At 56.8% G+C, this 82,731-nt stretch carries 84 protein-coding genes and 1 pseudogene (1 of these 85 cut by a window edge); 46 read left to right on the top strand and 39 right to left on the bottom strand.

All coding sequences use genetic code 11. The features are described 5' to 3' along the window. Together AC2FIB_RS17460 and AC2FIB_RS17455 are read right to left on the bottom strand one after the other, a co-directional pair. Window positions 1–210 (bottom strand): annotated as a pseudogene (locus AC2FIB_RS17460) (hypothetical protein); the annotation flags it as partial. A 54-nt stretch (window positions 211–264) separates the two neighbouring features. Further along, a complete protein-coding gene (locus AC2FIB_RS17455; RefSeq protein WP_496842517.1) occupies window positions 265–978 on the bottom strand; it encodes a uroporphyrinogen-III synthase in 714 nt (237 codons plus the stop codon). A gap of 96 nt (window positions 979–1,074) precedes the next feature. On the opposite strand from AC2FIB_RS17455, the gene tsaD reads away from it, so the two are divergent. From tsaD to AC2FIB_RS17435, 4 genes are read left to right on the top strand one after another with little or no spacing between them, the layout of a single operon-like run. Then, entirely contained in the window at window positions 1,075–2,175 is a 1,101-nt protein-coding gene (gene tsaD, locus AC2FIB_RS17450) for a tRNA (adenosine(37)-N6)-threonylcarbamoyltransferase complex transferase subunit TsaD (RefSeq protein WP_496842516.1), read from the top strand. Beyond that, complete coding sequence (locus AC2FIB_RS17445; protein ID WP_496842515.1) at window positions 2,172–3,134, top strand: NAD(P)H-dependent glycerol-3-phosphate dehydrogenase; 963 nt, start codon at window positions 2,172–2,174, stop codon at window positions 3,132–3,134. The genes tsaD and AC2FIB_RS17445 overlap by 4 nt, the downstream gene beginning before the upstream one ends. Window position 3,135: 1 nt before the next feature. After that, window positions 3,136–3,405: a YciI family protein gene (locus AC2FIB_RS17440; protein WP_496842514.1), complete on the top strand. Its 270-nt coding sequence runs from the start codon at window positions 3,136–3,138 to the stop codon at window positions 3,403–3,405. Continuing rightward, window positions 3,405–3,827: an EVE domain-containing protein gene (locus AC2FIB_RS17435; protein WP_496842512.1), complete on the top strand. Its 423-nt coding sequence runs from the start codon at window positions 3,405–3,407 to the stop codon at window positions 3,825–3,827. The genes AC2FIB_RS17440 and AC2FIB_RS17435 overlap by 1 nt, the downstream gene beginning before the upstream one ends. Before the next feature lie 213 nt (window positions 3,828–4,040). On the opposite strand, the gene AC2FIB_RS17430 is transcribed toward AC2FIB_RS17435, so the two are convergent. Beyond that, the gene (locus AC2FIB_RS17430) at window positions 4,041–4,382 is read right to left on the bottom strand and encodes a DUF2853 family protein (RefSeq protein ID WP_282153670.1); all 342 of its coding nucleotides are present in this window, start codon (window positions 4,380–4,382) and stop codon (window positions 4,041–4,043) included. Between the two features lie 198 nt (window positions 4,383–4,580). On the opposite strand from AC2FIB_RS17430, the gene AC2FIB_RS17425 reads away from it, so the two are divergent. Further along, window positions 4,581–5,228, top strand: a complete 648-nt coding sequence (locus AC2FIB_RS17425) for a DUF899 family protein (protein ID WP_496842511.1) — start codon at window positions 4,581–4,583, stop codon at window positions 5,226–5,228. A gap of 17 nt (window positions 5,229–5,245) precedes the next feature. On the opposite strand, the gene AC2FIB_RS17420 is transcribed toward AC2FIB_RS17425, so the two are convergent. From AC2FIB_RS17420 to AC2FIB_RS17410, 3 genes are all read right to left on the bottom strand, one after another. Continuing rightward, window positions 5,246–5,995, bottom strand: coding sequence for an extensin-like domain-containing protein (locus AC2FIB_RS17420; RefSeq protein WP_496842510.1), 750 nt, complete (start codon window positions 5,993–5,995; stop codon window positions 5,246–5,248). A gap of 14 nt (window positions 5,996–6,009) precedes the next feature. Continuing rightward, window positions 6,010–7,398: an adenosylhomocysteinase gene (ahcY, locus tag AC2FIB_RS17415; RefSeq protein ID WP_496726308.1), complete on the bottom strand. Its 1,389-nt coding sequence runs from the start codon at window positions 7,396–7,398 to the stop codon at window positions 6,010–6,012. Window positions 7,399–7,503: 105 nt separating this feature from the next. After that, window positions 7,504–7,818 (bottom strand): hypothetical protein, encoded by a 315-nt coding sequence (locus tag AC2FIB_RS17410; protein ID WP_496736552.1) that lies wholly within the window; start codon window positions 7,816–7,818, stop codon window positions 7,504–7,506. A gap of 203 nt (window positions 7,819–8,021) precedes the next feature. On the opposite strand from AC2FIB_RS17410, the gene AC2FIB_RS17405 reads away from it, so the two are divergent. Continuing rightward, entirely contained in the window at window positions 8,022–8,615 is a 594-nt protein-coding gene (locus tag AC2FIB_RS17405; protein WP_496736554.1) for an HD domain-containing protein, read from the top strand. Here AC2FIB_RS17405 and AC2FIB_RS17400 read toward each other — a convergent pair. From AC2FIB_RS17400 to AC2FIB_RS17380, 5 genes are all read right to left on the bottom strand, one after another. Further along, window positions 8,612–8,983, bottom strand: a complete 372-nt coding sequence (locus AC2FIB_RS17400; protein ID WP_496842508.1) for a VOC family protein — start codon at window positions 8,981–8,983, stop codon at window positions 8,612–8,614. The genes AC2FIB_RS17405 and AC2FIB_RS17400 overlap by 4 nt on opposite strands. Before the next feature lie 275 nt (window positions 8,984–9,258). Beyond that, window positions 9,259–9,654, bottom strand: a complete 396-nt coding sequence (locus AC2FIB_RS17395; protein ID WP_496755522.1) for a DUF805 domain-containing protein — start codon at window positions 9,652–9,654, stop codon at window positions 9,259–9,261. A 92-nt stretch (window positions 9,655–9,746) separates the two neighbouring features. Then, window positions 9,747–10,241, bottom strand: a complete 495-nt coding sequence (locus AC2FIB_RS17390) for a lactoylglutathione lyase family protein (RefSeq protein WP_058275168.1) — start codon at window positions 10,239–10,241, stop codon at window positions 9,747–9,749. 139 nt (window positions 10,242–10,380) lie between these two features. After that, window positions 10,381–10,935 carry an ActR/PrrA/RegA family redox response regulator transcription factor gene (locus AC2FIB_RS17385; RefSeq protein WP_058275167.1) on the bottom strand — a complete coding sequence of 185 codons (555 nt, stop codon included), beginning with the start codon at window positions 10,933–10,935 and terminating at the stop codon, window positions 10,381–10,383. An 86-nt stretch (window positions 10,936–11,021) separates the two neighbouring features. Beyond that, on the bottom strand, window positions 11,022–11,642 hold the full coding sequence (locus tag AC2FIB_RS17380) for an SCO family protein (RefSeq protein ID WP_058275262.1): 621 nt from the start codon (window positions 11,640–11,642) through the stop codon (window positions 11,022–11,024). A gap of 92 nt (window positions 11,643–11,734) precedes the next feature. On the opposite strand from AC2FIB_RS17380, the gene regB reads away from it, so the two are divergent. The 10 genes from regB to AC2FIB_RS17330 all read left to right on the top strand — a co-directional run bounded on the left by regB (window position 11,735) and on the right by AC2FIB_RS17330 (window position 24,382). Next, complete coding sequence (regB, locus tag AC2FIB_RS17375; RefSeq protein WP_496697628.1) at window positions 11,735–13,132, top strand: sensor histidine kinase RegB; 1,398 nt, start codon at window positions 11,735–11,737, stop codon at window positions 13,130–13,132. 85 nt (window positions 13,133–13,217) lie between these two features. Continuing rightward, window positions 13,218–14,726, top strand: coding sequence for a PAS-domain containing protein (locus AC2FIB_RS17370; RefSeq protein ID WP_496736562.1), 1,509 nt, complete (start codon window positions 13,218–13,220; stop codon window positions 14,724–14,726). 41 nt (window positions 14,727–14,767) lie between these two features. Further along, window positions 14,768–15,241, top strand: a complete 474-nt coding sequence (gene tsaE, locus AC2FIB_RS17365) for a tRNA (adenosine(37)-N6)-threonylcarbamoyltransferase complex ATPase subunit type 1 TsaE (RefSeq protein ID WP_496736563.1) — start codon at window positions 14,768–14,770, stop codon at window positions 15,239–15,241. Continuing rightward, window positions 15,238–16,242 (top strand): aminoglycoside phosphotransferase family protein, encoded by a 1,005-nt coding sequence (locus AC2FIB_RS17360; RefSeq protein ID WP_496736565.1) that lies wholly within the window; start codon window positions 15,238–15,240, stop codon window positions 16,240–16,242. Before tsaE ends, AC2FIB_RS17360 begins: the two co-directional genes overlap by 4 nt. Beyond that, window positions 16,239–16,925, top strand: coding sequence for a nucleotidyltransferase family protein (locus tag AC2FIB_RS17355; RefSeq protein WP_496736566.1), 687 nt, complete (start codon window positions 16,239–16,241; stop codon window positions 16,923–16,925). The genes AC2FIB_RS17360 and AC2FIB_RS17355 overlap by 4 nt, the downstream gene beginning before the upstream one ends. Next, a complete protein-coding gene (addB, locus tag AC2FIB_RS17350; RefSeq protein WP_496736568.1) occupies window positions 16,918–19,845 on the top strand; it encodes a double-strand break repair protein AddB in 2,928 nt (975 codons plus the stop codon). The genes AC2FIB_RS17355 and addB overlap by 8 nt, the downstream gene beginning before the upstream one ends. Then, on the top strand, window positions 19,842–23,201 hold the full coding sequence (addA, locus tag AC2FIB_RS17345) for a double-strand break repair helicase AddA (protein WP_496736570.1): 3,360 nt from the start codon (window positions 19,842–19,844) through the stop codon (window positions 23,199–23,201). The genes addB and addA overlap by 4 nt, the downstream gene beginning before the upstream one ends. Before the next feature lie 60 nt (window positions 23,202–23,261). After that, window positions 23,262–23,582, top strand: a complete 321-nt coding sequence (gene trxA / locus AC2FIB_RS17340; protein WP_170410773.1) for a thioredoxin — start codon at window positions 23,262–23,264, stop codon at window positions 23,580–23,582. Between the two features lie 90 nt (window positions 23,583–23,672). Next, a complete protein-coding gene (locus AC2FIB_RS17335; RefSeq protein ID WP_058275158.1) occupies window positions 23,673–24,023 on the top strand; it encodes a Lin0512 family protein in 351 nt (116 codons plus the stop codon). Then, window positions 24,020–24,382 carry a Lin0512 family protein gene (locus tag AC2FIB_RS17330; RefSeq protein WP_496736573.1) on the top strand — a complete coding sequence of 121 codons (363 nt, stop codon included), beginning with the start codon at window positions 24,020–24,022 and terminating at the stop codon, window positions 24,380–24,382. The genes AC2FIB_RS17335 and AC2FIB_RS17330 overlap by 4 nt, the downstream gene beginning before the upstream one ends. Before the next feature lie 61 nt (window positions 24,383–24,443). Here the strand turns inward: AC2FIB_RS17330 and AC2FIB_RS17325 are convergent, their stop codons facing one another. Beyond that, the gene (locus AC2FIB_RS17325; RefSeq protein WP_496842506.1) at window positions 24,444–24,638 is read right to left on the bottom strand and encodes a DUF1127 domain-containing protein; all 195 of its coding nucleotides are present in this window, start codon (window positions 24,636–24,638) and stop codon (window positions 24,444–24,446) included. Window positions 24,639–24,834: 196 nt separating this feature from the next. On the opposite strand from AC2FIB_RS17325, the gene hslV reads away from it, so the two are divergent. Then, complete coding sequence (gene hslV, locus AC2FIB_RS17320) at window positions 24,835–25,386, top strand: ATP-dependent protease subunit HslV (protein ID WP_058279280.1); 552 nt, start codon at window positions 24,835–24,837, stop codon at window positions 25,384–25,386. On the opposite strand, the gene AC2FIB_RS17315 is transcribed toward hslV, so the two are convergent. Both AC2FIB_RS17315 and AC2FIB_RS17310 read right to left on the bottom strand, forming a co-directional pair. After that, window positions 25,383–26,624, bottom strand: a complete 1,242-nt coding sequence (locus AC2FIB_RS17315; RefSeq protein ID WP_496842505.1) for an MFS transporter — start codon at window positions 26,622–26,624, stop codon at window positions 25,383–25,385. The genes hslV and AC2FIB_RS17315 overlap by 4 nt on opposite strands. A 115-nt stretch (window positions 26,625–26,739) precedes the next feature. Further along, complete coding sequence (locus AC2FIB_RS17310; protein WP_058279372.1) at window positions 26,740–27,141, bottom strand: DM13 domain-containing protein; 402 nt, start codon at window positions 27,139–27,141, stop codon at window positions 26,740–26,742. A gap of 197 nt (window positions 27,142–27,338) precedes the next feature. On the opposite strand from AC2FIB_RS17310, the gene hslU reads away from it, so the two are divergent. The 3 genes from hslU to AC2FIB_RS17295 all read left to right on the top strand — a co-directional run bounded on the left by hslU (window position 27,339) and on the right by AC2FIB_RS17295 (window position 31,062). Then, complete coding sequence (gene hslU, locus AC2FIB_RS17305) at window positions 27,339–28,646, top strand: ATP-dependent protease ATPase subunit HslU (protein WP_496726293.1); 1,308 nt, start codon at window positions 27,339–27,341, stop codon at window positions 28,644–28,646. Between the two features lie 98 nt (window positions 28,647–28,744). Next, the gene (locus tag AC2FIB_RS17300) at window positions 28,745–29,845 is read left to right on the top strand and encodes an alpha/beta hydrolase (RefSeq protein ID WP_496736577.1); all 1,101 of its coding nucleotides are present in this window, start codon (window positions 28,745–28,747) and stop codon (window positions 29,843–29,845) included. Further along, a complete protein-coding gene (locus AC2FIB_RS17295) occupies window positions 29,842–31,062 on the top strand; it encodes an MFS transporter (protein ID WP_496842504.1) in 1,221 nt (406 codons plus the stop codon). Before AC2FIB_RS17300 ends, AC2FIB_RS17295 begins: the two co-directional genes overlap by 4 nt. Here AC2FIB_RS17295 and AC2FIB_RS17290 read toward each other — a convergent pair. Genes AC2FIB_RS17290 through AC2FIB_RS17280 form a run of 3 tightly spaced genes read right to left on the bottom strand, consistent with a single transcriptional unit; the run spans window position 31,059 to window position 33,336 of the window. Beyond that, window positions 31,059–31,646 carry a Smr/MutS family protein gene (locus tag AC2FIB_RS17290; protein WP_496842502.1) on the bottom strand — a complete coding sequence of 196 codons (588 nt, stop codon included), beginning with the start codon at window positions 31,644–31,646 and terminating at the stop codon, window positions 31,059–31,061. The two genes, AC2FIB_RS17295 and AC2FIB_RS17290, sit on opposite strands and share 4 nt — an antisense overlap. Next, window positions 31,646–32,680, bottom strand: coding sequence for a murein transglycosylase A (mltA, locus tag AC2FIB_RS17285; RefSeq protein ID WP_496736580.1), 1,035 nt, complete (start codon window positions 32,678–32,680; stop codon window positions 31,646–31,648). Before mltA ends, AC2FIB_RS17290 begins: the two co-directional genes overlap by 1 nt. Beyond that, window positions 32,677–33,336: a Tim44/TimA family putative adaptor protein gene (locus AC2FIB_RS17280; protein WP_496736582.1), complete on the bottom strand. Its 660-nt coding sequence runs from the start codon at window positions 33,334–33,336 to the stop codon at window positions 32,677–32,679. Before AC2FIB_RS17280 ends, mltA begins: the two co-directional genes overlap by 4 nt. 107 nt (window positions 33,337–33,443) lie before the next feature. Here AC2FIB_RS17280 and AC2FIB_RS17275 point away from each other — a divergent pair, with 107 nt between their 5' ends. Together AC2FIB_RS17275 and secB are read left to right on the top strand one after the other, a co-directional pair. Then, on the top strand, window positions 33,444–33,944 hold the full coding sequence (locus AC2FIB_RS17275; RefSeq protein WP_496736584.1) for an FxsA family protein: 501 nt from the start codon (window positions 33,444–33,446) through the stop codon (window positions 33,942–33,944). Window positions 33,945–33,998: 54 nt separating this feature from the next. After that, window positions 33,999–34,496, top strand: a complete 498-nt coding sequence (gene secB, locus AC2FIB_RS17270; RefSeq protein WP_058275145.1) for a protein-export chaperone SecB — start codon at window positions 33,999–34,001, stop codon at window positions 34,494–34,496. 27 nt (window positions 34,497–34,523) lie between these two features. On the opposite strand, the gene dnaQ is transcribed toward secB, so the two are convergent. Genes dnaQ through AC2FIB_RS17250 form a run of 4 tightly spaced genes read right to left on the bottom strand, consistent with a single transcriptional unit; the run spans window position 34,524 to window position 37,258 of the window. Beyond that, window positions 34,524–35,246, bottom strand: a complete 723-nt coding sequence (gene dnaQ, locus AC2FIB_RS17265) for a DNA polymerase III subunit epsilon (protein WP_496736586.1) — start codon at window positions 35,244–35,246, stop codon at window positions 34,524–34,526. Then, entirely contained in the window at window positions 35,239–35,832 is a 594-nt protein-coding gene (gene coaE / locus AC2FIB_RS17260) for a dephospho-CoA kinase (RefSeq protein WP_496842501.1), read from the bottom strand. The genes dnaQ and coaE overlap by 8 nt, the downstream gene beginning before the upstream one ends. Further along, window positions 35,829–36,662: a shikimate dehydrogenase gene (locus tag AC2FIB_RS17255; RefSeq protein ID WP_496736589.1), complete on the bottom strand. Its 834-nt coding sequence runs from the start codon at window positions 36,660–36,662 to the stop codon at window positions 35,829–35,831. The genes coaE and AC2FIB_RS17255 overlap by 4 nt, the downstream gene beginning before the upstream one ends. Continuing rightward, window positions 36,659–37,258 (bottom strand): Maf family protein, encoded by a 600-nt coding sequence (locus tag AC2FIB_RS17250; RefSeq protein ID WP_496736590.1) that lies wholly within the window; start codon window positions 37,256–37,258, stop codon window positions 36,659–36,661. The genes AC2FIB_RS17255 and AC2FIB_RS17250 overlap by 4 nt, the downstream gene beginning before the upstream one ends. A gap of 403 nt (window positions 37,259–37,661) precedes the next feature. Between AC2FIB_RS17250 and AC2FIB_RS17245 the strand changes: the two genes are divergently transcribed. From AC2FIB_RS17245 to AC2FIB_RS17215, 7 genes are all read left to right on the top strand, one after another. Further along, on the top strand, window positions 37,662–38,111 hold the full coding sequence (locus AC2FIB_RS17245) for a CopD family protein (RefSeq protein ID WP_496736592.1): 450 nt from the start codon (window positions 37,662–37,664) through the stop codon (window positions 38,109–38,111). Between the two features lie 122 nt (window positions 38,112–38,233). Next, entirely contained in the window at window positions 38,234–39,505 is a 1,272-nt protein-coding gene (gene rho, locus AC2FIB_RS17240) for a transcription termination factor Rho (RefSeq protein WP_058275260.1), read from the top strand. 30 nt (window positions 39,506–39,535) lie between these two features. Next, window positions 39,536–40,822 carry a tRNA uridine-5-carboxymethylaminomethyl(34) synthesis GTPase MnmE gene (gene mnmE / locus AC2FIB_RS17235; protein ID WP_496842499.1) on the top strand — a complete coding sequence of 429 codons (1,287 nt, stop codon included), beginning with the start codon at window positions 39,536–39,538 and terminating at the stop codon, window positions 40,820–40,822. 12 nt (window positions 40,823–40,834) lie between these two features. After that, window positions 40,835–42,703, top strand: coding sequence for a tRNA uridine-5-carboxymethylaminomethyl(34) synthesis enzyme MnmG (mnmG, locus tag AC2FIB_RS17230; RefSeq protein WP_496842498.1), 1,869 nt, complete (start codon window positions 40,835–40,837; stop codon window positions 42,701–42,703). Next, window positions 42,700–43,314, top strand: a complete 615-nt coding sequence (gene rsmG / locus AC2FIB_RS17225) for a 16S rRNA (guanine(527)-N(7))-methyltransferase RsmG (protein ID WP_496842497.1) — start codon at window positions 42,700–42,702, stop codon at window positions 43,312–43,314. Before mnmG ends, rsmG begins: the two co-directional genes overlap by 4 nt. Further along, window positions 43,307–44,110: a ParA family protein gene (locus AC2FIB_RS17220; protein WP_058279264.1), complete on the top strand. Its 804-nt coding sequence runs from the start codon at window positions 43,307–43,309 to the stop codon at window positions 44,108–44,110. Before rsmG ends, AC2FIB_RS17220 begins: the two co-directional genes overlap by 8 nt. 20 nt (window positions 44,111–44,130) lie before the next feature. After that, window positions 44,131–45,027: a ParB/RepB/Spo0J family partition protein gene (locus tag AC2FIB_RS17215; protein ID WP_496842496.1), complete on the top strand. Its 897-nt coding sequence runs from the start codon at window positions 44,131–44,133 to the stop codon at window positions 45,025–45,027. Here the strand turns inward: AC2FIB_RS17215 and AC2FIB_RS17210 are convergent. From AC2FIB_RS17210 to rph, 4 genes are read right to left on the bottom strand one after another with little or no spacing between them, the layout of a single operon-like run. Beyond that, a complete protein-coding gene (locus tag AC2FIB_RS17210) occupies window positions 45,017–45,370 on the bottom strand; it encodes a YbaN family protein (RefSeq protein ID WP_496736601.1) in 354 nt (117 codons plus the stop codon). The two genes, AC2FIB_RS17215 and AC2FIB_RS17210, sit on opposite strands and share 11 nt — an antisense overlap. Window positions 45,371–45,373: 3 nt before the next feature. After that, window positions 45,374–46,525 (bottom strand): radical SAM family heme chaperone HemW, encoded by a 1,152-nt coding sequence (gene hemW / locus AC2FIB_RS17205; RefSeq protein ID WP_496736602.1) that lies wholly within the window; start codon window positions 46,523–46,525, stop codon window positions 45,374–45,376. After that, window positions 46,518–47,132 carry an RdgB/HAM1 family non-canonical purine NTP pyrophosphatase gene (gene rdgB / locus AC2FIB_RS17200; protein WP_496842495.1) on the bottom strand — a complete coding sequence of 205 codons (615 nt, stop codon included), beginning with the start codon at window positions 47,130–47,132 and terminating at the stop codon, window positions 46,518–46,520. The genes hemW and rdgB overlap by 8 nt, the downstream gene beginning before the upstream one ends. Then, window positions 47,129–47,842 (bottom strand): ribonuclease PH, encoded by a 714-nt coding sequence (gene rph, locus AC2FIB_RS17195; RefSeq protein ID WP_058279370.1) that lies wholly within the window; start codon window positions 47,840–47,842, stop codon window positions 47,129–47,131. Before rph ends, rdgB begins: the two co-directional genes overlap by 4 nt. A gap of 112 nt (window positions 47,843–47,954) precedes the next feature. On the opposite strand from rph, the gene hrcA reads away from it, so the two are divergent. Then, on the top strand, window positions 47,955–49,019 hold the full coding sequence (gene hrcA, locus AC2FIB_RS17190) for a heat-inducible transcriptional repressor HrcA (RefSeq protein ID WP_282119790.1): 1,065 nt from the start codon (window positions 47,955–47,957) through the stop codon (window positions 49,017–49,019). 10 nt (window positions 49,020–49,029) lie between these two features. Continuing rightward, complete coding sequence (locus AC2FIB_RS17185; protein ID WP_058275130.1) at window positions 49,030–49,593, top strand: nucleotide exchange factor GrpE; 564 nt, start codon at window positions 49,030–49,032, stop codon at window positions 49,591–49,593. A gap of 58 nt (window positions 49,594–49,651) precedes the next feature. Here the strand turns inward: AC2FIB_RS17185 and mutS are convergent, their stop codons facing one another. Beyond that, window positions 49,652–52,267, bottom strand: coding sequence for a DNA mismatch repair protein MutS (mutS, locus tag AC2FIB_RS17180; RefSeq protein ID WP_496736705.1), 2,616 nt, complete (start codon window positions 52,265–52,267; stop codon window positions 49,652–49,654). 161 nt (window positions 52,268–52,428) lie between these two features. On the opposite strand from mutS, the gene AC2FIB_RS17175 reads away from it, so the two are divergent. Then, on the top strand, window positions 52,429–54,684 hold the full coding sequence (locus tag AC2FIB_RS17175; RefSeq protein WP_472722505.1) for an NADP-dependent malic enzyme: 2,256 nt from the start codon (window positions 52,429–52,431) through the stop codon (window positions 54,682–54,684). 3 nt (window positions 54,685–54,687) lie between these two features. Then, entirely contained in the window at window positions 54,688–55,560 is an 873-nt protein-coding gene (locus AC2FIB_RS17170; RefSeq protein WP_496726274.1) for a ribokinase, read from the top strand. Here AC2FIB_RS17170 and msrA read toward each other — a convergent pair. The 3 genes from msrA to AC2FIB_RS17155 form a co-directional block, all read right to left on the bottom strand. After that, window positions 55,557–56,228 carry a peptide-methionine (S)-S-oxide reductase MsrA gene (gene msrA, locus AC2FIB_RS17165; RefSeq protein ID WP_496766002.1) on the bottom strand — a complete coding sequence of 224 codons (672 nt, stop codon included), beginning with the start codon at window positions 56,226–56,228 and terminating at the stop codon, window positions 55,557–55,559. The two genes, AC2FIB_RS17170 and msrA, sit on opposite strands and share 4 nt — an antisense overlap. Before the next feature lie 98 nt (window positions 56,229–56,326). Then, window positions 56,327–56,608, bottom strand: a complete 282-nt coding sequence (locus AC2FIB_RS17160) for an SCP2 sterol-binding domain-containing protein (RefSeq protein ID WP_109313802.1) — start codon at window positions 56,606–56,608, stop codon at window positions 56,327–56,329. Between the two features lie 145 nt (window positions 56,609–56,753). Then, complete coding sequence (locus AC2FIB_RS17155; protein ID WP_496842493.1) at window positions 56,754–57,980, bottom strand: argininosuccinate synthase; 1,227 nt, start codon at window positions 57,978–57,980, stop codon at window positions 56,754–56,756. Between the two features lie 141 nt (window positions 57,981–58,121). Here AC2FIB_RS17155 and AC2FIB_RS17150 point away from each other — a divergent pair, with 141 nt between their 5' ends. Beyond that, a complete protein-coding gene (locus AC2FIB_RS17150; protein ID WP_496842492.1) occupies window positions 58,122–58,889 on the top strand; it encodes a hypothetical protein in 768 nt (255 codons plus the stop codon). Between the two features lie 61 nt (window positions 58,890–58,950). Next, on the top strand, window positions 58,951–60,177 hold the full coding sequence (gene ilvA, locus AC2FIB_RS17145) for a threonine ammonia-lyase IlvA (RefSeq protein WP_496842491.1): 1,227 nt from the start codon (window positions 58,951–58,953) through the stop codon (window positions 60,175–60,177). Window positions 60,178–60,286: 109 nt separating this feature from the next. Here the strand turns inward: ilvA and AC2FIB_RS17140 are convergent, their stop codons facing one another. Next, window positions 60,287–60,610: an Hpt domain-containing protein gene (locus AC2FIB_RS17140; RefSeq protein ID WP_496736616.1), complete on the bottom strand. Its 324-nt coding sequence runs from the start codon at window positions 60,608–60,610 to the stop codon at window positions 60,287–60,289. A gap of 151 nt (window positions 60,611–60,761) precedes the next feature. Between AC2FIB_RS17140 and AC2FIB_RS17135 the strand changes: the two genes are divergently transcribed. Further along, window positions 60,762–62,033 carry a PP2C family protein-serine/threonine phosphatase gene (locus AC2FIB_RS17135; protein ID WP_496842489.1) on the top strand — a complete coding sequence of 424 codons (1,272 nt, stop codon included), beginning with the start codon at window positions 60,762–60,764 and terminating at the stop codon, window positions 62,031–62,033. Here AC2FIB_RS17135 and AC2FIB_RS17130 read toward each other — a convergent pair. Then, a complete protein-coding gene (locus tag AC2FIB_RS17130) occupies window positions 62,030–62,473 on the bottom strand; it encodes an NUDIX hydrolase (protein WP_496736620.1) in 444 nt (147 codons plus the stop codon). The two genes, AC2FIB_RS17135 and AC2FIB_RS17130, sit on opposite strands and share 4 nt — an antisense overlap. 76 nt (window positions 62,474–62,549) lie before the next feature. Between AC2FIB_RS17130 and hslO the strand changes: the two genes are divergently transcribed. The 8 genes from hslO (at window position 62,550) to AC2FIB_RS17090 (ending at window position 71,771) form a co-directional block, all read left to right on the top strand. Then, window positions 62,550–63,527, top strand: coding sequence for an Hsp33 family molecular chaperone HslO (gene hslO, locus AC2FIB_RS17125; protein WP_496736621.1), 978 nt, complete (start codon window positions 62,550–62,552; stop codon window positions 63,525–63,527). Continuing rightward, window positions 63,511–64,116 carry a CoA pyrophosphatase gene (locus tag AC2FIB_RS17120; RefSeq protein WP_496736623.1) on the top strand — a complete coding sequence of 202 codons (606 nt, stop codon included), beginning with the start codon at window positions 63,511–63,513 and terminating at the stop codon, window positions 64,114–64,116. The genes hslO and AC2FIB_RS17120 overlap by 17 nt, the downstream gene beginning before the upstream one ends. Then, window positions 64,113–65,267 (top strand): CCA tRNA nucleotidyltransferase, encoded by a 1,155-nt coding sequence (locus tag AC2FIB_RS17115; RefSeq protein WP_496736625.1) that lies wholly within the window; start codon window positions 64,113–64,115, stop codon window positions 65,265–65,267. The genes AC2FIB_RS17120 and AC2FIB_RS17115 overlap by 4 nt, the downstream gene beginning before the upstream one ends. Before the next feature lie 190 nt (window positions 65,268–65,457). Beyond that, the gene (locus AC2FIB_RS17110) at window positions 65,458–67,296 is read left to right on the top strand and encodes an ABC transporter ATP-binding protein (RefSeq protein WP_496842487.1); all 1,839 of its coding nucleotides are present in this window, start codon (window positions 65,458–65,460) and stop codon (window positions 67,294–67,296) included. Beyond that, a complete protein-coding gene (locus AC2FIB_RS17105; RefSeq protein ID WP_496842485.1) occupies window positions 67,293–69,125 on the top strand; it encodes an ABC transporter ATP-binding protein in 1,833 nt (610 codons plus the stop codon). Before AC2FIB_RS17110 ends, AC2FIB_RS17105 begins: the two co-directional genes overlap by 4 nt. A gap of 39 nt (window positions 69,126–69,164) precedes the next feature. Next, the gene (locus AC2FIB_RS17100) at window positions 69,165–70,388 is read left to right on the top strand and encodes a class I SAM-dependent RNA methyltransferase (RefSeq protein WP_496842483.1); all 1,224 of its coding nucleotides are present in this window, start codon (window positions 69,165–69,167) and stop codon (window positions 70,386–70,388) included. A gap of 21 nt (window positions 70,389–70,409) precedes the next feature. Then, window positions 70,410–71,195 carry an ion transporter gene (locus AC2FIB_RS17095; protein ID WP_496842481.1) on the top strand — a complete coding sequence of 262 codons (786 nt, stop codon included), beginning with the start codon at window positions 70,410–70,412 and terminating at the stop codon, window positions 71,193–71,195. 57 nt (window positions 71,196–71,252) lie between these two features. Next, window positions 71,253–71,771 carry a L,D-transpeptidase family protein gene (locus AC2FIB_RS17090; RefSeq protein ID WP_496697551.1) on the top strand — a complete coding sequence of 173 codons (519 nt, stop codon included), beginning with the start codon at window positions 71,253–71,255 and terminating at the stop codon, window positions 71,769–71,771. On the opposite strand, the gene AC2FIB_RS17085 is transcribed toward AC2FIB_RS17090, so the two are convergent. The 7 genes from AC2FIB_RS17085 to cysQ form a co-directional block, all read right to left on the bottom strand. Then, a complete protein-coding gene (locus AC2FIB_RS17085) occupies window positions 71,755–73,200 on the bottom strand; it encodes a nodulation protein NodH (protein WP_496842479.1) in 1,446 nt (481 codons plus the stop codon). The genes AC2FIB_RS17090 and AC2FIB_RS17085 overlap by 17 nt on opposite strands. A 6-nt stretch (window positions 73,201–73,206) precedes the next feature. After that, complete coding sequence (locus AC2FIB_RS17080) at window positions 73,207–74,907, bottom strand: DUF5927 domain-containing protein (protein ID WP_496842477.1); 1,701 nt, start codon at window positions 74,905–74,907, stop codon at window positions 73,207–73,209. After that, window positions 74,904–75,890 carry a glycosyltransferase family 2 protein gene (locus AC2FIB_RS17075; RefSeq protein ID WP_496842475.1) on the bottom strand — a complete coding sequence of 329 codons (987 nt, stop codon included), beginning with the start codon at window positions 75,888–75,890 and terminating at the stop codon, window positions 74,904–74,906. Before AC2FIB_RS17075 ends, AC2FIB_RS17080 begins: the two co-directional genes overlap by 4 nt. Before the next feature lie 147 nt (window positions 75,891–76,037). Further along, window positions 76,038–77,096 (bottom strand): glycosyltransferase family 2 protein, encoded by a 1,059-nt coding sequence (locus tag AC2FIB_RS17070; protein WP_496842473.1) that lies wholly within the window; start codon window positions 77,094–77,096, stop codon window positions 76,038–76,040. Window positions 77,097–77,103: 7 nt separating this feature from the next. Continuing rightward, the gene (galE, locus tag AC2FIB_RS17065; protein ID WP_496736642.1) at window positions 77,104–78,087 is read right to left on the bottom strand and encodes a UDP-glucose 4-epimerase GalE; all 984 of its coding nucleotides are present in this window, start codon (window positions 78,085–78,087) and stop codon (window positions 77,104–77,106) included. A gap of 68 nt (window positions 78,088–78,155) precedes the next feature. Beyond that, complete coding sequence (locus AC2FIB_RS17060; RefSeq protein WP_496842471.1) at window positions 78,156–78,956, bottom strand: 3-deoxy-manno-octulosonate cytidylyltransferase; 801 nt, start codon at window positions 78,954–78,956, stop codon at window positions 78,156–78,158. After that, window positions 78,956–79,753 carry a 3'(2'),5'-bisphosphate nucleotidase CysQ gene (gene cysQ, locus AC2FIB_RS17055; protein WP_496736644.1) on the bottom strand — a complete coding sequence of 266 codons (798 nt, stop codon included), beginning with the start codon at window positions 79,751–79,753 and terminating at the stop codon, window positions 78,956–78,958. Before cysQ ends, AC2FIB_RS17060 begins: the two co-directional genes overlap by 1 nt. A 123-nt stretch (window positions 79,754–79,876) precedes the next feature. Between cysQ and AC2FIB_RS17050 the strand changes: the two genes are divergently transcribed. Next, a complete protein-coding gene (locus AC2FIB_RS17050) occupies window positions 79,877–80,698 on the top strand; it encodes an ABC transporter permease (RefSeq protein WP_496736646.1) in 822 nt (273 codons plus the stop codon). On the opposite strand, the gene AC2FIB_RS17045 is transcribed toward AC2FIB_RS17050, so the two are convergent. Next, window positions 80,695–81,297 (bottom strand): alpha-ketoglutarate-dependent dioxygenase AlkB family protein, encoded by a 603-nt coding sequence (locus tag AC2FIB_RS17045; RefSeq protein WP_496736648.1) that lies wholly within the window; start codon window positions 81,295–81,297, stop codon window positions 80,695–80,697. The genes AC2FIB_RS17050 and AC2FIB_RS17045 overlap by 4 nt on opposite strands. A 211-nt stretch (window positions 81,298–81,508) precedes the next feature. Here AC2FIB_RS17045 and dnaK point away from each other — a divergent pair, with 211 nt between their 5' ends. After that, window positions 81,509–82,731: the 5' portion of a molecular chaperone DnaK gene (gene dnaK, locus AC2FIB_RS17040; protein WP_058275103.1), read on the top strand. 688 nt of this gene lie beyond the right edge of the window; 1,223 of the gene's 1,911 nt are visible here — the first part of the coding sequence; the start codon lies at window positions 81,509–81,511; its stop codon lies beyond the right edge, outside the window.

The following is an 82,731-nucleotide window of genomic DNA, read 5'->3' as shown; positions in this document are numbered from 1 at the left end:
TTCGGCTTCGGCTTCGGCTTCGGCTTCGGCTTCGGCTTCGGCTTCGGCTTCGGCTTCGGCTTCGGCTTCGGCTTCGGCTTCGGAAAGGGTCTCTTCTAGCGACTCATCCGCGTCAACGACTGTCTCATCACGCTGCGAGGTGAATTCAACCGTTTCGTCCGACTTGGGGTCTTCCACCGGCTTTTGATCGGTCTTTTTCTTACGAGCCACCGCGACGTTCCCCTTATCGAATCCAATTTCATATGAATAACAGGCCACTCTAAGTTAATCAGTGGTCTCTCCACGCTCAACCCGCATCGCGTGTTTGACAAGCTTTTTCACGGCTTTCCGCATTTTCTTGGGTGTCGGCTCTTTGGCGATCTTTAGGCGCTCATAGTCCAAAGAATAAAGGGGCTCGGCCGTGGCTTCGCTGATGGAAACCAGCCACAAAGGTGCTGTTCCGGTCCAGATTTCGGCAAATTGTCGCGCCGTTCGGGGCGAAAACAGCGGTGCGAGAACAGGTCTGTCACCGGATGTGGCCGCAGCCGCTTCGGATGTCAGCGGTAACAAACGCTGTTGATAGACAATCTGTTCGTGAACCGTCAGCCCCGATTCGGTCAGACGCCCGGCAACATTTCCCCGCGTATGTTTACCCCTGAGATGCAGCAACGGGCTTTCAGGCCGGTGTTTCAACAGGTAGGCCACCAGTTCTTCGGCGGTATTACCCACCATCAATGCATCCCATCCAGCCCCTTTGGCGGTTCCAGTGGTCGCCGGACCAACACAATAAGCGGGCAGATCGGGTTTAACGCCCAGCGACGCGGCGGCATTGACCGAGTTGGCCGAAGTAAAGATCAATCCGCGAATTCCGTCCGTTTCGACCACAACCCTCAGGGGTCGGATTTCCAGGATCGGAGAATAGATGACATCCACCCGCGACCTGACGCGGTCCGACAGCTGTGCCACAAACCTTTCAGAGGCGGCGCGAGGGCGGGTCATCAACAAATACAATGGCGGGGCCTTCGGCCTTGGGATTGTTTGCGTCCGCGCAGGGTGATACCCCGCTTGAGTGTCATGATGCAACGGATCAGGCCTATGGTGCAAACACTTACCGTTCTTGGATTGGAAAGCAGCTGTGATGACACGGCCGCCGCTGTTGTGCGCCAATCCGATGGTGCGGGTGCCGAGGTTCTGTCGTCTATTGTTCACGGTCAAACCGAGCTGCACAGCGCATTCGGCGGGGTCGTGCCCGAAATCGCAGCGCGGGCCCATGCCGAAAAACTGGATATTTGTGTGGTGCAGGCGTTAGAGGATGCAGGACTGACACTGTCCGATATGGATGCGATCGCCGTCACTGCGGGTCCCGGCCTGATCGGCGGGGTCATGTCCGGCGTCATGTGCGCCAAGGGGCTGAGTGCCGCGACCGGCCTGCCCCTGATTGGTGTGAACCACTTGGCCGGTCATGCTCTGACGCCCCGGTTAACGGATGGCATCGCTTTTCCCTACCTGATGCTGCTGGTTTCCGGCGGGCATTGTCAGTACCTTATCGCGCACGGGCCCGAGCAATTTACCCGCCTTGGCGGCACAATCGACGATGCCCCCGGCGAGGCGTTCGACAAAACCGCCCGCCTGCTAGGCCTGTCGCAACCCGGCGGTCCTTCTGTGGAGACTGAAGCACGCTGCTCTGGCGATCCCAAGCGTTTCCGGTTTCCCCGACCTCTGCTGGATCGGCCGGGATGTGATCTCTCCTTTTCGGGGCTGAAAACCGCGTTGATGCGGATGCGGGATCAGATTGTCGCCGAAAAGGGCGGCCTGACCCGTCAGGACCGCGCCGATTTGTGCGCCGGGTTCCAACAAGCCATCGTCGATACTCTGGCCGAGAAAACCCGCCGCGCGATTGACAGGTATCTTGATGAAAACCCTACAGAGCCGGTTATTGCCGTCGCAGGTGGTGTGGCCGCAAATACCGCCATTCGATCCGCATTAGAGACTGTTTGCGCAGAAAAAGGCGCGCGCTTTACCGCACCGCCGCTCAACCTGTGCACCGACAATGCCGCCATGATCGCCTATGCCGGGATGGAACGGTTTCGCCTGGGCGCACGCGATGGGCTGGACCTGACGGCCCGTCCACGCTGGCCGCTGGATAAAACCAGCCCCGCGATGCTGGGCGGCGGCAAGAAAGGCGCCAAGGCATGAGCGTTTCCGTTCTGGGATCTGGCGCATTCGGCACAAGCCTGGCCATTTCACTGGCCGGGAACGGGCCGGTTACGCTGTGGTCTCGAGATCAGGATCAGGCCCAGCACATGCAGACAGAACGTGAAAACACTCAGCGTTTGCCTGGCGTGTCTTTGCCTGCTGATATCACGGTGACATCGAACATCGATCAGGCGACCAAGGCTGATGTTCTGCTGATAGCTGTCCCCATGCAAAAATTGCGCGATGCCTTGCAAGCGCAGGCCTCTGATCTGGCCGGAAAAACCTTGGTGGCGTGCTGCAAGGGTATCGAGCTATCGTCCGGGCTTGGGCCGATTTCAGTGATCCAGCAAACGATCCCGGATGCGCGACCCGCCCTGCTGACCGGGCCCAGCTTTGCCGACGACATTGCACGCGGACTGCCAACGGCGCTAACCTTGGCCTGCGCAGATGACTCGCTGAGTCTGACGCTGCAACACGACCTGACCACTGCCAACCTGCGCCTTTATCGAACCACCGACATGATTGGGGCGGAACTTGGCGGCGCCTTGAAGAACGTAATGGCCATCGGATGCGGCGCTGCAATCGGGGCCGGGTTGGGCGACAGCGCACGCGCCGCTTTAATGACACGCGGGTTTGCAGAAATGCAGCGCTTTGCGCTGATGCGCGGGGCGCGACCTGACACTCTGATGGGATTGTCTGGATTGGGGGATCTGGTCCTGACTTGTTCGTCCGAACTGTCCCGAAACTATCGCTTTGGCCTATCATTGGGTCGGAAGATCCAGTTCGACACCCACACCACTGTTGAAGGGGTCGCTACAGCGCGGGCCATGACGGAAATTGCCGCCGCCGAAGGGCTGGACATGCCAATCAGTACAACGGTGGCAGACCTTAGCAGTGGCGCCTACAGTGTGACCGAAGCTATCCGAGCCCTGCTCAACCGACCCCTGAAGGAGGAATAATATGCTGATCGTTCTCATCGCCCGTGACAAGGACGGCGCGCTGCAAACCCGGCTGGACAATCGCGCTGCCCACCTGGCCTATATTGAGGAAACGGGTGTCGTTGCGCAGGCGGGTCCGCTGCTGGACGGCGACGCAATGATCGGCTCGTTGATCATTCTGGAGGTCGAAGACATGGCCGCCGCGCAAAATTGGGCGGACAACGATCCTTATGCAAAATCCGGGTTGTTCCAATCGGTTGACCTGATTGCGTGGAAAAAGGTCATAGGCTGATGGCGTACTGGCTGTTCAAATCCGAACCATCGACCTGGGGTTGGGACCAGCAGGTTGCAAAAGGGGATGCGGGCGAAGAATGGGACGGCGTGCGCAACTATCAGGCGCGCAATTTCATGCGTCAGATGGCAGTTGGCGATCGTGGGTTCTTTTACCACTCGCAAAAGGACAAGGCGATTGTCGGAATTGTCGAGGTCTGCGCCGAGGCGCATCCCGACAGCACCACGGATGATGAGCGTTGGGAATGCGTGGACATCAAGGCCGTTCACCCGTTTGCAACCCCCGTCACGCTGGACCAGATCAAAGCTGACGAACGTTTGGGGGAAATGGTGTTGGTCAAAAACTCTCGCCTGTCCGTTCAGCCAGTCAGCGAGGCGGAATGGCAGGTGATCTGCGATCTGGGCGGCACGCAGGCTACTTAATAACAGATTAAAGGGAAGGCCCTGACAGATGCAGAACCTTCCCTACCCCGCGTGCTCCCGACTCACCACACGCGTATGGAAATTTTGGCTCTGACCGTCCTGGTCACGTCCTGACATTAACCGATCCATGCGGTGCGGTTCAAACGGCAAGTACTTAAAATTGGAAACGCCCGCCAGGGATCTGACGGGCGCTGCAAAAAAGGTGTGGCGGGATTAGCCGTAAACAGCCTCTTTGCCGAAGTGCTTGGTCAGCATGTAATACACGACGGCGCGGTATTTGTTACGCTCGGACATGCCATAGGTTTCCAGTGCCTTGTTGATCGCTTCCATCAGTTCCGGTCCGTCCGACAGGCCCAGCTTTTTGATGAGGAAGTTGTTCTTGACCGTTTCCAACTCACCTTCCTGAGTTGCCGCGACAGTCGATGCATCGGCGTCATAAATTGCAGGTCCACAGCCGATTGTGACTTTGGTCAGCAGATCCATATCTGCGTCCATACCGCATTTGGACTTCAGGTCCTCGGCATATTTAGCGATCAGGTCGTCGCGTTTTCCCATGGTTATCTCCCGGTTGAAACTCGTTTTTGGCCATACCAGCGCCGCAGACACGGTAACGGGAGCGGGAATTTGCACAAAGGGAAAAATTAGCGGCATTCCCCCTAAACCCTGCCGGTCTGATCTGAGGCTTGATTTTGATAGCCCTTTATTTAACAATAGGGTTAAATAAGTTGCTTGTTCCAGAACCAGGAGGCTACAATGCCTGTGTCGCTACCCAACGAAACTTCGCAATACAGAACCGCACGAAACACCTTGCTGTCGGCTGAGGCTGAACTGCGGGCTCAGATTGAAAATGTTGCAAAGCTGCGCCGCGGTTTGCCCAAAGGCGGGGCAGTTCCGCGGGACTATGTATTCCGGTCAGACAAGGGTGCGCCGACACCGCTGTCGTCTTTGTTCGGATCACATGACACCTTGGCTATATACTCGCTTATGTACGGGCCGGATGCAGAGTCACCTTGCCCGATGTGTTCTGCCTTTCTGGACGGGTTGAATGGACAGATCGCCCATATATCGCAGAAAATCGCCTTTGCGGTCGTGGCGCAAAACACCTGTGAAAGGCTGGCAGCGCTGAAAGCGGAAATGTCGTGGGATGATCTACCGCTTTATTCTGCATTGGGCACAGACTATCAGCGCGACTATCTCGCCGAGGCCGAGGATGGAAGCCAACTGCCGATCCTGAACATCTTTCAGCGCGATGCGGACGGCATAAGCCATTTCTGGAGTTCCGAGCTGTTCTTCGAGCCCAGTGACTGGCATCCGCGGCACGTGGATGCGGCGTGGCCCCTGTGGAATATTCTGGATTTCACACCACAAGGACGCGGAGATTTCTTTCCGTCACTGCGTTAAATACCCGTCAAGGTGACCTATCGGCAATAACCCCAACCGGGACCCTGCAGATGAAAGTGGTCCGCGTGCAAGCGATTGAAATCAGGGCCTAATACCACACGAAACCAATCACATGCGCCGCGCCAGATCTGGCGCAGAAATTGACCCTCAGGTCCTTCGGCGCCCCAATCGGATAGCAAGGTCAGGCTGCGCCCATCAGCAAATTGCAAACCAACAATATCAATGGAATCCGCCTTGGCATGGCTACTCCAACCACTGCTCTGACCCTGAGCGGTACGCATCTGGCGGCAATTGTAACTGCCCACATGCCGCAAGCGACTGACCTGCGTGCCCAAAAGATCTCTCGCAGCGGGTTGAATTACATGATGTTCCCACATGGCCAGCCGCAGAGTGGTCGCGCAACTGGTTTCGACCGCATTTACATCCGCTGTCACCAGCGCAGACAACAGGCCGCGCCCGGTGATGCCGCAATTCTCATCCACGACCAGATCATCCATCGCCGCAAAGTTCGCGCCGGCGTCGGCCAAGGCGGCGCGGCACTGTACTTCGTTCGCCAGCGCGCGATTAAGCTGAAACCGGGTGATTGGCGTGACCGGCGCGGTGACTTTCAGCTCTCGCAGGGGGTTCCAATGCGTTGGCACGGGTGTTTCCGGGTGCGCCAGCAACCACCATCCGCCCCCTCCGAACAGGATGGCGACAACGGCGATACTGAAAACAAAAGACGCCGCCGATAACAGGAATCGGCGGCGTCCGAAGTGTTTACTCATGCGTTCTTTCGCACTCAATAACGGTAATGTTCCGGCTTGTAGGGGCCTTCGGGCTTCACGCCAATGTAAGACGCCTGCTCGTTGTCCATCTGGGTCAGCTTGACGCCGATGCGATCCAGATGCAAACGCGCGACCTTCTCATCCAGATGCTTGGGCAGGATGTAGACGTCGTTGTTGTACTGATCGCCCTTGGTGAACAGCTCGATCTGCGCCAGAACCTGGTTGGTGAACGAGGCTGACATCACGAAAGATGGGTGACCGGTTGCGTTGCCAAGGTTCAACAGGCGGCCTTCGGACAGCAGGATGATGCGATTGCCCGAGGGCAGTTCGATCATGTCCACCTGTTCCTTGATATTGGTCCACTTGTGGTTCTTCAGGCTGGCCACCTGAATCTCGTTGTCGAAGTGGCCGATATTGCCGACGATCGCCATGTCCTTCATCTCGCGCATATGCTCGATGCGGATCACGTCCTTATTGCCGGTGGTGGTGATGAAGATGTCGGCAGATGCGACTTCGTCTTCCAGCAGCGTGACTTCGAAACCGTCCATCGCGGCCTGCAGGGCGCAAATCGGGTCAACTTCGGTCACTTTCACACGGGCACCAGCACCGCGCAGCGACGCGGCCGAGCCTTTGCCAACGTCACCGTAACCGCAAACCACGGCAACCTTGCCGGCCATCATGGTGTCGGTGGCGCGGCGGATGCCGTCAACCAGCGATTCTTTGCAGCCGTATTTGTTGTCAAACTTCGACTTGGTGACCGAGTCGTTCACATTGATCGCCGGGAACGGCAGTTGGCCGTCTTTCACCAGTTGATACAGGCGGTTCACGCCGGTGGTGGTTTCCTCGGACACGCCCTGAATCTGGTCGCGCATCTTGGTGAACCAGCCCGGGGATGCTGCCATGCGTTTGGCAATCTGCGCTTTAATGACTTCTTCTTCTTCGGACGTCGGAACAGCAATGATGTCCTCACCCGCTTCGGCACGTGCGCCCAGCAGAATGTACAATGTCGCGTCGCCACCATCGTCCAGGATCATGTTTGGGCCATCGTCGAACAGGAAGGATTTGTCCAGATAATCCCAGTGCTCTTCCAGCGTCTGGCCCTTGATAGCGAATACAGGAATGCCAGCCTCGGCAATTGCAGCCGCCGCATGGTCCTGCGTCGAGAAGATGTTGCACGATGCCCAGCGCACGTCCGCGCCCAGCGCGACCAGTGTTTCGATCAGAACAGCCGTCTGGATGGTCATGTGCAGCGAACCGACGATACGCGCACCAGCCAGAGGTTTGCTTTCGCCATATTCTGAACGCAGGGACATCAGGCCCGGCATCTCGGTTTCGGCGATGTCCAGCTCTTTGCGGCCAAACCCAGCCAATGAAATGTCTTTAACGATATAGTCCCCGGCCATCAGGTGCTCCATTTTCCGGTAAATCACAGTCCGGGCAGCCCCTAGCATTCCTTGGGGCAGGTGGCAACGCGAATGGCCGGAAAGGGGGTAAACCGTCCGTCTAAATCAACTTGGTTCACCCTTTAGCTCTATCTTTGGTATCGCTTCAAAAAAATCTGTGCCAACGGCGACAATACAACTAATGCCGTTCGCCTGGGTCACCAGAACCGTATAGCTTCCGGTTGCCTTTGAGGTCCAAACCTCCATCACCGCCTGCGCGCCGCGTGTTTTCTGCAATCCGCCAAAGACCAGCTCTTCTGAATAGCTGCTTTGCAGTTTGGCGATCACATCCGCGCGTTGTGCACAGCTTTTGGCGAAGGCAGGCGGTGCGGTGGCGGCCATGCCGAAGGTCAGGGTTATTGCGAATAAACGTTTGAACATAACATGCTCCTTTCGATATGCGTTTCATTTCGAGAGGGCACAACTGAAAGGAGTACGCCCCCCTCAGTCCATATGTCGGGATCGATACGTGCAGGTTCAAAGCACGAAAGCTCAATAAAATGTTGGCAGCATGTGATCCAGACAGGTACATCATAGCACAAAAGCGCGAAGTTAACGTGTCCTAGTTCACAAGGCATGGCAGAATGGCAACACAACCCAGAGCATGGCAGCGCATGCTTTCCGGCCGTAGACTGGATTTACTGGATCCGACGCCCGTGGATATCGAGATTGAAGATATCGCGCACGGTCTGGCCTTTGTGGCGCGCTGGAACGGGCAAACCGCTGGCGATTATGCCTATTCCGTGGCCGAGCACTCCCTTCTGGTTGAAGAGCTTTTTGGCCGGATTGCCCCCAAAGCCCCGGTAAAATGGCGATTGGCCGCGCTGTTACACGATGCGCCAGAATATGTGATCGGAGATATGATCTCTCCGGTCAAATCCGCCGTTGGCCCCGATTACGGCGCGCTGGATGACCGTTTGGCCGCCGCAATCCACATTCGGTTCGGCCTTCCGGCGGAGGTGCCCAAAACAGTGAAACGGCAGATCAAAAAAGCCGACAAGATCAGCGCCTGGATGGAAGCGACTCAGATCGCCGGATTTTCCGAGGCTGAGGCGACAAAGTTCTTTGGTCGGCCAGATAAAGCAGTGATGGAGGGGTTGACGATCACGTTACGCCCGCCGGTTGAGGTGCGGCGGGCGTATATGGAACGTCATATGGCTCTGCTGACGCAGCTTTAGCTGAAGACGTAAAAACACAGCTTATTGCCGTCCAGATCGCGAGCGTAAGCGCCGTAGAACCGATCAGGGACGCGCTGGCCGGGTTCTCCTTCATCTGTAGCACCAAGGCTGATTGCCTTCTCGTAGAGCGCCTTAGCCTCATCCTTGGAGTCAGCTGCAAAAGCAACCATTCCACCATTACCGGTCTCGCAGGCTTCGCCATCGTAGGGTGTGCAAACGGCGAGCATTGGCGCTGAAGGGTCATTGCCGATGAAAGCGATGCGCCCCGCGTCGATCACAACCTTGGCGCCCTTGTCGGCAAACAGTGTCGTATAAAAACTTTTTGCGCGCTCCAAATCCGAAACGCCAATGGTCACATAGCCGATCATTGATTTACTCCATTGTGACGAAAGATGAATTCCCTGCCCGAACCTCGGGCAAAGTGGTACTGGTATCAAGTCACTAAACTGTCAGGACCGGCGCACAATTGCAGACTTTTCCTGGGCCAGGGCATTCAAGGATTTTGGGCGGCCGGACAAAGCGGTGATGGAGGGGTTGGGGATCACGTTGCGCCCGCCGACAGAGGTGCGGCAGACATACACTGAACGGCGCGAAGAACTGCTGTTGAAACTGTAGCCTGAAACGACGACTTTCACCCCTCAAATCAGGGGAAGACGTCGGGTTCTCCAAACTGGTTTGAACCACTCTCACTTGGCTGAATGTAGAAGTACAACAGGACCAGAGTTCCGATTATCGGAATCAAGCCAATCAACAGCCACCAACCAGTTCGTCCGATGTCGTGCAAACGTCTGGCTCCAATCGCCAGATTGGGAAGCAAAAGCCCAAGCGAAACCAAAACGGAAAGCGGTTGTCCGGCGTTCGGCTCAAACACCCCAAATCCGAGCATCGGAGCGATCAAAGCGCCATCAATTATTCGCGTCACCAGAAGAACGAGAAGAACGGCCAGAACCCACCACCAAAACGTCGGGCGCGAAGAACGCCCATTGAAATTGGCGTAGTTTGACAGAGCCCTTCGAAATGCCGTCGTGAGATTGTTCATGCCATCCTCCGCAATTGGACGGCATTCACATATCACTATTTCAAATTATTTAACACGGAAACTACCAGATTGGTGGTCTGCCAACAAACAAGTCACGCGTATGCCCCGGCCGAATAGGTTAGTTCATAAGAATGGCTGTATAGCTCAAATACGTTTCCAAACGGATCTTCCATGTAGACCATGCGATAGGGTTTATCGCCAGGGTAGTATTTGCGAACCTGCTTCATTCGCTGTTTTCCACCAAGCTCTTCGATAATCTTGACCCGCTCTTCAAGGTTGTCGTCCTGAACACAAAAATGGAACAACCCGCGACGCCAATATTCGAACGGCCTCTCTTCTTCGATCGTGTTTGGAAACTCGAAGAGTTCAATACCTATACCATCCCCCATCGAAAGATGAGCAATCCGAAATGAACCCCAGCCTTCTCCAAAAACATCGTCACACATCTGACCTATGGCACTATCGTCATGCAGCACTTCGGTGGGCTCCATAAGCACATAGAGTCCAAATGCCTTAGAATAGAATTCTACCGCTTTTTCCAGGTCTGGAACGGTTACTCCGATGTGTGAAAAGGTTAGTGCAGACATTTTTAGAGACTCCTCGTTCCGCAGCAAACAAGACAAAGGGCATCAGCAACCCTTGCCGATACCCCCGAAATAGTGCGCCTGTTTCTGTCTCCACGTCCAGAGCGAAGCAAAGATCCGCTTTGGTCCGACCTGAAGAGATTTAACGCGGACTGCGCTTCGCTAATATCCGTTGCAATGTCCGGCGGTGCATGTTCAGGCGACGCGCAGTCTCGGAAACATTCCGGTCGCACAGCTCATAGACCCGCTGGATATGCTCCCAACGGACGCGGTCCGCACTCATGGGGTTTTCTGGTGGTGGGGGCAGTTCGTCGCCCTTGGCCAGTAGCGCATTGGTGATGTCCGTGGCGTCGGCGGGTTTCGACAGGTAATCCGTGGCGCCGATCTTGACCGCAGCAACGGCGGTGGCAATCGCACCGTATCCGGTCAGGACCACAACCCGGCTGTCGGGGCGCTTTTCGCGCAAAACTTCGACCACATCCAAACCGTTGCCATCTTCGAGACGCAGGTCAACGACCGCGTAGGCGGGCGGGCGGGCGGTGGAAATGGCGCGGCCTGCGGCGACGGAACCTGCGGTTTCAACCTCGAACCCGCGTTTTTCCATCGCTTTTGCCAGACGTCTCAGAAACGGTTCGTCATCGTCCACCAAAAGCAGCGTTTTATCGGGGCCGATGTCGAGGTCAGAGCTGTCCGCCATATTCTGTTCTTTCCGCTATTTCACGCCTTTGGCTTAAACATGAGTAATAGCAGCGCCATCCCAAAGGTCAAACAACCCGTCGTTTTTTAGATTTTGTCGAGGAAACACCCAACCTTGTCGGCCATCTGCTCGGCGGTGTCGTCCCGGTTGAAGAATTCGATGAACCCATCCTCGGGCGTGACAAGATAGGTAAAGGTCGAGTGGTCTACCAGATAGTACTCATCGCTTTTGTCATGGGCCTTGTAGTAAGTTTTGTAGGCCTTGCTGGCGGCCTTGACCTGCTCAGGCGTGCCGGTCAGCGCGATAGTCTTACCGCCCAGGTTAAAGGCATAATCGGCCATCACTTCGGTCGTATCGCGATCCGGGTCAATTGAAATGAACAAGGGCGTCACGGACTGGCCACGCTCGGCCAGAATGTCCACGGCCTCGGCATTGCGTGACATATCGAACGGGCAGACGTCGGGGCAGAAGGTATAGCCGAAATATACCAGCGTCGGTTCGGTGATAACATCGGTGTCGGTGACCGTTTCGCCCTTGCCGTTGAGCAGTTCAAATGGCCCGCCGATGGCCGCCGTTCCGCCAGCAATCTGACTGGTCCGGCATTGTGCGAACTTGTCATCTGATCCGGCACCGCGCGTCAGCAGCCACATGGCCCCCAGGCCCACGGCAAGAACAACGGTTGCGAGGATGGCATAAAGACGGACCATGACATCAATCCTGACGTAAGAGGGGTTGTTGATCGTTTCGGCCGGGACACCTATCAAGAAGTTCAGCCGATGCAACAGGACATAATCGACCGATGGCAAATTCCAACATCACATTATGGCGCGGTCAGGAACGCAGCAGCTGGATTCGGCTGCGCACCCTGATCCTGTTGCGCTGGGTGGCCATTTTCGGCCAAATCACAGCGATCACCGTCGCGCAGCAAACTTATGACATCCAGCTGGACGCAACGCTTTGTTATCTGGCGATTGGCGTCTCGGTCATGGGGAATCTGACTGCAATTCTGCTGTTTCCCCGCAACAAGCGCCTGTCCGAGTTCGAGAACTTCCTGATGGTGCTGTTCGACCTGCTGCAGCTGACCATTTTGCTGTACCTTACAGGCGGGCTGAACAACCCGTTTGCGCTGTTGCTGGTGGGGCCTGTCACGATTTCCGCGAGCGTCATGAGCACCCGGTCAACCCTGATAATCGGCGGCGTTGCCATTGCCCTGACAACGCTTCTGGCTGAATTCCACCTGCCTTTGCGCACCGCACTTGGGGCGGAACTGGACATTCCAGATATTCTACTGTTCGGAAACTGGGCCGCAATCGTCATCGCAATTGTCTTTCTGGGCGCGTATTCGCATCGCGTCAGCTCAGAGGTGCAGTCTATGTCCGAAGCGCTGGCTGCCACCCACATGGCGCTTGCACGCGAACAGAAGCTGACCGATCTAGGCGGCGTGGTCGCCGCCGCCGCGCATGAGCTGGGCACGCCACTGGCAACGATCAAACTGGCGAGCTCCGAGTTGATTGAGGAATTGGATGACCGGCCCGACCTTATCGAGGACGCCGCCCTGATCCGCGAACAGGCGAACCGTTGCCGCGATATCCTGCGAGACATGGGCCGGGCGGGCAAAGACGACCTGCATCTGCGTCAAGCCCCGCTTTCGACCGTGGTGCATGAAGCCGCCGAGCCGCATATCAACCGAGGCAAGACCGTTCATTTCTTCGAAGGCCCGGCCGAGGATGGCGATGTGCAGCAGCCCTCGATCCTGCGCAAGCCCGAGATCATTCACGGCCTGCGCAACCTGATCCAGAACGCGGTGGATTTTTCGCGCGGAAATGTCTGGGTCGAGGCGGAATGGTCCACCAAACAGATCACCGTCAGCATCATGGATGACGGTCGTGGATATCCGTCGCAGATGATCGGCCGGATCGGCGATCCCTTCATGCGCCGCCGCCGCAGCGAGACCGAAAAAAGGACCCGTCCGGAATATGAAGGCATGGGTCTGGGTCTTTTCATTGCCAAAACGCTGCTTGAACGCAGCGGAGCAGAGCTGGATTTCGCCAACGGATCGGACCCATACCAAACCCTGTCGGATAACCCCGAACGCCGGGGTGCGATCGTCAAGGTGTCATGGCCCCGTAACCTTGTGGATGCGCAAACCGGTGATACGCCTGTGCCTTCGGGTGTAAACCAGCGTTTCCAAACCTGATCTGACACGGGCTAACATTGGTTAAGACCCCGTTAACTATTAAGGTGCATAGTACCGCTTCTTGGTTTCGCGCACCGGAGGGCGCATGGTCGACTGGATCATTCTGGCCATCATCGGCCTTGTTTCCGCAAGTCTTGCTGTGCAGTGGCTGTTGCCCCGCAGGCGGGAACGGGGGGACAACTTTGGGCTGTCCTCACCTGCCTCCTTGTTTGATGCGGCATTCCTGTTTGATAGTGACCGGCTTATCAGTCACTCGGACATCGCGTTGGAAGGGTTCGAGCAGGTCCGTGATTGGGCCGATCTGTGCCGGCTGCTGCACAGGGATTTTCCAACATTCCCCGAAACACCTGATCAGGTCCGGCGTGAAGGCAACCTGGTCATCCCAGCCATCGATTGCACGGTTGAACGCGATGTTCTGTGCGAATGGATAGACGGAATTGTACGCGTTCAGCTGCGCGACCGTACCGATTGCCCCTCGATAACTCAAATCGCATCAAATGATCCAAACCGCCTTGCCATGGAAAAAGCGCCCTACCCTGTCTGGCTGTTGGATCATCAGGGCGATGTGCGCTGGTGCAATGCTGCTTATGTTTCGCTGGTGCGCAAAGTACGGGATCAGGACACGGACCTGACCGCACCATTGTTTCCGGTCCCCGATGCCGACCAACGGCTAAGTGCAAAGGCGCGGGTCTCAATTTCCTCCGAGTTCAGTGAAAACAAGCTGTGGTTCGATCTGACATTGGTAGATCACCCCGAAGGGCACTTGTCTTATGCCGTGGACATTAACGCAATCGTCGAGGCGGAGATGGCGCAGCGCAAATTCGTTCAGACCATGACCAAGACCTTTGCGCAACTGTCCATCGGGCTAGCTATTTTTGACCGTAACCGTCAGCTGGCGTTGTTCAACCCGGCCCTGATCGACCTGACCACCCTGCCCCCGGATTTCCTAAGCTGCCGCCCCAGCCTGTCCAGCTTTTTCGATCGCCTGCGGGATCAGCATATGATGCCGGAACCCAAGAATTATAGAAGCTGGCGCAGTCAGATGAATGACCTTCTCGAAGCGGCAGAAGACGGGAACTATCAAGAAACTTGGTCCCTGCCCTCGGGCTCGGTTTACTCGGTCAGTGGACGCCCGCACCCGGACGGAGCGGTTGCTTTTCTGTTCGAGGACATCACTGCCGAGATCACTCTGACCCGTCGATTCCGGTCAGAAATGGATTTGATGCAATCCATTCTGGACAAACTGGCCGACGCCATCGCGGTCTTCAGTGACGATGGTACACTGGCTTTCACCAATTTCGCCTACCAACAGCTTTGGGGTGATACAGGCGACACAGGCTTTGACGCGGACTCCGTCCTTGAAGTGACCAAAAGCTGGCAGGAGAATTGCACTGCAACGCCGATCCTTGGCGAAATTCGCGATTTTGTGGAGGCGCGGGAAAATCGCGCGGAATGGTCAGGCGTGATCTATCTGCGAAACGGTATTCAAGTGTTGTGCACGGTCAGCCCGATGCAGAACGGGGCCACCATTGTTCGTTTCTCGGTGGATCGGGATGCGCTGATGCGGCAAGAGGCGCAGCAAATCAGCGCCTGAACCGGGTTGCAGCCAACCGGGCGCAAGGCCATTGTGGCGCCATGACCAATTCGCCCTGCATGATCACTTTGAATTCGCCCGAGGATACAGCGGAATTCGCGGCCCGTGTCGGCACAGAACTGAGACCCGGGGACATCTTGTTGCTTGAGGGCGAGATCGGCAGCGGTAAGACCCATTTTGCCCGCAGCCTGATCCAATCGCTGATGATCGAGCCCGAAGATGTGCCTTCGCCGACTTTCACGTTGGTTCAAGCTTATGACACGCCGGCCGGGGAAATCTGGCACTGTGACCTGTACCGCCTGAGCGCGGTTGAAGAGGTTGAGGAACTGGGCCTGACCGAGGCTTTTGAAAGCGCAATCTGCCTGATTGAATGGCCGGATAAATTGGGCCCGCTGACACCGGAGTCTGCGGTGAAGATATCCTTCGAAACAGACCCTAACATGACAGAAGCACGCCATCTGACTCTTTCCTGGTCAGCCCCGAAATGGCCCGTGAAACTAAGGATTCCTGCATGACAAACCGCGCAGTATTGGCCGAAGCGTTGATCGCGCAGACCAAATGGTCAAATGCAAAGCACGCGCCGCTTGCTGGGGATGCCTCGAACCGGCGGTACGAGCGGCTGACCGATCCGGAAACCGGCAAGACGGCCGTGTTGATGGATTCACCTCCGGGCAAAGCGGAAAATGTCAAAGACTTTGCCCGCATGGCCGAATACCTGCGGTCCCTTGGCCTGAGCGCGCCTGAGATCTATGCCGAAGACACGCATTACGGATTCCTGCTGCTCGAAGACCTTGGCGACGACCTCTTCGCGCGCGTGCTCGTGCAGACCCCCAGCATGGAGCGTGCGCTTTATGAGGTTGCAACGGATGTTCTGATCGACCTGCACAACGCGCCAAGCCTGTCTTTGCCATCCTATGATCCGAGTTTGATGACCGAGCTGGCCGCGTTGTCCTTTACCAAATACGCGCAGGCCGTGCAGGGCATGCACGACACCGATGCGCGTAACCGTTTCGAAAACCGGTTCTCGGACATTCTGCACCGGGAAACTTCGGGATCCAAAGTTGTTGTGCTGCGCGATTACCACGCCGAAAACCTGATCTGGTTGCCGGATCGCGACGGGGTTCAGCGCGCCGGTCTGTTGGACTTTCAAACCGCCATGCTGGGCCATCCGGCTTATGACCTGGTATCGTTGTTGCAGGACGTGCGTCGCGATGTGTCACTTGGAACCGAGATGCAAATGCTGAATCGCTATATCGCCGCGACCGGAGTAAATGATCATGACTTCCGCACTGCCTACGCCGTTTTGGGTGCACAGCGAAACCTGCGCATACTTGGCGTATTTGCCCGGCTGGCAACCGAATATGGCAAGCCCAGCTATGTCGATCTGATTCCGGCGACTTGGGCCCATCTGATGCGAGACCTGGAACATCCCGCGCTGGTAACCATCGCCGATCTGCTGCGCGACACCCTGCCCGCGCCCACCCCTGACAATTTGGACAGGCTTCGACAAAAATGACCCAAGACCCCGAAGCCGTCATGCTGTTTGCAGCCGGGTTTGGCACCCGTATGGGCGCGTTGACCCAAAATCGACCCAAACCACTGATCGAGGTCGCCGGCCGGCCTCTGATTGATCACGCGTTGGATCTGGTGAATGACCTGCAACCCAAGCGTATCGTGGCCAACCTGCACTACCTGCCAGATCAGCTTGAGGCACACCTGGCCCCAAAGGGTGTTCTGCTTTCCCATGAAACGTCGGAAATTCTTGAGACCGGCGGTGGCATACGCGCCGCTTTGCCCCTGCTTGGATCGCACCCGGTTTACACCCTGAACCCAGACGCGATCTGGTCAGGACCGAACCCTTTGACGATGCTCCGCGAGGCGTGGAATCCCGATCACATGGACGCGCTGTTGATGTGTGTACCGGTGGATCAGACTGTCGGGCACACGGGCAAAGGCGATTTCACAGCAGATGAGAACGGACGGATCGTGCGTGGCGGAGGCTTGATCTATGGCGGTGCGCAGATCATGAAATCCGAAGGGTTGGTGGATATCCCTGAGAAAGCGTTCTCACTTAACGTGCTATGGGACCGGTTGCAGCAGCAGGATCGTCTGTTTGCCCTCACCTATCCCGGTCGCTGGTGCGATGTCGGCCACCCCGAAGGGATTACTCTCGCCGAGGGGCTGATTGCCAATGTTTGAACGCAGCCCAGTTCCACGTGTTTTTGCCGTTCCGCCCGGTTCGGACTTCCCAAAAATGCTGGTTCAGGGGCTGCAAGATCGTAGTGCAGCGCATCCGCCCGAGATGCTGGCGCGCGTTCAACTGGTCGTCAATACAAGGCGTATGGCCCGGCGCGTCCGCGACCTGTTTGACCAAGGCCCGGCGTGCCTATTGCCGGATCTTTCACTGGTTACCGATCTGGGGGAAAGCGTCGATCTTGCGCAGATACCTCCGGCGATTCCACCGCTGCGGCGCAGGTTAGAGTTGACGCAGTTGATCGCTAAGCTGTTGGAACAACAGCCTGATCTGGCTGCACGGTCTTCACTTTTTGACTTGTCCGACAGCCTAGCCGCGTTGATTGATGAGATGCAGGGCGAAGGTGTTTCGCCCGACGCGATCCGGAATTTGGATGTCAGTGACATGTCCGGGCATTGGGAAAGGGCGCAAAAGTTCATCGGAATTGCCGATCAAATCATAGATTCAGGCCCAGATGCGCTGGATGTTCAGGCCCGGCAGCGGCTTGTGGTGGAAAACCTGATAGAGCGCTGGCAAGTCGCTCCGCCGCAGCATCCGGTTATCCTTGCCGGGTCAACCGGGTCACGCGGAACCACCCTGATGCTGATGGAGGCGGTCGCGCGCCTGCCGCAAGGCGCATTGATCCTGCCAGGGTATGATTTCGATCAGCCCGACCGCGTTTGGCGAGGGTTGGACGATGCGCTGACATCGGAAGATCACCCGCAGTACCGGTTCCGCAAGCTGATGTCACAGCTTGGCTTGGAGCCAGATCAGGTCATGCCTTGGACGGATGATCAACCACCCTCGCCTGCTCGCAACCGCTTGGTTTCGCTGGCTTTACGCCCAGCGCCGATCACGGATGCCTGGATGTCCGAAGGCCCGCAACTGACCGATCTGGATGGCGCCACAAAGGACCTGACTTTGGTCGAGGCCCAATCGCCCCGGTCCGAGGCGCTGGCCATCGCGCTGCGCCTGCGCCAGGCAGCCGAAACCGGCCAAACTGCCGCACTAATCACGCCTGACAGGATGCTGACCCGCCAAGTCAGCGCTGCTTTAGATCGCTGGAACATCCTTCCCGATGACAGCGCTGGTCTACCGCTGCAACTATCGCCGCCCGGCCGGTTTCTGCGTCACGTGGCGGGGCTTTTCGCACGGCGTCTGGATGGCGAGGCATTGCTGACCCTTCTGAAACACCCGCTGTGTCATGATGGTGATGAGCGCGGCGCGCATTTGCTGCACACGCGGGAACTTGAACTAGATTTGCGCCGACATGGCCCGCCTTTCCCGGACAGCGCCAGCCTGACCGCTTTTGCAATCCGCAAAGAAGCGCCCGAGAACTGGGTGCGTTGGCTAAACTCCCATTTCTGCGATCAACAGATCGCAGGCCAACTCCCATTGACGGATTGGGTTGCCAAGCTGCGCGTCTTGGCTGAGGCGATTTCGGCGGGCGCGTCAGGGGAAACAGGCACACTCTGGGACAAGAACGCAGGCCAAAAGGCGCAAGGCGTCCTAAGCGCACTAGAAAAAGAGGCGCAGCACGGCGGCCCGATGACCGCCCATGATTTCGCCGACCTGTTGGGTGCTTTGCTCGCGGGCGAAGAGGTCCGGGATCGCGACGCCCCGCATCCACACATTATGATCTGGGGCACGCTCGAGGCGCGCGTGCAAGGGGCAGATTTGCTTATCTTGGGCGGCCTAAATGAAGGCAGCTGGCCCGAGGCCGCCGCGCCAGACCCCTGGCTGAATCGCCAGATGCGCGACAAGGCCGGGCTTTTGCTGCCCGAACGGCGGATCGGCCTGTCGGCTCATGACTTTCAACAAGCCATCGGCGCGCCCGAGGTCTGGCTGACCCGTGCCAAGCGGTCCGATGACGCAGAAACCGTTCCGTCACGCTGGCTAAACCGCCTGACGAACTTGCTGCACGGCTTGCCGGGGCAGGGCGGGCGTGAGGCACTGTCAGAAATGCGCAACAAAGGCCGGCAATGGCTGCAATGGGCGGAACAGCTTGAAGTCGCGCCGCATATCGAACCGGCAACGCGCCCATCTCCGCGGCCGCCAGTGGCATCGCGCCCAAATCGGCTGAGCGTGACGGAAATCAAACGGCTGATCCGCGATCCTTATGCGATTTACGCCAAACATGTGCTGCGCCTGAATCCGCTGGACCCTTTGGTGCAAGCGCCAGATGCCTTGTTGCGCGGGATCGTGATCCACGAAATTCTGGAACATTTCGTCAAAGACAGTGTTCTGGACACCGCCTTATTGACCCGCGAAAACTTTTTGAAACGCGCGGAAACTTTGTTGGATCAGCATGTTGCGTGGCCCACAGCGCGTAAATTGTGGCTGGCGCGTTTGGAACGCATCGCGGATGATTTTCTGGCCGCTGAAATCGCGCGGCGAGGGGACGGAGGGCCAGTCGCCTTTGAGGCGGCGGTGAAGCTTTTGCTAACGCCTCTGGATTTCACCATCGTGGGGCGCGCCGACAGGATAGATCGCAACAAGCGCGGTGCATTACGGATAGTTGACTACAAGACAGGGGCGCCCCCAACGGAAAGCCAGCAATCCAAGTTCGACAAACAGTTGCTTATCGAAGCCGCGATGGCCGAAGAGGGTGGTATCGACGGTTTCGACCCTTCTCCCGTGGCCGAGGCGATTTTCATTGGTATGGGCGGCACTTACAAAGAAGTACCCGCACCGCTGGTGAAAGAGCCGCCAGACAAGGTTCTGGCCGAGCTAAAAGAGTTGGTTTCTGCCTATTTAGAGCCTGATCAAGGGTTTTCATCCCGTCGAATGTTGCACAAGGATTCAGATGTGGGTGACTACGATCAACTGGCCCGGTACGGGGAATGGGACCGCACTGATGACACAACGCCTGAGGACCTGACATGAGCGCTCGCAACGACGCAACCGAGCGGCAGGTACAGGCCGCGCGGCCCGACGCCTCGACCTGGTTGGCGGCCAATGCAGGCTCAGGAAAAACGCGGGTTCTGACAGATCGGGTGGCCCGATTGCTGTTGGGCGGCGTGCAGCCACAGCACATCCTCTGCCTCACCTACACCAAGGCCGCCGCCAGTGAGATGCAGAACCGGTTGTTTGATCGCCTCGGACAATGGGCAATGAAGGATGATGCCGGTCTGATGTCCCAACTGACCGATCTGGGCGTACCCGGCGAGATCGACTCAGACAGGCTCGCACAGGCCAGAACCCTATTTGCGCGCGCCATCGAAACACCCGGTGGCCTGAAGATCCAGACGATCCACTCGTTCTGCGCTTCACTGCTACGGCGTTTCCCGCTTGAAGCCGGGGTCAGCCCGCAATTTTCAGAGATGGAGGACCGCGCGGCGGCCCTTTTGCGTGAAGAGATTGTCGAAGATTTCGCCGCAGGTCCCCAAGCCAATTTGATCGAAGACGTCGCGCGGTTTGTCACCGATACTGGGTTCGACAAACTCACCGCGGCCATCACCCAGAAACGCAACCTGTTTGCGCAGCCGCTGGAATGGGCCGATGTGCTGCAGCAGTTTGAACTGGCCAACGGATTCGATGAAGACGCTTTGATAGGATGTGTGTTTTTGGGCGGCGAAGTGGAATTGATCCGGTCGATCCTGCCGGCGCTTTCTGAAAGCGGCGGCAATAACGCCAAGGCGGCCGATAAGCTGGCAGCGTTTACCGAGGCTCGCGTCAGCAGCCTGCCAATTCTGGAAAGTGTATTTCTGACCGGAAAATCCGCCAAAGAACCCTTTACGGCCAAAATCAACAGTTTCCCCACCAAAGCTCTGCGAGAAGACGTGCTGGTGGGCCAGATGCCCCAGCTCGAAGCGTTGATGCTGCGGGTCGAGGCCGCGCGCGAACATCGGCTGGCCCTGGTGGCCGCGCGCAAGACAATGGTGCTGCACCGCTTCGCTGCGGCGTTTTTGCCGGAATATGAGCGGCGCAAGCAACTACGCGGCTGGTTGGACTTTGACGACCTGATCCTACGCGCGCGGCAGGTGCTGAATGATCCGGCGGTTGCCGAATGGGTGTTGTACCGGCTGGATGGCGGCATCGACCACATTCTGGTGGACGAAGCGCAGGATACCAGTCCCGATCAGTGGGATGTGGTCGAAAAACTAGCGCAGGAATTTACCAGCGGGGAAGGGGCCCGGTCCGGAGTTGAGCGCACAATTTTTGTGGTCGGTGACAAAAAGCAGTCGATCTATTCGTTTCAGGGTGCCGATCCGCAGGCATTCGATCTGATGCAAGCTGAGTTTGGGCGAAAACTCTTGGAATCAGGCTCTAAACTGTGGGATTCCACGTTAGAATACTCATTCCGATCCTCCAGTGCGATCTTGTCCTTGGTCGACATCCTGTTTGAAAACCGCGTTGAGGCCGGGTTTCATAAGGAAAGCCAACACCGCGCGTTCAAGGCGGATCTGCCCGGCCGCGTGGACTTGTGGCCCGTGGTTGAAAAGGTCGAAGACGATGACGATACCGACTGGACCGATCCGGTAGATCGGCCTGGCGCACGGCATCACACCGTCATTCTGGCCGAAAAAGTGGCGCATTCGATCAAGGCAATGATCGAACAGGGTGAGACGATCCCTGAGGATGGCGAAACGCCCGGCACGTTTGTGCGGCGTAAAGTTCAGCCGGGGGATTTCCTGATCCTCGTTCAGCGCCGCTCGGACCTGTTTGCCGAGATCATCCGCGCCTGCAAAGCCGCTGAACTGCCGATCGCTGGAGCAGACCGGCTTAAGGTCGGCGCGGAATTGGCGGTCAAAGACCTGGCCGCGCTGTTAAGCTTTCTGGCCACGCCTGAGGATAGCCTGTCGCTTGCCACGGTTTTGAAATCGCCCCTGTTCGGGTGGGGCGAACAACAGTTGTTCGACTTGGCACATCGGCGCAAAGAACAGTTCCTTTGGGCGGCTCTACGTCAACGCGCCGATGAGTACCCTGAAACACTGGCCGTTCTGCACGACCTGCGCGGGCAGATCGACTTTCTGCGCCCCTACGACCTGATCGAACGCATCCTGACCCGCCATGATGGCCGTCGTAAACTGCTGGGCAGGCTGGGCGCCGAGGCTGAAGACGGGATCAACGCGTTGCTGTCGCAGGCGCTGGCCTATGAACGCACAGATATCCCCAGCCTGACCGGATTTCTGGTGTGGATGCAGACCGACGATCTGGAAATCAAACGGCAGATGAGCGGTGTGGGCAACATGATCCGAGTGATGACCGTACATGGCTCCAAGGGGTTGGAGGCGCCGATTGTGATCCTGCCGGATACGGGTAAACGGCAAGCTCCGCGCGATGCCGAGATCATGGTGGCCGAGGGCACACCACTTTGGAAAGTTCCGGCTGACGCGTCCCCGGCGTTGATTGCGCGCGCGCGCGCCGAGGCCCGAACGCGGGAAGAAAATGAGCGGCTTCGCTTGCTCTATGTGGCTCTAACTCGGGCTGAAAAGTGGTTGATCGTGGCGGCTGCCGGCGATGTCGGCAAGGATGGGACCAGCTGGTATCAAATGGTTCAAGCCGCGATGGAACGGGCAGGGGCGGTGGCGCTGCCCGGCTCAGAAACGCTGCGATTGTCACATGGTGATTGGAACGCATCGCCAATTATCGAGTCCGCAGAGACCTTAACTGCCGTGACGGACCTGCCAGCCCCGTTCCTGTCGCCCGCCACACAACCAGAGCCTGAAGCGGAAACGCTCAGCCCTTCCGATTTGGGCGGCGCCAAGGCTTTGCCCGGCGATGCAGGTCAGGACGAAGAGGCGGCAAAGCTGCGCGGCACGCGGTTGCACCTACTGCTGGAACACTTGCCTTCGATTGCGCGGGAAGACTGGCCGCAAGTTTGCGCACGGGTTCTGCCCGATATGCAGGACGCGGAACGGCAAGAGCTGCTGGACGAGGCATGCGACGTTTTGACTGCGGCGCATCTTCGGCCTGTCTTTGCCGCCGGCGCCTTGGCTGAGGTGCCCGTGACAGCCGACCTGAACGGACGCCGCATGCACGGGGTGATCGATCGATTGATCGTCACCGATACCGAGGTTCAGGTCATTGATTTCAAAACAAATGCAACGGTTCCCAACAGTGTTGAGACATGCCCAGAGGGGCTTTTGCGACAGATGGGGGCGTATGCCAACGCCTTGTCGCAGGTCTATCCGGACCACGAAATCCGCACTGCGATCCTATGGACCAGGACGGCTGATCTGATGTGGTTGCCACACGATCTTGTGACGCACGCCCTGTCACGCACCCAGATATCTTGACCTTGGATTAACGGGCCCCTACGTTCAGTTCCCGAGTTTACCCCATTCAGGAGACAGAATATGTCGACCGTTGCCGTTACCGACGATACCTTTGACGCCGAAGTCAAAAACTCCGATGTCCCCGTTGTGGTGGATTTCTGGGCCGAATGGTGCGGCCCCTGTAAACAGATCGGCCCCGCTCTGGAAGAGCTGGCCAACGAATACGGCGGCAAGGTGAAAATCGCCAAGGTGGACGTGGACAGCAACCCGAACTCAGCGGCTGCCATGGGCGTGCGCGGCATTCCGGCGCTGTTCATCTTCAAGGACGGTCAGGTTGTGTCGAACCGCGCCGGTGCAGCACCCAAGGCCGCACTGCAAAGCTGGATCGACGAATCCATCTGATCCGATGTGATCGGTTTTGATCAAGGGCGTCCGAGTTTGGGCGCCCTTTTTTGTGACTGGCTCAATTGGGCCATCAAACAGGGAAAGCAAATGGCAAAAACACGGGTTCTGGTGGAATTCGGGATGGGCACATCCCTGCGGCGCGAGGATTATACCGAGGCCGCCCTGCGGGCGATCAAGGATGCGCTGTGGCATAACTCGGTGAACATGGCCGAGCTGTTCGGGTTTCCGAAAGAGGCGATGATCATCGACGCCGAGGTGGGTGTGCAGCAGCCTGACAAGGTCGATACCGATATGCTGAAGGCGATCTTTCCGTACGGCCAGCCTAACATCACAGTAACGCAGGGTGGTCTGGATATCGATAAGCCCCACATCGATGGCCGCACTGTGATCGCCAACGCGGCGGTCATCGTCTCATTCGATATGGAGCCCGCCCAATGACCGAGAAGCGTATTATTCTGGAAATGGGCACCGGCAACGATCTGTACGGTCAGGATTACACCAAAGCCGCCTGTCGCGCCGTGCAGGACGCGCTGCATCATTCGTCGATCACGCTGTTTTCCAAGCTTGGAATCGATCACAAGGAGATGCGGGTTCAGGTGACCATCGCCGTTCAACAACCTGATAAGGTTGACTGTGACAAGGTCGTCGCCGATCTGCCAAGGGGCCGCGCCGAAGTGCGGGCCGTCAAGGGTGGGTTGGATGTTGTGGATGGCGCCGCTGGCACGCGCCATGTCATCGCCACTGCCGCGATCGAGGCGTATTTGCCGGATCAGGCTGGTAAATACGTGCAAAGCTGACAAAGAAAAAGCCGCTCGGATACCCGGGCGGCTGCTTCAAATTCTGGTTCTGATTGCGGGATCAGATTTTTGCGATGTCCGCACGCACCAGACCGATGTCTTCCAGCTGTGCGTTGGTCAGACCCGACAGGATCTTGCGTGTCTTGCGGCTTTCGTTCCACTCAACAGCGGAGTCGAAGACATTGATGAATGCATCCACTACGTGCAGGATGGTAGCTGCTCCGAGTGGGGCATGGATGTTTGCAGTTGTTGCCATGTTCCCAGTCCTTATATCTGAAACAGCCGACCCGTTGTCGGTTGTGAGCCTCATGTAGTCCCACGGGCGGGGACTCACAATTGCTGGTCTGGTAACCCCGGTTTGCGTTTTGTGCATATCTTTTGGAAGTTGTGCAACGGGTTGCGCCGATCCCGCGCCCGGCCCATATATAGCGACTGAGAACACGGAGGCTTTCATGGCGGACAGCGATTTTCCCGGATGGCACGGGACCACGATCATTGGTGTCAAAAAAGACGGGCAAGTCGTTATTGCCGGGGACGGACAGGTCAGCCTGGGCCAGACCGTGATCAAAGGCACTGCGCGCAAAGTGCGTCGTCTGTCGCCGGGCGGGTTTGAAGTTGTCGCCGGATTTGCCGGTTCGACCGCTGATGCATTTACGCTGCTTGAACGGCTTGAGGCGAAACTGGAAGCGACACCCGGTCAACTAGCCCGTGCCTCGGTCGAGCTGGCCAAGGACTGGCGCACCGACAAGTACCTGCAAAAACTTGAGGCAATGCTGATCGTCACCGACGGCAAAGACCTGTTGGTTATCACCGGAGCAGGGGATGTGCTGGAACCCGAACACAACGTGGCCGCCATAGGATCAGGTGGAAACTTTGCCCTGGCCGCTGCGCGAGCAATGATGGGCAGCGATAAACCCGCCGAAGAGGTCGCGCGTGAAGCCATGGCGATTGCCGCAGACATCTGCGTCTATACCAATGGCAATCTGACGGTTGAGACGATCTAGGCCAACAGCGCCGAGATTTCTTTCCCCTTCCAGCGCCGGTACATGCCGACCAGCCCAAGCAGGGCGGTTGCGATGACGATGTAATAGGGCAGGCGGATGTCGATGCTCATCAACCCGCCGCCGACCAGCGACATGACACCACCGGCAAGGCAGAAGACCGCCGTCGTGACGCCCATGACCCAACCCTGATCCGCTTCGCCAACGCTGGACGAAAACAAACCCAGCAGGGTCGGGTAGGCGACGCCAAAGAAGAAATAGAAGAAGAAGACCGGAACGTAGCTCAGAACACCGCTGGGGCTGAAGGCGAAGCCAAAGCCGCAGATCACCATCACCACCAATGAGGTGTGTATGATGGAATGCTTGCTGAACCTCTCTTGCGCTGGTTTCACGAGGAATGTGCTGGAAAACGCCAAGGCAAAGCCGATGACCACCATTGCCATGCTGCCGCCGATCACGCCGTAGCCCCATGCACTGGTCAGGAAATTATCGACGAAGACGTAGAACGTGACATTGGCAATCATGAACAGCGCATAGACGGGCAGAATTTTCAGAACCAACGGGTGTTCACGTACCGCGATCAGACTGTCGGTGATATCACGTGGACGAAATACGAAAGCCGCGCGTTCCGTGCGGGTGTCCTTGAAGTAGACGCTCACCAGGAAGATGGCGATCAACACCAGAACAAATGCGCCATAGAACGGCATCTTGAGCGTTGCGTAGCTGCCGAGAATTGCTGCGTCAGACAGAACAGCGCCTATAATCGGACCGCCGACCAGACCAAAGCTGACGCCGGTGATGATATACCCCATATTGCGGTCGCGGTCGGCGGCATCGGTGCTGCCGTCGATCATCGCTGCTTGCGCAATAGGCTGATTGCCCGCCGTAAAGCCGGTGATCGACCGGCCAACGATCAGCAGAAGCAAACTGTTAAGGTAGAGTGCCGTGATGGTGATGGCATAACCGGCCAGCGCGCCGCCTAAACACACCAGCAATGCATTCTTACGCCCGATGGAGTCCGAGACCTTTGAGACATAGACCACACCCAAAAACCAGGACAGAAAGAAACACCCGATCACCAGCCCATAATAGAAATGGCGCTGACCCATAGATGTGCTTTCCGACAGAAACCCGGATTTTGTTTCCATGATCAGAGAGTTGATGATGGGAAAGACCAGCCCTTGTCCGATCAGATCCACGAATACCACGAACAATAACGTAATCTTGGCAATCTTCGTCATGATACACACCTTGGAACTGGTTCCTTGAGGTGAGTGTAACAGACAGGCGCTATGGCACCTAACGCCTTGTCAGAGGCCGGTATTTACCGGCCTCCGGGCGCAATTCGTCGTTCGGTTACGAAAGCGCTGCAACACCCAGCGGAACGCCGGCGACGTCACACCAGATGTAAACTTCGTTATAGCCCGAGATATCCATGGTCGGCGGTACCGCATAAGACTGCTTGCCCTTCAGGTTCAGCAGCGCGCCCAGTTTCGAGTTCGGGTCATAGGTGCCGTCCTTGCCGAAGGCCACGCGCGGGTCGGGACCGTTATCCAGCGAAAAGTCATCGCCCAGTTCAACGATATAGCGCTCACCGTCCTTGACCACTTTGACCGAACCGGTGGTGATATGTTTCGAGCGGCCCTCGAATGTACCCTTTTTCTTGGCACCGCCGGCGGCAGCGACATTGGCACTGGCCAAAGTCAGGGCGGCGCCTGTTGCAGCGGCATTCAAAAAGAGCGAACGACGAGTCATCATGATGTGGGTCTCCATTTCAAAGTGCAGGCGAACTTGCCCGTCGCCGCAGACTATGCGCAGCAATTTTCTGTCTGGCGATTCACAACACCACGATTTTCCGTGTTCAGACCGTGTGTTGGCGTGAGTTTTTCGTGATCAGCTTGTGTTTTTGTGGCTTATGATTAGGTTCCGGTGCGAAACAATTGGATAGAACTCACATGACCGACCTGACCCCGCGCGAGATCGTCTCGGAACTGGACCGTTTCATCATCGGGCAGAAGGATGCCAAACGGGCAGTGGCCGTTGCGCTGCGCAACCGCTGGCGGCGCAAGCAATTGGCCGACGACATCCGGGACGAGGTCTATCCGAAGAACATCCTGATGATCGGTCCCACCGGTGTCGGCAAGACCGAGATCAGCCGCCGCCTGGCGAAACTGGCCCGCGCGCCCTTTATCAAGGTCGAAGCCACCAAGTTTACCGAAGTGGGTTATGTCGGTCGTGACGTGGAACAGATCGTGCGCGATCTGGCGGACGCCGCCATCCTGCAAACCCGCGAATATATGCGCGAGGATGTCAAAGCCAAGGCGCATCAAGCCGCCGAAGACCGCGTGATCGAGGCCATCGCCGGTACTGACGCCCGCGAAGGCACGCGCGAGATGTTCCGCAAAAAGCTGAAAGCGGGCGAGCTGGATGATACGGAGATCGAACTGGAGCTGTCCGACTCGTCGAACCCGATGCCAATGTTCGATATTCCCGGCCAGCCCGGCAGCCAGATGGGTATGATGAATCTGGGCGACATATTCGGCAAGGCCTTTGGCGGGCGTACCGTGAAACGCAAGATGACCGTCGCCGATAGCTATGAAGCACTGATCGGGGAAGAGGCCGACAAGCTGCTGGATGATGAGATCGTTAACCGCATCGCGCTGGAATCCGTTGAACAGAACGGCATCGTGTTCCTGGATGAGATCGACAAGGTCTGCGCCCGCACTGACGCGCGGGGTGGCGATGTCAGCCGCGAAGGGGTACAGCGTGACCTGTTGCCTTTGATCGAAGGCACGACGGTATCCACCAAGCACGGCCCGGTCAAAACTGACCATATCCTGTTCATCGCGTCGGGTGCGTTCCACATCGCCAAACCGTCGGACCTGTTGCCGGAACTGCAGGGCCGCCTGCCGATCCGCGTGGAATTGCGCGCGCTGACCGAAGAAGACTTTGTGCGCATCCTGACCGAAACCGACAACGCGCTGACCCGTCAATACACCGCCCTGATGGGCACCGAAGAGGTCACGGTCAGCTTTACCGATGACGGAATCGCGGCCCTTGCGCGTATTGCGGCCGATGTGAACCAAAGCGTCGAAAACATCGGTGCGCGCCGTTTGTACACGGTGATGGAGCGCGTGTTCGAAGAGCTGTCCTTTACCGCGCCCGATCAGGCCGGAATCTCGATCACGGTTGATGCGCAATTCGTGGACGACAATCTGGGCGAATTGACCAAATCTACTGACCTCAGCCGTTACGTTTTGTAACATCGCCAGCCGGTTTTTGCCGCTTCGGCAGTGTAGTGCCGCTGGACGCCGGGCCAGAATGAGATAGCGTAGTCGCAACTCACCCAGAGGGCTGACCAGTGCTGCGCTATTTAATAATTCTGATTACATCCCTGACGCTAAGCGCCTGTGTTGATCGGACGGTAACCGAGATTGTTCCATCGGCCGCAACTGTCGGAACGCCTGAAAAGATATTCGCAGCCACGACGCGAGCGCGTGAAGCAGACGGAACTTATGGATTCAAGCGTGGGGAAGCGCTGAAGTTTTTGGAAACAACAGTGTCGATCCCGCCATCACACACGCCGGGAACATTGAAATTCTCTTATGCGAATCCGAACCCGAAAAAAGAATTTGTTCTTACAAATGTTACCGAACTGGGCGGGCCAAAGGGCTTACGCGAACATTTGCGCGGCGAAGACGATGTTACGATTTTTGTACACGGCTACAACTCGACCCAAACCGAGACGATTTTCCGCGCGGCTCAGCTGACCCATGACATTGGCCTTCCGGGATCTACTCTGGTCTATTCCTGGCCCAGCCGCGCGACCGGGTATGGATATGCCTATGATCTGGACAGCATGTTGTTTGCCCGCGACGGGTTGGAGCAGACAATCCGTGAACTGAAATCCATGGGTGTCAAACGCATTATTCTAGTCGCGCATTCCATGGGTGGCGCCCTGTCAATGGAGATGATGCGACAGGCTGAACTACAAGAACCGGGTTGGGCCAACAGGAACATCGAAGGGGTCATCTTGATTTCCCCTGATCTGGATGTCGACGTGTTTCGATCGCAGATGAAGCGTATTAAGAACCCACCAGATCCTTTCCTGGTTATGGTTTCGCAAAAAGACAAAATTTTGAATATCTCCGCTCGCCTTCGCGGAACGGATGAGGGCGAGAGATTGGGCAGGATCAGTTCGCTGGAAACACTCGAAGAGTTCCCGATAAACGTGATTGATACAACTGCGTTCAACAAAGACGCCGAGTCTTCGCATTTCGTTGCCGCCACCTCTCCGGCACTCTTGTCGATCCTCAGTTCGTTGCGACGCGTAAACAATACATTTGGGCGCGAAGATCGACCGGGCATCGACATTCTGGTTCCGCCCAGCCAACGCAATCCAGACGGTGCGACCGAAATTGTTCTGACCGAAACAGGACAGGCGCAGGTCAGCTCTCCGTGACGCAGTTCAACCTGCGTCAGTATCTGCGGGACAATGCCACCTGGTTGGGCGCGGGAGTTTTGCTGACCTTTCTGTCCAGCTTTGGGCAGACCTTCTTCATCTCGATCTTCGCTGGAAACATTCGCGCGGAATTTGGTCTTGGGCACGGCGCGTGGGGCGGTCTTTACTCTTTGGGCACCACCGTTTCGGCCATCGTTATGATCTGGGCCGGCGGCCTGACAGATGTCTTCCGTGTCCGCGTATTGGGGCCCGCCGTTCTGGCCGGTCTGGCCGTGGCGGCCGTGGCCATGGCTGTGAACAGCTGGCTTGTCCTGTTGCCGCTGGTAGTTTTTTTATTGCGCCTGTTTGGACAGGGGATGAGCGTCCATCTGGCACAGGTCGCCATGGCGCGATGGTTCATCGTTACACGTGGCAAAGCCCTGTCGATTGCATCGGTTGGCTACGCGATTGGTGAGGCACTGCTGCCGCTGGCTTTCGTGGCCGCGATGGCGTTTCTGGACTGGCGATGGCTGTGGGTGTTGTCCGCAGTGGTTGTCCTGATGGGGATACCCGTCCTGACGCGACTTTTGCGTCAGGAGCGCACGCCGCAGAGTCTGGCGGATGCCTATTCAGCGACAGGGATGCAGGGCCGCCATTGGACCCGGAAAGACGCGCTGTTTCACCCTCTGTTCTGGTTCATGGCCCCGACTATTCTGGCCCCATCGGCCTTTATCACCGCGTTTTTCTTCCATCAGGTGCATCTGGCCCAGATCAAAGGCTGGCAGCATATCGAACTGGTCGCGCTGTTTCCGGTTTTCACCGGCGTATCCTTGATTGGGATGTTTGCGGCCGGCTGGGCGCTGGACAAATGGGGCACCGCGAGATTGATGCCTTTTTACCAAATCCCGATCGCAATTGGTTTTGTGATCGCAGGAATGACGAACTCGATCGGAGGGGCCCTCATCGCAATGATCTTTCTGGGCCTGACTGTTGGAGCAAACAACACGCTACCAAGCGCCTTTTGGGCGGAATTCTACGGCACCAGGCACATTGGGGCGATCAAGGCGATGGCCACAGCAGTTATGGTTTTGGGATCAGCAATCGGCCCTGGCCTGACCGGGATATTGATCGACGCCGGTATACCGCTGAGCACACAGTTCCTGTGGATCGGCGGTGTATTCATTCTTGTATGCCTGTCGGCTAAAATCGGAATTACGCGCGCTGTGCGCACGCTTTAACGCGTCCGGCGCAGATAGACGTAATAGGCCCCTTCGCCACCGTGGCTGATATGGGCCGGGGTCACCTGCAGAACCGCCTGTGCAAGCGGCGGCAAGGCCAACCATTGCGGCACCTGATTGCGCAACACGCCGCGCGGGGTTGGGATTGGGCCGGGTTCATCCCTGTCTTTGCCCTTTCCGGTGACAACCAGAACAAGGCGCTTACCTGACGCCTGGGCCGTCAGAATAAACCGGGTCAGCGCCGGATACGCGGTGTCCATGCGCATGCCATGCAAGTCCAGTTTTCCTTCAGGTTTGATCTTGCCGCGTTTCATACGGCCAAATGCCTTGGTGTCCATTTGCACCGTGCTGGTACGCAAATTTTCACTGATCGAGGGCTTTAACGCATTTCGCACGGGTTTACCGGGCGCGTTTTGTCCGACCTCGAATGCCTCAAACCGGGGTTTTGGGGGTTTGCTCGGCTTGGGTTTGGGCAGCGTGACCGGGTGGACCGATTGTGGAATTTCGGGGTGCAGCCGCTCAGCCTGTTTGGCAACCTTGCGCCACAGCTCGACCTCGTCTGCCGTCAATTTGCGTCGGGACATCAGAATTCATCCGGTAACAGGGCATAGGCCCGCTGGATCGGCAGCAGCAACACCATCCGCCCCGGATCCCTGAGGCGCCCGGCGGCCTTTCCCGCCTCGTCCCCTGTGCCAAAGAAGATATCCGCGCGCTGCGCCCCTTTGATGGCTGCACCGGTGTCCTGCGCAATCATCAACCTTCGCAACGGGGTCTTGCCGTCCTTTTCCACCCAAACAGGGGCACCCAGCGGCGTATGAGCCGGATCAGCTGCGATACTGCGCATCGTGGTGACCGACCGGTTCATGGCACCCAACGGCCCAAGCTCGGGCGCAACGCGCGAGACCTCGCGGAAGAACACGTAAGAGGGGTTGTGAAACAGCAACTCGGCCCCAGCTTCGGGATTTTTGCGGACCCATGCGCGGATCATCTGAGCGCTAACCTCATGCGCACGCAGCGCCCCCTGACGAATCAGCTCAGTCCCGATGGAACGATAGGGGTGACCGTTCGCGCCGCCATAACCGACGCGCAAGGCACTGCCGTCTGGAAGGCGCACACGCCCCGAGCCCTGAATTTGCAGAAAGAACAACTCAACCGGGTCATCCACCCAGGCGATCTCAAGGCCGCGGCCCTGCATCGCGTCGCCCGTCAGGATTTCACGGCGGCTGAGCCAAAGCCCTTCGGCCCGCGCCTCTGGCGGCATTTTGTAAATCGGATATTTGAACCGGTCAGTCCGGGTTTTGGACCCGTCCAGTTCAGGTTCGAAATAGCCGGTGAACAGAGCCTCTTCTCCGTCCTCGACCAGAACCGGACGAAAGAACAACTCAAAGAACGACCGCGCCGCGTCTGCGTCGTAGGTTTGGGCGACGCGGCACAATGCCTGCCAATCCGGATCGTTCAAATCACCGCAAGTGTTCAGAAATACCGAAAGGGCCGCCCCGTGATCGTCGGCAGCCCATCCATCCAGATCGTCAAAAGAAAGAATTGATCGCGTCGGTTCAGCGCTGGCGGCAGTGGTCATAACTGCCACCAGAAATAGCGACCGGAGCGCGCCAATCATGCGTCCGTGGCAACAAGCAGCCAGTTTGGATCATCAGCGCCCATGACACGGGCAAAGGTCCAGCTGTCCTTTTGGCGTTTTACAGTGTTTGGGTTGCCTTCGATGATATCACCGCCACGATCGCGTACGACCGAGGTCAGTTCACCCACAAACCGCATGGTGATTTCCGCCTGGTTTGTGTCTTTGTCGAAGGTCGCATCCGCCAGCGCGGTTTCGCGCACGCCGACAAACTCGGCCTCGATGGTCAGGCCCTGATCTTCACGGGCCGCCACAACTGAAACGAATGTGTCAAACACCTCTTCGGACAGGAAGGGCTGGATTTCATCCAGATTGCCCTTTTCGAACCCCATGACGATCATCTCATAGGCTCCGCGGGCACCCTGCACGAATTCACCAACAGAGAATTCGGGCTCGACCCGCTTCATCGCGGCCAGCGTTTTCGCCTGTTCGCTGTCTTCGGCGACATGGTCTGTGATGTCATGATCCGGCCCGCCTTCGATCACCTCGAAGCCGCGACGCGACTTGTCCGCCTCGGGTTGCTGTTGAACAGGAGGTTTCTCAAAACCCTCACGTGTACCCAGCACGCTTTTCAGGCGCAGGATCAGGAAAACGGCAATTCCGGCCAGGACCAGCAACTGGATCATCGGTTCGTTCATTTCATCCTCTTTTCAGGCCGCGACTTTGTATACGCGGCCTCATGCCACTATGTAGGTGACAGATCGTGGCAAGTCCACAGCCCGGCCTAAGGGAAAGGATAACGCAGATGTACCTGTTCTTGGCATTTTTGTTGGTGCCGATCATCGAGATCGCCCTGTTCATTCAGGTCGGCGGCCTGATTGGCCTGTGGCCGACGCTGGCGATCGTCGTTCTGACAGCCGTAATCGGCACAGTTTTGGTCAGGACACAAGGTCGCATGGCACTGGCCAATTTGCAGCGGTCCTTTGCTGAACTGGATGACCCGACCGAGCCTTTGGCCCATGGCGCGATGATCTTGCTGTCTGGCGTTTTGCTGCTGACGCCGGGATTTTTCACCGATGCCGTTGGCTTTGCACTGCTTGTTCCGGGTATTCGAGTGGCTGTATTCAAATACCTGAAATCCAAGGCGACCATCACGCATTTCCAGATGGGCACCGGCGCGCAGTTCCGCACTAGTCCCACCCAGTTTGATCAGGATGACGTGATCGACGGAGATTTTACCGAAGTTCGCCCGCGTCAGAACCCCTCAAAGCCATCCAAATGGGTCGAAGGTCCACCCCAGCATTGAGGTGCCGCGCCCAACTTGCTAAGCAGTGGCAAATTTCATTTTCGGAGTAGATCCATGGCTGACGAAAGCCCTGCAGAAAACACCGCGGCACAGACCGCCCCTCAGATCCAGATGCGCGTTCTGGGACAGTTCATTCGCGATATGTCTTTTGAAAACGTGATGGCGCAAAAAGGCGTGTCTGGCGACGTTCAGCCCGAGATTGCCGTTCAGGTGAACCTGGACGCCAAAAAGCGCCCGACCGAGCATCAGTACGAAGTTGCCGTCAAACTGAACCTGACCTCCAAAGCCAAAGGCATGGAAGACGTTCTGTTCCTGTGCGAGCTGGATTATTGCGGTCTGTTCCACATCGAAGGCGTGGCAGAAGACCAGTTGCACCCGTTCCTGATGATCGAATGCCCGCGCATGCTGTTCCCGTTCCTGCGCCGCATTGTCAGCGACATCACCCGTGACGGTGGTTTCCCACCGGTCAATCTGGACAATATCGACTTTGTTGCGCTGTACCGCAACGAGCTGATGCGCCGTCAGGCCGAAACCGAAAAAACCGAAGCCTAATCGGTACGACCCGCGTCGGGCAGGGGCTCAGGCGCGGGTCCACAGGGCGTTTTCGCCCAGCTTCTCCACAAATGTTTCATGTGCTGCACGTTCTTCCGCGGTGATTTTCGACGCCAGCGGCGTCGGGCGCGCTGTTGGCCGCCAATCGTCCCCTCCGCCGCCGGCAGATGCCGCGCTGGTGGACAGGCCAAAGTCTGGCTGTCGCCCGCCAATCAGTTCCAGATACACCTCGGCCAGAATTTCTGAGTCGAGCAGCGCGCCGTGCAGCACGCGGTTCGTATTGTCGATGTTGAAACGTCGACACAACGCGTCCAATGACGCGGGCGAGCCCGGAAACCGTTTGCGCGCAATCGCCAATGTGTCCAGCGCCTGATCCATCGGCAGCTGCGGCAACCCCATCCATCTGAGTTCCGCATTCAGGAACTTCATATCGAATGATGCGTTGTGGATTACCAGTTTGGAATCCCGAATGAAATCAAGGAAGCCCTGACCAACTCTGGCAAAAACCGGCTTGTCTTTCAGCGTGACCTCGCCCTTTTCCGGGGGGCGCGGAGTGTCCAGCAGGTCGGGGCCGATGCCGTGCACGCCAAATGCCTCTTCGGGCATCGAACGCTCGGGGTTGATGTAGACGTGATAGGTCTCACCCGTGGCCATATGGTTCCACAGTTCGACTGCGCCGATTTCTACGATCCGGTCGCCGCTTTCGGGATCAAAACCCGTAGTTTCGGTATCGAGTACAATCTCACGCATTAGCCATCCCCGCCCGTATCTGTCTGACCACATCCTGCACCTGCGCGCGGGCGTGGTCCAGTGTGTCCGTCACGATCACAAAGTCCGACCGAGCGCATTTTTCGTCATTGGGCATCTGCTTGGCGCGGATCTGTTCGAACTGCGCCTCAGTCATCGTTCCACGCTCCATCACACGTCGCTTTTGCTCGTCCGTCGGGACCTGAACACAAGCAACCGCATCCATCGCCGCATTGCCGCCTGTTTCAAACAACAAGGGGATGTCGAAAACCAGAATGTCCGCCGTGGCGCTCTCCCGAAAACCCACCCGGTCGGCGGCCACCAAAGGGTGAACGATGCCTTCGATCACTTTCAATGTTGTTGGGTCCGCGGAAATAGTTTGTTTCAAAGCATCCCGGCTGACCGCGCCATCAACAATTGCCTCAGGAAAGGCAGCGCGCATCGGTTCTACCGCAGCGCCGCCCGCTGAATACAGCCGATGCACAGCCGCATCCGCATCCCAAAGCGCACAGCCTTCATCCACGAACATTTGCGCCGTCGTGCTTTTGCCCATTCCGATCGAGCCCGTCAGGCCAAGAGCAAAGCTCATTCCAGCACCGTTGCGCGCAACTCATCCGTTACCTCGGGTCGTTTTCCAAACCAACGCTCAAAGCCCGGAACCGCCTGGTGCAGCAACATGCCCAGACCGTCAACCGTTGTGCACCCGGCCTCTTCGGCCGCTTGCAGAAGCTTGGTTTTCAGAGGGGCGTAGACTAGGTCGGTAACCACAGCACCCGGCTGCAAACCATCCAACGGCACACGCAATTCGGGCTGTCCCTGCATACCCAGAGATGTTGTGTTCACCACCAGCTCCGCATTCTCGATCACATTGCCGGCCTTGACCCAATCAACCACTGTAATGCGCGGCCCAAATTCTTCTTTCAATTGGTCGGCCCGGGCACGCGTGCGGTTGGTCAGCATGATCTCGGGCACTCCGGCATCCACCAGTGCCTGCAAAACGGCGCGCGCAGCCCCGCCCGCGCCGAAGACCACGGCCGGCCCATCCTGTGGGTTCCAGTCGGGCGCCCCTGCAAGCAGGTTTTCCATAAATCCGTAGCCATCGGTGTTGTCTGCGTGGATCGAGCCATCGGGCTGAAAGACAAGTGTATTTGCCGCACCAATCTTTGCCGCCCGATCCGACACGTGATCCGCAATCTGCAAGGCGGCTTCTTTATGGGGGACGGTTACATTTGCGCCGACATACCCGGCTTTGGGCAGGGTCCGCAGAACACTCTCCAAATCCTCGGGTGCGACATCCATAGGGACATAGTGCCCGGGCAGCCGATAGGTCTTTAGCCAATGTCCATGCAGTTTAGGGGATTTTGAATGTCCAATAGGATGCCCAATCACGCCGGCCAATGGAATTTGGTTATCCGTCATTGATCAATCATCCCTTTCACAGCCAGAAAATTCAGCAACTCCAACAGGGGCATACCCAAAACATTAAAATAGTCGCCGTCAATGGTGGCGAACAGGCGCACACCTTCCTCCTCAAGCTTATAAGCCCCGACCGCATGGCGAATGCTGTCCCAGTTGCGGTCAATATAGTCGCGCAGATAGGTGTCCGAGCTCATGCGCATGCGCAGACGCACCTGACCAACATGGCGCCAGATGGGTTCACCATTCTGATAGATCACGGCCGCAGACAACAGCATATGCCGCTTGCCCCGCATTGCCTTCAACTGCGCCAGCGCGTCCTCGGGTGTTTCTGGTTTCGACAAAAGCTGGCCATCGAAGTCCAGCACCTGATCACAGCCCAGAACCATCGCGCCCGGGTTCTTGTCGCTAACCTTGCGGGCCTTCATTTCGGCCAAAGTGTCTGCGATATCCCGAGGGCGCGCGTCTTCGGCCAGCAAGGCGCGTTTGGCAGTATCCTCGTCCACGCGCGCGGTTTCCACCGTGAATGGCACGCACGCATTGCGCAAAAGCTGCGCGCGGATAGATGACCCCGAGGCAAGGATGATGGGGACAGACATGTGGAAAACCCCTGAGCAATTCGTTGAGCGTTCTAGGATGGTTTGTATGGTTTTCCGGTTGACACGCAACCCCGGGAATTTCGCCTGAAACTTCCCTGAGTCGTTCGAAGACCGTCCTTTTGGGACAAGGATAACTCTGCTGCGCGGGAAAACTGGGATTTCCTGTCTTACCCAACGAGTTATCCCCAGACAAGCTTGGATGAATTCTGTGTAATATACTGATTTTAAATCATAAAATCTGAAATCAACAGAATCACCTATTCGCGGCACAATTCTATCCACCTGGGGAAAACACATGCGTAAAAAAGTAATCCACGGAATTTACGCACCCTACAAAACCATCATCCTTTTTCTTTTCCTATTTTTTTATTAGGGAGGGTTCCAACCAACGTCCGGAGCCAGAATGACCGATCTTCTTTTCACGATTTACCCGTGGGTGAAGTCATTGCACATCATGGCTGTGATCTCATGGATGGCAGGTTTGTTCTATTTGCCCAGACTATACGTCTATCACGTTGAGAAAGCCCAAAAGGTCGAAGGCGCAGAAACCATCTTCTTTGAGATGGAAGAGAAGCTGCTGCGTGTGATCATGCGACCCGCGATGTATGTAGCGTGGCTCTGCGGTTTGATCATGGTGTTCACGCCCGGCATTGTCGGGTGGGATTGGTCCTGGCCCTGGATCAAGGGTGCTGCCGTAATCGGCATGACCTGGTTCCATCATTGGTTGATGGCGAGACGTAGGGATTTCCTGGAAGGCCGAAATAAGCTCACTGGGCGGCAGTTTCGCATGATGAACGAGGTTCCCACCCTTCTGATGGTTATCATCGTTCTGGCGGTCGTTGTGAAGTTTTGAGGGCCTGTTTGACTCCGACGGCCCGCGCGCTTATGTAGGAATCAACACGCCCGTCCGGGCGGCGTATCTTCCGTACTGAAATTCCACTTCGTGCCGCAATATCAGCGGCGAAGGTATATATCATGTCCACTGAATCCCTGAATCTGGCCGACCTGAAGGCCAAAAGCCCCAAAGACCTTCTGGCGATGGCCGAAGAGCTGGAGATCGAAAACGCCTCGACCATGCGGAAAGGCGAAATGATGTTCCAGATTCTGCGCGAACGCGCGGATGAAGGCTGGACCGTTGGCGGCGACGGCGTGCTGGAAGTGCTGCAAGACGGCTTTGGCTTTCTGCGCTCGCCCGAGGCGAACTATTTGCCAGGTCCGGATGATATCTATGTCTCACCCGACATGATCCGCCAGCATTCCTTGCGCACCGGTGATACGGTCGAAGGGGATATCAAAGCGCCTGATGACAATGAGCGTTACTTTGCGCTGATCAAGGTCACCAAGATCAACTTTGAAGAACCGGAAAAAGCCAGACACAAGATCGCGTTTGACAACCTGACGCCACTCTATCCCGATGAACGCCTGAAGATGGAGATCGAGGATCCCACCATCAAGGACAAGTCGGCGCGTGTGATCGATCTGGTGGCCCCGATCGGTAAAGGCCAGCGATCGCTGATTGTGGCGCCGCCGCGGACCGGTAAAACAGTGATCCTGCAGAACATCGCGCATTCGATCGAACAGAACCACCCAGAGTGCTATCTGATCGTTCTGCTGATCGACGAACGCCCCGAAGAGGTGACCGACATGCAGCGTTCGGTGAAGGGTGAAGTTGTGTCTTCAACCTTCGACGAACCCGCAACGCGCCACGTGGCTGTGTCTGAGATGGTGATCGAAAAAGCCAAGCGTTTGGTCGAGCATAAACGAGATGTTGTTATTCTTCTCGACTCGATCACAAGACTTGGTAGGGCCTTCAACACTGTCGTGCCATCGTCGGGTAAAGTTCTGACCGGTGGTGTGGACGCGAACGCTCTGCAACGGCCCAAGCGGTTCTTTGGTGCCGCGCGGAATATCGAAGAGGGTGGTTCGCTGACCATCATCGCCACCGCGCTGATCGACACCGGCAGTCGGATGGACGAAGTTATCTTCGAAGAATTCAAAGGCACCGGTAACTCGGAAATCGTTCTGGATCGCAAGATCGCAGATAAGCGCGTGTTCCCGGCCATCGACATCCTCAAGTCCGGCACCCGGAAAGAGGACCTGCTGGTCGACAAGGGCGATCTGGCCAAGACATTCGTCTTGCGTCGTATCCTTAACCCGATGGGCACAACCGACGCGGTCGAGTTCCTGTTGTCCAAGTTGAAACAGACCAAGACGAACGGTGAGTTCTTCGATTCGATGAACACCTGACACAGGTCTTAAACGACGCGAGGCCTTCGAATGGATACGATATTCGCCTTGGCCAGCGCGCAGGGCAAAGCCGGGGTGGCGGTCATCCGCCTCTCGGGACCACGCGCGCATTCCGCAGCTGCCAGCTTAACCGGAAGCCCGCTGCCATCTCGTGGCATGCAGGTCCATTCGCTGTGCGCCGCTGATGGCGCGCGGTTGGATGACGGGCTGGTTCTGACCTTTCAGGCCCCGGCCAGTTTTACCGGCGAAGACGTGGCCGAACTGCAGATCCATGGCAGCACAGCTTCGGTGAACGCAGTGATGCGATGCCTTTCCGATATGGACGGACTGCGGCTGGCGGAGCCTGGTGAGTTCACTAGACGCGCGCTGGAAAACGGCAAGATGGACCTGACACAGGTCGAAGGTCTTGCTGATCTGATTGATGCGGAAACCGAGGCGCAACGCAAACAAGCGCAAACTATTCTGGCTGGTGATTTGGGTGTATTGGCGGAACGGTGGCGACGCGATCTGATCCGTGCTGCATCCTTGCTGGAAGCCGTCATTGATTTCGCGGATGAGGATGTTCCAACAGACGTTACACCCGAGGTAAAATCCCTTGTGACGGATGTCATGGCTGATCTGCAACGTGAAGCAGATGGCGTACAGATTGCAGAGCGCATTCGAACAGGGTTTGAAGTCGCGATTGTTGGTCGTCCGAATGCCGGAAAATCAACCTTGCTAAATGCTCTGGCAGGGCGAGAGGCGGCGATTACTTCGGAATATGCCGGAACTACTCGCGATGTAATCGAGGTTCGAATGGATCTTGCAGGACTCCCGGTCACATTGCTGGACACCGCAGGATTGCGGGAAACTGAGGATCACGTCGAAAGCCTGGGAATAGAACTGGCTAGAAAGCGGGCGGATTCAGCTGATTTGCGTGTGTTTCTGACAGATGACCCGAAGGACCTGGGTGTTCAGATGATGAATGGCGATATACAGGTTTTGCCGAAATCTGATCTTCGAGATCCATCCGAAGGTGGAATATCCGGAATAACCGGGCAGGGTATTGATCAACTCATTTCCCAGATTTCGGATGTACTTAGTACCCGAACTACAAGCAGTGGTATTGCGACGCGGGAAAGGCACCGGGTTGCCTTGATCAAATCGCGGGAATCTCTGAATTCTGCTAAGGCGGTTCTGGAATCAGGTCCTGACTTGTATGATATCGCAGCAGAAGAATTACGCACGGCAATCCGTGCACTTGAAACCTTGGTTGGCAGAATCGGTGTTGAAGATCTTTTGGATGAGATCTTCTCGAGTTTCTGCCTGGGTAAGTAAGGAGTGTTTCACGTGAAACATTCAGATTTCGACGTGATAGTAATTGGCGCTGGCCACGCGGGTACAGAGGCAGCTCATGCGGCAGCGCGTATGGGTGTCAAGACAGCACTGGTCACATTGTCCGCGTCAGATATAGGCGTCATGTCTTGTAACCCGGCAGTTGGTGGGCTGGGTAAAGGCCATTTGGTCCGTGAAATTGATGCCCTGGATGGTGTCATGGGGCGTGTTGCCGATCAGGCCGGCATTCAATTCCGCTTGCTTAATCGACGCAAAGGACCAGCCGTTCAAGGTCCCAGAACACAGGCAGATCGTGCGCTGTACCGCGCGGCCATGCAGAAAGAGACGGAAAAACAGACAGATCTTTTCGTCGTTTCCGGGGAAGTTGTCGATTTCCTGATGGACGGGAACCAAGTTTCAGGTGTGAAACTGGCCGACGGTTCTGAAATCAAGAGTAAAACGGTTATCCTGACGTCCGGAACCTTCTTGCGCGGTGTCATTCATATTGGTGATGTATCTCGGCCTGGCGGTCGTATGGGTGATCGCCCGTCAGTCAAATTGGCAGAACGGCTCGACAGTTTCGAGCTACCCCTGGGGCGTTTGAAAACAGGAACACCGCCGAGGCTGGATGGTCGGACGATTGATTGGAGTGATCTGGAACAGCAAGACGGGGATGATGACCCAACCTTGTTTTCATTCTTGTCAACAAAGGTAATTGCCCCACAGATTTCCTGCGGAATCACGCATACAAACGCACGGACGCACGAAATCATTGAAAAAAACTTGTCTCGATCGGCGATGTATGGCGGACATATTGATGGGGTAGGCCCCAGGTATTGCCCATCCATCGAGGATAAGATCGTACGATTTGCTGATAAGGAATCACATCAGATTTTCTTGGAGCCCGAAGGTGTCGATGATCACACGATCTATCCGAACGGGATTTCGACCTCTTTACCTCAGGACGTGCAGCTTGAGTATGTGCGTTCAATCAAAGGTCTTGAGGCGGCAGAGATCCTGCAGCCCGGTTATGCGATTGAGTATGACTATGTGGATCCGCGTGTTTTGACATCGAATCTCGCGCTACCAGATGTCGAAGGACTATATCTAGCAGGGCAAATAAACGGAACCACAGGATATGAAGAGGCAGCTGCGCAAGGCTTGGTTGCGGGGCTGAATGCTGCGCTAAAGGTGCTTGGCCGGGAACCGCTGCATTTTACACGTGCAGACAGTTATATCGGAGTGATGATCGACGACCTGACAACACGCGGTGTTGTGGAACCTTATCGCATGTTCACATCACGCGCAGAGTTCCGCCTGTCTTTGCGTGCGGACAACGCAGACCAGCGCCTCACGCCAATTGGCTTGGATATCGGCTGTGTTGGCGGTGAGCGGAAGAGAGTGTTTACCAATAAAGTGGAGAGGCTGTCCGCCGCAAAGTCCCAGCTGACAGAAAAAACCTTTACTCCAAAAGAAGTTCGAGCAGCTGGTATCAATGTCAATCAAGATGGAAACCGCAGGGACGGGATGGCTATTCTGGCGTTCCCGGATGTTCACTTTGGTGATCTTGTTCCTCTGATGCCCGAGATTGAGAGTGTTGAGGAGGAGATCCGTCTGCAAGTAGAGCGGGACGCTTTGTACGCAAACTACATTGCCCGGCAACAAAAAGATGTTGAGGCGATGAAACGCGATGAATCATATGAGATTCCACGGGGTTTCGACTATTTTGCGATGGAAGGGCTATCTTCTGAAATGAAGCAAAAGCTTTCAAATGCAAAGCCGGAGAACATTGCACAGGCGGGGCGTGTCGAAGGAGTTACCCCTGCGGCACTGACGTTGTTATTGGCTAAGCTTCGTCGCGACCAGAAGGTCCGCAAGGTATGAATGGGACCACTATTGATGATTTGGATGTTTCACGTGAAACATTCGAGCGCCTCACAACCTATGTAGAGCTTGTGAAGCGGTGGAACCCGAAGATTAATCTTGTTTCACGGAAAAGCTTGGATGACATCTGGGTTCGACACATAAAGGATTCCGTACAAGTTTATAGATGCGCAGACTTATTCAAAAACTGGGTAGATTTGGGCAGTGGAGGCGGATTCCCCGGGATGGTTTGTGCCATAATGGCCATTGAAGACGCACCAGATGCTCAGTTCACCTTTATTGAAAGTGACCAACGAAAGTCCGCCTTTCTGCGCAACGTTGCACGCGAGTGCGGCGCGAAATGCACTGTTGTTTCCAAGCGAATCGAAGTGGTTGAACCGTTGAGCGCTGATATCCTTTCTGCGCGGGCTCTTGCTGATCTTCCTACGCTATTGTCTTTTTGCGACAGACATTTGAGCAAAAAGGGGCTGGCGCTGTTGCCGAAAGGCGAAAGGTGGAAAAAAGAGCTGGAAGAGGCGCGGGAAGAATGGAATTTCGACGTTGACCCGATTACAAGTTTAACTGAGCCTCAGGCCGTTATCCTTAAAATCAAAGGAGTATCACGTGGTTGATTTGTCTCGTCCCTCAGGGCCCCGGATTATTGCGGTAGCCAATCAGAAGGGCGGGGTTGGGAAAACCACAACAGCGATCAACCTTGCGGCCGGCCTGGCTGAGGCTGGATGCAAAGTTCTGGTTGTCGATCTTGATCCTCAGGGGAACGCGTCCACCGGGTTGGGGGTCGAGGATCGGGATTGGACGACGTATGATCTGATACTGGATGACGCGCCTTTAGAGGCGGTCGTTCAGGAAACCGAAATCGAGGGGTTGTTTGTTGTCCCGGCGACGGTTGATCTAAGCTCGGCGGATATTGAGCTGATATCCAATGAAAAACGCAGCTATCTGTTGCATGACGCACTGCGTCAAACCGCAATCGACAAGTTTGACCTGGATTTTGTGCTAATCGATTGCCCGCCTTCGTTAAACCTTCTGACCGTCAACGCTATGGTTGCTGCACATTCTGTTCTGGTGCCGTTGCAGAGTGAGTTCTTTGCGTTAGAAGGATTGTCGCAACTGATGCTGACCATCCGAGAGGTGCGCCAAACCGCGAATCCGGACCTTAGAATCGAAGGTGTTGTGTTGACCATGTATGACAACCGCAACAACTTGTCCCGTCAGGTCGAAAAAGACGCGCGTGACAATCTGGGTGAGATGGTATTTAAAACCAAGATACCCAGAAATGTACGGGTCAGCGAGGCTCCGTCATACGCGTTGCCCGTATTGCAATACGACTCGGGATCACTGGGGGCGATGGCTTACCGGCACCTGGCCCGGGAAGTCATGCATAAGAACAAGAAAGTCGCCGCCTAAGCGACAGTGAGGAGGGCACCGTGGCCGCCAAGAAGACAAAACCCAGAGGTTTGGGCCGGGGACTTTCCGCTTTGATGGCGGATGTGACGCAGGATACCGAAGGGCTTATTTCCTCGGATCCGCGCCGTCCGGATATGAAAGTCCCGATTGAAAAACTGCGCGCAAACCCGAACCAGCCGCGCAGAACCTTTCAGCCAGAGCGATTGGATGAACTTGCGGCCTCGGTCAAGGAAAAGGGCATTATTCAGCCGCTGATCGTGCGCGAGGTTCCTAGCGGTGACTATGAAATTGTTGCGGGCGAACGCCGCTGGCGTGCGGCTCAGATGGCGCAGCTGCATGATATCCCGGTTATTGTGCGGGATTTTGACGACACCGAAGTTCTGGAAGTCGCCATTATCGAGAATATTCAACGCGCAGACCTGAACGCTGTTGAAGAGGCCGCGGGTTACAAGCAGTTAATGGATCGTTTTGGCCATACACAGGAAAAGCTGGCCGAAGCACTGGGTAAAAGTCGCAGCCATATTGCGAACCTTTTGCGTTTGCTGTCGTTGCCGATGGACGTTCAGAAGCTTGTTGTTGAAGGAAAGCTGTCTGCCGGTCATGCCCGGGCGCTGATCACAGCTGAAGACCCCTCTGAGCTGGCGAAGATCGTCGTCAAGGACGGGCTGAGCGTGCGTGCGACTGAAGCGCTGGTGAAAAAACGACAGCAGGGGGATGCTCCTCAGGCGGCGCCGCGGTCCAGAAATCTGAATGCTGGCAAAGATGCGGATACGCGCGCGTTGGAGAAGGATCTTTCGGCCATTCTGGCGATGAAAGTAGCCATTAACCACAAAGCGGGATCGGAAACGGGGCAGGTCGTGCTGACCTACGAAAACCTCGATCAATTGGACGATCTGTGCGCCAAGCTCAGCCGTTAGGGCGGGTCCAGATAAAAATCATAACGCCGCTGAGGACGACTGCCTGAATGATCAGGACGTGGCTTGGAAGTGCAAGAATCACAGACAATCCAAAAACGGCGGCAACCGATAGGGTGGCCGCCTTTTTTGCGGCCGGACGAATGGCGCCCGAGCGTTGCCAATCCAAGATCATCGGCCCGAAGGTTCCATGACTGACCAGCCAAGTGTGCAGTCGAGAGGAAGATCGGGCAAAAAAGAACGCGGCCAGCAAAAGAAACGGGACCGTCGGCAGTAGCGGCAATACAATGCCGACAACAGCCAACCCGACGCAGATCAATCCCATTGCGGCCCAGAGGTACTGCATCGTTTATCCCAATAACTCTCGAATGACCGCATTCAGGACTGCGCGACCATCTTTGGTGGCGATCAATCGGCCGTTTGATCGGCGTATCATACCCAGCTCTTCCAGGTCTCTCAGTTTGTTTTCTGGCAGTGTGAGATCGGAAAGCGCATTGAAACGATCAACATCTAGTCCTTCAGCAATTCTCATACCCATCATAAGGTATTCACTTGCCTGATCTTGCGTAGATAGCAATGATCTTTCTTTCTCGCCGTTTCCTTTTTCAACAGCACTGAGCCAAGCGTTGGGTGACAGATAGGTCTCTGTCGCTATCTTCTGGCCGTCCAGCGTAATACGCCCGTGCGCGCCGGGACCGATACCGACGTAATCTCCGTAACGCCAATAGATCAGGTTGTGCCGAGATTCTGCCCCTGGACGGGCATGGTTGGAAACCTCATAGGCGGGCAGGCCGTGGGCTTCGCAGATTTCTTGTGTGGCCAGATACATGTCAGCTGCGTGGTCATCCTCGGGCAGTCCACGCAGCTTGCCAACTGCATACCGGTCCCCAAAGGCGGTGCCTTCCTCGATCGTCAGTTGATAGAGCGACAGGTGGTCGATAGCCATCGACAGCGCCTCAGTCAGCTCCGCTTGCCAGGCATCCGGGGTTTGATGTTGACGCGCATAGATCATGTCAAAACTGACGCGGTCGAAACAGTTGCGGGCGACATCAAACGCTGCGCGGGCTTCGGCGACCGTGTGGATGCGGCCCAGCCGACGCAGATCTTCGTCATTCAGGGCCTGAACGCCCATGGAAACGCGGTTAACGCCCGCATCGCGATAGGCGGCAAAGCGGCCTGCCTCGACCGATCCGGGATTGGCCTCAAGCGTGATTTCCATGTCATTGGCAGGGCGCCAAAGCTTGCGTGCCTCGTCGATAATGGCTGCCACCGTTTCTGGTGCCATAAGCGACGGCGTGCCGCCACCAAAGAAGATCGTGCTTAAAACCCGATCTGGGGTTTCAGATGCCGAGCGGTGCAGTTCAGCTAAATATGCTTTAAGCCATTGTTTTTGATCAATATTTTTCGAAACATGGCTGTTGAAATCGCAATACGGGCACTTAGCCTCGCAAAAAGGCCAGTGCACATAGAGGCCGAAACCTCCATGCCGCCAGTCATCCACCGAAACAGCCTTGAACAAAGGCGTTTACGGCGCGTCCGCGATGGCTGATTTTGTGCTTTTCCGCCGGAATCATTTCCGCACAGGTCACATCGTGCCCGTCCGGCTGGAACATCGGGTCATAACCGAAGCCGTTTTCCCCACGGATGGGCCAGACAAGCTGACCGGGCATGACGCCCTCAAACACTTCGTCATGACCATCGGGCCAGGCCAGAACCAGCGTGCAGCGAAACTGTGCTGTGCGTGGATGAGGCGCCTGTGCGGCCTCGAGCTCATCATGTGCGCGGGTCATCGCCATCAGGAAATCGCGGCCATTGCCGGTTTCTGCCCAATCGGCGGTGTGGACACCGGGCGCACCGTCCAGCGCGTCTATGGTGATGCCGGAATCGTCCGACAGAGCAGGCAGGCCGGTAGCTTGTGCCGCCGCATGGGCCTTGATCCGGGCGTTACCGACGAATGTATCTTCGGTCTCTTCCGGTTCCGGCAGGTTCATCTCTGCCGCGCCAACAACCTTCACGCCGAAGGCCTCAAGGAGATGGGTCATCTCCTCAAGCTTGCCTTTGTTGTGCGTGGCCACCAGCAGCCTGTCGCCGTCGAACTTGCGGGTCATGCGGTGGCTGCCTTTTGGGCCGCAACCAGCTCACCCACGCCTTTTTCTGCCAGATCCATCAGCTGGTTCATTTGATCACGGCTGAAAACAGAGCCCTCGGCGCTCATCTGCACTTCGATCAGTTTGCCGGATCCGGTCATGATGAAGTTACCGTCAACGCCGGCCTCACTGTCTTCGGGATAGTCCAGATCCAGGACCGGTTGGCCCGCATAGATGCCGCAGGATACTGCCGCGACGGGATCGACCAGCGGGTCGGAAATGACGTCCCCGGTTTTCATCAACTTGTTCACGGCCAGACGCAGCGCAACCCAACCACCGGTGATCGAGGCGCAGCGGGTGCCGCCATCAGCCTGGATAACATCGCAGTCCACGGTGATCTGACGCTCACCCAATGCAACCCGATCCACGCCTGCGCGTAGCGAACGACCGATCAGGCGTTGAATTTCTACGGTACGGCCGCCTTGCTTGCCACTGGCCGCCTCACGCCGCATGCGGGTATTTGTTGCGCGGGGCAACATGCCGTACTCGGCAGTAACCCAACCCAGGCCTGAGCCTTTGATGAACGGCGGCACGCGATCCTCAATCGTGGCGGTGCACAGGACATGGGTATCGCCTATTTTGATCAGGCAGGAACCTTCGGCATGTTTAGTAAACCCCGTTTCGATTGAAACGGCGCGCATTTCGCTTAAATCTCGTCCTGAGGGTCGCATGGAAAATCCTTTGTTTGCTGGGTTGGGGATAACGTCCCCGTGCCTTAGGAAGCAACCCCGATTGACCTTTCAGATGTCTGCGATTTAATGCCAATCCAGCAGAGGATTGCCGATGAGCGAAGCAAGTAGAGTTCTGGACGAAATGAATGACCGGTCACGCGAGGTGTTCCGGTTGATCGTCGAGAGCTATCTGGACAGCGGCGAACCGGTCGGAAGCCGCTCGCTGACCCGCACATTGTCGGAAAAGGTCAGCGCCGCCACTGTACGCAATGTAATGCAGGATCTCGAATTTTTGGGCCTTCTCGACAGCCCGCATGTCAGTGCAGGCCGTGTGCCCACGCAGATGGGTCTGCGGATGTTCGTCGATGGGTTGCTGGAAGTGGGTGATCTTGGTGTAGACGATCGGCAGAAGTTGGATGAGACACTAGGTTCTAACGCGGGTGATGTGGGCGGGATGCTGGACCGAGTTGGTTCGGCCTTGTCACACGTGACACATGGCGCATCGCTGGTTCTGACCCCAAAGCAAGAGTCTGAAATCAAGCATATTGAGTTCGTCTCGCTGGCCCATGACCGCGCTTTGGTGGTTCTGGTCTTTGCGGATGGGCATGTGGAAAACCGTCTATTTACGCCTCCGCCGGGCCAGACACCCAGTTCGATGCGAGAGGCGGCGAACTTTCTGAATTCCCTGATCGAAGGACGAACGCTCAGCGAAGTGCTGCGTCAGATGCAGACCCAGATTACCGCGCGCAGGCAAGAAATTGATGTTTTAGCGCGCGAGATGGTCGAAAGCGGCATGGCGGCCTGGGATGGGGACGGGACAGACTCGGCCCGTTTGATCGTGCGCGGGCGGGCGAATCTGCTGGGGGAGCCAGGCGAAGCCGAGGAATTGGACCGAATCCGAACGTTGTTTGACGACCTGGAGCGAAAGCAAGACATTGCTGAATTCCTCGAATTGACCGAAGAAGGCGAGGGTGTGCGCATTTTTATCGGCTCAGAGAACAAACTTTTCTCACTTTCGGGTTCCTCTTTGGTGGTGTCTCCATATATGAACGCTGATCGAAAGATAATTGGTGCGGTTGGGGTCATCGGACCCACTCGTCTGAATTATGGGCGGATCGTGCCGATCGTGGATTATACGGCGCAACTGGTTGGCAAACTGATTTCCGACCGGAGCTAGAGGGTAAGAGATGGCAGAGCCCAAAAACGAAGAATTTCTGGACGATATCGCAGCCGCCGAGGCGGAAGAGCTGGCCGAGGAATTTGCCGAGATCAGTGAAGAAGCGCTGGAACTTGATGCGCTGCGTGCTGAGCGGGATGATTTCAAAGACAAGTTCATGCGCGCGCTGGCGGATGCGGAAAACGCCCGCAAGCGGGGTGACCGGGCGCGCCGCGATGCGGAACAATATGGCGGATCGAAGCTGGCCCGCGACATGCTTCCGGTTTACGACAACATGAAACGTGCGCTTGAAGCCGCGACCGATGAGCAGAAAGAAGTGGCAGGACCCCTTCTGGAAGGCGTGGAACTGACCATGCGTGCGTTGAAGGACGTGTTCCAAAAGCATGGGATGGAAGTGATCACGCCCGAAGTTGGCGACCGGTTTGATCCCAACGTGCATGAAGCGATGTTCGAGGCCCCGGTGCCGGGTACCCGTGCAGGTGACATAATACAGGTGTCCGCAGAAGGCTTCATGTTGCATGATCGCCTGCTGCGGCCGGCGCAGGTTGGGGTGTCGTCTACTCCGGCAAGTTAATTGGCTTCGTTGAAGCCAAGCTTTGGGCGAGAGTATTTTTGAAATGATGAAGGGGCGGTCAGGTTTTGGCCGCCTCTTTCAGTCTGTAGATCAGGTCGAGTGCTTCTCGCGGGGTAAGCTCATCCGGCAGAATATCGTCCAGCATGCCGGTTACCGGAGAAGCTTTGGGCGCTGGTGGTGGCGGTGGCGGGGCGGCCGAAAACAAAGGCAGATCGTCGATCAGGGTCTTTTGCTTCCCCCCCTCACGTTCGGTTTTTTCAAGTTGGTCCAGCACGATACGAGCACGTTCAACGACCGAGGCGGGCAGTCCTGCCAATTGGGCGACTTGCACACCATAGGACCTGTCAGCCGCGCCTTTGTGAACTTCGTGCAGGAAGATCACCTCGCCTTCCCATTCTTTAACAGCAACGGTGGCGTTTTCCACGCCTTCCAGTTTGCCGGCAAGTGCGGTGAGTTCATGGTAATGGGTTGCGAACAGGGCGCGACATTTGTTGGAGGCGTGCAGATGTTCCAGCGTGGCCCAGGCGATGGAGAGGCCATCATAGGTGGCCGTACCGCGACCGATTTCATCAAGAATAACAAGAGCGCGGTCATCAGCCTGATTGAGGATGGCGGCGGTTTCGACCATTTCGACCATAAAGGTCGAGCGTCCGCGAGCCAAATCATCCGACGCTCCGACGCGGCTGAACAGTTGGCTGACTAGCCCGACATGCGCCTGTTCCGCAGGGACGTAACTGCCCATCTGGGCAAGCAGGGCAATCAGGGCATTCTGGCGTAGGAAGGTCGATTTACCGGCCATGTTGGGACCTGTCAGCAGCCAGATCGCCGCGCCTTTGTCAGCACTGAGATCGCAATCATTGGCGATGAAGGCGTCGCCGTTTTGCTGGCGCAATGCCTGTTCGACCACCGGGTGTCTTCCGCCCTGAACATCGAACGCGCGTGAGGCATCAACTTGCGGGCGACACCAGTTTTCACCACGCGCCAGATCGGCCAGAGCAGTGGTCAGATCCAGTTCAGCCAAACCGCGCGCGGCTTGGTTGAGCCGTGCGGCCTTATCCAGAATTTCGCAAGAAAGCGTTGAATAGAGCCGCTTTTCGATCTCAAGCGCCAAGTTTCCGGCGTTCAGAATGCGGGTTTCGATCTCGGACAGTTCGACTGTGGTGAAGCGCACCTGATTGGCTGTGGTCTGCCGATGGATGTAGGTTTCGCTGAACGGCGGGTTCAGCATTTTCTCGGCATGGGTGGCCGTAGTTTCGATGAAATAGCCCAGCACATTGTTATGCTTGATCTTAAGCGACGTGATACCGGTGTGTTCTGCATATTTCTGCTGATACCCGGCAATGACGGAACGACCTTCGTCGCGCAGGGTGCGGGCTTCGTCCAGTTCGGCATCATAACCCGGGGCGATGAACCCGCCGTCCCGGGCCAGCAATGGGGGTTCGGCCACAAGCGCTTGGTCAAGCAGGTTCAGCAGGTCGTCAAATCCGACCAGATTTTGCAGGGCGGTGGCTAGGACAACCGGCAGGTCTTGACCCGCGCAGAGTTCAGCGATTGCTGCGGCCTGTGTCAGACCGTTGCGAATGGCGGTCAGATCCCGCGGGCCACCGCGGTCCAGTGACAGGCGGGACAGCGCCCGATCCAGATCCGGGGTTTTGCGCAAAGCCTCGCGCAGGTCTGATGTGATCAGGCTGTCTTCGGCCGCAAAAGTTACCGCATCCAGCCGCCCATGGATGACGTCCAGATTGCGGGATGGGCTGGAAAGCCGTTGGTCCAACAGTCGTGCACCACCCGGTGTGACGGTGCGATCCATCACAGATAGCAGCGAACCCGCGCGGCCACCGGACAGGGATCGGGTCAGTTCCAGGTTGCGCCGTGTGGCAGCGTCGATCTGAACGACTCGGTCCTCAGATTCTTTCAATGGGGTTTGCAGAAGCGGCAGTTTGCCTTTTTGCGTGATTTCCAGATAGTCGATCAGCGCACCCATGGCCGAGGTTTCGGCGCGGCCAAAACTGCCAAACGCGTCCAGTGCGCCCACGTGAAACAGCCCGCAGATGCGCTTTTCCGCCGCAGTGCTGTCGAAGCTGGCACGCCCGATTGGGGTCAACGAGATACCCAGATCCATAACGGGTTCGTTCAGTTTGTCCTGCACACCATCGGCCACGATCAACTCGGATGGTGCCAGCCGGGCCAGTTCGGGACTGAGGCGCACTGAGGTCAAAGGCATAACGTGAAACGCGCCAGTTGAGATATCGGCCCAAGCCAGCGCGGCCTCATCGCGAACCTCGGCATAGGCGGCCAAGAAGTTGTGGCGGCGAGCCTCAAGCAGGGCATCTTCGGTCAACGTGCCAGGCGTAACCAGACGCACAACATCGCGCTTTACGACCGATTTAGAGCCTCTTTTCTTCGCTTCAGCCGGGCTTTCCATCTGTTCGCAGACGGCCACGCGAAACCCTTTCCGGATCAAGGTCAGCAGATACCCCTCGGCCGCATGGACCGGTACGCCGCACATCGGAATGTCGGTGTCGTTATGCTTTCCGCGTTTGGTCAAGGCGATGTCCAGCGCTTCGGCGGCGTTGACGGCGTCCTGAAAGAACATCTCGTAAAAGTCGCCCATGCGGTAAAACAGCAAGGCATCGGCATGCGCCTCTTTGATTTCGAGATATTGCGCCATCATCGGCGTGACTGTGGACAAGGCTGACCCCTTTTGGCGTATTCCGGTCGCGACCTTACAAACCCACCCATCTCGACGAAAGGTGAAAAGTATTCTCGTTGAGGCGCGCGCCTGCCTGCGCTATGAGGCAAAAGTCCCGCAGATGTAAAGAAACGACCCATCACATGCCCAAAGCGAAGATCACCAAAGAAGAGGCGCTGGCCTTTCACCTCGACCCGACACCCGGCAAGTGGGAGGTTCAGGCCACCGTTCCCATGACGACGCAACGCGATCTGTCGCTGGCTTATAGCCCCGGTGTCGCTGTTCCATGTGAAGCTATCGCCGAAAACCCAGAGACTGCTTACGACTACACCAACAAGGGCAATCTGGTTGCGGTGATCTCGAACGGCACGGCGGTTCTGGGCCTTGGAAATCTTGGCGCGCTGGGTTCGAAGCCGGTGATGGAGGGGAAATCAGTCCTGTTCAAACGGTTCGCCGATGTGAACTCGATCGATATCGAACTGGATACCGAAGACCCGGACGAATTCTGCCGCGCTGTGCGTCTGATGGGACCGACCTTTGGCGGCATCAACCTGGAAGACATCAAGGCGCCCGAGTGTTTCATTATCGAGCAGCGCCTGAAGGAAGAGATGGACATCCCCGTCTTCCACGACGACCAACACGGCACGGCGGTGATCTGTGCGGCGGGCCTGCTGAACGCGCTGCGTATCTCGGGCAAAAAGATCGAAGACGTGAAAATCGTGCTGAACGGCGCGGGTGCGGCGGGTATCGCTTGTATCGAGCTGCTCAAGTCGATGGGTGCAAAGCATGAAAACTGCATCGTCTGCGACACCAAGGGCGTGATCTACCAAGGCCGGACCGAAGGCATGAACCAGTGGAAATCGGCTCATGCGATCACCACCGAGTTGCGTACATTGGAAGAGGCGATGAAAGGCGCTGACGTGTTCCTTGGCGTGTCGGTGAAGGGTGCCGTGACGCAGGATATGGTCGCCAGCATGGCGGACAATCCGGTTATTTTCGCTATGGCGAACCCGGACCCGGAGATTACGCCAGAAGAGGCGCATGAGGTTCGTGTTGATGCCATCGTCGCCACCGGGCGCAGCGATTATCCAAACCAGGTGAACAACGTTCTGGGTTTCCCTTACCTGTTCCGCGGCGCGCTGGACATTCACGCCCGCGCTATCAATGACGAGATGAAGATCGCTTGCGCCCATGCGCTGGCCAATCTGGCGCGCGAGGATGTGCCGGATGAGGTTGCCATGGCCTATGGCAAATCTCTGACCTTTGGCCGGGATTACATTATCCCGACGCCGTTCGACCCACGCCTGATCCACCGTATCCCACCTGCAGTGGCAAGGGCCGGGATGGACACCGGGGCAGCCCGCCGCCCGATCATTGATATGGACGCCTATGAGCTGAGCCTGAAATCCCGCATGGACCCGACCGCCAGCATCCTGCGTGGCCTGAACGCCCGTGCACGTCAGGCGCAAAGCCGGATGATCTTTGCCGAAGGCGACGATCCACGCGTTTTGCGCGCGGCGGTGATGTATCAGCGATCGGGCTTTGGCAAGGCGCTGGTTGTTGGTCGTCCAGACGATGTGAAGGAAAAGCTGGAAGCCGCCGGCCTGGAGGACGCGGTGCGCGAGTTGGAGGTGATTAACGCCTCCACAACCACGCATCTCGAAGCCTATAAGGATTTCCTTTACAAGCGTCTGCAGCGCAGTGGCTTTGATCGCAAGGATATCCATCGTCTGGCCGCGCGGGACCGCCATGTGTTCTCTTGCCTGATGTTGGCGCATGGTCACGCCGACGGCATGGTCACTGGTGCAACGCGGAAGTCGGCACATGTGCTGGAACGCATCAATCATGTGTTTGACGCTGATGCCGAACATGGGGCCGTTGGTGTGACGGCGCTGTTGCACAAGGGTAAAATCGTTTTGATTGGTGACACGCTGGTCCATGAATGGCCGGATGAGCATGATCTGGCCAATATCGCCGAACGCTCAGCCTCGGTCGCGCGGCATTTGGGGCTGGACCCACGCGTTGCCTTTGTCAGCTTTTCCACCTTCGGCTATCCGGTATCTGAGCGGGCTGAGAAAATGCACGTAGCGCCCGAGATTCTGGATAAGCGCGGCGTCGATTTCGAATATGATGGCGAGATGACCGTGGATGTGGCGCTGAACGTGGAACAGCAGGAGGCTTATCCCTTCTCGCGTCTGACGGGCCCAGCCAATATCTTGATTGTACCCGCGCGGCATTCGGCCTCGATCTCGACCAAGCTGATGCAAGAGATGGGTGGCGCGAACGTCATTGGCCCGATCCTGACCGGTGTCGATAAACCGATTCAGATCTGTTCGACTGGCTCGACAGCAAATGACATTCTGAACATGGCCATTCTGGCCTCTTGCGATATTGGATAAACCGTGACGATCTGGAACCTAGGCTCGATCAATGCGGACATGGTCTATGCCCTGCCGCATCTGCCCACTGCCGGTGAAACCCTGGCCGCTTCGAACTTGGAGCGGTTTCTGGGTGGCAAAGGGGCCAACATGTCCGTTGCAGCGGCGCGTGCCGGATCGCGTGTGGCGCATATCGGTGGCATTGGGCCGGACGGGCGCTGGGCCCTGGATCGCATGACCGAATATGGCGTCGACACCCGGTTCATTGCCGAGGTCGACGTGCCTACAGGTCACGCGATCATTGCGGTGGACAAGCAGGGTGAGAACCAGATCATTCTGTATCCCGGCGCGAACCACGCCATCGAACAGGATCAGCTGGGACAGGCCTTATCGCAGGCTGTTCCCGGTGATCTTCTGGTCATGCAGAACGAAACCAACGCCCAGGTCGAGGCCGCGCGCATGGGCCGTGATCTTGGACTGACCGTCTGCTATGCCGCCGCGCCGTTTCAGGCTGATGCTGTGCAGGCGGTTCTGCCCTATCTGGACTTCCTGATCCTGAATGAGGTCGAAGCAGAACAGCTGCGCGAAAGTACGGGTCAATCCGTCGCTGAATTGCCTGTTAAGCATGTACTGGTCACGTTGGGATCTAAGGGTGCGCGCTACCTACCCAAGGATGGTGAGGCACTTGAGATTTCGGCACACAAAGTGAAAGCCGTGGACACGACCGGCGCGGGGGATACCTTCACTGGTTACGTTCTGGCCGGAATGGACCGCGGGTTGCCGATGCCGCAGGCGATTGCACAAGCAAATCGTGCCGCGGCCCTGATGGTCACGCGGCACGGTACGGCTGATGTTATTCCCGACCTCAAAGAGGTGCTTGAGGCCCGGTTCGGTTAGGATCCGGCGAATGGCGCGTTGCCGCCCCACAGCTGTTTGACCCGGGCGTCCCGACCGCAGGCTTTGCGGTAGGCTTTATATGCGTTTTTCTGGCGTTTCGGACCAAAGCGGGTGAACACCAGCTTGTCGCCCTTGTAGTAATCCTGATGGTAGGCTTCGGCTGGGTAAAAGGCGCCCGCGTTCAAGATGGGCGTGACTACGGTTTGACCCAACGCTTGCTGCGCATTGGCTTTGGCTCTCTGCGCCAATGCCTTTTCGCCTGTGTTAGAGACAAAAACAGCAGTGCGATAGCTGTTGCCGCGATCACAGAACTGGCCGCCTGCGTCGGTTGGATCAACGGAACGGAAAAACATGCTCAGCAACGTTTCACGGGAAACCCGCGCAGGGTCGAAGGTGATCTGAACAGCCTCGTAATGGCCAGTACCGCCTTTGGTTACTTGGTCATAAGTCGGATTGGCTGTCTTGCCGCCGGTAAAGCCGGATACTGCGCCAATCACGCCGGGAACCGATTCAAAATCGGATTCAACACACCAAAAACACCCTCCGGCGACGGTCAGGGTTTCGGTGCCGGCAGCTGGTGCGGGCAGGGCGCGCAACATCGCGGCCAGTGTGATCAGGACAAACAGAAGCGACGGTTTAACGAAACAGAGGTATGCGGTCCGGGTCATGGCAGATCTCCTTCTGAGATCAGGCTGCCCCGACTTTTCTGCCGTTGCAATCCGCTGACATGGTTTGTCACGCGCTGGTGAGACGAGTTTATCTGCGCTTAACCCAGCAGTTGGCCCAATTTCATAGCAACACCCATGTTGCCTGAAATTTTGAGCTTACCCAGCGCCACGCCGGTCATCGGGTTCAGCTTGCCGGTCAGCAGCTTGGTCAGGTTTTCCTGCGAAATTCGGATCGTGCAGTCGGCATCCTGATCCTGCGTCGTCGCTTGATTGTCGATCAGCACGATCACCCCGTCATCACCGCAATCGAACTTGAGAGAGCCGTCAAATGACTTGCCATTCAGGCCTTTTTGAATTCCGTCAGCGATGTCCTGAAGCATGGTATACCCTTTCCTGTTGGCCTTTGCGTAAAGAAAAACGGGCAAAACAGGCAAGGGTGACGCTACTGGAACTGACTGGTCAGCGAAGACAAAAAAACCCGGTGCCTTCTTGGACACCGGGTTCGTCATCCAACAATGGCGTGACTTACTTGGACAGACGCTTTTCGCGCGCGGCCAGCAATTTTAGGCGCAGAGCGTTCAACTGGATAAATCCGGCTGCGTCTTTCTGATCATATGCCCCGGCATCGTCTTCAAAAGTCACGTGTTCCTCTGAATACAGCGAGTGATCCGACCAGCGGCCAACGGTCGATGCCAGACCTTTGTACAGTTTCACGCGGACGGTGCCGGTGACGTGTTCCTGCGACTTGTCAATCGCGGCTTGCAGCATTTCGCGTTCGGGTGAGTACCAGAAGCCGTTATAGATTGCTTCCGCATATTGCGGCATCAGCTGGTCTTTCAGGTGCATCGCGCCACGGTCCATAGTGATCGACTCGATACCACGGTGCGCTTCCAGCAGGACGGTGCCGCCTGGTGTTTCATAGATGCCACGCGATTTCATTCCGACAAAGCGACCCTCGACCAGATCGAGACGGCCAATACCGTGTTTGCCGCCATATTCGTTCAGCTTGGTCAGGATGGTGGCGGGACTCATCGCTTCGCCATTGATGCTGACCGCGTCGCCTTTTTCGAAACCAATCTCGGTGAATTCGGGCTCGTTCGGCGCATCCTCGGGGTGGACGGTGCGCTGATATACATAGTCGGGCGCCATATCGGCGGGGTCTTCCAGAACCTTGCCCTCGGACGAGGTGTGCAGCAGGTTGGCATCGACCGAAAAGGGTGCCTCGCCGCGTTTGTCCTTGGCAATCGGGATCTGGTTCGCTTCGGCAAATTCCAGCAGCTTGGTTCGGCTGGTCAGGTCCCATTCGCGCCAGGGCGCGATCACCTTGATGTCGGGGTTCAGCGCGTAAGCCGCGAGTTCGAACCGCACCTGATCGTTGCCCTTGCCGGTTGCGCCGTGGGCAACCGCGTCGGCACCGGTGGCTTCGGCAATCTCAACCAGACGTTTCGAAATCAGCGGCCGCGCGATCGAGGTGCCCAGCAGATACAGGCCCTCATACTGCGCATTGGCGCGGAACATGGGGAAGACAAAATCGCGGACGAATTCCTCGCGGACATCCTCAATAAAGATATTCTCGGGCTTGATTCCCAGCATCTCGGCCTTTTGGCGCGCTGGCTCAAGTTCCTCACCCTGACCCAGATCGGCAGTGAAGGTTACGACCTCACAACCATACTCGGTCTGCAGCCATTTCAGGATGATCGAAGTATCAAGGCCACCGGAATAGGCCAGAACAACTTTCTTGGGCGCGGACATCTGACTTCCCCTTATTCATAAGACGATTGGCCCCTAACGGGTTTTGTGAGCGGGGGCAAGTTATCTGCGTTGACGCAGGGTCTGAATTGGGGTGAAACGGTCGGATAGAGAACAAGGATTGGTTGAGAGGGCGGTTCAAAGATGTTGGGTTGGCAGATTTTTGTCCATTCCGTGCGGATGGTATTTGGAAATATCAAACAGGTGCTGCAGATCACTGTAGGTCCTGCCTTGATCGCAACAGCGCTGATCGTAGCGCTGTTCATGGTGTCAGGCATTCCGTTGGAAGCTTTTGACGAAGGCGCAGGAGAATTGCCACCGGGAGCGTCGGTAGGCGGTATTTTTCTATTCGTTATTGGCCTGATCGCCGTGCTTCTTGTCACAATCTTCTGGATCGCGGTTTCTTGGCACCGCTATATTCTGCTCGAAGAATATCCCACTGGTATCTTCCCAACCTTTCGGTTCGATAGAATTCTCGCCTATCTGGGACGCGCCTTGATGTTGGGAATACTGATGGTAATCGCGTGGATGCCGATGGGGCTGGTCTTTGCATTGCTTGGGGAAAGCCTTGCAGGTTTGTCGATCATCCTGTTTTTGGTTTACGTGGTCTTTCTGTTGGTGTGCTTCTACCGGCTGTCGATTATCCTGCCTGCAGCCGCCATTGGGGACCCCATCACACTCGGCGAAGCATGGACCAAAACGCAGGGTATTGCTGGTTCGATATTGGTGCTGCTTGTTGTTTCGTTCCTGTTCCAATTTCTTGTGCAGCTTGTTTTTACGGCTCTGGCGATCATTCCGGTGCTGGGAATCTTGTTGACGGTGTTCTTTGGAACTCTGGTTCTCCCGATGATCAACGTCAGCATCCTGACAACCATGTACGGAATCTTCATCGAAAAGCGGAAACTCACCTGAGCGCGCCCGTACACATATGTATTCCTTGCCCTTTTAGTCGGGATGAGCCAGTGAAACGTTCATGACCGATTTCATGACCCGCGCCCGCGCCGCCGAACAGGTGATGCGTTCTGTGTTTCCTGCAACACCGCTGCAACGGAATGCCCATCTGTCCGACCGCTATGGCGCCGATATCTGGCTTAAGCGTGAGGATCTCAGCCCGGTGCGGTCTTATAAGATCCGCGGCGCGTTCAATGCCATGCGCAAGCAGCAAGGGCAGGATCTGTTCGTCTGCGCCAGTGCAGGCAATCATGCGCAGGGGGTTGCCTACATGTGCAAACATCTGAACGTACGCGGTGTCATTTTCATGCCTGTAACCACGCCGCAGCAGAAAATCCAGAAGACCCGGATTTTCGGCGGCGACAACATCGAGATTTACCTGACCGGAGACTATTTCGACGACACGCTGGCCGCCGCGCAAGACTGGTGCGCCCAGCAAGGTGGGTACTTTCTGTCGCCCTTTGATGATGGGGATGTGATCGAAGGTCAGGCGTCCTTAGCGGTTGAGATTGAGGAACAGCTTGGACAGGTTCCCGATCATGTCATCTTGCCAGTGGGTGGTGGTGGCATGTCGTCTGGCGTGGCCACATGGTTCGGGGATCGGACGCATTGTCTGTTCGTGGAGCCGGCGGGTGGCGCCTGTCTGCGCGCGGCTTTGGCGGCGGGCCATCCGGTGGCTCTGGATCACGTAGATACATTTGTCGACGGTGCGGCAGTGGGTCGGATCGGTGAAGAGCCGTTTGAGCTGTTGAAATCCCGCCATTTGTCCGACGTCTTGGTTCTGTCCGAAGATCGTATCTGTACCACCATGATCGAAATGCTAAACGTCGAGGGCATCGTGCTGGAACCAGCGGGGGCCCTGGCGGTTGAGGCTGTGGGCGACGTGCAAAGCTTTATCCGGGGTAAGACCGTGGTGTGCGTCACCTCGGGCGGCAATTTCGATTTCGAACGCTTGCCCGAGGTCAAGGAACGGGCGCAGCGTTATTCCGGCGTCAAGAAATACTTCATCCTGCGCCTGCCACAACGTCCGGGTGCATTAAAAGAGTTTCTGGGCATTTTGGGCCCCGAGGACGATATTGCACGTTTTGAATACATGAAAAAGTCGGCGCGCAATTTCGGGTCGGTGCTGATCGGTATCGAAACGCGAAAGCCTGAGAATTTTGTGCGCCTGTTTGCGCATCTTGATGATGCGGGTTTTACCTATACCGACATCACCGAAGATGAAACGCTGGCGCAGTTCGTGATCTGAAGCCACGATCAATTCGCGTGTCTCTCCGGCCTGTTCAATCTTCATTTCGGTTTCTGGAATTGCCGGGAAATGTAGCGTCGCGAACAGGAAGAAGCCGCGCTGACATTCGCTAAAAACTGCATAATCCCGCCTTGAATTCGGCGGTTGAGCGTTCAAAAATGCTGAGGATATTGGCAAAGTCGACCGCCTGGCTGTCCCCTTGTGCCGATTGTCGTTCCCCGTCTTGACACAGCTTGGCCACAGCCTCGAACCCAAGGCTCAGCGCGCTACCTTTTACGAAATGCAGGTTTTGTTCAAACTCGGTGCGGGCGGTGTCGTTCCGAAGCCGGGTAAGGGCTTCGTTCACCTCATAAAGGAAGATCTGCACCACCTCTTCAAACTCACTGGCGCCAACCTCGTCCCTTAGTTGTCGGACCCTGGACCAGTTGATCATACCATCCTCGCTTTATCTGCCCGGGGATTTGGTACCGCGGAACCGGTAAAGAGCAGGTTAAGCGGAATGAATTTCGGCTTTCACCCATTGTTAAACTGCGGCGCGATAGGGTCTTCCCATTCCGATAAGCGCCGCTGGGCAGAGGGTTAAGGTGACAAGGGTCAGTCAGGCAGACAGTGGATCAGATCTGGATTTTGGTGTGATCCAAAAGGTGCTAGTTGTCGATGATAGCCGCCTGCAGCGCCGTATTCTGGTCGCCTCGCTCAAAAAATGGGGCTTCGACGTGCTTGAGGCCGATAGCGGTGATGTTGCGATTGAAATGTGCGCGGCGGACCCGCCGGATCTTGTACTCAGCGATTGGGTTATGCCGGGGATGAGCGGGCTGGATTTCTGCAAGGCGTTCCGCGCCTTGGACAACAAGCAATACAGCTATTTCATCCTTCTGACCTCCAAAAGCGAAAAGCAAGAAGTGGCGCGCGGTCTGGATGCCGGTGCGGATGATTTTCTGATCAAACCGCTTGAGGCGGATGAACTGCGGGCGCGTATATCAGCCGGTGCGCGTATTCTGGATATGCAGCGCGAATTGTCCAAGAAAAACCAATTGATCGAAACCGCGCTTGAAGAACTGCGCGTCGCCCATGACGCGATCGACAAGGACCTGATCCAGGCACGCAAGATACAGGAATCGCTGGTGCCCGAACTGACGCGCAATTTCGGCAAGTCCCGGGTCAGCATGTTGCTGAAACCCTGCGGTCATATCGGCGGCGATCTGGTGGGGATGTTCTCTCCGGGTGTGAACAGGCTTGGGTTCTACAGTATCGATGTGTCCGGACATGGCATCACGTCTGCGATGATGACGGCGCGTTTGGGGGGCTATCTGTCCAGCAATCATTTTGATCAGAACGTGGCGATGGCGCGGCGGTTCGACAAGTTTTATGCTCTGCTACCGCCGGAAGAAGTTGCCGAAACCCTGAACTCGCGACTGATGGCGGATACGAGGATCGAAGAGTATTTCACGATGGTCTATGCCATCGTAGATCTGCGCAACGGGCATGTGAAAATGGTGCAGGCCGGGCACCCTCATCCGCTGTTGCTATGTCAGGACGGCAGAACAGAATTTCTGGGCGACGGTGGGTTGCCTATCGGATTGCTACCGGACGCCGCCTTTCAGCGGACCGAGTTCTACATGCAACCCGGCGACAGGCTATTGCTGTATTCCGATGGGTTCACGGAATGCAGCCTCGCCGACGGTGGCCTGCTGGACGAGGATGGTTTGCGACAGATGGCGCTGGATTGCGGGCCGGATCGAAACGGAACGGAATTCCTGGACGATATGTTCTGGCGGCTGACGCAAGCGATGGCACCTGGCCGAGGTATGGATGATGATGTTTCGGCTGTTTTCTTTGAATACAATGGACACTAAAGCCGCTGTTCATGCAGCCCGGCAAAGTGGCGATCTCCGTCATTGCCCAGCAATTGGACCGCATCGCCGGTGTCCATCCATATGGCTTCATGGAACGGCTCAGACGGTGGACCCATGCGCTGGATGGGACGCGCGCGATAGATATGGCACAGCTTTTCGGCCCACAAATCGTATTCGGGCATATAAGTGAAGCGACGAAAAGCGCCGATGCGGCGGGGCGACGCGATCAACCAGCCGGTTTCTTCGAACACTTCTCGGTGCAGGGCAGTGATGGGTGATTCGCCCGGATCAATTCCGCCGCCGGGCAATTGCAGATCGGGTCCGGGTTCTGTCTGACAGGTCAGCAAAAGGCTGCGGCCTCGGGGCAGCAACGCATAAACCCCCACCCGGCGTGTATATGTTCGCCCGGCCTGAGGGGTTTCACCAAACCGTCTGATCATGTATGGCCCCTTAAAACCCGAATAGTTCGACCTATATGCTGGCGGTATGCCAACCTGTGGCGTGTAAGGAAACCCCATGTCTCTTGGAACAAAAATCGCGTGGGACGACACCGTCCTGCCCTTTCAACTTGATGTATCGGATATGCGCGGCCGCGTGGCCCGCCTGGACGGTGTGCTTGATGGCATCCTGAGCCAGCATGACTATCCAGAAAAGGTCGAGGCTCTGGTGGCCGAGATGGCCTTGCTGACCGCATTGATCGGCCAGACTGTTGCGCTGCGCTGGAAGCTGTCGCTGCAGGTTCAGTCCAAAGGTCCGGTGCGCATGATTGCGACCGACTATTATGCGCCTCAGCAAGAGGGGGAGCCGGCCCGCATTCGCGCCTATGCCAGCTTTGACCGCGACCGTCTGACCGATGGTGCGCCGTTCGATCAAGTGGGTGAGGGGTATTTTGCCATCATGATCGATCAGGGTGAGGGAACCCAGCCGTATCAGGGGATCACCCCCCTGGCCGGTGGGTCGCTGAGTGCCTGTGCCGAGGCGTATTTCGCCCAGTCGGAACAGTTACCGACCCGGTTTTCGCTGAGCTTCGGCAAATCGACCGAACCCGGCGTTGGCGAACATTGGCGCGCCGGTGGTGTCATGCTGCAGCACATGCCTAAGGCTTCGCCCTTCGTGGCATCCAGCGAGGGTGACGGAAACATCCTGACAGCGGATGACCTTGTCGATGGTGAAGAAGGTGAAAACTGGGGCCGCGTCAACATCCTGCTGGATACGGTCGACGATTTGGAACTGATCGGTCCGTCGATTGCACCCACGGATCTGTTGGTCCGGCTGTTTCACGAGGAACAGCCGCGGGTATACGATGCGCAGTCAGTGCAATTTGGCTGTACCTGTTCAGAAGACCGTGTTCGACAGAGCCTGTCGATCTATTCGGCCAAGGACATCGAAAAGATGACCACGCCCGAAGGCGACGTGACCGCCGATTGCCAGTTCTGTGGTGCGCATTACGTGCTTGATCCCTCCACGGTTGGTTTTGATGCGGACAACGCCTGATCCAACGGATCAGCTGCGGGCGGCCTTGCGTCGCCCCGGCAACGGGTCCAGTGATTTTGACCTGAATCCCGATTTTGCCCTGCCTGAGGGTCGCAAACTGCGCGCTGCCGGTGTTTTGGTTCCGATTTCGGTAGCAGATGGCGCCCCGCGCTTGATTTTGACCAAGCGATCCTCGGCGCTTAAGCATCACCCGGGGCAGATAGCGTTTCCAGGCGGCAAGCAGGATAACGGCGATGCGGACGTGACTGCCACTGCATTGCGTGAGGCGCGCGAAGAGATCGGACTGCCGCAGGAAATGCCGGAAATTCTTGGCCACTTACCGACACATGAAACGGTGACCTCCTTCACGGTCACACCTGTGGTGGCGATCCTGCGGGAACCCTTCCAACCGGTACCGGAACCGGGCGAAGTGGCAGAGGTGTTTTCGGTTCCGCTTGCACATGTGCTCAACCCCGCGAATTATGTCGTTGAATCGCGCCGCTGGCGGGGACAAAGGCGGTATTACTTCACGGTACCTTTCGGCCCTTATTACATCTGGGGCGCAACAGCCCGAATTCTGCGGGGATTGGCAGCACGGATCAACGAATGACGCAAATCACAGAAGACTGGGTGACGGAACCGGCAACACAACGGGTCTGTGCTGCCCTAACCGATTCCGGGTACCAAGCCTTGTTTGTGGGTGGATGTGTACGTAACGCGCTGTTGGGCGCCACGGTATCGGATATCGACATCGCCACAAATGCGCGGCCCGACACAGTGGTCGAGCTGGCGCAGAAAGCAGGGCTTAAGGCCATACCCACAGGGATTGATCACGGTACAATCACCGTGGTTAGTCAGGGTATCCCGCATGAGATCACTACCTTTCGCCGTGATGTTGAAACGGATGGCCGTCGCGCCGTCGTCGCCTTTTCCGACAAGGTCGAAGAGGATGCCGCACGTCGCGATTTCACGATGAACGCGATATATGCACGGCCCGACGGGACAATCTTGGACCCTCTGAACGGTTTGCCAGACCTGCAAGCGCGCCGCGTCCGGTTCATCGGCACTGCAGCGAACCGCATTCGCGAGGATTATCTGCGTTCGCTGCGCTATTTCCGGTTTCACGCCTGGTATGGCGATGTCGAGGCAGGGTTCGATCCCGACGCTCTGGCCGCCATTGCGTCCAACCTGGACGGTCTGGCCGGCTTGTCCCGCGAACGCGTGGGTGCTGAGCTTTTGAAGCTTCTGGGCGCACCAGACCCCGCGCCGTCCGTCGCCGCAATGCGCAGCGCCGGAGTACTGGTGCAACTATTGCCGGGTGCTGATGATCGTGCATTGGCCCCGTTGATTGCATTGGAACAGCAGGCAGGCGCTGATCCGGAACCGGTGCGGCGACTGGCGGCGATTGCACCGCCGGAAGTCGCAAAAACCCTGCGCCTGAGCCGCGCACAATTGCAGCGCCTGACCCGAATGCGGGATGAGGCGTCCAGCCCGGCCAGCTTTGCCGAATTGGGATTTCGGTACGGTGAAACAGACGGGCTGCACGAAGCGCTGTTGCGATGTGCTTTTTTGGAAATGCCTTGGTTAGACTCAATAACGCACGATCTCCACGTTGGTGCGGGCGCGACCTTCCCGATTAAGGCAACCGATCTGATCCCCGAGTTCACCGGTCCTGCGCTGGGCAAGAAACTGGCCGATCTTGAGGCGAAGTGGATCGCCTCGGGGTTCACACTGGGCCGCGAAGATCTGCTTGGCGGATAAAGGAAGTCTCAAAAGGGGATGACAAGTAAAAGAGTTTATGATTATTTGCCCCTGTCACATGAATGGAGGGATGCGAATGTATTACGGGATCTGGGACAGCTAAGGCTGGAACACGTTGACCCGTAGGGGTGGTGTTCTGGCGCCATCTTTCTTCGCATGACTTACTTTTTGCTCAACCGGAGCACTCTCCATGTTTCGCTATTTCGAAAACCTCGTTGACCCTTTTGTTGCCTACAAGGAAACCGACACGCCGCCGACGCGGTTGTGGCCATTTATGCTGGATTACTCGCAACCGTTCATGCGGGTGTTCTTCTGGGCTGGTTTAATCTCTGTCGTTGTTGCGGCGGTTGAAGTTGGCTTGATTTACTACATGGGCCGGGTGGTTGACCTGTTGTCGGGCTCTCCGGCCGAGGTCTGGCAGAACCACGGCACCGAATTCATCTTGGTGGCGGCGTTTGTGCTGCTGCTGCGCCCGATGCTGCATGTCGTGGATGTGCTGTTGTTAAACAACACGATCCTGCCGAATTTTGGCACCCTGATCCGCTGGCGCGCCCACAAACACGTTCTCCGCCAATCCGTCGGTTGGTTCGAGAATGATTTTGCCGGTCGCATTGCCAACCGGATCATGCAAACGCCGCCTGCCGCAGGCGAGGCTGTGTTTCAGGTGTTTGATGCCATCTCATTTTCAATAGCCTATCTGATTGGCGCGGCGATCCTGTTGATGGCGGCGGATCCACGGTTGCTGTTGCCGCTGCTGATCTGGTTTGCGCTTTACGCCATTCTGGTGCGCTGGACGGTGAAAAGGGTGGGTCCTGCATCTCAGGCTGCATCTGATGCACGCTCGGCTGTGACGGGTCGGGTGGTGGACAGCTATACCAACATCCACTCGGTCAAGATGTTCGCCCATAACGACCAAGAGTTGGACTATGCCCGCGAAGCCATCGAGGAAACGCGTCGCACCTTTCAGGTCGAAATGCGGATTTTCACCATAATGGATGCGGTTCTGGTCGCGCTGAACGGTTTGCTGATCGTCGGCGTAGTTGGTTGGGCCATTTCCCTGTGGATGCAAGGGAGTGCATCTGTGGGTGTCGTTGCGGCGGCGACCGCTTTGACCCTGCGACTGAATGCGATGACCGGATGGATCATGTGGGCGCTGACCAGCTTCTTCCGCCAGCTTGGTGTCGTGGCCGAGGGCATGCAAACAATTGCCCAGCCGGTTGACCTGCTGGATGTGCCGGACGCCAAGCCATTGCAGCTGAGCAAGGGCCAGATCGACATCCGTGATCTGTCACACCACTACGGTCGCAAGACTGGGGGGCTGGATTACATCAACCTGACCCTCCATCCGGGCGAAAAGATCGGCCTGATCGGGCGGTCCGGTGCGGGGAAATCGACCCTAGTTAAGCTACTTTTGCGGTTTTACGACGTTGAACAGGGCGCGATCCTGATTGACGATCAAGATATCGCCAGGGTCACGCAGGACAGTTTGCGCAGCCATATCGGTATGGTTCAGCAGGACAGCGCCCTGTTGCATCGGTCGGTGCGCGACAACATCCTCTATGGTCGCCCCGATGCCACCGAAGAACAGATGATCGCCGCAGCTAAACAGGCTGAGGCGCATGAGTTCATCCTTGATCTGCAAGACCCAGAAGGGCGCACGGGGTATGATGCGCATGTGGGCGAGCGAGGTGTTAAGCTCAGCGGTGGTCAGCGGCAACGCGTGACGCTGGCGCGGGTAATCCTGAAGGATGCTCCTATTTTGCTGTTGGACGAGGCGACATCTGCCCTAGATTCCGAGGTCGAAGCGTCAATTCAGGAAACTCTCTACGGTATGATGCAAGGAAAAACCGTGATCGCCATTGCCCACCGTCTGAGCACCATCGCGCAGATGGACCGTATTCTGGTCATGGATGGTGGTCGGATCGTTGAACAGGGCGGGCATTCCGAATTGCTGGCGCAAGGTGGGCTTTACGCGCAGTTCTGGGCACGGCAATCTGGGGGCTTCTTGAATCCGGAGGCCGCTGAATGAGGATTGCCGACCTCATAAACCCGTTCAAGAACATCGAAACGCCCCCGCCGCAAACGCTGGGGGCGTTCATTCGCTGGTGCCTCTCGGGCGCATGGCCTATGATCTTCGTCGCGGCGTTTTTCTCGGCCACCGCGGGTGCGATGGAGGCGGGCACTGCGTGGATGTTGGGCCTGGTCATTGACGCAGCAACCACAAGCGGGCCTGGGAACTTTCTGACCGCCAACAACGTCTGGATGATCCTTGGGGTCGTTGCGTTTTTCATGCTACTGCGCCCGGCCCTGTTCGGACTTTCGTCGCTGACCAACAACTACATTGTCATGCCCAATATCACGCCTTTGGTTCTGGCTAAGCTGAACCGGTGGACGCTGGGGCAGTCGGTCACATATTTCGACGACGATTTTGCGGGCCGGATCGCGCAAAAGCAGATGCAAACATCCAACGCGATGGCGTCGGTCGTGTCCGAGACGATCAGTGCGATCGTGTTCGCCTTGGCCTCGCTGGCGGGTTCATTGCTTTTGTTAGGGTCTATTCATCCGCTGGTTATGCTGCCATTTGCGGCTTGGCTAGTCGTGTATTTCCTGCTTGTCCGCTGGTATTTGCCGCGCATCCGTAAACGCTCAGCGGCGCGGGCAGGCGCTCGCGCGATGGTGTCCGGGCAAGTTGTCGACACGATCACAAATATCAAGACCGTTAAACTGTTCGCTCATTCGGAATTCGAAGACCAGGCCGCGCGGAATTCCATGGTTGATCTGCGTGAAAAGATGTTGGCGTTCGGAAGCCTGTCGGCCAATTTCCGCTTTATCTTGATGCTGTTGGCCGGGGTTCTGCCGGTTTTGCTGATAGGTGCAACACTGTGGCTGTGGCAAGTGGGGTCCGCGACGGCCGGTGACATTGTGGCCGCTGGGGCCATTTCGATCCGCATTGCCCAGATGACCGGTTGGGTCAGCTTCACCCTCATGGGTCTCTACGCCAATGTTGGCGAGATCGAGAACGGCATGAATACGCTGGCCAAGCGTGAACGGGTTGAGGATCAAACGGGCGCGATGGAACTGTCCGTGCCCGAAGGCCAGATCACCTTTGATCATGTCAGCTTTGCCTATGGTCGGGATGTCGGTGGCGTATCGGATGTAAACATGACCGTGCACCCCGGCGAGAAACTGGGCATTGTCGGCGCTTCAGGGGCGGGGAAATCAACCTTGGTTTCGCTGTTGTTGCGCCTTTATGACGGCGAAAAGGGCGCGATCTTGATCGATGGTCAGGACGTATCCGGAGTAACCCAGGATAGCTTGCGCCGTCAGATCGGCATGGTCACGCAGGAAACCGCGATGTTCAATCGATCTGCGCGGGAGAATATTCTTTACGGTCGTCCAGACGCCTCGGAAGAGGAAATGTTCGAGGCGGCAAAAAAGGCCGAGGCGCATGAATTCATCCTCAGCCTTCAGGATGCCCATGGCCGCACCGGATATGACGCGCATCTGGGTGAGCGCGGAGTGAAGCTTAGCGGTGGTCAGCGTCAGCGGATTGCGTTGGCGCGAGCCATCCTCAAGGATGCGCCGATATTGGTGCTGGACGAGGCAACCTCGGCACTGGATTCCGAGGTTGAGGCCTCGATCCAGACAGCGTTGCATCGAGTAATGCAGGGCAAGACGGTTCTGGCTATTGCGCATCGGTTGTCCACACTCAGTGAGATGGACCGGATTATTGTCCTGGACCAGGGGCGTATCGTTGAGATCGGAACGCATGTTGCGCTGTTGGAGCAGGGCGGGCTATATGCGCGGTTCTGGCATCGCCAATCGGGTGGGTTCATTCAGGCCGAGGCTGCGGAATAAGGGTTTTGTTGCGGGCCAAGCCCCGGTATCAGGCACCCCATGACGCAAACCTACACTATTACCCGCCTTGGTCATCAAGGCGACGGGATCGCTGATGGCCCCGTTTACGCTCCGCGCACCTTGCCGGGTGAGGTCGTCAGCGGCACGCTGCTGGATCAATTCCTGACAGATATCCGTGTCGAGACGCCCTCGGACCAGCGGGTCAAGGCACCGTGTCGTCACTACAAATCCTGTGGTGGATGCCAGTTGCAGCACGCGGCAGATGGATTTGTTGCGGATTGGAAGGTCGAGGTGGTGCGCACCGCGCTGGCCGCGCAGGGGTTGGAGGCGTCGATGCGCCCGATCCATACGTCGCCAGAACGGTCCCGCCGTCGCGCGACGATCGCGGTACGACGGACCAAAAAGGGCACTCTGGCCGGTTTCCATGGCCGCGCGTCAGACACGATTACCGAGATCCCGGATTGCCATTTGCTCGACCCGGCCCTGATCGCGGCCATTCCGGTGGCCGAAGCACTGGCGATTCTGGGTGGCAGCCGTAAAGGCGTGTTGGCGGTGACGCTAACCTTGTCCGAAGCCGGGCTTGATGTGGCGGTCAAAGGCGGCAAACCGCTGGACGGCCCGCTTGAGTTGGCTTTGGCACAAGCGACCGAGAAACACGGTCTTGCCCGGCTCAGCTGGGATGGTGAAGTAATTGCCATGCGCCAGCCACCCGTTCAGCGTTTTGGCCAGGCAAATGTTGTTCCGCCGCCCGGCGCGTTTCTGCAGGCGACAAAGGACGGAGAACATGCTCTGTTAAGGGCCGTTTCCGAAGCTGTGGGCGGTTCCAAACGCATTGTGGATCTGTTCGCCGGCAGCGGCACATTCTCTTTGCCCCTGGCAGAGGGGGCCGAGGTCCACGCCGTCGAGGGCGAAGCGGCGATGACGCAAGCGCTGGATCAAGGATGGCGTAGGGCGCAGGGCCTCAAACGGATAACGACCGAAGCACGGGACCTGTTTCGGCGACCGCTGATGCCGGATGAGCTAAAGTCTTTTGATGCTGTGGTGATCGACCCGCCACGCGCCGGGGCCGAGGCGCAAGTGACCGAACTGGCGCAGGCACTGCGCCCGGTGATTGCTTATGTGTCCTGCAACCCGGTGACCTTCGCCCGCGATGCGAAAATTCTTGTTAATGCGGGCTACACCCTTGAATGGGTACAGGTTGTTGACCAATTTCGATGGTCGTCACACACCGAACTTGCGGCACGGTTCACCCTGAACCCTTAAGACTTACAGGAGACTACCCGAATGGGGATCACACAACGCCTGCTGACCCTTGTCGAAGCACCAGCTTTCGGGAAGTTCATTACCGGTGTCATCATCTTCAACGCCGTGCTGCTGGGGATGGAGACATCACCCACCCTTATGGAAATTGCAGGTCCATTGATCGTAACACTGGACAGCCTTTGCCTGACCATTTTCGTTGTTGAAATTGCGATTAAACTGCTGGCTACAGGGCGCAGGTTTTTCACCAACGGCTGGAATGTCTTTGATTTCGTGATTGTCGGCATCGCTCTTGTACCGGGTGGGTCCGGCCTGTCGGTGCTGCGGGCATTGCGGATTTTGCGGGTGCTGCGTGTCATCTCGGTCGCGCCACGCCTGCGCCGCGTGGTTGAGGGTTTCATTTCGGCCTTGCCTGGCATGGCCAGCGTGTTTCTTCTTATGGCGATCCTGTTTTACATCGGTGCGGTGATTTCAACCAAACTGTTCTCGCAGACTTTCCCGGACTGGTTCGGCGATCTGGGCCTTTCAGCCTATACGCTGTTCCAGATCATGACGCTGGAAAGCTGGTCCATGGGGATCGTGCGCCCGGTAATGGAGATCTATCCTTACGCCTGGCTGTTCTTTGTGCCATTCATCATGGTGACCACTTTTGCGGTGGTAAACCTGCTGGTTGGTCTGATCGTGAATTCGATGCAAGACGCGCACCATGCCGAAGACGAAGTCAAAACCGATGCCTATCGTGACGAAGTGCTGGAGCGGCTTGAAAGCATCGAACGTCGCCTGACAGAGCAGCAAAACATCAAAAAGTGATTTCAGTTTTCACATTTTCTGGCATAATACAGAAAAAAAGAGCAGCAGGCAGTGAACATGGATCGTCGAGCATTTGGATTGGGTGCAATGGCAACGCTGAGCCTCTCAGCTTGTGCCTCGGCCAACCCCAGAATTCTAACTTACAACGGACCCGAAGTGACCTCTCTGGTCATCAACAAGGGCTCACGGAAACTATATCTTCTGCACAATGATAAGATCCTGAAAGAATACAGGGTTGATCTTGGATTTGCGCCCAACGGCACCAAAGCAAAGCGAGGCGATGGGCGTACGCCGGAAGGCAGCTATCTGATCGATCGGCGCAATCCCAATAGCCGCTATCATCTGTCGCTGGGGATCTCGTACCCGAATTCTGAGGATGTCGCGAAGGCGAAGGCCATGGGTGTTGATCCCGGCGGCGATATCTTTATCCACGGACAACCGAACCGTCGCAAAGAGCGTAAGCGCGCCAAAAAGACGTCGGATTGGACTGCGGGCTGCATCGCCGTCAAGAATGATGAGATCGAAGAGATCTATTCAATGGTAAACCGGGGAACGCTGATTACTCTGCGTCCCTAATCGGTTTCCAGGGCCCAAATCCGAACTGCATATAGTCACGCTGGTACGCCTGGGCGACCAGCGTTTCCAGTTTGTCGTCATAAATCTCAGCCAGAGTGAACGGGGTATCCGGTTCACTGAGTTCGGGTAGGGGCGGTGTGCTATGCCCCATCCGGCGCGCCAGGTCGGGCAGGGCTGTCGTGACCTCATCCTCCCTCAGGATCAGGTCGGGCAATGCGAAGGGCGCCATCCCCTCAAGGGCCTGCGACTGACTGCACCATGCCGCATCCACGCGTATGGCTGTCTGTTGGGCAAGATTCTGGCGCAGGAATGTCAGGAACGCCGAAAACGCCTCGTAATGCTGCTCAACCGGGTAATTGCCATCGCGCAATTGCCCGGGGATCGGAATCTTTAACCGGTTGCGCAGGACGTGTCGGATTTTCGGATAGGCGCCGGAACCTGTGTTGAGGATATGTCTGCAAAAGGCCCGATGCGCGCGCGCCAATGGGTGTTGCAGTACGGCGAACTTTCGATGCCCGGGATTGGAAAGAAACCACTGACGCGTCTGTTTCCTGTTCTGATTGGTCAGCAATTGTTCAACATCAACATGGTCCAGCGCGGCCATCCACCTTGCTACCGGGCTTTCCATTCCCCCGCGGATCGGCATGTACATCAGCGGCGTCTTTGGTGTGGCAACGTAATTCGCCACCAATGGACGTCGGCGTGGCTCAAAATTCGGAGTGCTGTGCAGGTTGAAGCTATCGATTTGTGACAACGCCTGCTCCATCTCATCAGGGTTCGTCACCTTTGCCAGCGCCGGCTCGGGGTTTTGCGGTTTGAGTGTTTCGTCGATTGCCGACAGCCTGCCGGACACACCCAGCCAAGCGGCAAGACCATTCAGAAGGTGCACCTGGTTCAGGTCTTCATAGGCAATGTAAAATGGGGTCTGGCCGCTTTGCTGCAAACGCTGCGACAGCATCAGATGATATTCATGCTGCCGGTTCAGGTATTTCATGAACGCTTCGGCATCGAACTCAACCTGTGCTTCGCGACGACGCTTGATGTTCTTCAGCTGCCACTGCTTGGTTTCGCGCGCAATCTTCAACGAGATGAAACTGTCCAGAGGGTTTCGGGTCAGAATGATCTTGGCGCAACGTGGATCGCCTAAAGCAGGCTCTAACACACGCGGATCATGTCCCTGAAAAAGGCGAAACCCGTTCAGTTCCCCTGGTGCCTGCCGGATCGCCTCAAGCAATGCGGAAGGGTCACGATCCCGCTCTTCCACCGAGATGCCCAGCAGAGTGTCGGATTTCAGGCGCCCTATGAAATGGGGATTGAACGCCTCGCCATGGCTGGTGACCCCTTCGATGGCGTTCAGGTTTGCCTCAAGCAGGTTAGACCCGGTCCGCATGGCTGCAAGAATGATGAAATAGTCAAATTGGGGCGTCATTTAGCTTTACTGCACCAGATAGGGTTTTCGATATGGCCGGACCCGGTCGGTAAAACTGTCATCCGGTGGGAAATCGCCCATCAGATAAGGGTGCATGCCCTGGTTCTTTAGGTTTTGCAGGAACTGGCCGAACCCGGACAGATCCACCATTTTCGGTGCTTCGGTCAGGTGGCTGGTTTGGGTGGTTCCGGTATCCTCGACCGCGGTCTGTAAAGGCTCGACCGGAGATTCAACGAATTCTGCCAGTGTCCACCTGCGAACCCGCGCCTTGGTCCAGACAGAAGACAGGATTTCCAGTTGCTTGGTTTCGATCTGCTGCAAGCGGGCGGCTTCAGCCCGGATATCGGCAAAGTTTAAGTTTGATCGAAACAGCGGGATCGCCCAGGCCCCGGTTATGACTGAAATCAGCGCATTCTTGTCCCGAGCCAAGAGCCAGTTGATCTCTTGCGTGTCGGCGGGGCCGAACTGAAAACACTGTTTTTCGCCGCGTGTGTTCCAGATCAGGTTCGAAAGGAAAGCCGTTGGGTTGTAGTCCCGCAGCTTTGCGCAGTCGCTGAGGCCGCCGTTGACGATGGTTTCTCCTCCAGCGAATTCAGCGCGCTTAGGGTCAAACAGGTGCCCGTGGACACGCGCGCCCGTGATGTTGGTCAACCAGGGTTCAAAATCTTCGAACACTTCAGTAAAGCCCTGAAAAACTGAATACGGAGAGGACGTCAGCCCGTTTTCGTTGCCGTGCCGTGGAAACCGGCTTTGCATGTACAACCCGTCACGCCCACGTGTGCGCCGTTCGACTGCTTTGGAAAACACCCGGTCAATTTTGCTTGGGTTGGGCTCTGTGGGTTTCATGGCACCGGCCTGATCGGTCAGAAAGGCCTGATACAGGCGATCCGCGTTAGGCCAGGCTTTGCGGGCAACAAAACAGTCGGATCTGCGCAGCAGCTGCAGGTGATCGTCATAGAAAATATGCGGACGACCCTGATAGTCGAATTTGGACAGGGTCAGAGACCGACTTTCGATATGGGTGGAATACAGGCGCGCCAGCGTCTGGAAGTAACTTTCGTCGGGAATCCAGACGCGCCGGAAATACCGGTCATAGGTCTCGCGTTTTGGATCCTGCAATATGGCTGACAGGGTTTGGCGGGTCAGGCACCACCATTGACTACCCATATGCGGCACCAACCCTTCGGGTATGTAGCGTCGAATGCGCAATGCACGCTGCAGTTTCACATAGGCATCGAACAGTTTGCGGTTCTTGCGCCACGAGAACGGAAATCTCAAGGTAAAGCGTTCCTGATCCAAGCCCCCCATAGTCCAGCTTACATCAGAGGTTGTGGCGCTTTCGATGAAATCCACGCGTGGCCGGTCCGCGAGGTAGTTGACCAGTTCATCCACTGGCCGCAACGGAAGGCAGGAGCCCGAAGTCAGGAAAACATGGCGGACATCTGGAAACGTCTCAAGCATCAGCGTGGCGGCAGATTGCGAGGCGGCAACGATTCCCCACCCACCCCAGTTGCAGACATGACGGTCAGAAAACCGGATCAGCGGGTCATTCGCATAGGCGGCAACGAATTCCGCATAGACCTTGTTTGGCACTTTGCGATCCACATGGATCACCACCGGGCACCCCGAAGAGGTCCAGTGTCGAGCCACTTGGCCGGCCCGGTTCAGCGCGGTGTGAACCAGCATAATGATGCCCAGATCGCTCATGCCCAGTTTCCTTTCGACATGAGGCCCAGAATCTCAAGCTGTCGCCAGTTGATGTAGGTTTCGGATTTGTCGCACCAAAACTCGGGCATGTCTGCCAGATGTTCGGCATAGGCGCGATATTCGTCAGAGCTGCGGTAATGCTGGCCGCGCTCCATCTCTTCCTGGGCCTTCTCGCCCAATGTGCTGATAAGTTTGGCGTGCAACAACGCACCGCTTGTTTTTTCGCCACCCCATTCATCAAACACCTGGTTCAATCCGCGTGGAAGCAGCGCATGGGTCGAGCTGACATAGACATAGCGCTTGTCCCATTTCACCAATGGTATCTTGTTTAGCGCAGGCGCTTTTTTCGGCGTGTCCTTAAAGAACACACGCGCGCGGGGTCCGCCTTGAATCCAGAGATTCCCGTAGGTCGGGTTCTTTGTGATCGTATAATTGCCTGCATCAAACCATTTGGCGATTTCGAACGGGTTTTGGCCCTCGGAATAGATGGCGTCTTCGACTGGTCCTTCGGGATACATGTCGATCAGCATTGCACTGAAGCTGCGCACGGCGCAGCCGTCCAGCCAGTCAGTCAGGGCGCGGATCGGCCGGGTATCGCAGAATGGATAGATGAAGAATTCGTCCGGATCGACGGTCAGAACCCAGTGGCGGTGTGCATATTTGCGCAGCAGGTAGTTTGTCCAGTCCACCCCAAACGACGCACGCTTATAGCTTGCATCGGCTTGCCAGACCGAGACGTCGGGTTGACCCGCCAGATATTCAAGTGACCCGTCATTGCTGGCGTTATCAACGAACAGAAAATGGTTGATGCCTAGCTGCCGGTAGTAGGTCAGAAAATATGGCAGACGAATTTTCTCATTCCGTATGACGCTGACCAGCAGGACGTCTTTCCGTGTTATCGAATTTACATTTACGGAAACGGGATTAAGATCGCGCCGCTTTCGAAGGCAACGCAATATACGGCGCTTGCGCCGCAATCTCATTCGGTATGAATCCAATAGGCCCACGCGACTGCCCAACCTTTGTTATTTACGCGAGCGTGCCCGGAGGCTGTACAAGCCAGAGTGGTACCGGACAATTGCCGTTTTATGCCATTTTTCCATCTTTCGAAGCAACGACTTTAAAAACCGTTAGTTTGAGTTGTGGCTTTCCCAATCAATTGTTCCCATCAGACCCAGTTGCTGCAATGAGTTCCAACCGGTGTATCGCTTGGACTCTGGCGCCCACATGACCGGGCGATCCGTGATGCCGTCATAGTAGTCTGCAAACTGTTCGGGATCATGAAAGTGTTGCCGGCGCTCTTTCTCGATCTTTGATTTTTCCACAACTTCGGGCAGGAATTTGGTGTGTAACAAAACACCAGATGGTGCCGTGCCGCCGGGCCCTCCGTAACTGGCGTTCAGATGTCGTGGCAATGCGGAATGGCACGAATTCACATAGGCGTAGCGCCGCGACCACCGGACCAACGGGATTTTGTTAAGCGTCGGGGATCGGCGTGGGGCGTCGGCAAAGAACATACGCTCGCGCGCGCCGCCCTGCACCCAAAGGTTGCCGAGCGGGCTTTGCCGTTGTGTCCGGTAGGGCGCGGCATCAAACCAACTCACCACCTCGGTCGGGTCGGTTTCAGGATCGTAGCCTTGTTCCCCCAACGGGCCTTTGGGATAAAGATCCAGCATCAGCGCGCCAAACGCTACACGTCCCTGATCATCTAACCATTTCGTCAGGTCCGGTAGGGGCCGGGTGTCATGATCGGGGTAAATCAACAACTCATCCGCATCGACCATCAGAGTCCAGTGGTGGTGCCCATAGCGCATTTGCAACCAAGTCAGCCAATCCAACCCATAGCGCGACGTGCGATAGCTGTCCCGGGTCTGCCACAGTGACACGTCCGGCTGTTTCCTGAGAAAGGGCACCGAACCATCGTCGCTGTCGTTGTCGACGATCAGAAAGTGATCAACCCCCAATGCGCGATAATGGCGCAGGAACCAGGGCAGGCGGGTGATTTCATTGCGCAGTGTGGTGAACGCCAGAATGCCACCGGCTTTGATGTTCGCCGTGCGGTCGTTCAGGCAAGACAATTGATGGCGGCTGCGAAAGGACCGCCACAACAACCGCTGTCGTTTTAGCCGCAACTTGTACATTTGCACCCATGAGATGGGCGGAAGCGTATCTTCCCCTGTACCAGTCACAATAAGCTCATTTTTCGTAATGGCCGTTCTGATGCCAGCGCCATGCATCGGCAATCATTGTCTCTAACGTTGATCTTTCCGGGGACCAGCCAAGCTCGTTACCCGCACGAACAGAACCGGATACCAGCTTGGTGCAATCGCCCGCTCGACGCGGTCCGATCGCGAAAGGCACGTCGCGGTTGGTGACGGCCTTGGAATGGCTGATCACATCCATCACCGAAAACCCCGACCCGGTGCCAAGGTTGAACACGCGGCTGCCCTTGTCTTGCTCCAGCCAGTTCAGCCCCAAGACATGGGCGTCGACCAGATCGCAAACGTGTACATAATCGCGGATGCAGGTGCCGTCTGGTGTGTCGTAGTCCGTCCCGAATACCGTCAATCCGTCGCGCTTGCCGTCGATGGCATCCAGCATCAGAGGCACAAGGTGGGTTTCCGGGCGGTGGAACTCACCCACCTCGCCATCAGGGTCGGCACCGGCCACGTTGAAATACCGGAAGATCACATGGTTCAGCCCGTGCGCGGTCTCGAAATCGCGCAGGATATCTTCGATGGCACGTTTTGAGGCGCCGTATGCGTTCAGCGGCAGTTGCGGCGTGTCTTCGTCCAGCACCACATTGTCATGCTCGCCATAGGTGGCGCAGGTGGACGAGAATACAAAGTTCTCACATCCGGCGGCCACCGTGGCTTCGATCAAATTCAGCGAACCGGTCACGTTGTTGGACCAGTATTTGCCAGGCTCGGACATGGCCTCACCCACTTGGCTGAGGGCGGCAAAATGCATCACGGCCAAGGGTTCGTATTTGGCGAACACCTCATCCAGCCGGACACGATCCAACAGATCGCCCTGTTCGAACGGACCAAATTTCACTGCATCCTGCCAGCCAGTGACCAAATTGTCGAAGGTCACAGGCGTGTAACCCGCTTGAGAAAGCGCCTTACAGGCATGAGATCCAATGTACCCGGCACCGCCAGTGACAAGAATGTTTTTCATAATCGTTCCAAATTGCGGTGCCATGCCCGGTTAGATGTCGTCTTGACAGGAGTTCAGGTGAAAATGGGTCAATCCAACCCCATAGCGGCCATCATCTCTTCGAGCTTCGGAACATCTTGCGGGTTGTTCAATTCCCAGAATTGACGGCCCTTGGCCTCAACCTCAACGCACAGAACCTTGCGACCATTTTCCATGAAGCGCAGCTGTTCCAGCCCTTCCAATTGCTCCAAAGGTCCCACTGGCCAGGTTGGATAGGCTGACAGCGCATCGGGGCGATAGGCGTAGACGCCGACATGGTGAAACACCGGCGTCGGTTCGGTGCCAGCAAAAGTTTCGGCGGTAAAAGGCACGACCTCTTTCGAAAAATACATTGCGCTGTGATCAGTCGCAAATACGGCTGTTGTGCCGCCGACCCGCCCGTTTTTGCGATCGTTCAGCAGGCTGTTCAAAGCATCTCCGTCACACCGCAGAACCGGCGTGGCGACACCTGCCTCGGGCGCGGCGCGCAGACCGGCGATCAGGTCTTCGACAAACCAATGTGGTGTCAGTGGCGCATCCCCTTGCAGGTTCACCACGATCTCATAGCCCGCGCCCAGAGCAGTATGGGCCTCGGCGCAGCGTTCGGTGCCATTGCCGCAGGTCTCGGATGTCATCACCACCTCGGCCCCGAACCCTTCGGCCACGTCGCGGATGCGGTCGTCGTCGGTGGCGACAACAACCTTGTCCACGCCCGATACGGAACAGGCGGCGCGCCACGATCGTTCGATCAGGGTCATCGCGTTGCCGCTTGCCCCGGTCAGCGGAACCAGCGGCTTACCGGGGTAGCGGGTCGAGGCATAGCGGGCGGGGATGGCAATCAATATGGACATCAGGCCTCCTTCAGGTCAACGCCCGGAGCGTAGGCGATAAAGAACGGGTTTGCATAGCCGTCCTTGCCGTAGGTCAATGACGAGTGGTCATCGAAACGAACAACCTTGCCGCCCGCCCCAGCCAGCACGGCATGACCTGCGGCGGTGTCCCATTCCATTGTGCGGCCAACGCGGGGATACAAATCCGCTTCTCCGGTCGCGACCAGACAGAACTTCAGGGACGAGCCTGCGCTTTTGCTGTCCTTGACCTGATATTTGTTGATGTAATCCTCGGTCGCCTGATCGCGGTGCGATTTTGAGGCGACGATCAAAAGTGCCGAATTGTCCGGCTCAGACACCGAAATCGGGGTCACGTCGCCGGCCTGCGCTTTGTTCAGCGCGCCGGTTTCCTCAACCGATTGACCGTCTGCTTGCGTGTAGAACATGCGCCCCTTGGCCGGTGCATACACAACGCCCCGAGTTGGCACTCCGTTTTCGACCAATGCGATGTTCACCGTGAAATCACCGCGCCGGTTGATGAATTCCTTGGTGCCGTCCAGCGGATCGACGATCAGGAATGTGTCGCCTTTTTCGGAATGTGATGCGGCCTGTTCTTCGGTCACCAGCAGAATATCCGCGAACGCGGCGCGCAAGCCTGCCGATATCAGGGCATCGGCTGCCTCGTCCGCTTCGGTCACGGGGCTGGCGTCGGATTTGACTTTGACGTCGAAATCATCCGACTCGTAGATCTGCATGATCGTGTCCCCGGCTTCCAGCGCCAGACGTCTGATTACGGGAATAAGGGCGTCGTAGGTCACAAAAATGCTCCGTTGCTGTAGTTTGTTGATCGAAATCCTTGTGGGCCTTATGATGCGGCGGTTACGGAACGGCAAGAATTTCGTGGCAGTTTGCAGGCAGTTCAGCGGGAAAGAGTGTACTGAGTGTTTTATTTTAAGCGAAAACAGACGCTTTTGGGCAGCGCTTTCACGACCGCTGAGCTTATCTATCATGCGGTTGTGCACGGGATACGATCAAAACACGCGAATGCCGTGATCGCGATCATCATCAATATCGTGCAAATTCTCGCACTTGTGACCGTTTTTTATCTGATCTTGTCGATGTTGGGCACACGAGTGGCCAAGATCCGGGGTAACTTTATCCTGTTTCTCTTATCAGGTGTCTTTCTGTTCCTGACTCACATCAAAGCCGTCTCGACCGTCGCTGGCGTGGCTACAGGAAACAACCCGATGATGCTGCACTCTCCGATGAATATGATGGTCGCATTGTTGGCGACCGCCTTCGGATCGCTTTATACGCAATTGGTTTCGATCCTTGTGATCCTCTTCGCCTACAGCGTCATAATTGAGCCGCTGGAGATCCAAGAGCCCGGCGGCGCGTTCTATATGCTGATCCTGGCCTGGTTTACGGGATGTGCGGTGGGTGTTGTTTTCATGGCGCTCAAACCGTGGTTCCCCGGGACTTCTGATATTCTCAGAAACTTGTACCGACGCATGAACATGATTTTTTCGGGCAAAATGGTTGTAGGGAATGCGCTGGGTGGCTTCTTGCTGAGTTTCTTTGCCTGGAACCCGTTGTTTCACATAATTGACCAATGCCGTGGCTTTGTCTTTCGTAACTACTATCCGCGAAACTCCAGTTGGGAATACGCGCTTTGGGTTGGGCTGGCCTTGCTGACAATTGGATTGCTGGGGATTTTTTACACCCGCCAGCATGTGTCGGCCAGTTGGGGGGCGCGCCGCTAACTCGCCACCCGTAGGGTCAGGTTGATCCGCCCGCCTTTGGGCAACAGCTTGGATGAACCGAAACGGATGCGGTCTACCCCGTGATAGGTCAGGCGGGCGGGGCCGCCCATAACCAAGACGTCGCCGGAGTTCAGCCAGATCGACTCGGTCTTGCCGCCCCGGGTTTCGTTTCCGATGCGGAAAAGGGCATCGTCGCCCAGGGATATCGACAGGACAGGCCAGGAGAAATCGGCCTCGTCCTTGTCTTGATGCAGCCCCATGCGCGCACCTTCGCCGTAATAGTTGATCAGACAGCAATCCGGATCGCGTTGGGTACTGGCAAGCTTGCGCCAGATGCCCAGTATCGTATCAGGAATGTCGGGCCACACCATTCCTTTAGGGTGCTGCGCCTGATATCGGTAGCCCCCTTTGTCAGTGACCCAACCAAACGCTCCGGCTGAGGTCATGCGCACCGACATTTCCTTGCCCGAGGGCGTAACCGGCCGGAACAGCGGCGCCGATTTCAGAATCGGGCGCAACGCCTCAATCAGTTGCGTTTGTGCCGCAACGTCCAGATAGGCTTTTCTGATGTCAAATCCGCGCAAGAGCAGCCGCGCCATTGAAGATTCCCCAATCCTTGCCAAAACCTTGTCAAAAAGGCCGCAGATTCCCAAAACCTGCCTTTTACACCGCTTGCAGGCCTCTGATCTCGCCCTTATATACGCCGGGACGCGCGATGGTGTAGTGCTGTTGCGCAAACCAGATCGGGACCGGATGCCATAACGGGTCCGGACCTCGAGACATCGCCTTGAAGAGAAAGGGATTGAACATATGGGAAAAGTAATCGGTATTGACCTCGGCACCACCAACTCGTGTGTGGCCATCATGGACGGCTCTCAGCCAAAGGTCATTGAAAACGCAGAAGGGGCGCGGACCACGCCCTCGATCGTCGCCTTCACCGAAGATGAGCGTCTGGTCGGTCAGCCTGCAAAACGTCAGGCGGTCACCAACCCCGACAACACGATCTTTGGCGTCAAGCGCCTGATCGGTCGTCGTGTGGATGATGCAGAAGTCCAGAAGGACAAGAAAATGGTGCCGTACGCCATCGTGGATGGCGGCAACGGTGACGCGTGGGTGGAAGCCCGCGGTGAAAAATACTCCCCAAGCCAGATTTCGGCCTTCACTCTGGGCAAGATGAAGGAAACCGCCGAGAGCTATCTGGGTGAAGAAGTCACGCAGGCGGTCATCACCGTTCCCGCGTATTTCAATGACGCCCAGCGTCAGGCCACCAAAGACGCAGGCAAAATCGCCGGTCTGGAAGTGCTGCGGATCATCAACGAACCGACAGCGGCTGCGCTGGCCTATGGCCTGGACAAAGAAGAAACCCAAACCATCGCGGTCTATGACCTTGGTGGCGGTACTTTCGACGTGACCATTCTGGAAATCGACGACGGCCTGTTCGAGGTCAAATCGACCAACGGTGACACCTTCCTGGGTGGTGAAGACTTTGACATGCGCATCGTCAACTACCTGGCGGATGAGTTCAAAAAGGAACACGGTGTCGATCTGTCCAGCGACAAGATGGCCCTGCAGCGTCTGAAAGAAGCCGCTGAAAAAGCCAAGATCGAACTGTCTTCGACCTCGCAGACTGAGATCAACCAGCCGTTCATCTCGATGGGCGCCAACGGTCAGCCGCTGCACATGGTCATGAAACTGACCCGTGCCAAGCTGGAATCGCTGGTCGGCGATCTGATCAAGAAGTCGATGAAACCCTGTCAGGCCGCATTGAAAGACGCCGGTCTGTCGGCGGGCGACATTGATGAGGTTGTTCTGGTCGGCGGTATGACCCGCATGCCCAAGGTGATCGAAGAGGTCACCAAATTCTTCGGTAAAGAACCGCACAAGGGTGTGAACCCGGACGAAGTTGTTGCCATGGGTGCCGCCATTCAGGCCGGCGTTCTGCAAGGCGACGTCAAAGACGTGGTTCTGCTGGACGTAACCCCGCTTTCGCTGGGTATCGAGACGTTGGGTGGCGTGTTCACTCGTCTTATCGA

This window comes from Ruegeria sp. YTSA072, from assembly GCF_059610285.1.
This window is presented reverse-complemented; position numbering and strand designations above follow the sequence as displayed.

Excerpts from the sequence above, each read along its gene's own strand:
- AC2FIB_RS17455 (WP_496842517.1), bottom strand. The coding sequence starts at position 978 with ATGACCCGCCCTCGCGCCGCCTCTGAAAGGTTTGTGGCACAGCTGTCG.
- tsaD (WP_496842516.1), top strand. The coding sequence starts at position 1,075 with ATGGTGCAAACACTTACCGTTCTTGGATTGGAAAGCAGCTGTGATGAC.
- AC2FIB_RS17445 (WP_496842515.1), top strand. The coding sequence starts at position 2,172 with ATGAGCGTTTCCGTTCTGGGATCTGGCGCATTCGGCACAAGCCTGGCC.
- AC2FIB_RS17440 (WP_496842514.1), top strand. The coding sequence starts at position 3,136 with ATGCTGATCGTTCTCATCGCCCGTGACAAGGACGGCGCGCTGCAAACC.
- AC2FIB_RS17435 (WP_496842512.1), top strand. The coding sequence starts at position 3,405 with ATGGCGTACTGGCTGTTCAAATCCGAACCATCGACCTGGGGTTGGGAC.
- AC2FIB_RS17430 (WP_282153670.1), bottom strand. The coding sequence starts at position 4,382 with ATGGGAAAACGCGACGACCTGATCGCTAAATATGCCGAGGACCTGAAG.
- AC2FIB_RS17425 (WP_496842511.1), top strand. The coding sequence starts at position 4,581 with ATGCCTGTGTCGCTACCCAACGAAACTTCGCAATACAGAACCGCACGA.
- AC2FIB_RS17420 (WP_496842510.1), bottom strand. The coding sequence starts at position 5,995 with ATGAGTAAACACTTCGGACGCCGCCGATTCCTGTTATCGGCGGCGTCT.
- ahcY (WP_496726308.1), bottom strand. The coding sequence starts at position 7,398 with ATGGCCGGGGACTATATCGTTAAAGACATTTCATTGGCTGGGTTTGGC.
- AC2FIB_RS17410 (WP_496736552.1), bottom strand. The coding sequence starts at position 7,818 with ATGTTCAAACGTTTATTCGCAATAACCCTGACCTTCGGCATGGCCGCC.
- AC2FIB_RS17405 (WP_496736554.1), top strand. The coding sequence starts at position 8,022 with ATGGCAACACAACCCAGAGCATGGCAGCGCATGCTTTCCGGCCGTAGA.
- AC2FIB_RS17400 (WP_496842508.1), bottom strand. The coding sequence starts at position 8,983 with ATGATCGGCTATGTGACCATTGGCGTTTCGGATTTGGAGCGCGCAAAA.
- AC2FIB_RS17395 (WP_496755522.1), bottom strand. The coding sequence starts at position 9,654 with ATGAACAATCTCACGACGGCATTTCGAAGGGCTCTGTCAAACTACGCC.
- AC2FIB_RS17390 (WP_058275168.1), bottom strand. The coding sequence starts at position 10,241 with ATGTCTGCACTAACCTTTTCACACATCGGAGTAACCGTTCCAGACCTG.
- AC2FIB_RS17385 (WP_058275167.1), bottom strand. The coding sequence starts at position 10,935 with ATGGCGGACAGCTCTGACCTCGACATCGGCCCCGATAAAACGCTGCTT.
- AC2FIB_RS17380 (WP_058275262.1), bottom strand. The coding sequence starts at position 11,642 with ATGGTCCGTCTTTATGCCATCCTCGCAACCGTTGTTCTTGCCGTGGGC.
- regB (WP_496697628.1), top strand. The coding sequence starts at position 11,735 with ATGGCAAATTCCAACATCACATTATGGCGCGGTCAGGAACGCAGCAGC.
- AC2FIB_RS17370 (WP_496736562.1), top strand. The coding sequence starts at position 13,218 with ATGGTCGACTGGATCATTCTGGCCATCATCGGCCTTGTTTCCGCAAGT.
- tsaE (WP_496736563.1), top strand. The coding sequence starts at position 14,768 with ATGACCAATTCGCCCTGCATGATCACTTTGAATTCGCCCGAGGATACA.
- AC2FIB_RS17360 (WP_496736565.1), top strand. The coding sequence starts at position 15,238 with ATGACAAACCGCGCAGTATTGGCCGAAGCGTTGATCGCGCAGACCAAA.
- AC2FIB_RS17355 (WP_496736566.1), top strand. The coding sequence starts at position 16,239 with ATGACCCAAGACCCCGAAGCCGTCATGCTGTTTGCAGCCGGGTTTGGC.
- addB (WP_496736568.1), top strand. The coding sequence starts at position 16,918 with ATGTTTGAACGCAGCCCAGTTCCACGTGTTTTTGCCGTTCCGCCCGGT.
- addA (WP_496736570.1), top strand. The coding sequence starts at position 19,842 with ATGAGCGCTCGCAACGACGCAACCGAGCGGCAGGTACAGGCCGCGCGG.
- trxA (WP_170410773.1), top strand. The coding sequence starts at position 23,262 with ATGTCGACCGTTGCCGTTACCGACGATACCTTTGACGCCGAAGTCAAA.
- AC2FIB_RS17335 (WP_058275158.1), top strand. The coding sequence starts at position 23,673 with ATGGCAAAAACACGGGTTCTGGTGGAATTCGGGATGGGCACATCCCTG.
- AC2FIB_RS17330 (WP_496736573.1), top strand. The coding sequence starts at position 24,020 with ATGACCGAGAAGCGTATTATTCTGGAAATGGGCACCGGCAACGATCTG.
- AC2FIB_RS17325 (WP_496842506.1), bottom strand. The coding sequence starts at position 24,638 with ATGGCAACAACTGCAAACATCCATGCCCCACTCGGAGCAGCTACCATC.
- hslV (WP_058279280.1), top strand. The coding sequence starts at position 24,835 with ATGGCGGACAGCGATTTTCCCGGATGGCACGGGACCACGATCATTGGT.
- AC2FIB_RS17315 (WP_496842505.1), bottom strand. The coding sequence starts at position 26,624 with ATGACGAAGATTGCCAAGATTACGTTATTGTTCGTGGTATTCGTGGAT.
- AC2FIB_RS17310 (WP_058279372.1), bottom strand. The coding sequence starts at position 27,141 with ATGATGACTCGTCGTTCGCTCTTTTTGAATGCCGCTGCAACAGGCGCC.
- hslU (WP_496726293.1), top strand. The coding sequence starts at position 27,339 with ATGACCGACCTGACCCCGCGCGAGATCGTCTCGGAACTGGACCGTTTC.
- AC2FIB_RS17290 (WP_496842502.1), bottom strand. The coding sequence starts at position 31,646 with ATGTCCCGACGCAAATTGACGGCAGACGAGGTCGAGCTGTGGCGCAAG.
- mltA (WP_496736580.1), bottom strand. The coding sequence starts at position 32,680 with ATGATTGGCGCGCTCCGGTCGCTATTTCTGGTGGCAGTTATGACCACT.
- AC2FIB_RS17280 (WP_496736582.1), bottom strand. The coding sequence starts at position 33,336 with ATGAACGAACCGATGATCCAGTTGCTGGTCCTGGCCGGAATTGCCGTT.
- AC2FIB_RS17275 (WP_496736584.1), top strand. The coding sequence starts at position 33,444 with ATGTACCTGTTCTTGGCATTTTTGTTGGTGCCGATCATCGAGATCGCC.
- secB (WP_058275145.1), top strand. The coding sequence starts at position 33,999 with ATGGCTGACGAAAGCCCTGCAGAAAACACCGCGGCACAGACCGCCCCT.
- dnaQ (WP_496736586.1), bottom strand. The coding sequence starts at position 35,246 with ATGCGTGAGATTGTACTCGATACCGAAACTACGGGTTTTGATCCCGAA.
- coaE (WP_496842501.1), bottom strand. The coding sequence starts at position 35,832 with ATGAGCTTTGCTCTTGGCCTGACGGGCTCGATCGGAATGGGCAAAAGC.
- AC2FIB_RS17255 (WP_496736589.1), bottom strand. The coding sequence starts at position 36,662 with ATGACGGATAACCAAATTCCATTGGCCGGCGTGATTGGGCATCCTATT.
- AC2FIB_RS17250 (WP_496736590.1), bottom strand. The coding sequence starts at position 37,258 with ATGTCTGTCCCCATCATCCTTGCCTCGGGGTCATCTATCCGCGCGCAG.
- AC2FIB_RS17245 (WP_496736592.1), top strand. The coding sequence starts at position 37,662 with ATGACCGATCTTCTTTTCACGATTTACCCGTGGGTGAAGTCATTGCAC.
- rho (WP_058275260.1), top strand. The coding sequence starts at position 38,234 with ATGTCCACTGAATCCCTGAATCTGGCCGACCTGAAGGCCAAAAGCCCC.
- mnmE (WP_496842499.1), top strand. The coding sequence starts at position 39,536 with ATGGATACGATATTCGCCTTGGCCAGCGCGCAGGGCAAAGCCGGGGTG.
- rsmG (WP_496842497.1), top strand. The coding sequence starts at position 42,700 with ATGAATGGGACCACTATTGATGATTTGGATGTTTCACGTGAAACATTC.
- AC2FIB_RS17210 (WP_496736601.1), bottom strand. The coding sequence starts at position 45,370 with ATGCAGTACCTCTGGGCCGCAATGGGATTGATCTGCGTCGGGTTGGCT.
- rdgB (WP_496842495.1), bottom strand. The coding sequence starts at position 47,132 with ATGACCCGCAAGTTCGACGGCGACAGGCTGCTGGTGGCCACGCACAAC.
- rph (WP_058279370.1), bottom strand. The coding sequence starts at position 47,842 with ATGCGACCCTCAGGACGAGATTTAAGCGAAATGCGCGCCGTTTCAATC.
- hrcA (WP_282119790.1), top strand. The coding sequence starts at position 47,955 with ATGAGCGAAGCAAGTAGAGTTCTGGACGAAATGAATGACCGGTCACGC.
- AC2FIB_RS17185 (WP_058275130.1), top strand. The coding sequence starts at position 49,030 with ATGGCAGAGCCCAAAAACGAAGAATTTCTGGACGATATCGCAGCCGCC.
- mutS (WP_496736705.1), bottom strand. The coding sequence starts at position 52,267 with ATGATGGCGCAATATCTCGAAATCAAAGAGGCGCATGCCGATGCCTTG.
- AC2FIB_RS17175 (WP_472722505.1), top strand. The coding sequence starts at position 52,429 with ATGCCCAAAGCGAAGATCACCAAAGAAGAGGCGCTGGCCTTTCACCTC.
- msrA (WP_496766002.1), bottom strand. The coding sequence starts at position 56,228 with ATGACCCGGACCGCATACCTCTGTTTCGTTAAACCGTCGCTTCTGTTT.
- AC2FIB_RS17160 (WP_109313802.1), bottom strand. The coding sequence starts at position 56,608 with ATGCTTCAGGACATCGCTGACGGAATTCAAAAAGGCCTGAATGGCAAG.
- AC2FIB_RS17155 (WP_496842493.1), bottom strand. The coding sequence starts at position 57,980 with ATGTCCGCGCCCAAGAAAGTTGTTCTGGCCTATTCCGGTGGCCTTGAT.
- AC2FIB_RS17150 (WP_496842492.1), top strand. The coding sequence starts at position 58,122 with ATGTTGGGTTGGCAGATTTTTGTCCATTCCGTGCGGATGGTATTTGGA.
- ilvA (WP_496842491.1), top strand. The coding sequence starts at position 58,951 with ATGACCGATTTCATGACCCGCGCCCGCGCCGCCGAACAGGTGATGCGT.
- AC2FIB_RS17140 (WP_496736616.1), bottom strand. The coding sequence starts at position 60,610 with ATGATCAACTGGTCCAGGGTCCGACAACTAAGGGACGAGGTTGGCGCC.
- AC2FIB_RS17130 (WP_496736620.1), bottom strand. The coding sequence starts at position 62,473 with ATGATCAGACGGTTTGGTGAAACCCCTCAGGCCGGGCGAACATATACA.
- hslO (WP_496736621.1), top strand. The coding sequence starts at position 62,550 with ATGTCTCTTGGAACAAAAATCGCGTGGGACGACACCGTCCTGCCCTTT.
- AC2FIB_RS17120 (WP_496736623.1), top strand. The coding sequence starts at position 63,511 with ATGCGGACAACGCCTGATCCAACGGATCAGCTGCGGGCGGCCTTGCGT.
- AC2FIB_RS17115 (WP_496736625.1), top strand. The coding sequence starts at position 64,113 with ATGACGCAAATCACAGAAGACTGGGTGACGGAACCGGCAACACAACGG.
- AC2FIB_RS17110 (WP_496842487.1), top strand. The coding sequence starts at position 65,458 with ATGTTTCGCTATTTCGAAAACCTCGTTGACCCTTTTGTTGCCTACAAG.
- AC2FIB_RS17105 (WP_496842485.1), top strand. The coding sequence starts at position 67,293 with ATGAGGATTGCCGACCTCATAAACCCGTTCAAGAACATCGAAACGCCC.
- AC2FIB_RS17100 (WP_496842483.1), top strand. The coding sequence starts at position 69,165 with ATGACGCAAACCTACACTATTACCCGCCTTGGTCATCAAGGCGACGGG.
- AC2FIB_RS17095 (WP_496842481.1), top strand. The coding sequence starts at position 70,410 with ATGGGGATCACACAACGCCTGCTGACCCTTGTCGAAGCACCAGCTTTC.
- AC2FIB_RS17090 (WP_496697551.1), top strand. The coding sequence starts at position 71,253 with ATGGATCGTCGAGCATTTGGATTGGGTGCAATGGCAACGCTGAGCCTC.
- AC2FIB_RS17085 (WP_496842479.1), bottom strand. The coding sequence starts at position 73,200 with ATGACGCCCCAATTTGACTATTTCATCATTCTTGCAGCCATGCGGACC.
- AC2FIB_RS17080 (WP_496842477.1), bottom strand. The coding sequence starts at position 74,907 with ATGAGCGATCTGGGCATCATTATGCTGGTTCACACCGCGCTGAACCGG.
- AC2FIB_RS17075 (WP_496842475.1), bottom strand. The coding sequence starts at position 75,890 with ATGAGATTGCGGCGCAAGCGCCGTATATTGCGTTGCCTTCGAAAGCGG.
- galE (WP_496736642.1), bottom strand. The coding sequence starts at position 78,087 with ATGAAAAACATTCTTGTCACTGGCGGTGCCGGGTACATTGGATCTCAT.
- AC2FIB_RS17060 (WP_496842471.1), bottom strand. The coding sequence starts at position 78,956 with ATGTCCATATTGATTGCCATCCCCGCCCGCTATGCCTCGACCCGCTAC.
- AC2FIB_RS17045 (WP_496736648.1), bottom strand. The coding sequence starts at position 81,297 with ATGGCGCGGCTGCTCTTGCGCGGATTTGACATCAGAAAAGCCTATCTG.